This window comes from Geomesophilobacter sediminis (genome assembly GCF_016458275.1).
Lineage (GTDB): Bacteria > Desulfobacterota > Desulfuromonadia > Geobacterales > Geobacteraceae > Geomesophilobacter > Geomesophilobacter sediminis.
In genome coordinates, this window is sequence record NZ_JAEMHM010000006.1 from 1 (window position 1) to 114367 (window position 114367).

The 114367-nt window shown below is 62.9% G+C and carries 98 protein-coding genes, 1 tRNA gene and 1 other RNA gene (1 of these 100 cut by a window edge); 49 read left to right on the plus strand and 51 right to left on the minus strand.

Annotated features, from left to right (window positions below; translation table 11 throughout):
- Nucleotides 1-155 precede the first annotated feature (155 nt).
- From argF to ybgC, 12 genes are all read left to right on the plus strand, one after another.
- On the plus strand, nt 156-1067 hold the full coding sequence (gene argF, locus JFN93_RS08030) for an ornithine carbamoyltransferase (protein WP_199383546.1): 912 nt from the start codon (nt 156-158) through the stop codon (nt 1065-1067).
- Nucleotides 1068-1292: 225 nt separating this feature from the next.
- The gene (locus tag JFN93_RS08035) at nt 1293-2507 is read left to right on the plus strand and encodes an argininosuccinate synthase (RefSeq protein WP_199383547.1); all 1215 of its coding nucleotides are present in this window, start codon (nt 1293-1295) and stop codon (nt 2505-2507) included.
- 152 nt (nt 2508-2659) lie between these two features.
- Nucleotides 2660-3109 (plus strand): NUDIX domain-containing protein, encoded by a 450-nt coding sequence (locus JFN93_RS08040; RefSeq protein WP_199383792.1) that lies wholly within the window; start codon nt 2660-2662, stop codon nt 3107-3109.
- A 42-nt stretch (nt 3110-3151) separates the two neighbouring features.
- The gene (locus JFN93_RS08045; RefSeq protein ID WP_199383548.1) at nt 3152-4297 is read left to right on the plus strand and encodes a hypothetical protein; all 1146 of its coding nucleotides are present in this window, start codon (nt 3152-3154) and stop codon (nt 4295-4297) included.
- 152 nt (nt 4298-4449) lie between these two features.
- Nucleotides 4450-5826, plus strand: coding sequence for an argininosuccinate lyase (argH, locus tag JFN93_RS08050; protein ID WP_199383549.1), 1377 nt, complete (start codon nt 4450-4452; stop codon nt 5824-5826).
- 3 nt (nt 5827-5829) lie between these two features.
- Nucleotides 5830-6585, plus strand: coding sequence for an LPS translocon maturation chaperone LptM (lptM, locus tag JFN93_RS08055; protein ID WP_199383550.1), 756 nt, complete (start codon nt 5830-5832; stop codon nt 6583-6585).
- Between the two features lie 75 nt (nt 6586-6660).
- On the plus strand, nt 6661-6948 hold the full coding sequence (gene gatC, locus JFN93_RS08060; RefSeq protein WP_199383551.1) for an Asp-tRNA(Asn)/Glu-tRNA(Gln) amidotransferase subunit GatC: 288 nt from the start codon (nt 6661-6663) through the stop codon (nt 6946-6948).
- An 89-nt stretch (nt 6949-7037) separates the two neighbouring features.
- On the plus strand, nt 7038-8495 hold the full coding sequence (gene gatA, locus JFN93_RS08065) for an Asp-tRNA(Asn)/Glu-tRNA(Gln) amidotransferase subunit GatA (protein WP_199383552.1): 1458 nt from the start codon (nt 7038-7040) through the stop codon (nt 8493-8495).
- A gap of 142 nt (nt 8496-8637) precedes the next feature.
- Nucleotides 8638-10080, plus strand: coding sequence for an Asp-tRNA(Asn)/Glu-tRNA(Gln) amidotransferase subunit GatB (gene gatB, locus JFN93_RS08070; protein WP_199383553.1), 1443 nt, complete (start codon nt 8638-8640; stop codon nt 10078-10080).
- A 132-nt stretch (nt 10081-10212) separates the two neighbouring features.
- Nucleotides 10213-11253 carry an S-methyl-5-thioribose-1-phosphate isomerase gene (mtnA, locus tag JFN93_RS08075; RefSeq protein ID WP_199383554.1) on the plus strand — a complete coding sequence of 347 codons (1041 nt, stop codon included), beginning with the start codon at nt 10213-10215 and terminating at the stop codon, nt 11251-11253.
- A complete protein-coding gene (glnE, locus tag JFN93_RS08080; RefSeq protein ID WP_199383555.1) occupies nt 11250-14408 on the plus strand; it encodes a bifunctional [glutamate--ammonia ligase]-adenylyl-L-tyrosine phosphorylase/[glutamate--ammonia-ligase] adenylyltransferase in 3159 nt (1052 codons plus the stop codon). The genes mtnA and glnE overlap by 4 nt, the downstream gene beginning before the upstream one ends.
- Complete coding sequence (gene ybgC / locus JFN93_RS08085; RefSeq protein ID WP_199383556.1) at nt 14408-14788, plus strand: tol-pal system-associated acyl-CoA thioesterase; 381 nt, start codon at nt 14408-14410, stop codon at nt 14786-14788. Before glnE ends, ybgC begins: the two co-directional genes overlap by 1 nt.
- Here the strand turns inward: ybgC and lspA are convergent.
- Complete coding sequence (gene lspA, locus JFN93_RS08090) at nt 14785-15267, minus strand: signal peptidase II (RefSeq protein ID WP_199383557.1); 483 nt, start codon at nt 15265-15267, stop codon at nt 14785-14787. The genes ybgC and lspA overlap by 4 nt on opposite strands.
- A gap of 211 nt (nt 15268-15478) precedes the next feature.
- The gene (ileS, locus tag JFN93_RS08095) at nt 15479-18244 is read right to left on the minus strand and encodes an isoleucine--tRNA ligase (RefSeq protein ID WP_199383558.1); all 2766 of its coding nucleotides are present in this window, start codon (nt 18242-18244) and stop codon (nt 15479-15481) included.
- A gap of 292 nt (nt 18245-18536) precedes the next feature.
- On the opposite strand from ileS, the gene JFN93_RS08100 reads away from it, so the two are divergent.
- The gene (locus JFN93_RS08100; RefSeq protein WP_199383559.1) at nt 18537-20357 is read left to right on the plus strand and encodes a KUP/HAK/KT family potassium transporter; all 1821 of its coding nucleotides are present in this window, start codon (nt 18537-18539) and stop codon (nt 20355-20357) included.
- A gap of 105 nt (nt 20358-20462) precedes the next feature.
- Here the strand turns inward: JFN93_RS08100 and JFN93_RS08105 are convergent, their stop codons facing one another.
- From JFN93_RS08105 to JFN93_RS08135, 7 genes are all read right to left on the minus strand, one after another.
- A complete protein-coding gene (locus JFN93_RS08105; protein ID WP_199383560.1) occupies nt 20463-20984 on the minus strand; it encodes a hypothetical protein in 522 nt (173 codons plus the stop codon).
- On the minus strand, nt 20981-22309 hold the full coding sequence (locus tag JFN93_RS08110; RefSeq protein WP_199383561.1) for a GGDEF domain-containing protein: 1329 nt from the start codon (nt 22307-22309) through the stop codon (nt 20981-20983). The genes JFN93_RS08105 and JFN93_RS08110 overlap by 4 nt, the downstream gene beginning before the upstream one ends.
- A gap of 74 nt (nt 22310-22383) precedes the next feature.
- Nucleotides 22384-23283 (minus strand): response regulator, encoded by a 900-nt coding sequence (locus tag JFN93_RS08115; protein ID WP_199383562.1) that lies wholly within the window; start codon nt 23281-23283, stop codon nt 22384-22386.
- Between the two features lie 303 nt (nt 23284-23586).
- Nucleotides 23587-25230: a chaperonin GroEL gene (gene groL / locus JFN93_RS08120; protein WP_199383563.1), complete on the minus strand. Its 1644-nt coding sequence runs from the start codon at nt 25228-25230 to the stop codon at nt 23587-23589.
- Between the two features lie 43 nt (nt 25231-25273).
- Entirely contained in the window at nt 25274-25564 is a 291-nt protein-coding gene (groES, locus tag JFN93_RS08125; RefSeq protein WP_199383564.1) for a co-chaperone GroES, read from the minus strand.
- Nucleotides 25565-25822: 258 nt separating this feature from the next.
- Nucleotides 25823-26095, minus strand: a complete 273-nt coding sequence (locus tag JFN93_RS08130) for a DUF507 family protein (protein ID WP_199383565.1) — start codon at nt 26093-26095, stop codon at nt 25823-25825.
- A 171-nt stretch (nt 26096-26266) separates the two neighbouring features.
- Nucleotides 26267-26551 (minus strand): DUF507 family protein, encoded by a 285-nt coding sequence (locus tag JFN93_RS08135; RefSeq protein ID WP_199383566.1) that lies wholly within the window; start codon nt 26549-26551, stop codon nt 26267-26269.
- Between the two features lie 173 nt (nt 26552-26724).
- Between JFN93_RS08135 and aroF the strand changes: the two genes are divergently transcribed.
- The 4 genes from aroF (at nt 26725) to JFN93_RS08155 (ending at nt 29487) form a co-directional block, all read left to right on the plus strand.
- Nucleotides 26725-27735, plus strand: a complete 1011-nt coding sequence (gene aroF / locus JFN93_RS08140; protein WP_199383567.1) for a 3-deoxy-7-phosphoheptulonate synthase — start codon at nt 26725-26727, stop codon at nt 27733-27735.
- Between the two features lie 52 nt (nt 27736-27787).
- Nucleotides 27788-27968, plus strand: a non-coding RNA gene (gene ssrS, locus JFN93_RS08145) — 6S RNA.
- Between the two features lie 126 nt (nt 27969-28094).
- The gene (locus tag JFN93_RS08150) at nt 28095-28445 is read left to right on the plus strand and encodes a hypothetical protein (protein ID WP_199383568.1); all 351 of its coding nucleotides are present in this window, start codon (nt 28095-28097) and stop codon (nt 28443-28445) included.
- Nucleotides 28446-28473: 28 nt separating this feature from the next.
- Nucleotides 28474-29487: a ribonuclease Z gene (locus JFN93_RS08155; protein WP_199383569.1), complete on the plus strand. Its 1014-nt coding sequence runs from the start codon at nt 28474-28476 to the stop codon at nt 29485-29487.
- A 198-nt stretch (nt 29488-29685) separates the two neighbouring features.
- On the opposite strand, the gene JFN93_RS08160 is transcribed toward JFN93_RS08155, so the two are convergent.
- The 3 genes from JFN93_RS08160 to JFN93_RS08170 all read right to left on the minus strand — a co-directional run bounded on the left by JFN93_RS08160 (nt 29686) and on the right by JFN93_RS08170 (nt 33016).
- On the minus strand, nt 29686-31065 hold the full coding sequence (locus JFN93_RS08160) for a DegQ family serine endoprotease (RefSeq protein WP_199383570.1): 1380 nt from the start codon (nt 31063-31065) through the stop codon (nt 29686-29688).
- A 423-nt stretch (nt 31066-31488) separates the two neighbouring features.
- Complete coding sequence (locus JFN93_RS08165) at nt 31489-32163, minus strand: response regulator transcription factor (RefSeq protein ID WP_199383571.1); 675 nt, start codon at nt 32161-32163, stop codon at nt 31489-31491.
- Nucleotides 32164-32203: 40 nt separating this feature from the next.
- Nucleotides 32204-33016, minus strand: a complete 813-nt coding sequence (locus tag JFN93_RS08170; RefSeq protein ID WP_199383793.1) for a pyruvate, water dikinase regulatory protein — start codon at nt 33014-33016, stop codon at nt 32204-32206.
- Between the two features lie 250 nt (nt 33017-33266).
- On the opposite strand from JFN93_RS08170, the gene prmA reads away from it, so the two are divergent.
- The 3 genes from prmA to JFN93_RS08185 are packed head-to-tail and all read left to right on the plus strand — an operon-like array spanning nt 33267 to nt 35487.
- The gene (gene prmA, locus JFN93_RS08175) at nt 33267-34190 is read left to right on the plus strand and encodes a 50S ribosomal protein L11 methyltransferase (protein ID WP_199383572.1); all 924 of its coding nucleotides are present in this window, start codon (nt 33267-33269) and stop codon (nt 34188-34190) included.
- Nucleotides 34154-34927 carry a 16S rRNA (uracil(1498)-N(3))-methyltransferase gene (locus JFN93_RS08180; RefSeq protein WP_328753662.1) on the plus strand — a complete coding sequence of 258 codons (774 nt, stop codon included), beginning with the start codon at nt 34154-34156 and terminating at the stop codon, nt 34925-34927. The genes prmA and JFN93_RS08180 overlap by 37 nt, the downstream gene beginning before the upstream one ends.
- A gap of 17 nt (nt 34928-34944) precedes the next feature.
- Entirely contained in the window at nt 34945-35487 is a 543-nt protein-coding gene (locus tag JFN93_RS08185; protein WP_199383573.1) for a hypothetical protein, read from the plus strand.
- 147 nt (nt 35488-35634) lie between these two features.
- On the opposite strand, the gene JFN93_RS08190 is transcribed toward JFN93_RS08185, so the two are convergent.
- From JFN93_RS08190 to JFN93_RS08215, 6 genes are all read right to left on the minus strand, one after another.
- Entirely contained in the window at nt 35635-36762 is a 1128-nt protein-coding gene (locus JFN93_RS08190; protein ID WP_199383574.1) for a ribonuclease D, read from the minus strand.
- A gap of 136 nt (nt 36763-36898) precedes the next feature.
- Nucleotides 36899-37960, minus strand: a complete 1062-nt coding sequence (gene hisC / locus JFN93_RS08195) for a histidinol-phosphate transaminase (RefSeq protein ID WP_199383575.1) — start codon at nt 37958-37960, stop codon at nt 36899-36901.
- A 26-nt stretch (nt 37961-37986) separates the two neighbouring features.
- Complete coding sequence (mqnC, locus tag JFN93_RS08200; protein WP_199383576.1) at nt 37987-39051, minus strand: cyclic dehypoxanthinyl futalosine synthase; 1065 nt, start codon at nt 39049-39051, stop codon at nt 37987-37989.
- A gap of 116 nt (nt 39052-39167) precedes the next feature.
- Nucleotides 39168-40247, minus strand: coding sequence for an aminofutalosine synthase MqnE (gene mqnE / locus JFN93_RS08205; protein WP_199383577.1), 1080 nt, complete (start codon nt 40245-40247; stop codon nt 39168-39170).
- Between the two features lie 99 nt (nt 40248-40346).
- Nucleotides 40347-40949, minus strand: a complete 603-nt coding sequence (locus tag JFN93_RS08210; protein ID WP_199383578.1) for a UbiX family flavin prenyltransferase — start codon at nt 40947-40949, stop codon at nt 40347-40349.
- Nucleotides 40946-41836: a 4-hydroxybenzoate octaprenyltransferase gene (locus tag JFN93_RS08215; RefSeq protein WP_199383579.1), complete on the minus strand. Its 891-nt coding sequence runs from the start codon at nt 41834-41836 to the stop codon at nt 40946-40948. The genes JFN93_RS08210 and JFN93_RS08215 overlap by 4 nt, the downstream gene beginning before the upstream one ends.
- A gap of 478 nt (nt 41837-42314) precedes the next feature.
- On the opposite strand from JFN93_RS08215, the gene JFN93_RS08220 reads away from it, so the two are divergent.
- The 3 genes from JFN93_RS08220 (at nt 42315) to tsaA (ending at nt 47335) form a co-directional block, all read left to right on the plus strand.
- Nucleotides 42315-42391 (plus strand) — tRNA-Pro (locus tag JFN93_RS08220).
- A 281-nt stretch (nt 42392-42672) separates the two neighbouring features.
- Nucleotides 42673-46566 carry a chemotaxis protein CheB gene (locus tag JFN93_RS08225; protein WP_199383580.1) on the plus strand — a complete coding sequence of 1298 codons (3894 nt, stop codon included), beginning with the start codon at nt 42673-42675 and terminating at the stop codon, nt 46564-46566.
- A gap of 250 nt (nt 46567-46816) precedes the next feature.
- A complete protein-coding gene (gene tsaA / locus JFN93_RS08230; protein WP_199383581.1) occupies nt 46817-47335 on the plus strand; it encodes a tRNA (N6-threonylcarbamoyladenosine(37)-N6)-methyltransferase TrmO in 519 nt (172 codons plus the stop codon).
- Nucleotides 47336-47482: 147 nt separating this feature from the next.
- Here the strand turns inward: tsaA and JFN93_RS08235 are convergent, their stop codons facing one another.
- The 7 genes from JFN93_RS08235 to JFN93_RS08265 form a co-directional block, all read right to left on the minus strand.
- A complete protein-coding gene (locus tag JFN93_RS08235) occupies nt 47483-47902 on the minus strand; it encodes a hypothetical protein (protein WP_199383582.1) in 420 nt (139 codons plus the stop codon).
- 46 nt (nt 47903-47948) lie between these two features.
- Entirely contained in the window at nt 47949-48722 is a 774-nt protein-coding gene (locus JFN93_RS08240; RefSeq protein WP_199383583.1) for a NapH/MauN family ferredoxin-type protein, read from the minus strand.
- Nucleotides 48712-49374 (minus strand): ferredoxin-type protein NapG, encoded by a 663-nt coding sequence (napG, locus tag JFN93_RS08245; protein WP_199383584.1) that lies wholly within the window; start codon nt 49372-49374, stop codon nt 48712-48714. The genes JFN93_RS08240 and napG overlap by 11 nt, the downstream gene beginning before the upstream one ends.
- Nucleotides 49375-49389: 15 nt before the next feature.
- Nucleotides 49390-51708: a molybdopterin-dependent oxidoreductase gene (locus JFN93_RS08250; RefSeq protein WP_199383585.1), complete on the minus strand. Its 2319-nt coding sequence runs from the start codon at nt 51706-51708 to the stop codon at nt 49390-49392.
- 73 nt (nt 51709-51781) lie between these two features.
- Nucleotides 51782-52015: a chaperone NapD gene (locus JFN93_RS08255; protein ID WP_199383586.1), complete on the minus strand. Its 234-nt coding sequence runs from the start codon at nt 52013-52015 to the stop codon at nt 51782-51784.
- Between the two features lie 166 nt (nt 52016-52181).
- On the minus strand, nt 52182-53363 hold the full coding sequence (locus tag JFN93_RS08260) for a molybdopterin molybdotransferase MoeA (protein WP_199383587.1): 1182 nt from the start codon (nt 53361-53363) through the stop codon (nt 52182-52184).
- A gap of 46 nt (nt 53364-53409) precedes the next feature.
- Nucleotides 53410-53832, minus strand: coding sequence for a 4Fe-4S binding protein (locus JFN93_RS08265; protein WP_199383588.1), 423 nt, complete (start codon nt 53830-53832; stop codon nt 53410-53412).
- Nucleotides 53833-54322: 490 nt separating this feature from the next.
- On the opposite strand from JFN93_RS08265, the gene JFN93_RS08270 reads away from it, so the two are divergent.
- The 3 genes from JFN93_RS08270 to JFN93_RS08280 all read left to right on the plus strand — a co-directional run bounded on the left by JFN93_RS08270 (nt 54323) and on the right by JFN93_RS08280 (nt 57080).
- Nucleotides 54323-54772, plus strand: coding sequence for a MarR family winged helix-turn-helix transcriptional regulator (locus tag JFN93_RS08270; RefSeq protein ID WP_236021610.1), 450 nt, complete (start codon nt 54323-54325; stop codon nt 54770-54772).
- 54 nt (nt 54773-54826) lie between these two features.
- Complete coding sequence (locus JFN93_RS08275) at nt 54827-56053, plus strand: multidrug effflux MFS transporter (RefSeq protein ID WP_199383590.1); 1227 nt, start codon at nt 54827-54829, stop codon at nt 56051-56053.
- 274 nt (nt 56054-56327) lie between these two features.
- On the plus strand, nt 56328-57080 hold the full coding sequence (locus JFN93_RS08280) for an SDR family NAD(P)-dependent oxidoreductase (RefSeq protein WP_199383591.1): 753 nt from the start codon (nt 56328-56330) through the stop codon (nt 57078-57080).
- A gap of 106 nt (nt 57081-57186) precedes the next feature.
- On the opposite strand, the gene JFN93_RS08285 is transcribed toward JFN93_RS08280, so the two are convergent.
- Nucleotides 57187-58860: a methyl-accepting chemotaxis protein gene (locus JFN93_RS08285; protein WP_199383592.1), complete on the minus strand. Its 1674-nt coding sequence runs from the start codon at nt 58858-58860 to the stop codon at nt 57187-57189.
- A 522-nt stretch (nt 58861-59382) separates the two neighbouring features.
- Here JFN93_RS08285 and JFN93_RS08290 point away from each other — a divergent pair.
- Nucleotides 59383-59736 (plus strand): hypothetical protein, encoded by a 354-nt coding sequence (locus JFN93_RS08290; RefSeq protein ID WP_199383593.1) that lies wholly within the window; start codon nt 59383-59385, stop codon nt 59734-59736.
- A gap of 77 nt (nt 59737-59813) precedes the next feature.
- Here JFN93_RS08290 and JFN93_RS08295 read toward each other — a convergent pair whose 3' ends face one another.
- The 6 genes from JFN93_RS08295 to JFN93_RS08320 all read right to left on the minus strand — a co-directional run bounded on the left by JFN93_RS08295 (nt 59814) and on the right by JFN93_RS08320 (nt 68120).
- A complete protein-coding gene (locus JFN93_RS08295; protein ID WP_199383594.1) occupies nt 59814-60380 on the minus strand; it encodes a hypothetical protein in 567 nt (188 codons plus the stop codon).
- A gap of 231 nt (nt 60381-60611) precedes the next feature.
- On the minus strand, nt 60612-64145 hold the full coding sequence (locus JFN93_RS08300) for a DUF4082 domain-containing protein (RefSeq protein WP_199383595.1): 3534 nt from the start codon (nt 64143-64145) through the stop codon (nt 60612-60614).
- Between the two features lie 417 nt (nt 64146-64562).
- Nucleotides 64563-64904 (minus strand): PIN domain-containing protein, encoded by a 342-nt coding sequence (locus JFN93_RS08305; RefSeq protein ID WP_199383596.1) that lies wholly within the window; start codon nt 64902-64904, stop codon nt 64563-64565.
- Nucleotides 64892-65155 (minus strand): AbrB/MazE/SpoVT family DNA-binding domain-containing protein, encoded by a 264-nt coding sequence (locus JFN93_RS26065; protein ID WP_199383597.1) that lies wholly within the window; start codon nt 65153-65155, stop codon nt 64892-64894. The genes JFN93_RS08305 and JFN93_RS26065 overlap by 13 nt, the downstream gene beginning before the upstream one ends.
- A gap of 187 nt (nt 65156-65342) precedes the next feature.
- Nucleotides 65343-66404: a type IV pilus twitching motility protein PilT gene (locus JFN93_RS08315; RefSeq protein WP_199383598.1), complete on the minus strand. Its 1062-nt coding sequence runs from the start codon at nt 66402-66404 to the stop codon at nt 65343-65345.
- Between the two features lie 72 nt (nt 66405-66476).
- Entirely contained in the window at nt 66477-68120 is a 1644-nt protein-coding gene (locus tag JFN93_RS08320) for an ATPase, T2SS/T4P/T4SS family (protein WP_199383599.1), read from the minus strand.
- 220 nt (nt 68121-68340) lie between these two features.
- Between JFN93_RS08320 and JFN93_RS08325 the strand changes: the two genes are divergently transcribed.
- Nucleotides 68341-69345: a hypothetical protein gene (locus JFN93_RS08325; protein ID WP_199383600.1), complete on the plus strand. Its 1005-nt coding sequence runs from the start codon at nt 68341-68343 to the stop codon at nt 69343-69345.
- Here the strand turns inward: JFN93_RS08325 and JFN93_RS08330 are convergent.
- The 10 genes from JFN93_RS08330 to glmU all read right to left on the minus strand — a co-directional run bounded on the left by JFN93_RS08330 (nt 69335) and on the right by glmU (nt 83283).
- Nucleotides 69335-70642, minus strand: coding sequence for a two-component system sensor histidine kinase NtrB (locus JFN93_RS08330; RefSeq protein ID WP_199383601.1), 1308 nt, complete (start codon nt 70640-70642; stop codon nt 69335-69337). The genes JFN93_RS08325 and JFN93_RS08330 overlap by 11 nt on opposite strands.
- A 110-nt stretch (nt 70643-70752) precedes the next feature.
- Nucleotides 70753-71877, minus strand: a complete 1125-nt coding sequence (locus JFN93_RS08335; protein ID WP_199383602.1) for an HD domain-containing phosphohydrolase — start codon at nt 71875-71877, stop codon at nt 70753-70755.
- Between the two features lie 94 nt (nt 71878-71971).
- Nucleotides 71972-72907: a transglycosylase domain-containing protein gene (locus JFN93_RS08340; protein WP_199383603.1), complete on the minus strand. Its 936-nt coding sequence runs from the start codon at nt 72905-72907 to the stop codon at nt 71972-71974.
- Entirely contained in the window at nt 72904-73890 is a 987-nt protein-coding gene (gene pdxA / locus JFN93_RS08345; RefSeq protein ID WP_199383795.1) for a 4-hydroxythreonine-4-phosphate dehydrogenase PdxA, read from the minus strand. Before pdxA ends, JFN93_RS08340 begins: the two co-directional genes overlap by 4 nt.
- Before the next feature lie 419 nt (nt 73891-74309).
- Nucleotides 74310-76508, minus strand: coding sequence for a DNA helicase PcrA (gene pcrA / locus JFN93_RS08350; RefSeq protein WP_199383604.1), 2199 nt, complete (start codon nt 76506-76508; stop codon nt 74310-74312).
- Between the two features lie 521 nt (nt 76509-77029).
- Nucleotides 77030-77992, minus strand: coding sequence for a queuosine salvage family protein (locus JFN93_RS08355; protein WP_199383605.1), 963 nt, complete (start codon nt 77990-77992; stop codon nt 77030-77032).
- A 132-nt stretch (nt 77993-78124) separates the two neighbouring features.
- A complete protein-coding gene (locus tag JFN93_RS08360) occupies nt 78125-78766 on the minus strand; it encodes a hypothetical protein (protein ID WP_199383606.1) in 642 nt (213 codons plus the stop codon).
- Nucleotides 78767-78915: 149 nt separating this feature from the next.
- Nucleotides 78916-79620, minus strand: coding sequence for an RNA polymerase sigma factor (locus JFN93_RS08365; protein WP_199383607.1), 705 nt, complete (start codon nt 79618-79620; stop codon nt 78916-78918).
- 285 nt (nt 79621-79905) lie between these two features.
- Nucleotides 79906-81738 (minus strand): glutamine--fructose-6-phosphate transaminase (isomerizing), encoded by a 1833-nt coding sequence (gene glmS, locus JFN93_RS08370; protein WP_199383608.1) that lies wholly within the window; start codon nt 81736-81738, stop codon nt 79906-79908.
- A gap of 168 nt (nt 81739-81906) precedes the next feature.
- The gene (gene glmU / locus JFN93_RS08375; RefSeq protein ID WP_199383609.1) at nt 81907-83283 is read right to left on the minus strand and encodes a bifunctional UDP-N-acetylglucosamine diphosphorylase/glucosamine-1-phosphate N-acetyltransferase GlmU; all 1377 of its coding nucleotides are present in this window, start codon (nt 83281-83283) and stop codon (nt 81907-81909) included.
- A gap of 172 nt (nt 83284-83455) precedes the next feature.
- On the opposite strand from glmU, the gene JFN93_RS08380 reads away from it, so the two are divergent.
- The 3 genes from JFN93_RS08380 (at nt 83456) to JFN93_RS08390 (ending at nt 88045) form a co-directional block, all read left to right on the plus strand.
- Nucleotides 83456-83998 (plus strand): MXAN_5187 C-terminal domain-containing protein, encoded by a 543-nt coding sequence (locus tag JFN93_RS08380; RefSeq protein WP_199383610.1) that lies wholly within the window; start codon nt 83456-83458, stop codon nt 83996-83998.
- Nucleotides 83995-85887 (plus strand): B12-binding domain-containing radical SAM protein, encoded by a 1893-nt coding sequence (locus tag JFN93_RS08385; protein ID WP_215907716.1) that lies wholly within the window; start codon nt 83995-83997, stop codon nt 85885-85887. The genes JFN93_RS08380 and JFN93_RS08385 overlap by 4 nt, the downstream gene beginning before the upstream one ends.
- Nucleotides 85888-86191: 304 nt before the next feature.
- Nucleotides 86192-88045 (plus strand): cytochrome c3 family protein, encoded by a 1854-nt coding sequence (locus tag JFN93_RS08390; RefSeq protein WP_199383611.1) that lies wholly within the window; start codon nt 86192-86194, stop codon nt 88043-88045.
- A 615-nt stretch (nt 88046-88660) separates the two neighbouring features.
- Here the strand turns inward: JFN93_RS08390 and JFN93_RS08395 are convergent.
- The 4 genes from JFN93_RS08395 to rsmB all read right to left on the minus strand — a co-directional run bounded on the left by JFN93_RS08395 (nt 88661) and on the right by rsmB (nt 92145).
- On the minus strand, nt 88661-89083 hold the full coding sequence (locus JFN93_RS08395) for a hypothetical protein (RefSeq protein ID WP_199383612.1): 423 nt from the start codon (nt 89081-89083) through the stop codon (nt 88661-88663).
- A 260-nt stretch (nt 89084-89343) separates the two neighbouring features.
- On the minus strand, nt 89344-89859 hold the full coding sequence (locus tag JFN93_RS08400) for an NUDIX hydrolase (RefSeq protein WP_199383613.1): 516 nt from the start codon (nt 89857-89859) through the stop codon (nt 89344-89346).
- 98 nt (nt 89860-89957) lie between these two features.
- Nucleotides 89958-90623 (minus strand): ribulose-phosphate 3-epimerase, encoded by a 666-nt coding sequence (rpe, locus tag JFN93_RS08405; RefSeq protein WP_199383614.1) that lies wholly within the window; start codon nt 90621-90623, stop codon nt 89958-89960.
- A gap of 178 nt (nt 90624-90801) precedes the next feature.
- Nucleotides 90802-92145: a 16S rRNA (cytosine(967)-C(5))-methyltransferase RsmB gene (gene rsmB, locus JFN93_RS08410; RefSeq protein WP_199383615.1), complete on the minus strand. Its 1344-nt coding sequence runs from the start codon at nt 92143-92145 to the stop codon at nt 90802-90804.
- A gap of 149 nt (nt 92146-92294) precedes the next feature.
- On the opposite strand from rsmB, the gene JFN93_RS08415 reads away from it, so the two are divergent.
- Together JFN93_RS08415 and cls are read left to right on the plus strand one after the other, a co-directional pair.
- Nucleotides 92295-92855 (plus strand): thioredoxin family protein, encoded by a 561-nt coding sequence (locus tag JFN93_RS08415; RefSeq protein ID WP_199383616.1) that lies wholly within the window; start codon nt 92295-92297, stop codon nt 92853-92855.
- 280 nt (nt 92856-93135) lie between these two features.
- Complete coding sequence (gene cls / locus JFN93_RS08420) at nt 93136-94557, plus strand: cardiolipin synthase (RefSeq protein WP_199383617.1); 1422 nt, start codon at nt 93136-93138, stop codon at nt 94555-94557.
- Here cls and JFN93_RS08425 read toward each other — a convergent pair.
- The 4 genes from JFN93_RS08425 to JFN93_RS08440 form a co-directional block, all read right to left on the minus strand.
- Nucleotides 94465-95613 (minus strand): GGDEF domain-containing protein, encoded by a 1149-nt coding sequence (locus tag JFN93_RS08425; protein WP_199383618.1) that lies wholly within the window; start codon nt 95611-95613, stop codon nt 94465-94467. The two genes, cls and JFN93_RS08425, sit on opposite strands and share 93 nt — an antisense overlap.
- A 128-nt stretch (nt 95614-95741) precedes the next feature.
- The gene (locus JFN93_RS08430; RefSeq protein WP_199383619.1) at nt 95742-96566 is read right to left on the minus strand and encodes a metal ABC transporter permease; all 825 of its coding nucleotides are present in this window, start codon (nt 96564-96566) and stop codon (nt 95742-95744) included.
- A gap of 96 nt (nt 96567-96662) precedes the next feature.
- Complete coding sequence (locus JFN93_RS08435) at nt 96663-97412, minus strand: metal ABC transporter ATP-binding protein (protein ID WP_199383620.1); 750 nt, start codon at nt 97410-97412, stop codon at nt 96663-96665.
- On the minus strand, nt 97409-97843 hold the full coding sequence (locus tag JFN93_RS08440; protein WP_199383621.1) for a Fur family transcriptional regulator: 435 nt from the start codon (nt 97841-97843) through the stop codon (nt 97409-97411). The genes JFN93_RS08435 and JFN93_RS08440 overlap by 4 nt, the downstream gene beginning before the upstream one ends.
- A gap of 389 nt (nt 97844-98232) precedes the next feature.
- Between JFN93_RS08440 and JFN93_RS08445 the strand changes: the two genes are divergently transcribed.
- Entirely contained in the window at nt 98233-98952 is a 720-nt protein-coding gene (locus JFN93_RS08445) for a PilZ-like domain-containing protein (RefSeq protein ID WP_199383622.1), read from the plus strand.
- A gap of 84 nt (nt 98953-99036) precedes the next feature.
- Here the strand turns inward: JFN93_RS08445 and JFN93_RS08450 are convergent, their stop codons facing one another.
- Entirely contained in the window at nt 99037-99597 is a 561-nt protein-coding gene (locus JFN93_RS08450; protein ID WP_199383623.1) for a DUF4142 domain-containing protein, read from the minus strand.
- Nucleotides 99598-99843: 246 nt separating this feature from the next.
- On the opposite strand from JFN93_RS08450, the gene JFN93_RS08455 reads away from it, so the two are divergent.
- The 15 genes from JFN93_RS08455 to JFN93_RS08525 all read left to right on the plus strand — a co-directional run.
- Nucleotides 99844-100269 (plus strand): CBS domain-containing protein, encoded by a 426-nt coding sequence (locus tag JFN93_RS08455; protein ID WP_199383624.1) that lies wholly within the window; start codon nt 99844-99846, stop codon nt 100267-100269.
- A 258-nt stretch (nt 100270-100527) separates the two neighbouring features.
- Nucleotides 100528-102849, plus strand: coding sequence for a YncE family protein (locus tag JFN93_RS08460; protein ID WP_199383625.1), 2322 nt, complete (start codon nt 100528-100530; stop codon nt 102847-102849).
- 331 nt (nt 102850-103180) lie between these two features.
- The gene (locus tag JFN93_RS08465; RefSeq protein ID WP_199383626.1) at nt 103181-104005 is read left to right on the plus strand and encodes an MBL fold metallo-hydrolase; all 825 of its coding nucleotides are present in this window, start codon (nt 103181-103183) and stop codon (nt 104003-104005) included.
- A 191-nt stretch (nt 104006-104196) separates the two neighbouring features.
- A complete protein-coding gene (locus JFN93_RS08470) occupies nt 104197-105225 on the plus strand; it encodes a sensor histidine kinase (protein WP_328753702.1) in 1029 nt (342 codons plus the stop codon).
- Between the two features lie 120 nt (nt 105226-105345).
- A complete protein-coding gene (locus tag JFN93_RS08475; RefSeq protein ID WP_199383627.1) occupies nt 105346-105708 on the plus strand; it encodes a response regulator in 363 nt (120 codons plus the stop codon).
- Nucleotides 105708-106214, plus strand: a complete 507-nt coding sequence (locus JFN93_RS08480) for a chemotaxis protein CheX (protein WP_199383798.1) — start codon at nt 105708-105710, stop codon at nt 106212-106214. The genes JFN93_RS08475 and JFN93_RS08480 overlap by 1 nt, the downstream gene beginning before the upstream one ends.
- A 17-nt stretch (nt 106215-106231) precedes the next feature.
- Nucleotides 106232-107245 carry a response regulator gene (locus JFN93_RS08485; protein ID WP_199383628.1) on the plus strand — a complete coding sequence of 338 codons (1014 nt, stop codon included), beginning with the start codon at nt 106232-106234 and terminating at the stop codon, nt 107243-107245.
- Between the two features lie 197 nt (nt 107246-107442).
- Nucleotides 107443-109554: a tetratricopeptide repeat protein gene (locus JFN93_RS08490; protein ID WP_199383629.1), complete on the plus strand. Its 2112-nt coding sequence runs from the start codon at nt 107443-107445 to the stop codon at nt 109552-109554.
- A 92-nt stretch (nt 109555-109646) separates the two neighbouring features.
- Nucleotides 109647-110063, plus strand: a complete 417-nt coding sequence (gene flgB, locus JFN93_RS08495) for a flagellar basal body rod protein FlgB (protein ID WP_199383630.1) — start codon at nt 109647-109649, stop codon at nt 110061-110063.
- A 2-nt stretch (nt 110064-110065) separates the two neighbouring features.
- The gene (flgC, locus tag JFN93_RS08500) at nt 110066-110494 is read left to right on the plus strand and encodes a flagellar basal body rod protein FlgC (protein WP_199383631.1); all 429 of its coding nucleotides are present in this window, start codon (nt 110066-110068) and stop codon (nt 110492-110494) included.
- Nucleotides 110495-110513: 19 nt separating this feature from the next.
- Entirely contained in the window at nt 110514-110825 is a 312-nt protein-coding gene (gene fliE, locus JFN93_RS08505; protein WP_199383632.1) for a flagellar hook-basal body complex protein FliE, read from the plus strand.
- A 35-nt stretch (nt 110826-110860) separates the two neighbouring features.
- The gene (fliF, locus tag JFN93_RS08510) at nt 110861-112423 is read left to right on the plus strand and encodes a flagellar basal-body MS-ring/collar protein FliF (RefSeq protein WP_199383633.1); all 1563 of its coding nucleotides are present in this window, start codon (nt 110861-110863) and stop codon (nt 112421-112423) included.
- A 25-nt stretch (nt 112424-112448) separates the two neighbouring features.
- Entirely contained in the window at nt 112449-113441 is a 993-nt protein-coding gene (gene fliG, locus JFN93_RS08515; protein ID WP_199383634.1) for a flagellar motor switch protein FliG, read from the plus strand.
- Complete coding sequence (locus JFN93_RS25505; protein ID WP_199383635.1) at nt 113428-114147, plus strand: FliH/SctL family protein; 720 nt, start codon at nt 113428-113430, stop codon at nt 114145-114147. Before fliG ends, JFN93_RS25505 begins: the two co-directional genes overlap by 14 nt.
- Nucleotides 114144-114367, plus strand: partial view of a FliI/YscN family ATPase gene (locus JFN93_RS08525; protein ID WP_199383636.1) — the 5' portion only. Its footprint extends 1096 nt past the window's final position; the window shows 224 of its 1320 coding nt (coding positions 1-224); the start codon lies at nt 114144-114146; its stop codon lies beyond the right edge, outside the window. The genes JFN93_RS25505 and JFN93_RS08525 overlap by 4 nt, the downstream gene beginning before the upstream one ends.

Here is a 114367-nt window from a genome sequence, read left to right on the forward strand (position 1 = left end):
TCAAAGCGAGATCGAAAAGAAACACCCGCTTAAGAAACAAGCGACGTAAAGCAAAAACCTAACCGGACAACGCTGGGGCCGGGGGGGATTTGCCTTTAGGTATCGATTTACGGCGTCACTGAGCGCCGCTTATTACGAACGGAAACGAGAGTCCCATGAAGAAGCATTTCCTCGCGCTGCACGATTTTTCCAAGGCCGAACTGGACGCGATGTTCGCGCTGACCGCCGAGCTGAAGCAGAAGCAGAAAAACGGTGTGGAACACCACCTGCTCAAGGGCAAAGCCCTGGCCATGATCTTCGAGAAATCGTCGACGAGGACGAGGATCTCCTTCGAGGTCGGGATGTTCCAGCTGGGCGGACATCCCCTTTTCATTTCCAACCGTGACTCCCAGATGGGTCGCGGCGAGCCGATCAAGGACACCGCCCGCGTCATGGCGCGCTACTGCGACGGGGTCATGATCCGGACCTTCGGCCAGGAGATCGTCGAGGAATTCGCGCAGTACTCCGACGTCCCGGTCATCAACGGACTCACCGACCTCTTCCACCCCTGCCAGATCATGGCTGACCTCTTCACCGTGATCGAGCACAAGGGCGGTTACCAGGGGCTCAAGTACGCCTGGATCGGCGACGGCAACAACATGGCCAACACCTGGATCGAAGCAGCTGCCATCTTCGGTTTCGACCTCACCCTGGCCTGCCCGGAAGGGTACGATCCGGACGCCAAGGTGCTGGAGTGGGCGCGGGCCAACGGTACGTCCCGCATCGAGGTGGTCCGCGACCCGAAGGTCGCTGCCGCCGGCGCCGATGTCCTCAACACCGACGTCTGGGCCAGCATGGGGCAGGAGCAGGAGCAGAAGACCCGGGAAAAGGCTTTCGCCGGCTACCAGCTCGACCAGCAGCTGCTGAACCTTGCGAATCCCGATGCCGTCGTGCTGCACTGCCTCCCCGCGCACCGCGGCGAAGAGATCTCCGACGAGGTCATCGAAGGGCCGAACTCCGTCGTCTGGGACGAGGCCGAAAATCGCCTCCACATCCAGAAGGCGATCATGGCCACGTTGATGAAGTAGCTTTGTCCATCACCTCGTTGGAAAACCCCCTCTCCTTCAAGGAGAGGGCCGGGGTGAGGATGGGGGTAAGTCGTTATTTTCGAAGAACCCCATCCCCCACCTGTCCTCCCCCTTGAAGGGGGAGGGACGTCCTACAGAAGATTGACACTAATGGAATAACAAAAGACTTAGATCTGCCGGCCCTGTCACATGAGCCGGCAAGCGTCATTACCAAAAGGAGACTCCATGGCCAAGAAAGAAGTGAAAAAGATCGTACTCGCCTACTCGGGCGGGTTGGACACCTCCATCATCCTCAAGTGGCTCAAAAACGAGTACGGGTGTGAGGTTGTCACCTTCTCCGCGGACCTGGGCCAGGGTGACGAACTCGACCCGATCCGTGAAAAGGCCTTCGCCACCGGCGCCGACAAGGTTTACATCGACGATCTCAAAGAAGAATTCGTGCGCGACTTCGTCTTCCCGATGTTCCGCGCCAACGCGATCTACGAGGGGCACTACCTCCTCGGCACCTCGATCGCCCGTCCGCTGATCGCCAAGCGCCAGATGGAGATCGCCGCCATCGAAGGGTGCGACGCGGTCTCCCACGGCGCCACCGGCAAAGGGAACGACCAGGTCCGCTTCGAGCTCGCCTACTATCACTTCAACCCGGCCATCACCGTCGTCGCTCCCTGGAGGGAGTGGAAGCTGAACAGCCGCCAGGCGCTGATCAACTACGCCAAGAGAAACGACATCCCGATCCCGATCACCAAGAAGCGCCCCTGGTCTTCCGACCGCAACCTGCTCCACATCTCCTTCGAGGGGGGCATCCTGGAAGACACCTGGATGGAAGCTCCGGAAAACATGTACGTCCTGACCAAATCTCCGGAAAAGGCTCCCAACAAGCCGCAGTACATCGAGATCGAGTTCGAGCAGGGTAATGCCGTTGCCGTCGACGGCGTCCGCATGTCCCCGGCGCAGCTGTTGGCCCACCTGAACACCGTAGGCGGCGAGCACGGCATCGGCCGCGTCGACCTTCTCGAAAACCGCTCGGTCGGCATGAAGTCCCGCGGCGTCTATGAGACCCCGGGTGGCACCATCCTGCGCGAGGCCCACATGGCGGTCGAGCAGATCACCATGGACCGCGAAGTCATGCACCTGCGCGACTCCCTCATCCCGCGCTACGCCGAGATGATCTACAACGGCTACTGGTTCTCGCCGGAGCGCGACATGATGCAGGCGATGATCGACGAGTCCCAGAAGACCGTCAACGGCGTCGCCCGTCTCAAGCTTTACAAGGGGCACGCCCGCACCGTCGGCCGCAAGTCCGAGTCGAACTCCCTGTTCAACCTCGACTTCGCGACCTTCGAGAAGGACCAGGTTTACAACCAGGCCGACGCCGAAGGGTTCATCAAGCTGAACTCGCTGCGTCTGCGTATCCGGTCCCTGATGCAGAACAAGAAGTAATTCCTTGGAAGGGGACTGGCTCCGCCAGGTGCCTGTCCCCTTCGTTAGGCCTAACCCCTCCCGCAAGAGGAGGGGATAAAACTGTTGAGCACGAACACCTTCAACGGGTGAGGAGGTTGTAGGGGCACGTTCGCGTGCCCCTACACGCATTTATGTCGAGCGCATCCTTCAAAGCACCGCACATCGTCACCTCGGTCGTCGCCGTCATCGTCGACGAGGAGGAGCAGGTGCTCCTTACCAAGCGCAGCGTTCCGCCGTTTCTGGGGGAATGGGTGATGCCGGGGGGGAAGATCGACCTGGGTGAGTCGATCGTGGAAGCCCTTGAGCGCGAGGTCCTGGAAGAGGTCGGGCTGGCGGTCCAGGTAGGGCGGCTGATCGACGTCTTCGAGCACGTAACGCCGGGCACCGACAACTACCACTTCATCATCATCTACTATCTCTGCACCCCGCTGCACTGCGACCTCAACCACAACCGGGACGAGGTCGACGAGGCGCGCTGGGTGCCGCGCAACGAGCTGTGGAACTACAAGATGCCCGCGGGTGCCCGTTTCATTCTGGGGAAGGTATTTCCCGAGCTGTCGGAATGTAACACCAAGGAATAGCCGCCGACCTTACCACACAGTCCAGCCGTACGGGTGAACGCCATGGTCAAGATCCTCGACAAACGCCTGCATCTCGACTTTCCGCTCGGCTATCACCTGCACTGTTTGATCGCCCAGATCCCCAATGTCCTCAAGCGCTCCGAGCGCTTCTTTACCTTGGGGAATCCGGAAGAGAAGTGGCGCCAGGTCAAGGCAACCCTGGAGATGGTGGCGACCGGCGCCCCGCTGCGCCGGCTCCATTTCCTGATGCTCCCGGAAAGCTCCGTTCCGATGGAGCGTTTCGATGAGATGCTCTCCTACATCGAGCAGAACTTCCGCAACAACACGGTGACCATGTTCGGGGTGGAGCACGTCCCCCTGAGCGAATACCGGAAGCTGCTGCAGCGGTTTTCCGCCGACAACCCGGAAGCGCTCGCCCTGGTGGAGACGGACATCGCTTCGGGAGAAATCCTGGGGATGCCGGTCAACTGGTGCTGCATTGCGGTGAAGGAGACCAACGGCAAGTTCCGGGTCTTTCTCGAGGCGAAGACCCACCCCTTTCGCGGGGAGGAGTTCCTCGACAAGGACCACGATCTGTACCGCGGGCGGCACTTCTACATGTTCAAGGGAGAGCCGGCCTGCTTCAATTTCATGACCCTGATCTGCCTGGATTATCTCTACCGGGATCTCTACTGTTCCAACATCAGGCAGATCGTGGATCACGCGAACCACCTCTACTTCACCAAGAGGCGGTTCCTCGATGCGCTGTTCGTGATCCAATGCAACCCGAAGCCCGAGCACCGCACCTACCGCGAGGTGCTCAGTGGCTTCTACGGGGAGTATCTGGAGGATACGCCGGGGGTGCGGGACACGGTGACCGTCTTTGGCAACTGTTCCAACGAGACGGAGATCGAAGGGGTGGAGAGCCACGACGGCTACGGCGTTTCGTTCGTGGCGATCAGTGCGCGGCACAAGATGGCGCGGGTGCGGGAGCAGGAATTCTCCACCGACGATTTCGACGGCGCCCCCATCTGCCGGCTCCGTTTCGGCACCGGGACGAGGCTCTACTTCTTCAACCTCCCCCTGCACCACGAGCTCGATCCGAGGAGTTCCCGCGTCCCGCTGAAACTGCATGCGGTGATGCAATGGAAAGAGCCGGGCAGCTGGGTCCGGACCGGCGAGGAGAAGGCGTACGAGCACCTGATTTAAGCGGGGCTTAACGGCAAATCCCCCCCAAGCCCCCCTTCGCAAAGGGGGGAGACTAAGGATTAATCGCGCCCGCAAGGGCGCTCCCACGGGGAATGGCTGCTTCATCTGCCAAGCCGCCCTCCCTGAAATATCGACAAGATCGGAGATTCAAGATGTCCAAGGACAAGCTGTGGGGCGGCCGCTTCACTCAACCCACCGACAAATTCGTGGAGGAGTTCACCGCCTCCATCAACTTCGACAAACGCCTCTACAGCCAGGATATCCGCGGCTCGATCGCGCATGCCACCATGCTGGGACGCCAGGGGATCATCCCCACCGAGGACGTCACCGCGATCGTCGGCGGTCTGAAGGAAATCCTGCGCCAGATCGAGGCGGGCGAGTTCGATTTCTCGGTCGCCCTTGAAGACATCCACATGAACATCGAGGCGCGTCTTTCCGCGAAGATCGGCGAGGCGGGCAAGCGCCTGCACACCGGCCGTTCCCGCAACGACCAGGTCGCCCTCGACATCCGCCTTTACCTGCGTGACGAGCTCCAGGAGATCGCCGAGTACCTCGACCGCCTCATCGACTCGCTCCTCTTCCAGGCCGAAGAGAACCTCGACGTCATGATGCCCGGCTTCACCCACCTGCAGACCGCCCAGCCGATCCTCTTCGCCCATCATATGCTCGCCTACGTCGAGATGCTCAAGCGCGACAAGGGGCGGATGCTCGACTGCTACAAGCGGACCAATGTCCTGCCGCTGGGCGCCGGGGCGCTGGCCGGGACCACCTTCCCGATCGACCGCGAGTACGTCGCCGAGCTCCTCGATTTCCCCGAGGTGACCCGCAACTCGCTCGACTCGGTCTCCGACCGCGATTTCGGGCTGGAGTTCTGCTCCGCCGCCTCGATCCTCATGATGCACCTCTCCCGTTTCTCGGAGGAGCTCATTCTCTGGTCCACCAGCGAATTCAAGTTCGTCGACCTCTCCGACGGCTTCTGCACCGGATCCTCGATCATGCCGCAGAAGAAGAACCCGGACGTCCCGGAACTGGTGCGCGGCAAGACCGGCCGGGTCTACGGCAACCTGATCGCCCTCCTCACCGTGATGAAGTCCCTGCCGCTTGCCTACAACAAGGACATGCAGGAGGACAAGGAGCCCCTTTTCGACACCATCGACACCGTCAAAGGCTCGCTCAAGATCTTCGCCGACATGATCCGCGAGATGAAGGTGCGCCCCGAGCGGATGCTGGAGGCGGCCGGCGCCGGCTTCTCCACCGCGACCGACGTCGCCGACTACCTGGTCCGCAAGGGGATGCCGTTCCGCGACGCCCACGAGGTGGTCGGGAAGGCGGTCCGCTACTGCGTCGACAACGACATGGACATCCCGGAGCTCTCCCTCGCCGAGTGGCAGCTCTTCTCCCTCATGATCGACGCCGACATCTTCGACGCGATCACCGTCGAGGCCTCGGTCAACGCCCGCAAGGCGACCGGCGGCACCGCCAAGGAGCGGGTGAAGGCCGAGATAGCACGCGCCCGGGCGGAGCAGTAGTCCTTGCGGCGGCTCTCGCTCCTCCTCATCTGCCTCCTCCTTGCCGCGTGCGGGAAGAAAGGGCCGCTGATCCCTCCGGAGGGGTTCGCCCCGGCAGCGGTGTCCAACCTGAAGGCGGAACAGAAGGGGACCACCTTCGAGCTGACCTGGTCTGCACCGGGTAAGGTCGAGGGGGGAACGCCGCTTCCCTACCGGGACCTCGCCGGGTTTGTCCTGCTGCGGCACGTGGTCCTTCCCCCGGCGGAAGAGTGCGACGAGTGCCGCAATGCCTATGCCGAGCTCAAGCACGTCGACGTGGACTTCCTGCGCGAAGTCCGCATCGTCGACGGCCTGTTCCTCACCGATGACCCGTTCCTTAAGGAAGGGGAGACCTACCAATACAAGGTCATCGCCATCAAGCGGGACGGCACCCGGAGCAAGGACTCGAACAAACCGCGCCGCAAGTTCGTGACCCCGCCCCCCACTCCGACGTTGCAGGTTGTTCCCTCCACCACCGCGATCGACCTGGAAATCACCGCCGCGCCGCCGGCCAAGGGCACCTTCCTCGGGTACAACCTCTACCGCTGGAAGAAGGGGGAGCCGGAGCCGATCCGGCCCCTGAACGGGGCCCCGCTCAAGGAGAAGGCCTACCACGACCAGCTCCTGCTGCCGGAAGTGACCTACCGTTACAAGGTCAGGACCGCGGCCGTGGTCGACGGTGAAAATATCGAGAGCGCCGGCTCCAATGTGGTGGAAGCGGCGCTCGTTCAGCCGGACTAGCGCCGCCTTGCGCTGGTCCCTACTTTCATGATAAGTATCGACTTTCAGCCCTAACTTTTAATACCAGGAGCAGTCATGAAGATCACGAGAGCCGAGGTAGAGCACGTGGCGCGGCTCGCCCGCCTTGAGTTGTCCGAGCCCGAGCTCGACACCTTCACCAGCCAGATGGACTCCATTCTCGCCTACGTTGAAAAGCTCAACGGCCTCAACACCGACGACATCGTTCCGACCTCGCATGCGGTGCCGATGGAAAACGCTTTCCGTGCCGACCAGCCGAAGGGTTCGCTGCCAGTGGAAGAGGCGACCGCCAACGCACCGGAGCACGCCGAGAGCTTCTTCCGCGTGCCGAAGGTGATCGAGTAAGAAGTTTTGTCCCATCGGGGCCGACCGATCGGTCCGATCCGACAGGACGACAAATATTGTTGGAATTTCGCCAACCCGGAGACCGGTACATGGAATTACACGAACTTACCCTCAACGAGCTGCACGGAAAACTCAAGCAGAAGGAGATCTCCTCGGTCGAGGCGACCAAGGCGCTCCTGGCGCGGATCGACGCCGTCGACCCCCGCGTCAACGCTTACATCACCGTCCGGCACGACGGCGCCCTGAAAGCGGCGGCCGACGCCGACGCACGGATCGCCCGCGGCGAGATCGCTCCGCTCACCGGGATCCCGGTCGGGCTCAAGGACATCTTCGTGACCAAGGGGGTCAAGACCACCTGCGGTTCCAAGATCCTGGAAAATTTCGTTCCTCCCTATGACGGCACCGCCGTTGCCAAGCTGAAGGCGCAAGGCGCGGTCCTGCTCGGCAAGCTCAACCAGGACGAATTCGCCATGGGCTCCTCCTCCGAGTCGAGCTACTTCGGCACCACCAAGAATCCCTGGGATCTCGAGTGCACCCCGGGCGGCTCCTCCGGCGGCTCCGCGGCGGCCATCGCCGCCCAGACCGCGACCGCAACGCTCGGGACCGATACCGGCGGCTCCATCCGCCAACCGGCGTCCCACTGCAGCTGCGTCGGCCTCAAGCCGACCTACGGCAGGGTTTCCCGCTACGGGGTCATCGCCTATGCCTCATCGCTGGACCAGGTCGGTCCGGTCACCCGCGACGTCACCGACGCCGCCATCATGCTGGGTGCCGTCGCCGGTTACGACCCGATGGATTCCACCTCGGTCGAGACCCCGGTCCCCGATTACCTCGCCTCCCTGGAGCAAGGGGTCAAGGGGCTCAAGATCGGCCTTCCCAAGGAATACTTCATCGAAGGACTCGACCCGGACGTGAAGAAGGCGATGGACGAGGCGATTGCGACTTACCGCGCGCTGGGCGCCGAGATCAAGGAAGTGAGCCTTCCCCACACCGAGTACGCCGTCGCGACCTACTACCTTGTCGCCACCGCCGAGGCGAGCTCCAACCTCGCCCGCTACGACGGGGTCCGCTTCGGGCACCGGACCGCGGAAGCCAAGGGACTCATCGACATGTTCGCCAAGAGCCGCGCCGAAGGGTTCGGCGCCGAGGTGAAGCGCCGCATCATGCTCGGGACCTACGCCCTTTCTTCCGGCTACTACGACGCCTACTACCTCAAGGCGCAGAAGGTGCGTACCCTGATCCGCCAGGACTTCACCAATGCCCTCTCCGAGGTGGACGTCCTTTTGACCCCGGTCGCTCCGACCCCGGCGTTCAAGCTGGGCGAGAAGGTTGCCGACCCGCTGCAGATGTACCTTTCCGACATCTTCACCATCCCGGTCAACCTCGCCGGCACCTGCGGGATCTCGCTCCCGGCCGGTTTCTCCGCGGCCGGTCTCCCGATCGGGGTGCAGCTGATCGGCCGCCCCTTCGGCGAGGACGCCATCCTGCAGGCGGCACGCGCCTTCGAACGCGAGACCGAGTGGCACAAGCGCAAGGCGGCGCTGTAAGCAACCACCTTTTACCTCCCTCTTCCTCCGGGAGAGGGTCGGGGTGAGGGATGCCTTTTCTGAACGGCACCCCCCTCGCCCGGCCTCCGGCCACCCTCTCCCCATCGGAGAGGGGTGATGAAATCATCCGAATGGAGTGCATATGAAATATCAGGTCGTTATCGGGCTCGAGGTTCACACCCAGCTCACCACCGCTACCAAGATCTTCTGCGGCTGCTCGACCCGCTTCGGTGCTCAGCCCAACTCGCAAACCTGCCCGGTCTGCCTCGGCTTCCCGGGTGCGCTGCCGGTTTTGAACCAGAAAGTCGTCGAATACGCGATCCGCGCCGGCCTTGCCACCAACTGCACCATCGCCGAGCGCTCGGTCTTTGCCCGTAAGAACTACTTCTACCCGGACCTTCCCAAGGGATACCAGATCAGCCAGTTCGACCTCCCGATCTGCGTGAACGGCCATCTCGACATCGACCTGGAGGGGGGGGGCACCAAGCGGATCGGGATCACCCGTATCCATATGGAAGAGGACGCCGGCAAGCTGGTGCACGCCGACATCCCCGGGGTCGGCGACGACTCCTGCGTCGACCTGAACCGCGCCTGTACTCCCCTTCTGGAGGTCGTCTCCGAGCCGGACATGCGCTCGCCGGACGAGGCAATCGCCTACCTGAAAAAACTGCATCAGATTGTGGTTTACCTCGGGATCTGCGACGGCAACCTGGAGGAGGGGAGCTTCCGCTGCGATGCCAACGTCTCGCTCATGCCGGTCGGCTCCAATGTCTTCGGGACCCGCGCCGAGCTGAAGAACATCAACTCCTTCCGCTTCATCAAGCAGGCGATCGAGTACGAGATCGAGCGCCAGGCCGAGATCCTCGACGAGGGGGGGCGCGTCATCCAGGAGACCCGCCTTTTCGACCCGAGCACCGGCACCACCCGCTCCATGCGCGGCAAGGAAGAGGCGCACGACTACCGCTACTTCCCGGACCCGGACCTGGTCCCGGTCATCGTTTCCCCCTCCTGGGTGGACGAGGTGCGTCAGTCGCTTCCCGAGCTTCCCGATGCCAAGCGCGAGCGCTTCGTGAAGGAAATGGGGCTTCCGGAGTACGACGCCGAGATCCTCACCTCGACCCGTGAGCTTGCCGAATACTTCGACGCCACGGTGGCGCTCTTCCCGCAGGCGAAGACGGTTTCCAACTGGGTGATGGGCGAAGTGAGCCGTGCCTTGAACGAAGACGGCAAGAACGTCACCGAATGCCCGGTCACCCCGGAGCTTCTCGCCGCGCTTTTGAAGCTGATCGAAAAAGGGACCATTTCCGGCAAGATCGCCAAGACCGTCTTCGACGAGATGTACAAGACCGGCAAGGAACCGGAAAAGATCGTCGAGGAGAAGGGGCTGGTGCAGGTTTCCGACACCGGCGCCATCGAGGCGATCATCGACGAGATCCTGGCCCGCGAAGCGGGGCAGGTGGCCGAGTACCGCAGCGGCAAGGATAAGCTCTTCGGCTTCTTCGTCGGCCAGGTGATGCGGGCATCCAAAGGTAAGGCGAACCCTGCGGTGGTCAACGACCTGCTGCTCAAAAAGCTCGCGCCGTAAGGCGCGGTTCAACGTTCAACGTTCAACGTTCGAGGTTCGAGGTTTGAGGTGGTTTCAAGCAGTAAGAAAGGGTTTTCGACTCTCAACGTAGAACGTTGAACGTTGAACCGGTTTTGCCGTTGGGAGGTGGCAATGTCTTTCAGAACGATCGAGTGGCGTGACAACAAGGTAATCATGATCGACCAGACCCGGCTCCCCGCCGAGGAGGTCTACCTAACCTACGAGGACTACCAGGGGGTCGCCGAAGCGATCCGCGGCATGGTGGTGCGCGGGGCTCCGGCCATCGGCGTCGCCGCCGCCATGGGGGTCGCCCTCGGGGCGCGCGAAATCATCGCCGACACCTTCGACTCCTTTTACCGGCAGCTCGAGAACGTCTGCGAGGTAATCGGCCGCACCCGGCCTACGGCGGTCAACCTCTTCTGGGCCATCGAGCGGATGAAACGGGTCGCCCAGAAGCACCGGGAGCTCAACCTTCCTTCGATCCGCGAACTCCTCAAGGCGGAAGCGATCGCCATCGAGACCGAGGACCTCGCCATCTGCAAGGAGATCGGCCGTAACGGTGCCGCCCTCATCAAGGAAGGGTCCACCATCCTCACCCACTGCAATGCCGGCGGCCTGGCTACCGCGGGGTACGGCACGGCACTCGGCGTGATCCGCGCCGCCCACGAGGCGGGCAAGGGGATCCGCGTCATCGCCGACGAGACCCGCCCCTGGCTGCAGGGGGCCCGGCTCACCGCGTGGGAGCTCATGAAGGATTCCATCCCGGTCACCCTCATCTCCGACAACATGGCCGGCTGGCTGATGCGCAAGGGAGAGATCCAGTGCTGCGTCGTCGGCGCGGACCGGATCGCCGCCAACGGCGACACCGCCAACAAGATCGGTACCTACAGCGTTGCGGTCCTCGCCAAGGAGAACCGCATCCCCTTCTACGTGGCCGCCCCCATCTCCACCCTCGATCTCTCGCTCAAAAGCGGCGATCAGATTCCCATCGAAGAGCGCCCCTCCACCGAGGTCACCGCCATCCAGGGGGTACCGATCGCCCCGGAAGGAGTCAAGGTCCGCAACCCCGCTTTCGACGTCACCCCGGCCAAGTACATCACCGCTATCATCACCGAGCGTGGGGTCGTCCGCGGGGATTACGAAGAGGGGCTGGCGGCCCTGGTTCGGCCATGACCCGCGCCGCGGAATTCAGGCAGGGGGTCGTTTCCTGCCTGGAAGGAAGCAGCGCGGACTTGGCGGGCTTCCTGGAGGGTGCCGGTTTCAGCTACGGCGCCCGTTCCGCCGAAAACCTGCGCCTGCTCGGCCAGATCCTGCCGGCCGACCTGGTAGGTGAAGTGGCCGCGGCGGCCCTCGCCACCCCCATTCCCGACATGGCCCTGAACGGGCTGGAGCGGCTCAGCATGATCGCTCCCGACGATTTCGTCCAGATCTGCACCCGTCGCGCCTTTCTGGCCCAACTCGTCAACATCTGCGGTTCCTCCCCCTTTCTCACCAATATCATCTGCCGTGATCCCTCGTACGTGCGCCGTCTCTTCATCGACCGCGAGATCATGGCCGGACGCAGCGAAAGCGAAATGCTTGCCGCGCTGCGCTCCCGGCTTCCCGAGGGATGCAGCTACCAGGATCTCTTCGCCCACCTGCGCCGCTTCAAGTACGTCGAGATGCTCCGCATCGCTGCGCGCGACTTGAACGGGCTCGCCCCGCTGGAAGAGGTCACCGGCGAACTCTCATCCCTGGCCGCCGCCTCCCTCCAGATCGCCTACGAGGCCGCCAAGCGCGAACTGATCGCGGAACATGGCCTGCCGATGACGATGGGCCCCAACGGCCCGATGGAAGCGGATCTGACCATCATGGGGATGGGGAAGCTGGGCGGCCGCGAGCTTAACTTCTCCTCCGATATCGACCTGGTCTACTTCTACACCTCCAGCAAGGGGGAGACCGACGGGATCGACGACGGCAAAGGGGGGCGGAAGGGGAAGGTCTCCCTGCACGCCTTCTTTGTGAAACTTGCCGAGATGATCAACCGGGCGATATCGCAGGTGACCGGGGACGGTTTCGTCTTCCGGGTCGACATGGGCCTGCGCCCCGACGGCAAGGCGGGGGACCTCGCCTGCTCGATCCGTTCCGCCGAGGTCTACTACGAGTCGTGGGGGCAGTCCTGGGAACGCGCCGCCATGATGAAGGGACGCCCGGTAGCCGGCGACCTGCAGCTCGGCGAGGACCTGCTCGAGGCGATCGAACCCTTCATCTACCGCCGCTACCTCGATTACAACCTGATCGAGGACATGATGTCGATGAAGCTCAAGATCGACGCCTCGCTGCAGCGCCTTCAGGAAGGGGAGATCAACATCAAGCTCGGCCGCGGCGGCATCCGCGAAATCGAGTTCTTCATCCAGACCCTCCAGCTCGTCTACGCCGGGAAGAACCCGAAACTGAGGGAGCGCAATTCACTCTGGGCGCTCGCCATCCTGCGCGATTCCCGGATCGTCCGCGAGTCCGACTGCTCCGCCCTGACCGAGGCGTATATCTTCCTGCGCACCGTGGAGCACCGGATCCAGGTAGTGCAGGAGCGGCAGACCCACAACCTCCCCAAGAAAGAGGACGAGATGCTGGCCCTGGCCCGTCGCTGCGGCTTCTTGCGCCCGGACGGCCTGGAGAAATTCAAGGAGACCCTGGAACGGCACCGCCAGGCGGTTTCCGCCATCTACGGCGACCTTTTCCTCTCCCGTGACGAGCGGATCAAGGAGGAAGTGCTCCCCGAGGTCTATTTCTTCTTCGACGAGAATGCCGATCCCGATCTGATCAAGGACCTATTGGCCGAGCGCGGCATCGAGAACCCCGACCTCGCCTACCAGAGCCTCCTGGTGCTGCGGGAGGGGCCGGCGCGGCTCAACCTCACCGAGCGGGGGCGCCGAACCCTGGAGAAGATCGCGCCGCTCTTCCTGCAGGAGGTCTTCGCCGCCCCGGACCCTGACCTCGCCCTGGCCAACCTGGAGCGTTTCCTGACCGCACTGCGCACCCGCGCCTCGATCTACGCCCTTTTGGCGGAGAACCGCGACATCCTCAAGCTCCTCACCTCGCTGTTCGGGATGTCCGAGTTCCTTTCCAAGATCTTCATCGGGCATCCGGAACTGCTCGACAGCATGATCACCCGCGGCTACGCCTACCTGACCAAGGAGCGGGCCGCGATGGCGAGCGAGCTGAACAAGCTTCTGACCCAGGCGGGGGATTTCGAGGGGCAGCTCGATGCCATGCGCCGCTACCGGCACGAAGAGTTCCTCCGGATCGGGATGAACGACATCTACGGCAAGATGGGGCAGCCCGAGGTGGCCCACCAGCTGACCGACCTGGCCGACGTCTGCCTGGCGGCGGCGTGCCGGATGGCGACGCAGGAACTGGTCCGCTTCGGCCGCCCCGCTTACGTCGCCGAAGACGGAACCGTCGGCGAGGCCTCCCTCGCCATCCTGGCGATGGGGAAAATGGGCGGTTACGAGCTCAACTACCACTCCGACCTCGACATCATCTACATCTTCGACCACCAGGGGATGACCGACGGGGAAAAGAGCATCACCAACCGCGAGTACTTCGCCAAGCTGGGCCAGAAGATCATCCTGATCCTCACCACCCTGACCCGCGAAGGCTACGTCTACAAGATCGACACCCGCCTGCGCCCCTCGGGGAACGCGGGTCCGCTGGTCACCTCGCTGGAATCCTTCATCAGCTACCACGACACCGAAGCCCAGATCTGGGAACGCCAGGCCCTCACCAAGGCGCGGGTTTCGCTGGGGAGCACGGCACTCAAAGCGGAGATCGAAAAGGTCATCGAACGGACCGCCTACGGTACCGGCGCCGACGAGACGGTGCGCAGCGAGATCCACCGGCTGCGGATGCGGATGGAAAACGAGCTCGCCAAGGAAAGCAGTGGCAGCTACAACATCAAGACCGGCCGGGGCGGGATGGTCGACGTCGAGTTCGTGGTGCAGTTCCTCCAGTTGAAATACGGGGTGGACCATCCGTCGGTCCGCACCTGCAACACGCTGGCCGCCCTCGAGGCGATGCGGGACGCCGAGATCCTTGCCCAGGATGATTACCTGGCGCTTGCCGAGGGATACCGCTTCCTGCGCCGCCTGGAGAACCGGCTGCGCATCATCCACGACTATTCCATGAACGATCTGGGGGGGCCGCGGAAATACCTCAACAAACTGGCGCGGCGCCTGGGGTACGATCCCAAGCTCAAGAATCCGGGCGAAGTCCTGATGGAAGATTACGAGCGAATGACGACCCAGGTGCGCGAGGTCTACGGCAGGATATTAGGGGGAGTGAGCTGATGGAGGTCCGGATTTACTACGAGGACACCGATGCCGGGGGGGTGGTCTACCACGCCAACTATCTGCGCTATTTCGAGCGGGCCCGGACCGAATATCTGCGGGGGAAAGGGCTTTCGGTCGAGCAGATGCATAACGACGGGATCATCTTCCCGGTCGTGGCGCTGGAGATCGCGTACCGTTCGCCGGCGCGCCTGGACGACCTGCTCGTCATCGAGACCGAGCCGGTGTCGGCGAAGAACACCTCGTTCGTGTTGAACCAGAAGGCGCGGCGCAAGGAGGACGGGAAACTGTTGGCCGAGGCGCTGGTGACGCTGGCGTGTGTGGGGGAAGGGATGAAGGCCCGGCGCATGCCGGAGGAAGTGCGGGCGCTTTTTCCTTAGGCCTTCGTGCGGCGTTCCTCGACCAGCATGTCGAGGGCGAGCAGGGCCACCCCGACGCAGATGGCGGAGTCGGCGACGTTGAAGGCGGGCCAGTAGTGCTCGTACCAGTGGAAGTAGAGAAAGTCGATCACCTCGCCCAGCCGGACCCGGTCGATGAGGTTCCCCAGGGCGCCGGAGAAGATGAGGGAGAGGGACCAGGCGGCGAGCTTCTGATCTTCGCGCAGCTTGTTGATGATGGTGAAGATCACGCAGACCGCGACCGCCGAGACCAGGATGAAGAAGGGGAGGCGAAAGGCGGAGGTGGCGAGGATGCCGAAAGCCGCTCCCTTGTTCCTGAGATAGGTGATGTTGAAGAAGTTCTCGACGACGGTGATGGAGCTGTGCAGCGCCATGGAGCGGTCGACGTAGATCTTGGTCGCCTGGTCCAGCAAAAGGACCAGGGCGGTGACCCCGAAGAGGATTTGGAATCTAGCTTTCATAGGGAAAGTCCAGTCAGAAGACAGTGATCAGTAGTCAGTAGTCAAAAAGACCCGGTTTGTATGAGCAGGGGCGCAGCATGCTGCGCCCCTTTGTCGTAGTGCTCCCCCCTTTGAAAAAGGGGGGCCGGGGGGGATTTGCCTTTAAAATCAAATCCCCCTAAATCCCCCTTTTTCAAAGGGGGACTTAAGACCCTGCCTTAGGTAGAGAGGCCTACTGCACCGCCTCGGTGCATTTCGGGCAGATGGTCGGGTGGTCGGAGGCGGTGCCAAGCTCCTCGCTGTAGCACCAGCAGCGTTCGCACTTCTCACCCGGAGCCGCGGTGACGGCAACCTCGACCTCTTCGCCTTGGTAGGCGCCATCGCCCAGGGTACCGGTAAGCTCCGCCTTGGATACGATGAAGATCCCGGCCAGCTCGTTCGCCATCTCCTTCAGGAGCTCGCCGGTCTCGCCTTCGGCCTTGATGGCGACCGCGGCATCGAGGGAATGCCCGATCACCTTCGCCGCGCGGGCCAGCTCGAGTGCCTTGGACACGTCGCCGCGCACCTTGACGATCTTTTCCCAGCGCTTCGCCAGCGCCTCGTCCTTGACTTCCGGCTGGAGTTTGGGGAAAAGCCCCAGGTGGACGCTCTCCTCGCGCTCGCCCGGCATCGCCTTCCATACGTCTTCGGCGGTGAAGGAGAGGACCGGCGCCAGGATGCGGACCAGGGTGTCGAGCACGGTGTACATGACGGTCTGGCCGCTTCTGCGCGATTTGGAGCCCTTCTTGCTGGTGTAGACGCGGTCCTTGAGGATGTCGAGGTAGAACGCGCTCATCTCCACGGTGCAGAAGCCGTTCACCGCATGATAGAGGATGTGGAACTCGCACTCGTCGTAGGAGGCAAGGACCTTTTCCTTCAAGAGTTCGAGCTGGTGCAGCGCCCAGCGGTCGATCTCGGGGAGCTCGACATAAGGCACCAGGTCGGTCGCGGGGTTGAAGTCGTTGATGTTCCCCAGGATGTAGCGGCAGGTGTTCCGGATCCGGCGGTACGCCTCGGAGAGCCGGGTCAGGATCTCCTGGGAGATGCGGAGATCGTCGCGGTAGTCCTGTGCGGCGACCCACAGGCGCAAGACGTCGGCGCCGAACTTCTTGACCACGTCCTCGGGGGCGACCACGTTGCCCACCGACTTGCTCATCTTGCGGCCGCTGCCGTCGACGACGAAGCCGTGGGTGAGGACGCTCTTGTAGGGAGCCTTGCCGCGGGTCCCGACGCTCGCCAGAAGCGAGGAGTGGAACCAGCCGCGGTGCTGGTCGCTCCCTTCGAGGTACATGTCGGCCGGGGTTCCCAGGTAGGGACGGTGCTCGCAGACGGCGGCAAAGGAGACGCCGGAGTCGAACCAGACGTCCAGGATGTCCATTTCCTTCTCGAACTCGCTCTTGCCGCACTTGGGGCAGGTGGTCCCGGCGGGGAGGAACTTGGCAGCTTCCCAGTCGTACCAGATGTCGGAGCTGTGCTCCTTGAAGAGGTCGGCGACGTGGTGCATCACCTTGGCGTCGGCCATGACCTCGCCGCAGCTGGAGCAGTAGAAGGCGGTGATGGGGACGCCCCAGGAACGCTGGCGCGAAACACACCAGTCGGGACGGTTCTCGATCATGCCGTAGATCCGCTCACGCCCCCATTTCGGGATCCAGTTCACGTTGTTGATCTCGGCCAGCGCCTTGTCGCGCAGGTCGTTCTTCTGCATGGAGATGAACCACTGCTCGGTGGCTCGGAAGATGATCGGCTTCTTGCAACGCCAGCAGTGCGGGTAGGAGTGGCTGATGTTGGCGGAGGCCAGCAGCGCGCCCACTTCGGTCAGCTTCTCGATCACGTTCTTGTTGGCGTCGAAGACGAACTGCCCCCCGAAGAACTCGATGTTCTCGAAGAAACGGCCGCGGTTGTCGACCGGGTTGTAGATCTCGAGCCCTTCGCGCAGGCCGAGCTCGTAGTCCTCCTGGCCGTGGCCGGGAGCGGTGTGGACCGCGCCGGTACCGGCATCGAGGGTGACGTGCTCGCCGAGCAGGATGACGGAGTCGCGGTCGTAGAAGGGGTGCCGCAGGAGCTTGCGCTCGAGCTTGGTCGCCTTGAAGGTGGCCTTCACTTCGCCTTCCGCGCCGATCGCCTTGAGGAAGCTATCCTTGAGCCCTTCGGCCACGATCAGGATCTCTCCGTTCACCTCGACGGCGACGTAATCGAGTTCCGGGTGCAGCGCGACGGCGAGGTTCGCCGGCAGGGTCCACGGGGTGGTGGTCCAGATGACGACCGAAGCCTTCTTGCCGGCGATCTCGGGGATCACGGCGCCCGGGTCTTCCTTGAAGGCGAACTTCACGAACACCGACGGGGAGACGTGGTCGGCGTACTCGACTTCGGCCTCTGCAAGCGCGGTGCCGCAGGAAGAGCACCAGTGGACCGGCTTTTTCCCTTTGTAGAGACCGCCGTTTTCGGCGAAGCGGGCCAGCTCCTCGGCGATGATCCCCTCGTAGCTGCTGTGCAGGGTGAGGTACGGATTGTCCCACTCGCCGAGCACCCCGAGGCGCTCGAATTCGGCACGCTGGATCGCGACGAACTTCTGGGCGTATTCCCGGCACAGTTTGCGCATCTCCAGTTTGGATATCTCGTGTTTCTTGGAACCGAGGTTCTTCTCGACCTGGAGCTCGATGGGGAGACCGTGGCAGTCCCACCCCGGGACGTACGGAGCGTGGAACCCGTTCATCCGCTTGCTCTTGAGGACGATGTCCTTGAGGATCTTGTTGAGTGCGTGGCCGATATGGATGTGGCCGTTGGCGTACGGAGGGCCGTCGTGCAGGAGGTAGCGCGGTCGGTCGGCACCGGCCGCCTCGGTCTTGGCGTACAGTCCTTCATCCTCCCACCGCTTCAGGAGTTCCGGCTCCCGCTGCGGGAGGTTACCTTTCATCGGGAATGCTGTTTCAGGAAGGTTGAGGGTATCTTTATAATCCATTGCTGCGGCCTCCGGCTTTTAAACAAGGCAACCCGCACGTAACCTGCACGAAATAAAAGCACTATCGGCGCTGGGGCCCGATCGTTCCGGCCCGGTTTCTGAGCCGATACTCATCGGGCTGCTGCGTGCTCTTTCTGGCGGGAGCCTTTCTGTCAAAAATCACGTGTGAAAAACGATTTAAGCTACAAGGAATGAACCTTGATGTCAAGATGAAACGGGTATTTCCAGTTGTATTGTCCGAAGGCAAGTGCTATAAATCGCGCTTGCTTAACTCCGGAGGTGTAATCAGCGCATGACGAGCAAACAGACGGAATCCTACTGGGGCGGTATCGTCAAATCGATGGGGCTGGTTTTCGGCGACATCGGCACCAGCCCGATCTATACCCTTACCGTTATCTTCGGCCTTACCAAGCCGACACCGGACAACGTCTTCGGTATCCTCTCCCTCATCGTCTGGACCCTGGTCATCCTGGTCACCGTGGAGTACGCCTGGCTCGCGATGAGCCTGGGGCGGAAAGGGGAGGGGGGGACCATCGTGCTCAAGGAGATCCTGGTCCGCATCCTCAAGGGGGGGCGCTACCTCGGTCTGGTGAGCTTTCTTTCCTTCGTCGGCGTGTCGCTGCTGCTGGGCGACGGCGTCATCACCCCCGCCATCAGTATCCTCTCCGCCGTCGAGGGCCTGGTGCTGATCCCGTCGCTTGCGGGACTGAGCCAGGGGACCCTGATCGCCATCGCGTCGGTCATCGCGGTGGTCCTCTTCATCTTCCAGTACAAGGGAACCGACAAGGTTGCCGGGCTGTTCGGCCCGCTCATGGTGGTCTGGTTCCTGGCGCTCACCCTTTCCGGGGTCATCTCCATCGCGGGATTCCCGGGGGTGGTCAAGGCGGCGAGCCCCTGGTATGCGGTGAAATTCTTCCTCAACAACGGGCTTTCCGGTTTCTTCGTCCTCTCCGAGGTCATCCTCTGCGCGACCGGGGGCGAGGCGCTCTACGCCGACATGGGGCACCTCGGACGACGGCCGATCATCCGTGCCTGGTACTTCGTCTTCGTCGCCCTGATCGTGAACTACCTGGGTCAGGGGGCCTTTCTCCTATCCCACCCCAGCGCCAAGAACATCCTCTTCGAGATGGTGCAGGGGCAGTCGGCGATGCTGTACATCCCCTTCCTGGTCCTGACCATCTTCGCCACCATCATCGCCTCCCAGGCCCTGATCAGCGGGGTCTTCTCCATCGTCTACCAGGGGATCACCACCCGGATCATGCCGCTCATGAAGGTGGACTACACCTCGAGCCACCTGAAGTCCCAGATCTACATCGGGTCGGTGAACTGGCTCCTGATGATTTTGGTCCTCTTCATCATGCTGTTGTTCAAGAAGTCGGAGAACCTGGCCGCGGCCTACGGTCTCGCGGTTACCGGCACCATGGCCATCACCGGGATCATGATGACGGTCATCTTCGCCCACACCAAGAAGAAGTGGAAGGTCCCCATCGCGGTGCTGGTGACCATTGCCGACTTCATCTTCCTGCTCGCCAACCTGAACAAGCTGCCGCACGGCGGCTACTGGTCCCTGATCCTCGCCGGGGTTCCCTTCGCCACCATCCTGATCTGGACCAAGGGGCAGCGCGCCCTTTACATGGCGCTGCGTCCGCTGGACGTGGACACCTTCCTCCTCTCCTACGAGCAGATCTATGCCAAGGGGAGGCTGATCCCGGGGACCGGGCTCTTCTTCACCCGCGAATGGAACGTGATTCCCCCCTACGTGATCCACTGCATCGTGCGCAGCAACATCATCTACGAGCGGAATATCTTCATTTCCATCGTGCGTACCGACGAGCCGTTCGGAGTGACTTCCAAGCTGACTACGGGATTGGGGAGCGGGCTGGAGGCGTTCGAGATCAACGCCGGTTACATGGAGGTGATCGACATCGAGGGGCTGCTGAAGAAACACGGCATCGCCGAGAAGGTCATCTTCTACGGGGTCGAGGACATCCAGACCAACAACCCGATCTGGCGCATCTTCTCGGTCATCAAGAAGCTCACGCCGAACTTCGTGCAGTTCAACAAGCTCCCCGCCTCCAAGCTCCAAGGAGTGCTCACCAGGGTGGAAATGTAAAGAACCGGGGCTGGGGATGGGGGGCTAGGGGCTAGGGAAAACCTTTTCGGTTTTGCCTTTGCCAGCCCCTAGTCCCCAACCCCTAGCCCCGGTTTTCACACCCTTCTACTTGCTTTTCCTCTCCAACTCCAGATCGAGATGCTTCAGCTGATCGATCTGCCGCCGCAGTTCCTCATTTTCCTTCCCCAGCGTCTCGTTGCTTCGATTGAGGGTCTCGTTCGCCCGGCTCAAGGAGCGGTTGCTTCCTTTCAGGCTCCGATTCTGCCTCCGCAGCTCATCCGCCCCACCGATCAGCTCCAAAAGCGGCTGCGCCTGCACGGTCCAGTTGCTGGCCGGAAAATCCTTTTTCAAGCGCCGCAAGAGATGCTCGGACGGCGCCAGCTCCGCCGGTTTCAGGTTCAAAAGGGCCAGGCGAAAGAGTGCCTCGTCGGTTATCCCCTTAACCGGGGGGGATTCGACGATCGTGGTCAGAATCACCTTGGCCCGCGCGGTCTCCCCTTGCCGGATCAGGGCTACCGCCGCTTCAAGTTGCCGGGGATGCGGCGGCGCCGGACGGCCGGGACGGCCTGGTGTCGCGCACCCGCCCAGGGCCAGGGTGAGCGCCAGGATGACGAAGGTTCTCTTCATTGCGCCGGATACCTCCTGATCAAGTAGCTGCTTCCGGCAGCCTCTTTGACTTCATCTTTGAGTTCGGCGGTGACTCGGGCCAGTTCCACGGCGGTGGAAAAGGCGCCGCTTCCGCAAATCACCACCGCGATCGAGACGCTGACGATGGGGAAGAAGCGGTGCACGCCGTAGCGGTCGACCCCCGCGATACCGCCGGCGGCCAGGTCCTCGGGGCTGTAGTGCCGGGCGATCTCGGCGTCCAGGGTGCGCAGCAGCTCCTGGCACATCGGTTCGACACCTTCCTCGGGTACGATCATGACAAAATCGTCCCCGCCGATGTGCCCGACAAAGCCGTCATCCCCTACCCGGCGTTTGGTCTCCTGGTAGATCGTGTCGCCGGTTACCCGGATCAGATCGCTCCCTTTGGAATAACCGTAATGGTCGCCGTAGGGCTTGAAGTTGTCGAGGTCGGCATAGCAGAAGGCAAAGGGCGCGCCGGCTTGGAGGCGCTGCTCCAGTTCCCGCTCGATGGCGGCGTTGCCGGGAAGACGGGTCAACGGACTTGCGTCCAGGTTCGCCCGCTCCAATTCCTTGAGCCGCTGCGCCATGGCGACGAAATCGGCGGCAAGGTCGCCGACCTCGTCGCCGGGGGGGATGCGGGGATCGAAGTCGAAGTCGCCCTGGGCGATGCGATGGGTCGCCCGCTGCAGCTTGCGGATGGCGCGGGAGATCCGGTAGATGAAGACGGCGGCGACCAAAAGCGCGAGCACGAATCCGGACAGGGAGATCAATACCGTCCCGCGCGCGGTGAGGCGGCGCTCTCCCTCGGCTTGGGCGACCTTCTCCTGGAGCCGGTTTTGCCGCTCGTTGCTTACCCGGTCAACCGCATCGATCAGCCGCAACGCGAGGGGGCGCAACTTTGCCGCATCGCTGCTCTTTCCGGAAAACAAGTCGTCGGCGGCACCGTCGTAGGCGCGGTAGAGCTGCTCGAGGTAGGCCCCGTCGTTGTGCAACCCTTTCTCTTTGAGCTCCTGCAACAGCTTGAGCGACTCTTTTTGCCGCTCGTTGAACAGGCCTTGGAACTCGCGGCTGCGCAGAATGGCGTAGCGGCCGGCATACCCCTCCTGAGCGAGAACGGCGGCGCGCAGCTTGATCAGGTTCCCGATGACCGGGACGTCGACTTGCGCAATGTTGCGGGCGGTACGGTTGAGGGAGAAAAGGCCGAGCAGGGAAAGGAGGAGCGCAGCAAGAGTGAAGAACGCCATTGCGGCGTAGCTGAGGACGAGCTTTTGGGCGATGGAGAACCGGGGGACAGGCTTCCGCCCGGGATCGGCATTTTTATCCATGCCTTATAGTAGGGGGGCCGCAAGGACAAGTCAATGTCTGCGGCACGATCCTTTCTAATTAATTGTGGAAGGAGTTAACTGCCACCCTTCTTGGAAGTGAGATGCGTCTTGTAGGTGGAAATGGCGCCCGACTGGTTGACCATCTGGGTAAAGAGGCCGCGGTAATTTTTCTCGCTCTCCCTCAGCGCCATTTCATCCTGGATTCGATCGGTTACGTCCGCCCCGGAGAAGAGGACGCCGGTGACCCGTCCGGTATGATCCTGGATGGCTCCGCTGCGGATCTCGAGGATCCGGATCTCGCCGCTTTTGGTGACCACCTTCTGGACCAACTGTTCCCGTCGTCCCTGGTTTCCGTAAAAGGCCTGGAACAGTATCTGCCGGGCCTCGGCACGGTATTCCTGGTCCAGAAAATCGTCGAACCAGTTCCGCCCCAGGATCTCGCTCTCGGGGTAGCCCAGGATCTCGCTCCCTTTCCGGTTGACCTGGGTGATGGCGCCGGCCTCGTTCAGGGCGATCAGCAGCACTCCGGCCACGTCCAGGCAAAGCTTGGCGCGGTTTCGCTCCAGCTGCAGCTCTTCCACGCGCTGGTTCAGCGCACTCTGCAGCTCGACGACGCGCAGTCCGACCTGGAGGCGGGCACGCAGTTCTTCCGCCTGGAACGGCTTGGTAACGTAGTCGTTGGCGCCAGCTTCCAGCGCGGTGACGATGTCGCGGGTATTGTCGCGGCAGGTGAGGAAGAGGACGTAAGGAGGGACGGGCGTTTTCTTTTCCCGCAGGCGCCGGCAGATCTCGAGACCGTCGAGCCCCGGCATCATCCAGTCCAGAAGGACCAGCATCGGGGCATCTTCGCCCTGCAGCTTGTCCCACGCTTCGTTGCCGTCGGCGGCGGTTACCACCTCGTAGCCCCAGGTAACGAGCATGTTGAGAATGACCGTGCGGATTCCGGCGTTGTCCTCGGCAATCAGTATCTTCATTGTGCGCCCCGTCGTTTTCCCCAATGAGAGGGAAACGCCCGTAAAAAAGATCGGTCCGGCGGTGCCCCGGTGTGAAACCCCGGCCTGAATTCGGCATGATAATACGTGTTTTATTGCCGCATTTCAACAATAGAGTCGGGGTTCGGGGGCTTGGGGCTTGGCACAGCCGGTGCCGGCGTCGCGGAGCGCTCGTCGCAGGGAGGTTCCCCGTGCCCGCCACCGATCCGCTAACCTGCAAATGAAAAGAGCCGGGGAAAATCCCCGGCTCTTCTGGTGTTACGGTGCTGGCTTAGGCCAGACGGCTTACATCATGCCGCCCATGCCGCCCATGCCACCCATGCCGCCCGGCATCGGCGGGAGCGCGCCTTCTTCTTTCGGCTTGTCGGCGATCATCGCCTCGGTGGTCAGCATGAGGCCGGCCACGGAAGCGGCGTTTTGCAGCGCGTAGCGGGAGACCTTGGTCGGGTCGATGATCCCGGCATCCAGCATGTCGACGTAGGCATCGTCGGCAGCGTTGTAGCCGAAGGAGCCGGTGCCGTTTTTCACTTTGTCGACGACGATGGAGCCGTCCACGCCGGCGTTCTGGGCGATCTGACGGATCGGCTCCTCGATGGCGCGCTTGATCACGTTGACGCCGAACTGCTGCTCGGTCTGAAGCTGCAGGCCGTCGAGAACGGCGAGGGCGCGCAGGTAGGCAACCCCGCCTCCCGGGACGATACCCTCGTCGACTGCGGCGCGGGTAGCGTGGAGGGCGTCTTCGACGCGGGCCTTCTTCTCTTTCATCTCGATCTCGGTGGCCGCACCGACTTTGATGACGGCGACGCCGCCGACCAGCTTGGCCAGGCGCTCCTGCAGCTTCTCGCGGTCGTAGTCGCTGGAGGTCTCTTCGATCTGGGCGCGGATCATCTTCACGCGGCCCGCGATGTCAGCCTCGGAGCCGTTGCCGTCGATGATGGTGGTGTTGTCCTTGTCGACGGTGACTTTCTTGGCCATCCCGAGCATGTCGAGGGTGGTGTTCTCCAGTTTGAAGCCGATCTCTTCGGAGATGACTTTGCCGCCGGTGAGGATGGCGATGTCTTCGAGCATGGCCTTGCGGCGGTCACCGAAGCCCGGAGCCTTGACGGCGCAGACGTTGAGGACGCCGCGCAGCTTGTTGACGACCAGGGTGGCCAGGGCCTCGCCCTCGATGTCCTCGGCGATGATGAGCAGCGGACGGCCGGACTTGGCGGTCTGCTCGAGGACCGGGAGGAGGTCCTTCATGTTGGAGATCTTCTTGTCGTGGATCAGGATCAGGACGTTTTCGATGTTGGCTTCCATCCGCTCCGGGTCGGTCACGAAGTACGGGGAGAGGTAGCCGCGGTCGAACTGCATCCCTTCGACGGTCTCAAGGGTGGTCTCCATCGCCTTGGCTTCCTCGACGGTGATGACCCCTTCCTTGCCGACTTTCTCCATCGCCTGGGCGATGATGTCGCCGATGGTCTTGTCGTTGTTGGCGGAGATGGTGCCGACCTGGGCGATTTCCTTGTGATCCTTGATCGGCTTGGAGATCTTCTTCAGCTCGCCGACGAGGGTCTCGACCGCCTGGTCGATGCCGCGTTTGATTTCCATCGGGTTGTGGCCGGCGGCAACCAGTTTGGAGCCCTGGCGGTAGATGGCCTGGGCCAGCACGGTAGCGGTGGTGGTGCCGTCACCGGCGACGTCGGAGGTCTTGGAAGCGACTTCCTTGACCAGCTGCGCGCCCATGTTCTCGAACTTGTCTTCGAGCTCGATTTCCTTGGCGACGGTAACGCCGTCCTTGGTGATCAGCGGTGCGCCGTAGGACTTCTCGATGACGACGTTGCGTCCTTTGGGGCCGAGGGTTACCTTTACGGCGTCAGCCAGAGTATTTACACCTTTAAGGATGCTGTTACGGGCATCCTGGTCGAATTTGATTATCTTTGCAGCCATCGTGTCGTTTCCTCCTTGAGAATATATAGTGCGTGGGCGGTGATTACTTCTCGATGACGCCGAGGATGTCGTCCTCACGCATGATCAGGTAGTCCTGGCCGTCGAGCTTAACTTCGCTGCCGGCGTATTTTCCAAAGAGGACCTTGTCCCCGACGTTGAGGTCGATCGGGTAGACCTTGCCGTCGTCGCCCCGCTTCCCTTTGCCGACCGCAACGACTTCGCCCTGCTGCGGCTTCTCTTTGGCAGTCTCCGGGATGTAGAGCCCCCCAGCGGTTTTCGTTTCTTCTTCAACCCTCTTAACGATGATACGGTCCTGCAACGGTCTCAGATTCATGCCTGCACTCTCCTTTCTTGTGAGATATTTGAGATCTCTTGATCGCAGAAAAATTATTAGCACTCAAGACTGCTGAGTGCTAATGCCTGCTAAATATAAACAGCATGGTCTTGAAAATCAAGGGTTACCCGGCAAAAAAATTTAACGGGGACGGCAGGGCAAAAAAAGCGGCGGGCACGGGGCTCGCCGCTTTTGCTAAGGGGCTGATGGGAAAGGGAATTTAGGGGGGGGAGGCGTGGCGGCTCGGTGGGGCAGCCGTTACCATTTCCGCCTGGCGAGCTCCTCGGCGTAGAACTTCTGGTAGAGAATCTCCCACTCGCGGCTCCCGGGGACCTTGGCTTTGCTGTAGGAGGAAAGCTTGTCCCGGACCGCCTGGTCGATCTGCTCGACCACCGAGAAGAAGGCGGAGATGGAGTCCTTGATCGCTTCCAGGGCGCGGCGCTCTTCGGGGAAATCGGCCAGGTCGTCGTCGTAGAGCTTGTCGTAGATCTTGTGGGCGAGATGGGAGATGCGGTCTTCCGATACCAGCATGGGGGACTCCTTCTAATCCTTCTAAGTATGCAGATCCTTGATAGCCCTCCCCTTTCGGGAGAGGGCGGCCGCAGGCCGGGTGAGAGGAGGGGCCACCGGCGAACCGCAGCCCTCACCCGGCGCAGGCCGCGCTCGTGCGCGCGGAGGGAGAGGGCATTTTTAGGTGACCGGTCAGAGCACGATCTTCCGCTCCTTGGCGAGCTTTTCCTTGATCATCCTGAGCATCTTGTGGCGATCGATATCGCCGGCTCCGCCCATGCTGCGCAGGGTTTGCTCCAGCAGCGCCTCGGCGTCCTTCTCCAGGTTATCCTCGGCCTTGACGTCCTTCGCGATCGCCGCCTTCACCGCCTCGACGAGCGCTCCCCGTCCCTGCTTGGCGACCATCAGCTTCTTCGCTTCCAGATCAGTCAGCACCTTCTCCGCCAGGCGCGCGATCTGCTCATCCTTGAGACGCATTGTGCCTCCACGAACTCGTTGTCCTCTAGTTACTCCCGCTTCCGTTGGGAGAGGGGAGATGGGTTTGGCGCCGCATTGTACGTAAATCCGGGAAAATTGCAATCGTTTCACATTGACCTCTTCTGTTCCCCCTGCTATGCTCAGGCCCTCATCCTAACTTGCGGGAGTCACACATGCTTATCGTCATGGGGTACAAAGCGAAGAAGTCGGATGTAGATGCCGTCGTCAAGGTGGTTCAGGCGATGGGGCTGCGCGCCGAGCCGATTCCCGGCGGGGAGCGCACCGCCATCGGGGTTCTGGGGAACACGGGATACGTCGATGACTCCCTGATCCGGGATCTCCCTGGGGTGCAGGAGGTGATCCACGTCTCCAAGCCGTACAAGCTGGTTTCCCGTGCCTTTCACCCGCAAGCGAGCGTGGTCACGGTCGGAGGGGTGCGCATCGGTGAGGGGGAACGCCCGGTCGTCACCGCCGGTCCCTGTGCCGTGGAGAGCGAGGAACAGATCATCAAGACCGCCCTCGCGGTCAAGAAAGCCGGCGCGAACCTTCTGCGCGGCGGCGCCTTCAAGCCGCGGACCGGCCCGCATACCTTCCAGGGGCTGCGCGAAGAGGGGCTTCTCTTGTTGAGCCAGGCCGGAAAGGAAGCCGGGCTGCCGGTAGTCACCGAGGTGATGTCTCCGGACACCGTCGGGCTGGTCGCCGAGCACGCGGACCTGCTCCAGGTCGGCGCCCGCAACATGCAGAACTTCGACCTCCTCCGGGAGCTCGGGCGCAGCGGGAAGCCGGTCCTTTTGAAGCGCGGCATGAGCGCCACCATAGAAGAGTTTCTCGCCGCCGCCGAGTACATCCTTGCCGAGGGAAACCCCAACGTCATCCTCTGCGAGCGCGGCATCCGGACTTTCGAGACCGCCACCCGCAACACCTTCGACCTCTCGGTGATCCCCCTGATCAAGGAGCTTTCCCACCTCCCGATCATGGCCGATCCTTCCCACGCCACCGGCAAACGGAGCCTCGTCCCGCCGATGAGCAAGGCGGCTCTGGTGGCCGGGGCGCACGGCATCCTGGTGGAGGTTCATCCCGAGCCGGAAAAGGCACTTTCCGACGGTCCGCAGTCCCTCACCTTCGAGGGTTTCGACCGTCTGATGGAGGAGTTGAAGCCGCTTTACGCCTATCTCGGTTTTTGAAAAAAAGCCTTGCCTTGTAAACGGTTACATCATATTATGCGAGCCACGTACGTTCTCTCTGCCGTGTCCGTTAGGTTTTAACGCCCCTGCGGAATAATCATTGAACGGGAGCCTGTTTCGACCGTGGTGTGCTGCCCCATTGCGCGGGAATTGCCTGAAGCGGTCCACGGGACCTCCCACCTGTTAGGGAACTCGCTGTGAGGCCCCCCAACCAACGACAGGGCGGAGAGACTTTTTTCGTAGGGAGCCTAATGCAGTGGCTCCCTTTTTTATTGCTTGCGGTCTCCCGGGCAATCGTTATATAGGTGAGCCGTGCCACCGTTGACCTGGGGCTTTTCCGCCCATCGGAGGGTAGGGTAATGTTGAAGCGGATGGAGGGTTTCCCGCCCTGGCTGCTCCTTGTCGTGGGCTATGTCATGGTCGCCCTATTGGGATATGTCGACTACCTGACCGGCGACTACTCCATGCTGGTTTTCTATTTCCTTCCGATCGCCTTCGCCGGCTGGTACCTCGGGCGCAGCGGCGCCTTGCTGATCTCCGTCGGCGCCGGGATCGCCCGGTTCGTTTCCGACTGCAACAGCTACTCCGGCTCGGCCGTCCGTTACTGGAACTCGTTCCAGGACACCGCCTTTCTGCTCATGGTCGGCATCCTGGTCGCGCTGATCAAGCGAAAACTGGCCGATGAGCCGGAGTCCCCGCCGGAGAGTTGATACCTCTTCAGGGAAGGGAGTCCCGGCCATGACACCGTACTTTCAGCCCCAGCTGGTCAATCCCCCTTTTCACGATCCCGGCCTCTACCTCGACTTCCTGTTCGCCCGCCGCGCCATCCTCTTCGACCTCGGGGAGATCAGGGCCCTTGCCGCCCGCAAGATCCTCCGCGTCAGCGATGTCTTCATCTCCCATACCCACATCGATCATTTCATCGGCTTCGACCACATGCTGCGGCTCATGCTGGGGCGTGACAAGACGCTGCGCCTGTACGGCCCGCCCGGCTTTCTCCGCCAGGTCGAGGCCCGGCTGGCGTCGTACAGCTGGAACCTCCTCGGCACCTATCCGACCGAGTTCGTGGTCGAGGCGTATGAGCTCGGTCCGGAGCGGACGGCGCGGTCCGCCCGCTTCAGTTCCCGGCGCACCTTTGAGCGGGAACCGTTGGGCGAGGTGGCGCTGGTCGACAATGTCATTCTGGAGGAGGAGAACTTCCTGGTCCGCTGCGCCTTTCTGGAGCACAGCATCCCCTGCCTGGCCTATGCCTTCGAGGAGAAGCTCCACGTGAACGTCCAGAAAAACCGGCTCGCGGAGATGGGGCTTCCGGTCGGTGCCTGGCTCGCGCAGGTGAAGCGGGCCATCGTCGCGGGGATGCCGGGAGAGACCGAGGTTGCCGTACCGGTGGGGGGGGAGATGCGGAGGCTGACCCTGAAGGAGTTGGGCCCGGCCCTGGAGGTGGTGCGTGGGGAGAAGGTGGCCTACGTCACCGACGTCTCCTACGCACCGCAGAACCGGGAGAAGATCGTGGCGCTGGCGTTGGGAGCCGACTATCTGTTCATCGAGGCGACCTTTCGGGCCGGAGAGGAGCAGCGCGCCCGCGAGCGGGCACACCTCACCACCCGGCAGGCCGGTGAGCTGGCCCGCGCCGCCGGGGTGGGACGGGTGATTCCGTTCCACTTTTCGCCGCGTCACGAAAAGGAGGAGGCGGAGATGCGGCGGGAGGTGAATGATGCCTTTAGCAATGAGCCGTGCGCAATGAGCGGGTAGGTCGCGTTGAGAAACGAAACGCGACGTTATCCCCGGCCAGGTAATGTTGCGATTCACCGTGAATCCGTTCCACGCAACTTACCGCAATTCGTGCCCCCCCGTGCCCACGCGGCTCGAGGGGGGTCCGCAAATCAAAAAGGGGCTCCGGATTCCGGAGCCCCTTTGCATTATCGGTAAATCTATAGAGTGCGTCCCCGCCTAGTCGACCTTCACCGCGGCGAAGAGCGACGCGTTGCCGCGGCGCAGGAGCACCTTCAAGAAGCTTCCCTTCTTGATGCCGGAAAGCGCCTTCTCGTAATCGGCGAGTTTCTCGATCCGTTGGCCGTTGACGTCGCGGATCACGTCGCCTTCGGCAATCCCGGCCTGCTCAGCCGCGCTGTCCGGCTTCACCGCCACGACGAGCACCCCTTTCTCATCCTTCGTGCCGCGACGGTTGGGCTGGTCGCCCAACTCGGCCACCTTCATCCCGAGCCGCTCGTTGATGACCCCCGCCTCTTCGGTATCCCCTTCCTTGAGCCGCTCGACCAGCACCTTCTTGGTTTCCTTGCGCCCCTCACGCATCAGGACCACGGAGACCTCCTTCCCGACCGGGGTCATGGCTACCACGCGCGGGAGCTCGCTGGTGTCGTGGATGGTGTGGCCGTCGAATTCGACGATGACGTCGCCGACCTGGAGCCCCGCCTTCTCGGCGGGACCACCCTTGAGGACGTCGGCGACCAGCGCGCCCTTTTCCCCGTCGATGTTGAAGGCGCTCGCGATGTCCTGGGTGACCGGCTGGATCGATACGCCGAGCCAGCCGCGGGTGACTTTCCCACTGTCTTTGAGCTGGGGCAGGATCGCGGTGGCCATGTTGATCGGGATGGCGAAGCCGATCCCCTGGCCGTTGGCGAGAATGGCGGTGTTGATGCCGATGACTTCGCCCTTGGCATTGAAGAGCGGGCCGCCGGAGTTGCCCGGGTTGATGGAAGCGTCGGTCTGGATGAAGTCGTCATACGGGCCGCTCCCGATTACCCGTCCCTGGGCGCTGACGATGCCGGCGGTAACGGTCTGGGCGAGCCCGAACGGGTTGCCGATGGCCATGACCCACTCCCCGACTTCGATCTTGTCGCTGTCTCCCAGCGGTGCGACCGGAAGTCCGTCCTTGGATTCGATCTTGAGCAGGGCCAGGTCGAGTTTCTCATCGCGCCCTTTCAGTTCGGCTTTCAGTTCCTTGCCGTCGGAGAGTTTCACCTTGATCTCGTCGGCACCGGCAACCACGTGGTTGTTGGTGATGATGAAACCATCCTTGCTGATGATGAAACCGGAGCCGAGGTTGCGCTGCTTCTGCGGGGCCTTCGGCTGCTGGTCGAAGAACCGGTCGAAGTACTCCTGGAACGGGTCGTTGCCTCCGCCGTGCGGGTTGCGCTTCTGGGGGGCGACCGTTTTGGTGGTGCTGATGTTCACTACGGCCGGTTTGAGTTTCTTGGCGAGTTCCACGAAGTTGGGAAGAACGGGTGCTGCCACTGCCACAGCGGAGAAGACGAGAGTGAAAAGGAGCGTGGAGAACAGGTAACCTACCGGAATGAGGCGTTTTCTCATGACTTCCTCCAAGGGGAAAATATGCGTAAAGCTAATACTGCCGTCTTTTTTTGTCAAGGTTCCTCATGAGGATAACAGGTTTACCCTGGTAATGGTGCAGTATCTCGTTCCCATGAGAGGAACGGGATAAGGGCTGTATCTTGTGGTAACGCCCGAGACGGAAAAAGGTTTACCGCGGCTTGGGCCGGCTGCGACCCGCATCTACCAGGGGGGCTCCGTTACCCGGTGGGAGCGCCATTCCTGGCGCGAACCGCCGCAGGCGGTAACCGCGGGTAGCTACCCCAGGGCCGGCAACCATGGCCCTCGTCGGCTAAGGCGTACGGTTGAGGTCCAGAAAATAAAAAAGGACCGCCTCCGGAGATCCGGAGCGCGGTCCTTTACATGCGGTCTCAGCAAACCGGGCGGGTAGTTACCGCCAGGATGCTAGTCCTCTTCCTTCAGGATGTAGCCCACGCCGCGGACGGTGTGGATGAGCTTCTTGTCTGCGTCGCGGTCAATCTTCTTGCGCAGGTAGTTGACGTAGACGTCGATGATGTTGGTGAAGCTGTCGAAGGTGTAATCCCAGACGTGCTCCGCGATCATGGTCCTGGTCAGCACCTGGTGCGGGTTGCGCATGAAGTACTCGAGCAGGCCGTATTCCTTGGCGGTGAGGTCGATCTCCTTGTCCTTGCGCCATACCTTGTGGGTGACCGGGTCGAGGCGCAGGTCGGCGAAGCGGATTTCGGCACCGCGGTCCAGCTCACTGCGGCGCAGCAGGGCGCGGACCCTGGCCAGCAGTTCGGCAAAGGCAAACGGCTTGGTAAGGTAGTCATCCGAACCGGAGTCGAGACCGGCGACGATGTCCTCGACGGAATCCTTCGCGGTGAGCATCAGGATCGGGGTGACGTTCTTGCGCTCACGAAGTTCCTTGAGGACCGAAAGCCCGTCTTTTTTCGGGAGCATCCAGTCCAGGATGATGAGGTCGAAAGGCTTTTCCAGTGCGAGCTTGAGCCCCTCCTCCCCGTCTGCCGCAGTGTGGACCTCATACTGCTCTTCCTCAAGACCGCGCTTGATGAAGCTCGCAACTTTTTTCTCGTCTTCGACCACCAGAATTCTCATGTCTGTTACCTCTCTCATTTTGAAGATACTTGTTTCTTGTTTAATCGTGTCGTATATCCCCGTGCAATCGGCTCAGGATTTCCGCCGCGGACTCCTCGACGGACCGGTTAGTGACGTCGATGATGTACCACTCGGGGTGTTGCCGGTAGAACCGGCGGCAATATGCTAGTTCGTCTTCGATCTGCTGGTAGTCGGCATAGCTCGCCCGCGGGTTTTGCCGCAGGTTTCTCAAGCGGGCGCTGCGGATGTCCACCAGGCGCTGGACGTCGATGATCAGGCCGACGATCCGGTCCTGGCGTACCTGCCAAAGCTCGGGCGGGGGATCGATCCCCTGTACCAGCGGGACGTTCGCCACCTTGTAACCCTTGTGGGCGAGGTACATGGAGAGCGGCGTCTTGGAGGTCCGGGAGACCCCGACCAGCACGATGTCCGCTTTGAACAGGTTGCGCGGCTCCTGGCCGTCGTCCTGCTTGACCGTGAAGTCGACCGCCTCCATCCGGCGGTAGTACTCGGAGTTCATCTCGTACTGGAGCCCCGGGACCTTCTGGGCCGGCGTTTCCAGGAACTCGGCCAGCTTGAAGAGGAGCGGCGTGATCAGGTCCACCGCCTCCAGACCCCGAAGCTCGGTCTCGTTTCTGATGAACTGGGCGAGATCGCTGTTGACCAGGGTGAAGAAGATCAGTCCCGGTTCCCGGGTTGCCTCGTCCAGGGCACGCTCGATATCCTCCCGGGTGCGGATCTGCCCGGCCCGGTGCAGGATGACGTCGATATCCTTGAACTGGTGCAGGGCCGCTCGGGCCACGCGTTCGACGGTTTCGCCGGTCGCGTCGGATAGTAGGTATACGTGTTTCATCATGTCCAAAAAAGTCCCTGCTGGTGGAGGGTTGCGCCCCTCATTAAGCTACTCATTAGATATAGCACTTTTTTTTAGAATAGGCAAAAGTTAAATTAATGGGAAAACGTTCCCCAAAACGTTGGCATGACACCGGTGAATTTTAATTATAGAATTAGGCCTTCACTTTTTATTATTGTCAAGTATCCCTTGCCATGTTACTCGCGATTCTGCTAGGTTATCGCCATATTTGTCCGAAAAAGGAGCTTGCATGCAGACCGATTGGGCCGAGATCACCTGTGAGGTGCCGGCCGCCCTGGTGGAAACGCTCGCCGATTTTCTCGTGGAATTGACGGGAACCGGCGTCGGGATCGACAACCTTCACGTCGACACCTTCTCCCTCGATACTCTCGAGGACACCCCCATTAAAAGCGTCAAGGCCTACCTTCCCGCCGATGCGGCGCTCGAGGAGGCACGGGGTCAGATCGAGGAGTTCCTCGCCCGGCACCGCGCCGAGTACGGCACCTGCCCGTTCACCCCGCCGGTGATCCGGGTGGTCAAGAACGAAGACTGGGCCAACAACTGGAAAGTCCATTTCAAACCGGTCCGGATCGGGACCCGGATGGTGATCAAGCCGACCTGGGAAGATTACCAGGAGCTCCCCGGGGACCTGGTGATCCAGATCGATCCCGGCATGGCCTTTGGCACCGGCGCCCACCCGACCACGCGGATGTGCCTGGAATCCATGGAAAGGATCTGCTACGACCGCAGTTGCGGGACCTTCCCCGCCCCCCTGCTCGACGTCGGCACCGGCTCCGGAGTGCTCAGCATCGCCGGGGCTCTCATGGGGGCCCAGGGGATTGTCGCCGTCGACATCGACCCGGAAGCGGTCCGGGTGACCGAGGAAAACGTGGAACTGAACGGACTTTCCGGCGCGATCGACGTCTCCACCACGCCGCTGGACCGGATTGCCGGCCAATTCGGGGTGGTGGTGGCCAACATCCTCGCCGAGGAACTGGTCCGGCTCGCCGAGGAACTGGTCGCCCGGGTCCGCCCCGGCGGCTGGCTGATCCTGTCCGGGATACTCACCGAAAAAGAGGATTTCGTCCGCAACGGTTTCCCCGGCCTTACCCTGGTCGAGTGCACCCACGAGGAAGAGTGGAGCTGCATTACCCTGTCCCGGCCCGCGGCATGAGGAACTTCTTTCTCGGGGATAACGCGGTCGTCGACGACGAGGCGTGCATCACGGGGGAGCTCTACCGGCACATGGCTCGCGTCCTGCGCCTGAAGGCGGGGGCCGCGGTTTCCCTCACCGACGGCGCGGGGCGCAGCTTTGACGGGGTCATCACCGAGGTCGGCGCCAAGAGCCTGACCGTCAAGGTATCGGCACCGGAAGCGGCAGCCGAGAGTTCCGGCTACCCGGCCATCACGCTTTACCAGGGGCTCCCCAAGGGGGAGAAGTTCGACCTGATCCTCCAGAAGTGCACCGAACTGGGGGTGGCCGAGGTGGTCGCCTTTCAGGCGGCACGTTCCGTGGTGAAGCTCAAGGAGGATCGGAGCGCGGGGCGCCTGGAGCGTTGCGAGAGGATCGTGCAGGAGGCGGCGCGCCAGTCGGGGCGTAAAACCATCCCGAAGGTCTCCTTCGCCGGGGCCTTGGGCCCCACGTTGCGGGGCAATAGCCACTCTGTTAAGCTACTGCTCTGGGAAGGGGAGCGGGTAAACGGCCTGCGTCAGGCGCTGGCCGGGATGCCGGCTCCCGAAAGCATCGCGGTCATCGTAGGCCCGGAAGGTGGGCTCACCGACGAGGAGGTACGGCAGGCGCAGCAGGAGGGTTTTATCCCGGTATCCCTCGGCAGCCGCATCCTGCGCACCGAGACCGCCGGGCTCGCCATCGTTTCGATACTCCAGTTTCATTGGGGGGATATCGGCTGAAGCAAAAGGAGTAACCCATGAAATGCCCCAAGTGCGGTTACAACAGCTTCGAGTTCCTGGACCAATGCAAGAAGTGCAGTACCGATCTCACCAACGTCAAGAAGCGCTGCGGCATCAAGCCGTTGCTGCAGCCTCAGCTCCCGCCCCCGGTTCTGGCGCTTCCCCAGGAGAAAAGAACCATAGAACCGCCCCTGGCACCTGCTGGGGAGCTGGTGCTGGACAGCGCACCGCCCAAGCCGACTGACCTGTTCGACTTGGGCGTCTTTGCGGCAACCGATCTGGGCCGGGCCGCTCCCGCAGCCGAGGCGGAGGAAATCGTCCTGGAGGGAGCTGTGCTCCCGCCGCCGACCGCCTGGGCGCAGCCCGGGGTGTTGGGGCGCCGTGAGGAGTTTGACGAGGGGGAGGAAACCTCGGCGCTGCTCCTGGAGGAAATGGTTACCCTGGAAGAGGTGACCGGCGCCGCGGAAGACCCGCCGCTCATCTTCGATGCCGGCACCTTCCAACCGGTGGTCGAAACCCTGCCGGAGACAGAGAGCCCGCCGCCGACAGATGCTCCGTAGTTTCCGCGCCCTGTAGGAGCGACATTCTTGTCGCGATTGAAAACGCTGATCGCGGCAGGAATGCCGCTCCTACCAAGAGCACATCAATAAGAAGAGGCTGGTCCCATCCCGGGGCCAGCCTCTTCTTTTACCTATGCATTGCGTTATTTACTTGAGCAGCTCCTCGATCTCGCTGCCGAAGGCCTCGTGCTGCCAGCGCTTCAAGAGCGAGAGCTTCACCGGGCCGGGCTCGGCCAGGGCCTCCAATAGAGCGTTGTTCGCCACCAGCCCGACCCCGAGGCCGAGCTGGGCGGCCTTCTTCTCGCGCCAGAACTTGAGCCGCTTGACCCGCTCCTCCACGTTGCGGTCCAGGACCGGGCGGCGCGACGATTCGAGCTGGGGCACCTTTTCCGGCGGCGTGGCAAGGCCGGTGACGATCGCCTGCAGGATTCCCTTGCCGTAACGGTCGATCTGCTTGGGAGTCAGGCTCTGCACCCCGACCAGTTCGAACATCGACCGCGGCTGCTTCTCGGCAAGCTCCCGGAGCAGGTCGTTGCCGAGCACCCGGAACGGCGGGACATCGGCACTGCGTGCCTTTTCGTCGCGGAACTTCAGCAGTTCTTCCAGGACCGCGAGCTCACGGGTTTTGAGGCGGCTCGCCCCCTTGAAGCGGACCACCATCGGCTCCCCTTCGCGCGAGCTGTAGCGGACCCGTGCCACGAGCTCCGACTCCTCCTCGACCCAGGCGAGGCGGCCCTTGGCTTTCAGCTCGCCTTCCAGCTGCCGGTACAGGCCGATCAAAAGCGAAGTGTCCTTCGCGGCATATTCCATCATCTCGGTGGAGAAGGGGCGCTTGCTCCAGTCGGCCTTCTGGAAGCGCTTGTCCAACTCGACCCCGTAGCGCTTCTTGAGCTGCGCCGCCAGGCCGAACTCGCTTTCACCCAGGAATTGGCTCGCGATCATGGTGTCGAAAAGATTCACCACCTCGATGCCGAAATCGCGGTAGAGGGAGCGCATGTCGTAGTCGGCGCCGTGGAAGACCTTCTTCACGGACGGGTCGGCGAAGATCGGGGCCAGGAGCCGTACGTCCACCTGGGCGAGGGGATCGACCAGCCAGGTTTCGTCTTCGGTGGAGACCTGGATCAGGCAGACCTTTTCCGTGTAGTGATGCAGGGAGTCCGCCTCCAGGTCGAAGGCGAGCACCGGCTGGTTGGAGAGGCGCTCTACCAGGCGGTCCAGGCTCGGCTGGTTGGTAATCAGGCTGGCTGTACTATGTTCGTCGATTTTTTTCTGCAATTTCCCACCGTTTCTGCATCTGCATGCGGTCAGTTAGAGTATCGGCGCCGCCGGTTACTGGTCCGGCCGGCGCGGAAGGTAAAACATTACAATCTTTTCATTCCTGATTCAAGGTTTTTCAGTCCCGGGGTCACTCTCAGGCAGCGGAGGAATAAGAGATGGCGGCAATCGCGGCCAGCGTCGTCTCCATCTCCTCCTGCGTCCCGATGGTGATCCGGACGCCATGGGCGATCACCGGGTCGGTGAAGTGCCGCACCAGGATCTTCTTCTCGTACAGCGCCTGGTAGACCCGGCCGCCGTCGCGGTCGGGGGGGGTGGCGAAGACGTAGTTCCCGCTGGAGGGGATCACGGTAAAGCCGAGTTTTTCCAGCTCCTTGGTGAACCACTCCCGGGTGGCCCGGGTTTTCTTGACCACGCTGCGGAGGTAATCCTGGTCCTTGAGCGCGGCAACCGCGGCGGCCTGGGCCAGTCGGTCCAGGTTGTAGTGGTCGCGGATCTTGTTGAGCGCGGCGATCACCTCGGGGCGTGCGATGGCGAGGCCGACCCGCATGCCGGCAAGCGAATAGCTCTTGGAGAAGGTGCGGGTGACCACGACGTTGTCGAGGGATTTCACCAGGTCGAGCGCGGTGTCGTCGGCAAAGTCGGCGTAGGTCTCGTCCACGACCAGGACGCCCGAGGAAAGCCGGCCGGCGAGGTCGATCATGAACTTCTTGCTGAAGGTGAAGCCGAGCGGCGCGTTCGGGTTGGTGAGGAAGAAAATCTTGCCGTCGTAGCGCTCCGGCAGGCCCTGCGGCTCGAAACGCTCGTTGAGCCCGAAGGTGCGAACCGTAGCGCCCTGAATCTCGGCGAGCGTTCCATAGTAAGAATAGGACGGGTGGATGAAGGCGATCTCCTCCCCCTCCCCGGCAAAGGCGCGGATCAGGTTGTTGAGGACCTCGTCGGAGCCGTTGGCCATGATGATCCAGGAAGGATCGAAGCCGTAGAGCTTGGCGGCCTCCTCGCGAGCCGAGGTGCTCCCCGCGTCGGGATAGCGGCGCAGCCCGTCGTTCACCTCGCGCGCGATCGCCTCGAGTACCTTGGGCGAGGGGGGATACGAGTTCTCGTTGGTGTTCAGTTTGATGTACGACGCCACGTCCTGGGGCTGGAAGCCGGGGACGTACCCCGCCATCTCGGCGATGTTTTTGCGCAACTGGGTCATTTCTCTACTCCGCTTTTCTGCCGCGTTCAGTACGTCTCCAATATCTTATAAAGCGTTGTTCTCCGCGCCGGGACAAAGCCGGCGTCGCGGATCAGGTCGATCATCTCCTGCTGCGACATCCGGAAGCAGCATCCGGCCGCGGCGACGACGTTTTCCTCGAGCATGGTGCCACCCAGATCGTTCGCGCCGAAGAAAAGGGCGACTTGGGCCATCTTGGCCCCCTGGGTTACCCAGCTCCCCTGGATGTTCGGTACGTTGTCCAGGACGATGCGGGAAAGCGCCAGCACCCTGAGGTATTCCGCGCCGGTGGCGGTCGCGCCGCCGAGCTCGGTGTTGCCCGGCTGGTAGGTCCAGGGGATGAAGGCGGTGAAGCTCCCTCCCTCCGCCTGCAGCGCCCGCACCCGGAACAGGTGTTCCACGATGTCCTCGAGCTTCTCGCGGCTGCCGAACATCATGGTGGCGGTGGTCGACATGCCGAGGCGGGCCGCCTCGATCATCACCCGCGCCCAACCCTCCCAACCGATCTTCTTCGGGGAGATCTCGGCCCGGACCCGGTCCACCAGGATCTCGGCGCCGCCGCCGGGAACCGAGTCGAGCCCGGCTTCTTTGAGCCGCTCCAACGCCTGGCGCACGGTGAGTCCGGAGATCTCGGCGACGTGGGTGATCTCCGCCGGGGAGAGGGAGTGGTTCTGGACCTGAGGGAACTGCGCCTTGATGGCGTGGAACAGTCCCTCGAAGTACTCGATCTTCAGGTCGGGGTGGAGCCCCCCCTGCATGAGGAGCTGGGTTCCGCCCTGCTCGACCAGCTCCCCGATTTTCTTCAGGATGACGTCGGTCGGCAGAATGTATGCGTCCGACGCCTCCTTGTCACGGTAAAAGGCGCAGAAGCGGCACTTGGACTCGCAGACGTTGGTGTAGTTGACGTTGCGGTCGACGACGAAGCTCACCAGCCGGTCCGGGTGCAGCCGGCGCCGCACCGAGTCCGCCAGCCGCCCCAGGCCGAGGAGGTCGGCGTCGGTGAGGCACCAAAGCGCCTCGTCGGCGGTGATAGCCGCGCCGGCGGTGAGTTTTTCGCGAAGTTTGTCCAGCATAGTGCTGCTATCTCCTGTGCCCTTGCGGCGGTCCGATCCGACCGATCTGACGGATCCGACCGATCTGACGGATCCGACCGATCGGTCGGATCGGACCCCGCTGCAAAGGCTCTTTCCTAGTAAACCTTCAGTTCCCGGTAGAGCGTGTCGCGCTCGACCGGCACCCGCCCGGCTTTGCGGATCAGGTTCAGGATGCCGTCCCGGCTCATCGCCTGGGGCGAATCCGCCCCCGCCTCGTGGCCGATCCGCTCTTCCACCACGGTGCCGTCCAGGTCGTTCACCCCGAAGGAGAGCGCAACCTGGGCGATCTTTGCGCCGAGCATCACCCAGTAGGCTTTCACGTTGGCGAAGTTGTCGAGGTAAATCCGCCCCACCGCCAGGGTCCGCAGGTCGTCGACGCCGGTGGTCCCGCCCCCCGCGATCTTCAGCTGGGAGTGTTCGGGCTGGAAGGCGAGCGGGATGAAGACCTGGAAACCGCCGGTCCGGTCCTGCAACTCACGCAACTGGCGCATGTGGTCGATCCGGTCCTCGATCCGCTCCAGGTGCCCGTAGAGCATGGTGGCGTTGGACTTGAGTCCGCTTTTATGCACCTCTTCCATGATGGAAAGCCACTGTTTCCCGGAGATCTTCTCCGGACAGAGCTGGTCGCGAACCTCAGGGGCGAAGATCTCCGCCCCGCCGCCCGGAAGCGATCCCAGACCCGCCTCCTTGAGCCGCCCCAGCGTGTCGGCGATGCTCAGCCCGGCAAGCTTTGCCAGGTAGGCGATCTCCACCGCGGTGAAGGCCTTGACGTGCAAGGTAGGCGAAACCGACTTGATGGTCTGCAGCAGCTCCAGGTAGAACTCGAACGGGAGATCCGGGTGGAGACCGCCGACCACGTGAATCTCGGTCGCCCCCTGCTGCAGTGCTTCCTCGGCCCGGCTCCGGACGTCGTCCAGGCTCATCAGGTAGGCGCCCTCGTCCTCCTTGGCCCGGAAGAAGGCGCAGAACCGGCAGCGGTTCACGCAGATGTTGGTGTGGTTGATGTGGCGGTTGACGTTGAAGAACACCTTGTTGCCGTTCTTGCGCCTATTAACCGCCGCAGCCAGCTCGCCCAGCTCGAGGAGATCCTCGTGCCGGAAGAGGACGAGCGCTTCCGCCTCGTCGATCCGCTGACCGGCCTGAACCTTTTCCGCTATAGCTGCAAAAGTAGTCATTGTTTGCAAAGTCCTTCTATTTCAGCACCGCTCCATTCAAAGAGAGCTATTCGTCAGTAAGAGCAACCGAGGTAACGTCCCGTCTCCTTAATGGAGAGGTTAGGATGGGTTCCCCCAGCGCCGAAACAGCGCATTTTCCACACCGAGCGCGTCGAGGATCTTCCCGACCACGAAGTCGACCAGGTCGTCGAGGGTCTCCGGATGCTGGTAGAAAGCGGGCATGGCCGGAACGATCCGCACCCCGAGGCGCGCGAGTTTAAGCATGTGTTCCAGGTGGATGGCGTTCAACGGCGTTTCCCGCGGCACCATGAGCAGCGGCCGGTTCTCCTTGAGCATCACGTCGGCCACCCGCTCCAGGAGGTTCCCGGAGTTGCCGCAGGCCACCCGGGAGAGGGTACCCATGGAACAGGGCACGACGACCATGGCGTCGGGAGCACGCGAGCCGCTGGCGATGGGTGCCAGGAGGTCCTTTTCGCCGTAATAGTTCAGTTCTTCGCCCGCGCCGAAATGGAGCCGGAGCCGTTCCGGCAGGGCCGGATCGTCAGCCCAGTCCAAGCCGCACTCCTCTTTGAGCACGGCGAAGCCGGCGGAAGAGATCAGGAGCGTCACGTCATGCCCGGCTTTGAGGAGCTCATCGGTGAGCCGCAGCCCGTAAATCGCGCCGGATGCGCCGGTCAGGGCAAGGGCGAAATGCCTTTTCACGCCACGCCTCGCAGCACGTCGGCCAGCGTCGCGAGGAAAAGGGTGACGCTGATGTAGCCGTTCATATTGAAGAAGGCCGCATCCAGCTTTTCCAGTTCGCCGTTTCGCAAAAGCCAGTGTTCGTAGCAAAGCAGGATCACGGTGACGATAAGGCCGGACAGGAAGAAGGGACCGAGTTTCATCACGGCGAAAAGCGCCGCCAGCAGGATGACCGTCACGATGTGGAACAGCCGCGCGGTGAGGATGGAGCCGCGGACACCGAGCTTGGCCGGGATCGAATGCAGCCCGCTTTTGCGGTCGAACTCGAGATCCTGGAGCGCGTAGAGAATGTCGAAACCGGCCACCCAGAAAAGGACGGCAAACCCGAGGAGGTAGGCGCCGGGCTCAAGCTCCCCCTTGATTGCGATCCAGGCGCCGAGCGGGGCACCGGCGAGGCAGATGCCGAGGACCACGTGGGCGAGGGCGGTGAAACGCTTGCAGTAGGAATAGAGCAGGATGAAGCCCAGCGCGACCGGGGAGAGGTAGAGGCAGAGCGGGTTCAGCATCCCCGCGGCGAAAAGCAACAGCGCGATCGAAATCACGCAGAAAGCCAGCACCGCGCCCCGGCCGAGGAGCCCGGCGGGAATGGCCCGGGTCGCGGTCCGCGGGTTGCGGGCGTCAATCTCGGCGTCGATCACCCGGTTCAGCCCCATTGCGGCGGTGCGGGCACCGACCATGGCGCACAGGATCCAGCCGACCTTCGAGACTCCGGGAACACCGCGCCCCGCCAGGAGCGCTCCGGTGAAAGCGAAGGGGAGGGCGAAGATAGTGTGGGAAAACTTGATCATTTCCAGGAAGATCCGCACCCTGGCGAACCAGGTGGTTTCCTGTCCTGCGGCGCTGCTCATATAAACCTTTCAACGGTTGGGTGGGCGGGATGGGGGTTGACCCGGGAGCCCGGAGCGCAAGGTGTGTCGTCGATGCTGCGGGCGATCGCAAAATGATAATTTTTAACACTTCCCTCTTTTTCTGACAACGTTTTTCTTGTCCTTAAGGGGGGGCTTGTCTTGACTATGAGGAGTATGCGAAGGGAGGTGTCGACCGCGACATCGATCTCTGAGTGTGGGGAGATGCCTTACGAAAAGGGGAGTCTGGCGTAGTATTGTATAGTTACGGCAGTTGGACAATGAAAAGCTGATATCCACGACCGGGAGAAGGGGACAATGCCATCTGTGTCATCCGCACCACAGGCTGATAGATTCCCGATCGGTACCAAGTCAGGAGAGCCGATGCGGATGTCGTCGAGACAGGAGAAACCGGAGTGTATTTTTGTGTTGACATTTGGACGCGAAAAAGCTAAACATACAGCTTCCCGAGACACACCACCGGAATGTAGCGCAGCCTGGTAGCGCACCTGCTTCGGGAGCAGGGGGTCGGAGGTTCGAATCCTCTCATTCCGACCATTTTAGAAAAAGGGCCTTGCCAAACGGTAAGGCCCTTTTTTCGTACCGGCCCCACCAAAGCATCTCCTTCCGACCGCACCTCCCCTGGCCTTTTGCCCACCTTGATCCCTAGCCGGAAAAGTTACACGTCCAACCGGGCCTTTTTTGTCTTTATGCCCCATTGACACTACCGTGGGGGCGGCATATATTCCTCATTAGGAAACGTAACTGCCCATTGGCATTAAAGGGAGGGCCTCTTCTTTTAGGTTATTGATAGCAGAACTGCTTTGGAGGGTATGGCCATGACCACGAACAGTGATGATATTGGTATCAAGCCTTCATATATTGTCGGCATCGGCGCATCAGCCGGTGGACTCAACGCACTGGAGCAGTTTTTCGACAACACCCCTGCCGATACCGGGATGGCCTTCGTGGTCATCCAGCACCTTTCCCCGGACTTCAAAAGCCTCATGGACGACCTCCTTTCCCGGCACACCTCCATGAGCATCCACCGGGTCGTAAATGGCGTCGAACTCCAGCCCGACCGCATCTACCTCATCCCTCCGAAGTCCCACATGACGGTCAGCAACGGGAAACTCTACCTGACCGAGAAGAACCTCAGCCAGCACAACGAGCTCCCCATCGACATCTTTTTCAACTCCCTGGCCGACGATGCCGGCGACAAGGCGATTGCCGTGATCCTTTCCGGTACCGGCTCGGACGGCTCGCGCGGCATCGTCTCGATCCGCACCAAGGGGGGACTCGTGGTGGCCCAGGCACCGGAAACGGCGCAGTTCGACGGGATGCCGCGCAACGCCATCGCTACCGGCGTCTGTGACTTCGTGCTTGCTCCGGGCAAGATACCGCAGGTACTCGACGAATACCGGAGAAGCCCCGTGGCGGTGCGCAGCCGGAAGGAGCACGAACTGGAGGTTTTCGAGGACCAGGGGGAATACGCGGGGGTCTTCGCCTTGCTGCGCCGCGCCTACAACCTCGACTTCTCCAAGTACAAGGCCTCCACCGTGGGAAGAAGGATCCGGCGCCGGATGGAGTTCCGGCAGATCCCCGAGGTTGCCGACTACGCCGCGATCGTCTCCGGAGACCAGACGGAGCTGGAGATTCTCTACAAGGACCTGCTGATCGGGGTGACCGAGTTCTTCCGTGATCCCAAGACCTTCGCTTTTCTGGAAAAGGAGGTGATCCCGAAGATCTTCGCCGGCCGGCACGACGGCGAGGACCTCCGGGTCTGGTCGGCGGCCTGCGCGACCGGTGAAGAGGCATACTCGCTCGCGATCCTCCTGGCTGAGCAGGCGCATAAAATCGGCTACTCCGGAAAGATCACCGTTTTCGGTACCGACGTGCACAAGAGCTCGCTCGAGTCGGCCTCCCAGGGACTCTACCTGCCGAGCAGTCTCGCCAACGTCAGTCCGGAGCGCCTGGAGCGCTTCTTCCGCAGGGAGGACAACGGTCAATTCCGGATCAACACGGACCTGCGCAAAATGGTGGTCTTCGCGCCGCACAACCTTTTGAGCGATCCTCCGTTCACCCGGCTCGACTTGGTCTGCTGCCGCAACCTCCTGATTTACTTCCAGTCCGAGGTGCAGGAGAAGGTGATTTCCCTGTTCCACTTCTCGCTGAAGCGGGACGGATTCCTCTTCCTCGGGAGCAGTGAAGGACTTGGGCCGCTGGTCGGGGAGTTCGATGCGGTAGCGAGCCAGCACAAGATCTTCCGCAAAATCCGGGACCTGAAGCTCTCCTTCAACATCGATGCGAGCCGCAGCGAGCGGCTCCAGGCGCCCCACCCGGTGACCGCGTTCCAGCCGGGGAGCAGCCGGATGGTGAGCCTGGACCGTCAGGTCCTCTCGGACTACGACAGCCTGCTGCGGCGCTACATGCCCCCGGGCCTGCTCATCGACCAGAACCGGCAGGTAATCCACTATTTCGGCAACGTCTTCGAATACCTCAAGGTGCCGGAGGGGCGACCCGAGAACAACCTGCTGGGAATGGTGGAAGGAAACCTCCACGTTGCCCTCTCCACGGCACTGCAGCGGGCTGAGAAATCCGGCCAGGAGATCCTCACCCGCAACATCCGGGTGCGGCAGGGCGAGAAAGAGCAGTTGGTCGACCTCGTGGTGACCCCGCTTCCCGACGAGAAGCGGCAGATAGTCCACCAGCACCTCTCTTTTGTGCGGGTGCGGGACGTGGAACTTCCGGCCGAGGAGGCGAAGGAGGAGTCGATCGGCAATTTCGAGCCGGAAAGCCAGTTCCGGCAGTACGTGGCCGACCTGGAACTCGAGCTTCAGTCGACGCGGGAGAGCCTGCAGGCGACCATAGAGGAGTTGCAGACCAGTAACGAGGAACTGCAGGCGACCAACGAGGAGCTCTTGGCCTCCAACGAGGAGCTGCAGAGCACCAATGAGGAGCTCCATTCGGTGAACGAGGAGCTCTACTCGGTAAACTCCGAGTTCGAGCGCAAAAACATCGAACTCAAGCAGCTCAACACCGATCACGACAACCTCCTCTCCAGCATCGACATCGGCACCGTCTTCCTGGACCGCGACCTGAGGATCCGCAAGTACAACCCGGCGGTCGCCTCCTTCTTCAAGCTGCTTCCCCGGGACATCGGCCGTCCCATCGACCACATCGCCTACCACCTCGCCAACCAGCAGGAGATGCTGGCCGACATCCAGCAGGTGCTGGCATCGGGAATCCCGGTCGAGAAGGAGGAGCGAACCCGCGAGAACCGTTGGCTTTTGAACCGGATCATGCCGTTTCGCACCGAAGCCGGAGAAATGGAAGGGGTGGTGATGACCTTCACCGATATCACCCGGGTGAAAGAAAGCGAGCAAAAGGTGACGCTGCTCAACGAGGAGTTGGAACAAAAGGTCGAGGAAAGGACCCGGGACCTGAAGCTGGAGGTCCAGGTACGGCAGCAGACCGAAGAGGAGCTGCGCGCGGCCAAGGAACGGGCCGAGGCGGCGGACCGGGCCAAGAGCGAGTTCCTCGCCAACATGAGCCACGAAATCCGCACCCCGATGAACGGAATCATCGGGATGGTCCGGCTGCTGGAGAATACCGAGCTGTCCAAGGAGCAGCACCAGTACCTGCAGGCGATGGACAAGTCGAGCCAGAACCTGCTGGCCCTGATCAACGACATCCTGGACCTTTCCAAGATCGAGGCCGGGAAGGTGGATCTGGAGGTGGCGACCTTTTCCCTGAAGGAATGCGTCGAGGAACTGGTGGCATCGGTCCTGCCTTCGGTTCGGGCCAAGGAACTGGAACTGGTCACCCGCTTCGCACCGGAACTCCCTGCGGCGCTCCTTGGCGACGAGCTCCGGGTCAAGCAGATCCTGTTGAACCTGCTCGATAACGCCATCAAGTTCACCCGAAAGGGGAGCATTACCATCGACGTTGCCCTTCTGGAGCGCGACGAGGGCCGGGTGCTCGTGGACGTATCGGTGGCCGATACCGGTATTGGGATCCCCCGGGAGCACCTCCGGCGCATCTTCGCCCCATTCGAGCAGGCGGACAACACCACCACCCGCCGCTTCGGCGGAACCGGTCTCGGGCTGGCGATCTGCCGGCGCCTCGCCGCCCTGATGACGGGGGGGCTCTCGGTGGAGAGCAGCCCGGGGGAGGGAACGACCTTCCACCTCCAGCTCCCGTTCCAGAGGGTGCCGCAGCTCGCGGCGATTACGAGACCGTCGCTGCTTTCGCGCCGGCCCAGCGACCTCCGACCGCTCAACGTGCTGGTGGCCGACGACAACGACACCAACATTTTGTTTCTGACGACCGTGCTGCAGCGGATGGGGCACCGGGTGCAGGCTGCCCGAAACGGTGCGGAGGTCCTGGCCCGGTGGCGTCAGGGGGGAATCGACTGCATCCTGATGGACATTCAGATGCCGGACATGGACGGGTTGCAGGTGACCGAAGCGATCCGGACCCGGGAAGCGACGACCGGCGGCCACACCCCGGTGGTGGCGGTGACGGCGCACGCGCTGCGAGGTGACCGGGAACGGCTGTTGGCGCAGGGATTTGACGGTTACGTGTCCAAGCCGATCGAGATCAAGCTGTTGATCGAGGAACTGGGACGCTGTTTGGCGCCTGCAGCGGGAGCGGAGCTGCTGATCCCCCGGCAACCGGGGCTCGGTGATGCCGACGAACCGGGGGGCCAGCCGCCGGGGAGATCCGCCTGATGGGAATGACAGCAGCGCCAGGCATCCTGGGGAATCCGCACGGCGGTCTCTGGCCCGGTAGTTTTCTCCTTGCAATATCTCTTTGGAATATGGGAGACTTTCGAACCGATCTCCGGACGAATCGGTGATCGAACGGGAAGGCCCGAAGCGAAAGCAGTGGGCCTTTTTGCGGTGCGGTGCCCCGGCGCCGTCACCAGCTACGACGCCCGGTCCGCCTTGCCACTGGAACAACGGATGCAATCAGCCTGACATGACTCAAGATCTGCGCTTCACCTATACACCGATTGGGGTATTGCGATCCCCTTATTCCCGCCGTATCGACACGCCGCATCAAAGTACCGTAGTTGCGGGCACGGAAACCGGTGCCTTCGCTACCGCCAGGCTGGAGCTGGATGACTGGCTGGATGAGAAAGTCATTCAGGACCTTGGTGGCTTCGAGCGGCTCTGGCTGGTCTTTGCTTTTCACCTGAGTGAAGGCTGGCGAAGCAGCGTGAAGCCGCCCCGGGGGGGACCCAAGCGGGGTGTCCTGGCAACGAGGTCGCCGCATCGTCCCAACTCCATTGGGCTGTCGGCGGTGGAACTGGTGAAGATCGAAGGGAAGACCCTCCACCTGCGCGGGGTGGATCTTCTGGACGGGACGCCGGTCCTCGACATCAAGCCGTACGTCCCGTATGCGGACGCCTTTCCCGACGCCAGGGCCGGGTGGATCGACGAGATGGATGCAATGACCGGGCGAAATTTCGCCCCCGGCCCGCGCAAGCCGAGATAAAGGCAGGCCGCGTTGCGGTACGAAACGCGACATCCTTTCAAAAGCGGAACTCCCTGGAAATGAAAAGAAGCCCTTGGCAACCGCCAAGGGCTTCTCTGTTTCCACACCAAAAAGGGGGACTGGCACCTGCGGAGCCAGTCCCCTTGCTTATGCCTGTTTCGCCCTCTCGTGGCACTGCCCGCACTGGGTACGTTCCGGGTGCTTGGTCTTGGGCGCGCCCTTGATCCCCGTCAGGTGGCATTTGTTGCAGGTCTTCGCGGCGATGGCGCCGCGCACCTTGTGGGGGATCGCCGGGGCGCTCACCTCTCCCTGGACGTGGCATTGGGTGCAGTCGAGTCGCTCGGGATGGGAGGTCTCCATCGCGCCGTTGGTGCCGGTCTTGTGGCAGCCGAGACAGGACTCGCTGGTGGCGCCGTCCGGGATCTTGTGCGGGACGGTCGGGGGCTCCCCGGTCCCTTGGGCGGCGTCACTGCTGAAGTTCTCCGGCTCTTCGGCATAGACGGAAGCCGTGGCAGCGAGGGAAAGTATCAAGCCGGCAAAGATCAAAAATCTGGCAAAGCTGTTCATCCGGAACCTCCTCTAGGCGGAAAAATCAAGCGCGAAAGAAAGATGTCTAGCGGTACGTAAGGTTGACGCGGAATGCCTTGGTTCGGCAACTGTCGAGGCAGCGCATACAACGGGTGCAGTGGCCGGAAACGACCTGACGCGCTCCCGATTCCAAGGAGGGCGCCAGGACTTCCTCAACGGGGCAGGCCTCCCGGCACACGCCGCAGTGGTTGCATTTGCTCGTCTCGAAACCGACCCGAAGCGGGCTGAAGCGCGCGATCAGGGAATAGAAGCCGCCCACCGGACAGAGCGAGCGGCACCAGATGCGCCGGGCCACGAAGAGCTCGACGATGAGGATCGCCAATGGAAGCAGCAGCGGCAGCCAGGCCCGGAACATGATCGCCCGGGCGGTGATCCCGAGGGGGGAGAGCACCTCGAACAGCGGGATGCCGGCGGCCAGGGAAACGACCAGGGTCACCGCAAAGGCCCACCGGGTGCCGTTTAACGAATAGCTCCGGTCGACCCCACCGAAACGGGCCCGAAGCTTCTCTCCGAGTTCGGTCAGAAGGTAGACCGGACAGATCCAGCCGCAGAAAGTGCGTCCCCCGACCAGGAAGTAAAAGGCGGTGACGATCGCCGCCGAGAGCAGAAAGGAGGGAACGAACTGCCGCGAGGCGAGCGTCGCCTGCAAAAACGCCAGCGGATCGGCGAGGCTCAACCCGAAAAGGTCGCCGGCGGCGAGGTTGCCCCGGAAGACGGCAAGGCCGGCCCACGGGGAGGCGATCAGCGCCAGGACCAGGAACTGTACGGTGCGGCGCACGGGCCACCACTTAAAACTCATAGGAATCCTTTTGCTCCGGGGGGCTCTTGATCACCACGATCACCGGCTTTTCCCGGACGCAGGCGTGCTCGCAGATGCCGCAGCCGACGCACTTATCCCGGTGGATCACCGGCTCCATGATGGTGTGGGTCCCGGTCCGCTCGTTGTGGCGGGGCTCGATGGTGATCGCCTTGTCGATCAGCGGGCATTCCCGGTAGCAGACCTCGCAACGCAGCCCGCGGATGGAGAGGCACGCCTCCCGGTCCACGATCACCGCGGTCCCCATCCGGACCTTTTCCACCTCGGTGAGCGTTTTGTCCAGAGCGCCGGAGGGGCAGGCCTTGACGCAGGGGAGATCGGGACAGAGGTAACAGGGGGTCTCCCGGGCGATGATGTGCGGGGTGCCGATGCCGATCCCCGCCTCCGCCCCGGCCATCCGGATCGAGTTGTTCGGGCAGGCCTGGGCGCACTTGCCGCATTTTACGCAGGCGGCGAGAAACCGGCTCTCCTCCAGCGCCCCCGGCGGCCTGAGATAGAAGCCCCGGGCGTCGGCGCGGCGCAAAAAGAGGGTCGAGATGCTCCCCCCGGCGAGCGCCAGGGCAAGCGGCACCGCCACCCCGTTTTTGAGGAAGCGGCGCCGGGTGATCCCGGTGGTTGGAGTTTCAATAGCCATGCGGACCTCTGTCGGTTACGCCTTCTCTACCCTGACCGCGCACTTCTTGAAGTCCGGTTCCCCGGAAAGCGGGCAGTAGGCATCGATGCAGAGCTCGTTGATCAGTTTGGTCTCGTCGAAGAACGGGACGAAGAGGTTCCCCCGCTCCGACTTGCCGCGTCCGTTCAGATCGACGGTGAGGACGACTGAACCGCGCCGCGAGGAGACCCGCACCTTGTCGCGGTTCTTGATCCCGAGGCGCTTGGCGTCCTCCGGGTGCATCTCGCAGACCGCGTTCGGGTTGGCGCGCTTGAGCTCCATCACCCGTCCGGTCATGGTGGCGGTGTGCCAGTGCTCCAGGACGCGGCCGGTGCAGAGCCAAAACGGGTACTGCTTGTCGGGAATCTCCGCGGGGGGCTCGTAGGGACGGGCCCAGATGACCGCCTTGTAGTTGGTCGCCTTGTTCTTGTAGAACTTGATCCCTTCACCCGCCTTGACGTAGGGATCGTGCCCCTCGACGTAGCGCCAGCGGGTCTCCTTGCCGTTCACCACCGGCCAGCGCAGGCCGCGTGCCTTGACGTAGGATTCGTAGGGGGCGAGATCCTTTCCCTGCCCTTCGCCGAACTTGCGGTATTCCTCCCAGATCTCCTTTTCCGGATGCTTGTAGGGGAAAAGGTGCCCGTAGCCCATCCGGTGCGCGAAGTCGATCAACTGCGCCAGGTCGCTGCGCCCCTCGCCGGGGGCGTTCACCAGTTTGTGGAAGTGGTGGGTGCGGCGCTCGGCGTTGCCCCACATCCCTTCCTTTTCCACCCAGGACGCGGTCGGCAGGATCACGTCGGCCTGCTCGGTGGTGCGGTTGGGGTAGATGTCGGAGACGACGATGAAGCGCCCCTCCTTGCGCGCTCCCTTGCGGTAGCGGTTCAGGTTGGGCATCGACTGGAAGGGGTTGGTGCACTGGATCCACATGCAGCGAATGTCGCCGCGGTCCAGGGCGCGGAACATCTCGACGGTGTGGTAGGAAGGCTTGTCCGGGATCTTGTGGGGATCAACCCCCCAGATCCGCGCCGCCTTCTCCCGGTGCTCGGGGTTCGTGACCACCATGTCGGCGGGGAGGCGGTGGGTGAAGGTCCCGACCTCGCGGGCGGTACCGCAGGCCGACGGCTGGCCGGTGAGCGACATCGGGTTCTCGCCCGGCCTGCAGATCTTGCCGGTCAGAAGGTGGACATTGTAGATCAGGTTGTTCACCCAGGAGCCGCGGCTGTGCTCGTTCACCCCCATGGTCCAAAGCGAGCAGACCTTGCGGCTCTTGTCGGCGTACAGGCGGGCGATCTCCACGATGGTCTTGGCCGGGACACCGGAGACCTTGGAGGCGTATTCCGGGGTGTACGGCTTGAGGAAGGCCTGGTACTCCTCGAAGGTCATCGGTTTCGGGTCGTCGGCGAACTTGAACTTGTCCTCCAGGCCGTAACCGATCTTCTCCTTCCCCTTCTTGAAGACCACGTGCTTGTTGATGAAGCCCTGGTCGTAGAGCTTCTCCTTCACGATCACGTGGGCGATGGCATTCAAAAGGGCGAGGTCGGACTGGGGGGCGAACTTGACGTACTGGTTCGCCATCTGCGAGGTTCGGGTGAAGCGGGTGCCGAAGTCGACGATCTTCACCTTGGGGTTGCGCAGCCGGTTGTCGATGAGGCGGGAGAAGAGGACCGGGTGGCACTCCGCCATGTTGGCCCCCCACAGGATGTAGGTGTCGCCCAGGTCGAGGTCGTCATAGCATCCCATCGGCTCGTCGGATCCGAAGGTGGTCATGAAGCCGACCACTGCCGATGCCATGCAAAGCCGCGCATTCGCCTCGACGTTGTTGGTGCCGATCCCCCCCTTGAAGAGCTTGGCGGCGGCGTAGCCGTCGGCGATGGTCCACTGCCCCGACCCGTAGATGGCGACCGAGTTGGGGCCGTGCTTGGCGATGGACTCCTTGAACTTGGCTGCAATGAGGTTCATCGCCTCGTCCCAGGAGGCCTCCACCATCCGGTTCCCTTTGCGGATCAGCGGCTTGGTGAGCCGGTCCTTGCCGTAGAGGATCTTGGAGAGGAAGTACCCCTTGATGCAGTTCAGCCCCTTGTTGACCGGCGCCTGCGGGTCACCCTTGGTAGCGACGATCTTCCCGTCCTTGACGCCGACCAAAACGCCGCAACCGGTCCCGCAGAAGCGACAGGGGGCCTTGCCCCAGGTGAGCCCCGAGGTGGACGCGGCGTCGGCATCTTTGGGACGCAGCGGGTTCAGTGCGGATGCTCCGGCTGCAGCAAAGGCCGCCGCGGCTGCGCTCGCCTTTAGAAAATCACGCCTGGATACGGTCATATCTTCCTCCTTGGTAATTGAATCTGAGGAGCAGGTAGTCCACCGTGACCGGTTCAGACCACGGGATTACCTGCTAGGCAACATCTTCGAAATTGTGATAGGCGAGCCGGACCGAGGCGACCCCCTCAACGTCGTGCAGGGCGGAGACCAGCGAGACCTCGCCTTCGACGGTGTCGGCTTCGACCACGGCAACGATCAATCCGTCCGGAAGCACGCCATAGACCTCGACTCCGTCAACTGCGGCCACCCGGGCGGCGACTTCGTCGGCAGCGGCGGAACATCCGAGCACGACTCCTGAAACTGGCATGGCAGGCTCCTTTTGCTTTGAAGTCCCCCTTTGAAAAAAGGGGATTTAGGGGATTTGCCTCTGAGGTTTCAGTCCGTTCGGTGGAGGTGCCAGAACCTCAAAGGCAAATCCCCCCCCGCCCCCTTCGCAAAGAGGGGAGTTGTCGGAATTTGGGATGCTGGCGGTCCTAATCCAACAGCATCGCGTCCACCATCGCGCCGGCTTCCAGCGCCGCATTGGGCGGCAGCAGAACCAGGGCGTTGCTCCCGGTCATCGACCCGAGATTGGCGGAACTCTGCTTGGCCGCGACTGTCACCGCAGCTCCATCTGCTTGGGCGACGACACTTCCCCGCAGCAGGTGCGGGCGATCTCCCCGGTTCGCCACCGCAGCGGTGACCCGCGCCCTGACCGACGCACGGAACAGTGCCCGGTGCCCCATCATTTTTAAAAGCGCCGGCCGGACGAAGAGCTCAAACCCCACCAGTGCCGCCACCGGGTTACCCGGCAGGGCGAATACCGGGGTGTTACCCACCATTGCGAAAGCGACCGGCTTCCCCGGCTTCATGTTGACCTTCCAAAAAAGGAGCTCGCCGCCCAGGCTTTCAATCGCCTCTTTCACATAATCGCGGTCGCCCACCGATACGCCGCCGGTCACCACGACCGCATCGGATTCCAGCCCGGCGCGCAGCTTCACCATCGTCGCGACCAGGTCGTCGCGGGCGATGCCGAGAAACTGGGGCGCCGCCCCCAAGGTGATTACCTGGGCCGCGAGGCTGATGCTGTTGCTGTTGACGATCCGGCCGGGCATCGGCGGGGCGCCCATTTCCAAAAGCTCGTCTCCGGTCGCCAGAAGCGCCACCTTGGCCCGACGGTAGCTCGGAAGGTCGATCATCCCGAGGGAGGCCGCCATGCCGACCTCGGGCCCCCGGATCACCCTCCCCGCAGCGACGACGCACTCGCCGCGACGGAGGTCTTCGCCGCGCTTTCGGACGTGACTCCCTTTGCGGACCTTTCCGGTCAACACGATCCCTTCCCCGTCGGGCGCGGTCTCCTCGATCGGGACCACGGTATCGCATCCCTGGGGGACCGGGGCGCCGGTCATGATCCGCACCGCGGTGCCGGGACGGACCGGAGTGGGTTCCGCTCCCGCGGGAAGGAACCCGGAAACCGGCAGTGCCTCACCGTTTAGGCTGTCGAAGCAGAAGGCATAGCCGTCCATGGCCGAGGTGTCGACCATCGGGAAATCGTAAGGGGTGACCAGATCCTGGGCCAGGACGCGACCGGCGGCATCCAAAAGCGGCACCCGCTGCGTCGGCAGGGGGGGCACCCTTTCCAGGATGATCTTTTGTGCCTGCTCTATGGTAACCATGTCGCTCCCGTGGATCGTTTCTGAAGAATCATCCCCATGAGAAGGCTCACTCTCCCTCCTTGTCCGACGCGGCTTCTGCTTTCTCCGCGGCCGGGGTGGCCGAGGCGGCCGGAGCGGGGGTGCGTCGAACGAGGGAAACGGCTTTGGGGGTGGTGGGGCAGACGAAAGTGCAACTCCCGCAGCCGGTGCATCGGTTGGGATCGATGGCGATGGCGGAACCGAGCGCGATGGAAATGGCTCCAGATTGGCAGTGGTCGACGCAGCTGAAGCAGCCGCAACTTCTCGCCAGGCAATGTGCGGCCGGGCCGGTTGCCACCGCCTCGGGGGAGGGGAGGATAGCCTCTTCCGCCTCGTCGGGAGGAGTCGACGGTCGAGGGATCTTGCCGCCGAAGAGGCCGACGAGATCGAGGGCGCCTTTGCCAATGGATAGGGCGCCGCGGCGCAGAAATTCCTTGCGGGATAGCGTCATGAGTCGGCTCGGCTGGTACTGCTTGGGAAAGGTTGGGGTAACGCCATTGTTACCTCGATGGTGATCATGGAGACCGGCCCTGCAGGCACCAGTTCCCATCAAATTCTCAGGAGGTTAAGGCGGACAGTATGACGACCGGTTTGAGTAGCGGCCTATACTGAAGTAAGCCGCGACGAAAAAATTTGACCAAAGTCAAATCGGGTCACTTTTGTCGGTGGAAAGGCACATGAGCCACCGTAGTTTGAGAGAGGGGCAAACGCACAAAGTTTAACCGGGAACATTGAAATGTCACAGCTGGGTAATATCTTCAGTGGTGCGGAGAGTCGTGACGCTGATGAATGGTGGAGGGAGTTAACTGAGAGCCCCGGCGCGATCTCTGTGACTGTGCCGGTTGTGATGACGACTCGGCGTAAGCCGACGTCCCCTGGAGGGGGGTAAGCCTATAGATTGACGTTGACCGAACTGCCATAAAAGTTGTATCTTGCAACTTATGAAGGATAAACCGAACGACTACCGGCTGGAGAAATCCCTCGGGCACCTGGCGGCGCGCTTCTCCCGCGCGGTGCTGCGGCGGCTGAACGCCGCCCTCGCACAACAGGAGCTGCCGATCACCGCGGAGCAGTACTCGCTGCTGGTGCAGCTTTGGGACAGCAACGGCCTCCCCCAGGGGGCTCTTGCGGAGAAGACCTCCAAGGACAAGACCACGATGGCCCGCCTCGCGGCGGGGCTGGAAGCGCGCGGACTGATCGTCCGCCTCCCCGGCCCCGGCGACGCCCGGGAGCGCCTCCTCTACCTTACCGACACGGGAAAGCAATTGATGGACCGGGCCACCGGGCTCGCCAAAGCGATCCTCGAGGAGGCCCAGCAGGGGATCTCCGAGGACGAGGCCGAACTTTGCCGCGACGTCCTGCGCCGGGCCTACGCCAACCTTTCCCGCTGAGCCTTTTTTTTTCGATATAGTTGTATGCTACAACCAGTTGGAGGCTTTACCGCAATGAAAACCGCTACGTCCGCACTTCCCGCCGAGATGTCCCGCGCCCGGCTCACCGGCTTCGTGCTCATCCTCGGCGCGCTGACCGCCTTCAGCGCCATGTCCATCGACATGTACCTTCCGGCGTTTCCCCAGATGGCCCGGGACCTCAACGTGCCGCTCAGCACGGTGCAGCTTTCGGTTTCCGCCTTTCTCTTCGGTTCCGCCCTGGGCCAGCTCTTCTACGGCACGCTCGCCGACCGGTGGGGGAGGCGGGCACCGCTGCTGCTCGGGCTTTCCCTCTACGTCGCCTCGACGATCGGCTGCGCCCTGGTGCACAGCGGCGCCGGACTTCTTTTCTGGCGGGTCGCCATGGCGGTTGGCGGCGGCGCGGGGATGGTGATCTCGCGGGCGGTGGTGCGTGACCTCTACGACACCACCGAGGCGGCCCGGATGTTTTCGCTGCTCATGCTGATCATGGGGATCGCCCCGATCCTCGCGCCGCTCGGAGGGGGACAGCTCCTCCTGGTGACCGGATGGCGGGGGATCTTCGGCTTTCTCGCCATCTTCGGCCTGATCTCGCTGGCGGCCGCGGCGGTCGGGCTTCCCGAGTCGCTTCCGGCGGAACGTCGCCACCGGCGCAGCGGGGCGGAGATGGTGAAGGTGTACGGCCATCTGCTCAAAAACCGCAACTACCTGCGTTACGCGGTGGCCCTTGGCTGCGTGGCCGGGGTCAACTTCGCCTACATTTCCGGCGCGCCGTTCGTTTTCATCGAGCTGCACGGGATTTCGCCGCAGCAATTCGGGCTGTTCTTCGGCGTCAACGCGTTCGGCCTGATCGGAGCCTCGCAGGTGAACCGGAAGCTCTTACACCGCTTTACCCCCCAGAAGATCGGGGCGGCCGCCTTCGTGGTCAATGCGATCTCCGGCCTTGCCCTCGCCGCAACGGCGGCAACCGGCCTCGGCGGCTTCCCGGCGCAGGCGGTGTGCATCTTCATCTGCCTCTGCATGACCGGACTTCTCTATCCCAACATGACCGCGCTGGCCCTGGCCCCGTTCGACAAAGCGGCCGGGAGCGCCTCCGCCCTGCTTGGCACCATCCAGTACACCCTCGGCGCGTCGGGTGGCGCACTGGTCGGCCTTTTCCACAACGGGACCGCGTTGCCGATGTCCGCCACCATGGCCCTTTGCGGCGTGGTCGGCACCTGCGCCGTACTTACCGCGAAGGGCGCCGCGCACCACGGTGGGTAGGCAGAACCGGCCGGGGCTCCGGGGCCGGTTCATTGACGGACCAATTTGCCGTTGCAGCAAACTCCTCTATACTTCACCCTTTACTTTCTGTGGGAGCGCCATTCCTGGCGCGAACCGCCGAAGGCGGCAACGACGGCGCTTATTCGCGCCTGGAAAGGCGCTCCCACAGGGTACGCTTCAGCGTTCTTAAAGACCGCCGCATTCCCTTTATTGGCAGCTTGTCGTCGAGCGCGGGCATCATCCCGCAGGAACATCCAAACCTAAAGGAGCACCGATGAAGATCGCACTGATTACCGGAGGAAGCCGCGGCCTTGGCCGCAGCATGGCCCTGCACCTCGCCGCCAGGGGAACCGACGTCATCTTGACCTATCAAAGCCGCCGCGAGGAAGCAGACGCGGTCGTAGCCGAGATCGAGCGCCTGGGGCGCCGGGCCCTCGCGCTGCCGCTCAACGTTGCCGCGCACGCAAGCTTCGATAGCTTCGGACAGGCCCTCAAAGCCACTCTCGAGCAGCGGTGGCAGCGCAGCGACTTCGACTTCTTGATCAACAACGCCGGGATCGGTATCAGCGTGCCGATTGCGCAGACCAGCGAGGAACAGTTCGACCAGCTGGTGAACATCCATTTCAAGGGGGTGTTCTTCCTGACCCAAAAGCTGCTCCCCTTGATCAAAGACGGCGGCAGGATCCTCAACATCTCCTCCGGACTGGCCCGTTTCTCCATGCCCGGAATGGCGGTATACGCCTCGGCCAAGGGGGCCATCGAGGTGTTCACCCGCTACCTCGCCCAGGAGCTGGGGCCGCGGCGCATCACGGTGAACGTACTTGCTCCGGGGGCGATCGAAACTGATTTCGGCGGCGGCCGGGTGCGTGACAGTGCCGACATCAACCAGCTCATCGCCGGACAGACCGCTCTCGGCCGGGTGGGCCTTCCGGATGACATCGGCGGGGCGGTCGCGGTGCTTCTTTCCGACGAAGCCGGGTGGATCAACGGGCAGCGGATTGAGGTCTCCGGCGGGATTCACCTGTAACCGCAGGATGGCTGGGAGTGCCTTCCCTGCTGCTGAGAACGGAAAACGAAAAGAGCCCCGGAACCTGGTTCCGGGGCTCTTTTGCATGATGTCTGTGGAGCGGGGTTCAGTAGGTCTCGAAGCCGTCGTCCAACAGGTCCTTCCCGAGGCTGAGGTCGACCCCGCTGGTGCGCTTGGTTTCGGTGGCTCCAGGTTTCCGGCCGGCCGGGGGGAGCGTCGGCCTCGGCGTTGCGGGAATCGCGCGGGGAGCGGCGGTGCGGGAAGCGCCCCTGCCGTTTTCGATCCGGAAGAAAGAGATGCTGCTTTGCAGCAGTTCGGCCTGGGAGCTCAGCTCCTCGGCGGTCGAGGCGATTTCCTCGCTGGCCGAGGCGTTTTGCTGGATGACCTGGTCCAGCTGCTGGATCGCCTTGTTGATCTGCTCGGCGCCGGTTCCCTGCTCGCGGCACGAAGCGCTGATTTCCTGGACCAGTTCCGCAGTCTTGAGGATGTCCGGGACCATCTGCTCCAGCATTTGGCCGGCTTTCTCGGCAATGCTCACGCTGTTGGCCGAAAGCTCCGAGATCTGGACTGCGGCGCCGTGGCTCCGCTCGGCAAGCTTGCGCACCTCGGCCGCCACGACGGCGAATCCCTTGCCGTGCTCGCCGGCCCGTGCCGCCTCGATGGCGGCGTTCAGGGCGAGCAGGTTGGTCTGGCGGGCGATCTCTTCGATGATCGTGATCCGGCCGGTGATCTCACGCATCGCCTGCACCGTCTGTTCCACCGCCTTGCCGCTCTCCTTGGCATTTTCCGCGCTGCGGACGGCGATCCGCTCGGTCTGGGCCGCATTGTCGGCGTTGTGGCTGATGGTTGAGCTCATCTCCTCCATGCTGCTGGAGACCTCCTCGGCGGAAGAGGCCTGCTCGCTTGCGCCCTGGCTCATCGCCCCGGAACTGGTGGAGAGTTCTTCGCTTCCCGCGGCCACGTTGGTCGACGCGCTCTGCACCCCGGCGACCACCTCCTTCAGGTTGGTCACCATCTCGTTCAGGGCCTGGGCCAGCTGCCCGACTTCATCCTTGGTATCGAGGTCCATGGTCTGGGTGAGATCCCCTTCCGAGACCGCGTGGGCGAAGAGGACCCCGCGGCGCAACGGTACCGAGATGATCCGCGCGATGAAAAGCCCGAGCAGCAAGGCGATCACCACTCCCGCGATGGCCACGCCGATCATGAACGCGGTCGCCGCATTGGCAACCTTGACGTTGTTCTCCGCAGTGACCTTGGCCTCCTCCAGCTTCGCGTTCACCATGCGGTCGAGGACTTCCTGGTAGTGCAGGGCGGACTTTTTGCCTTCGCCGGTGATGATGGCCCGCGCCTCGGCGTCCCGGTCCACCTCGGCCAGTGCGATGATCTGCTCGATGTAGCGCCCGTATTCGACCCGGACCTGCTTGTAGTCCTCCACCAGCTTGCGTCCCTCTTCGCTGGTCAGCGTCTTTTCGATGTCGGCGACCTTTTCGGCGATGCCGGTACGAAGCGTTTTGATGGTCTCATTGATCTTCCGCTTCTCGGCGGGATCGTTGGTTTCCACCAGATCGCGCAGGTTGATGCGGACCCGTTGAAAGGCTACCGAGATGGCACCCATGTCTTCCAGAGGCATCGTCACCTTCTCATAGAGAAAGGTATCCGCGGTCTTGATGGTGTGAATTTTCGAGGTACCGATCCAACCGATTCCCCCCGCCAGTACTGCCAGCAGCAGAAAGCTCCCGATCAGCTTCTTTGCAATGCCCAGATCCAAAAACCATTTCATGCGCCGTGCTCCTCCTTGAGATTGAAACGTTACTTCCACAGAAGCAACAGCTTCCCGGACCGGACCGCTTTGCCAGCATCCGCCTGGGAGACAGTGTCCGTACCGGTCGTTCCTGACGCGAAAACACTGTAAGGTGGCAGAATAGCAACTACTGGGCCAACTTGGTTGGGGGGGCGGAACCGCAGCTAAAGGATTGAAAACGTTGTTTTGTATACAAAAAGAGCGTCCTGGTCCAAAGACCCCCGAACCTCCAGGTCCGCGAAATTGTTGACGCCTTGGCATTGCATTACCGTACCAGGAAGGTCGTGGTATGCCTGTAACCGGTCATTTTCCTTAATGTTTCCATAAATCAACAAAAGATTGACAGCCGGTGTCAATTTTAATTAGAAGAGATAGGCGATCTTCTTGATCTCTTGCCGGCTCGGTCAGCTTCCGGTTGAATGAAGGGCGGTTTTCGTCTATCTTCAGGAGGTTACCCACGTAATTGAGCCGGTCAGACCAGAGCAGCCTGAGGAGTCGGCAATGCCCGAGCGAAAAGGACATCCCCCCACCACGAACGAAAAAGCGCCCAAGCCGGAGCCGCAGCGCAAGGAACCTTCCGACGGCGGATACTTCAATCCGGCGGCGGCGTCGATCCTGCTCTCGGTCTTCAAGCCGGGCTCGCCACCCGCCGCTCCCGGAAACGGCAAGCCCGGCGCCGGTCCGGACCGAGCTGCGGAACCACCGACGACCGCCAGCGTGAAGTTCATGATCACCACCCGGGACGAGCAGGAGCTGCGCGCACTCGGCTATGGCCAGGAGCAGATTGACCGCCTCAAGCCGGACCAGGTCGCGGCGATCCTGAAAGACCGCATCCCGCCCGGCGAGCAGGAATAACCGCCCACCAAAAAAGCCCCCGGCCTTGCCGGGGGCTTTTTTCCTGCCGGATCGATCGTGCCGGTGCGAAAAGGCTTTCACCGGGCGAGCAATCCCCGCTGCTGCATCTTCTTCACCATCGCCTTCACGTAGGACCGCAACGTCTTTTTTTCCGAGGGGCGCTCGAAAGTGTCCGATTCGGCGGTCCAGATCGGTTTGCCCCGCGTCACGTCGTAGAGCACGGTAGCGAAGACCTGGTACCGGTTTTCTACGTAATCGTATCCACCCCACAGCTCCTCATCGGGCATCATGAGCATCGAGTCTTCGCGCGGGTAGATGTCGAGCTGGGACTTCCGCTGCAGGAACCGGCTCACCAAAAGGCGTTCGACTCCCAACTGGCGGGCCCGCGCCAGGGCGTTGTCCCGCGAACTTGCCGACGCAATCGAACTGTGGCCGGAGGTTGCGGCGATCCCTTTTTCCTTCAGCTGCGTGATGAACTCATCCTCGCACTGCTTTTCCCTCGAGTCGGGGGGGAGGCAGAGCACCACCACCGATCGAACCGCCGGGCCGGCATAGGCCGGGTCCTTCCACTCCGTCTTGACCGTCGTCTGACTGCAGCCGGCAGCCAGGAGCGCTACAACCGCCGCCACGAACGCCTTTTGCATGATCGCACCTCCGGGTTATGTTTGCCGCGAACCGGGTAATTCTAGCCGAAGCGGGCGCGCTGTCTTGACCGGATGCCGCTTTTGCTCGCCGCGCCGGGAGGGGGGCATTTGAAGCTGGACCCTCACGAGGTTTGGGAAAAATACGAAGCCCGCGGTCGAAAGAGCCGCGGGCCATGAAACGGGGGAGTCCGGCCCCCCCCCCGCAGGAGGCGAGGTATTGCGCCTGCTCCCTTACCGGAGGGAGATCGGAAGGCGCAGGTCGAGCAGGTTCTCCGCGGTTCGTTTCGGTACCTGGGCGAGCGGCACCGGTTTCACCTTCACCTTGGCGCTCCCTACCGGCGCATCGGTCGGAACGAAGACGACGTCGACCCAATAGTTGGTACTGTGCCAGCCCTGGGACGGGAACGTGCTGGTCGAGCCGTAGGCATAGCAGCCGTTAGCGCCCGAGGCACCGAAGGGGAGGGCGTGCAGCGGGACGTTGTCAACACCCTGGTCGACGAAGGCCCCGCTCGTGATGCTGTAGTGCCCGGCCGGAGCGAAGTAGGAGACGACGTAGGTCTCGTTGGCCGTTATCGAAACCGGCGTCGACAGATCCGCCTGCTGCCAGCCGGAGGCAGTCTCGTTGGAGAAGGTGACGGTGGCCAGGAGGGTCCCGTTCTTGTCCCACAGGTGCCCGCTGTGCGGACCGGCATTGGCCGCCGCTTTATAGAAGCGGATCGCCGTCACGGTGCCGTTGGTGTCGGAGCGGAACCTCGTTCCCAGCTCAACCGGGCTGTCCGGCCCACCGTCCAGAGTCGCCGGTACCGAGCTCTGCTGCCACACGGAGTAGCCGGCCGGGCGGGTGGGCACCGTGGTGAAGGTCCAGGTGGCGTCACCGGCCAGGCGGTTCCCGGCGAGGTCGGCGATTCCCCCGCTCCCACCTTTGACGGTGGCGACGTACGTGGTGAGGGTGGCGAGCCGGTATTTCGGGATCAGCGTCGCGGTGCGGGTCGCCCGGTCCCAGCTCACCGTGGCCGGAACCGGGAGGTTGGCCGGGTCGCGCAGTTCAAAGCTGGAGCTGTTGACCGAGAGCGGGTCCAGGTCCTTGCTGAAACTTGCCTGCAGCACCGGCACGGTGTCGGCGCCGGTGGCATTGGGAGCCGGGGCAACTGCTGTTACCACCGGGGCGAAGGGGTCGGTGATGAACTGGACTTGGTAGGTTCCCGCCGCCGCCTGGAACAAAGCGTACTGCACCCCCTTGATTCGTGCGAGGTAGAAGGGGAGTAGGCCGTTGCCATCCTGGATCGACCCGACGGTCCGTCCGTTGGCGATCGGCACCAGGACGGTGAGCCCTCGGGCGTTCGGGTCGGCGGTGATGGAGAAGGAGAGGCTGTCACTGTTTCCGGAAATCCCGGAGAAGGCCGAGGCGTTGCGGCTGTCCAGCCATTGCAAAAGCTGCTTTGCGGAGATGATCGGCACCCCGCGGGAGACCGCCGACCGCAGCACCGCGTTGGCCACCTCGGAAGGGTTGAAATCGGTGTGGGCGTTCACCGTGAAGACGCCGTAGTACCCTTCCGCCCCCATGGCCCGGTCCAGGAAGGTGTCGATGGTGAAAGGGTACGGCTGCCCCGACTCGTCGGTCATCTGGGTCGTCGCCTGGTATACGTCGATCAGGTTGCCGCCGGCGTCGGTAAAACGCATCGGCATCCCCGAGCCGGTGAAGAAACCAACCGGATAGTCGACCCAGCGCGAGGAGAGATGATAGTAGGTGGTGTCGAGGCGGATGCCGTTGGCCAGTTCCACGAGCGGTTCGGTCGCGTAGTCGCTCCAGGCGATGCAATGGGTCCGGTTGGTTACCTGAGGGGCAAGCGAGGGGAAGTTGGTACGCCACGCGGTGAGCTGATCGGTGAAGACGGAGCGCAAGGTAGCCGGGGTCCAGTCGAGGCAGTTGGTGGTGATGTGGTCGGCGAGCTCGAAACCGGCGTCCTGGTAGCTTTTCGCCGCCGCATCGCCGATCGGGGTGTTCGCGTAGAGATACGACGTGCCCCGGACGCACTCCCAGTACTCCGCCCGGCATCCCTGCGGGCTGACCAGGTTGAACAGGTCGAAACGGCCCATGGTGCCGCCGTAGCCGTGGTCGTCGCCGGTAAGCACCACTGCCGCGGGAAGCGCCTTGGGCAGGTACCAGAACCGGGGGAGCGCCTTGCGGTCCTGGTTGGCGAAGATGAGCAGGTTGGCCAGCAGACGCTGCAACTCGTCGGCCTGGGGAATGGTGATCCGGTTCCGGTCGACCCAGTCGTTTTGGGGGTCCGCCGCTGCGGGGCCATAGAAGAGGTCGTTGGAACGGATGGGGGGGTAGCCGTCGCGCTCCTGCCCGGCCCACGCCGGATTCCCCTGGCGGGTGTAGACCACCGAGCGGGCGAGATCGAAGGTGAAGGCGGCGGCCTTGCCGCCGTTGGTGCCCACCGAGCGCAGAGTCACCGCCGGTTTCCCGGACGGGGTGACGGCGTCGGCAAAAAGGGCGGCCACGCTGGCGGCGCCGTCGAGGCGGTAGCCGTCCGCGGCGCCGTGGAACTGGATGGTCTGGCCGACGATGCCGGCGCCGGGAGGGGTGGTGGTGTCGATCTGCAGGTACGCGTCGGAGAGAACGGTGCCGTCGGCAACCAGCCCCAGCAGCGGGGCGAGCTTCGGGTCGGGGCGCATGGCGATGAGCTTGCCGCCGGCTCCGACCCATCGAGTGAGGATGCCGACCTGATCCGTGGTCAGCGGCATTTCACCAACCACGACGACATCATAGTTGGCGAGCCAGGCATCGGTCAGGGCCGCGACATCCAAAACGGTGAATTCGTTTAACCCCTCGTTTCGGAAGATCTCAGGATAGTAGGAGCTGAAGGGGTTGGCCGAGGAGGTGAGCAGAAGGATCGGCGTTCCTCCGGCATCGGTTATCGTGACCGACGCTGTCAGGCTCGCGGAAACCTTCCCGGAGGCGTCCTTGGCCCAGCCGTAGAGCACTTTGCCGCCCAGTGAGGAAAAGGTATAGGAGGGGGGCGGGGTGACCGACCACCCGGCAGCCGTTGGGTCGGGGGAGGCCGGGGATTCGGTGACCAGGTAGCCGACGACGCCGACGTCATCGGTGGCCGTGAAGGAGGAGATAGGGACGGTGAGCGAGGATGAGGTCGCGGGAAGGGTGAACGCGGTCACTACCGGCGCTTGCGCATCGGCAGGGGCGGGTTCGAAGACCAGATCGACCCAGTAGTTGGTCCCTTTGTAACTGCGGGTTGGGAACGTACTGTTCGACCCGTAGCTGTAAACACCGTTGCCCCCTGAGGTACTGGGGGGAGCATGCAAGGGAGCGTTGTCGGTGCTCGTGTCGAAATAGTTGTAGTCGGCGCTGTAGTGCCCGACGTTGGTGTGGTACGAGGCGACGTAGACGGTGTCCTTCAGGATCCGCACCGGGGTTGGAAAATTCACCTGCTGCCATCCGGAGGCAGTTTCTCCGTTGAACTCGGCCGAGGCGAGCAGGGTTCCGGTGCTGCTCCAGAGGTTGCCGACGTGGGTCCCGCTGTTACCGGTCCCCTTGTAGAACCGGACCCCGGTGACATATCCGGCGCTGTCGGAGGTGAAGCGGACCCCCAGTTCGACGGGGCTGTCCGCGCCGGAATCGGCCACTACCGGCGCGCTGGAAGGAGCCCACAGCGTGGCCGCTTCCCCGGCAGGGGCCAACCCGAGAACGGTCCAGAGGACAAGGGAAAACATGGTGACTCTTCGTGATGCTTGGGTAATCATGCGGTACCTCCTGAATTCTTTTCGATCCGCGCCAGTGCAGCTATGAGGAGCCGTGGTTCCAGGTGCGACCTGACCTTGGGCTGAACGCAGGGGTGCGTTCTCTTCAGGAAGGCTTTCAAAAGAGGTGCCAAAAATTAAAATCTACTAATTGTAGGCCGATGGCAGGTATTGGCAGGAGCTATGGCTGAGAGAGGGGGATAGGGCTGGTGAGCTTTTGAACAGGGGCTGTTCGACGGTTGAACACGGGCCGCCCCCGGGAAAACGGTGAGCCGGTTGATGGGTGCAGAAGGAGTGCGGTGGTGACGCGAAAACGGCCGCCGATTGGTTTCGGTGGCCGTTTGGGAAAAGGTTATTATTCCTGGCTCTTTGCTACCAACGATGCATAGGTGGATTTATCGAGAGCTTGGTGCTGCGGGTTCAAAAGGAGGCCTCAACCTGCAAACGTGTGCGCACGCCGGCTGGAGAGTTGGTGCAGCGCATCGGCGAAATCCATGCCTTTTGCGTTGGCGTCGAGGGCCGCAAAGACGGCCGTCTCATCCTCAACCACACTTGTTGCAGGGACAGCAGTTTTCGAAGCGACTCATTGACCTGCTTGGGGGCGAGTCGGTAAACCCCGCGCAAAACCCACTCAGCTTCCAAAACGACGCTCTTGGCAATGAAGATGTCGTTTGCCTGAAAAAGTTCGACCGCCCTGGACGTCTGGGCCGGGTCGTCATTCACCAGCAGGCGGACCGCCACGTTGGTGTCTATCGCGACCATTTTTCTGCCTGCCTTCGGGCCTCCTCGAGGACACCCGCATCCATCTCGGCCAGGCTTTTCTTCTCGCCGCGATATCCGGCACAGCCAACCACTTCGGAGAGGTCAACTCCCTTCTTTGCAACCAAGGGCCTCAATATCAGGCTGTCCCCGTCTTCGACTATCGTAAATGCGACACCGGGTTCCCATCCGTGGTTTTGCCGAATCCTTCGCGGGATGACGATTTGCCCTTTGCTGGATAGCCTCGTTTCCACTGCCGTATTTCCTCCCTGGTAAGATCGGGTAAGACGAGATTGCCCTGGCCGACAAGAAACTTCAACATGCCAAGGATTACAGAAGGTCGCGTTGAGGGACGAAACGCGACGACGTCAGCGGTCATGGTAGACGTTGCGCACGATGAATCCGTTCAACACAACCTCCGTTACCGATGATCCCGTGCCGTCACGCCGGCGTGAGGTACTGCTCGAACATCTTCTTGTCCACCGCGCAGCGGTAGGCTTCCTCCGGCGCGACCTTCTTGGTCTTGAGATGGTCCATGACGTGCTGATCCATGAGCTGCATGCCGTCTTTGCGGGCGGTCTGCATGATCGAGGGGATCTGGAAGGTCTTCGCTTCGCGGATCAGGTTCGCGATCGCCGGGGTGCCGATCATGATCTCCAGGGCGGCGACCCGCCCCTTGCCGTCGGCGGTTTTCATCAACTGCTGGCAGATGACCCCCTTGAGCGATTCGGAAAGCATCGCCCGCACCTGCTCCTGGGCGTCTTTCGGGAAGACGTCGACGATCCGGTCCACGGTTTTCGCGGCGGAACTGGTATGCAGGGTGCCGAAGACGAGGTGGCCGGTCTCCGCGGCGGTCATGGCGAGGCTGATGGTCTCCAGGTCGCGCATCTCGCCGACCAGGATCACGTCCGGGTCCTCGCGCAGGGCGGCCCGAAGCGCCGCGGAAAAGGAGTCGGAGTGCTCGCCGATCTGGCGCTGGTTGAAAAGGGACATCTTGTTTTCGTGGATGAACTCCAGCGGGTCCTCGAGGGTGAGGATGTGCTCCTGGCGGGTGGAGTTGATCAGGTCGATCATGGCGGCCAGCGTGGTGGACTTGCCGCTGCCGGTCGGGCCGGTAACCAGGACCAGTCCCTTTTTGAGCATAGTGAGCTTGCGCACCCCCTCCGGGAGGTTGAGATCGTCCGCGGTGAGGATCTTGCTCGGGATGATGCGGAAAACGGCGGCGATGCCGCGGTGCTGCATCAGGTAGTTGCCGCGGAACCGGGCCAGCCCGGGGACGCTGTAGGCGAAGTCCAGGTCGTGGCGCTCCTCGAATTCGGCCTTCTGTTTCTCGGAAAGGATCTCGAAGAGGATCCCCTTGAGTTCTTCGTGCTGCAGCACCTTGAAATTCTGGCGCTCCATCTCGCCGCGCAGACGGAAGATCGGCGGCGAACCGGTTGAGAGATGGAGGTCGGACGCCCCTTTGTCGGCCATCATTTTGAACAGTGCATCTATCCTAGCCATAGTTTCTCCTGCTTTTTGTGATCGTAACCGTATAATCCCCGCTCCCTCAGGAGAGGGGGGCTTTGCGGCAGGTTAGTTTCCTCCACCTACCGCCGCCAGAAACTCCGCTGCCGAGATCTCGCCCTCCACCAGGAGCGCGCGCCCCTGTTCGGCGACTCCGCGATATCCCTTCTCCTTCAACCGCGCCAGCAGGTCGGTCGCCGAATGCGCCTGGCGGAAGAGTTCACCGGTACTCCCCTGGAACAGGACCAGTTCGACCAGATACTGCCGGCCCCGGTACCCGCTTTGGCCACAGGCGGTGCAGCCGCGGCGGCGAAACAGCCGCTCCGGCGGGGAAGCGAGCCGCAGCAGGGCGATCTCGTCAGCGGCAGGGGGGTATTCCTCGCGGCAGTAGCGGCAGAGCGTGAACGGCGCGGCAACGAAAAGCGCCCCCTTGAGCACCCCCGGAACCAGGTGCTGCTCGCGGCGCAGCTCATACAGGCGCTCCAACAATGGCATCATCCCTGCCGCCGAGATCCCGGCGACTACGGCGCTGCCCCGCAGAGCGGCACTCCCTGCCGCGACCACCGCGGCCGGATCCGCCAGATCCTCCACCGCAAGGAGATCGATCTCGTGCTCGCCGGATGCCTGGATCACCTGCCGGGTCTCGTCCACCCCCTCGCGCAGCGCGGCAACCTGGGGAAAACGCCGGGTTCCCGCTCCGATCCCTTCGCCGACTACCAGCACCGACTTTCCTTCCGTGTCGGCCTGGTCCAGGAACAGGTCGAGAAAGGCGTTTCGCGCCCCCGGATCCCGGCCGCCGACCAGCAAAAGTCCTTCCGGGACCGCCGCGAGGATGCGGAGTTCCCGCTCGATCTCGGGGGCGAGGGTAAGGTCGGCGAGGGAGTTGAACCGGGGTTGTATCGAGTACGGCTTGATGGACAGGATCTGTTCGCGGAGCAGGAGCACCTGGAAGGTGACCTCCCTCTCCTGCCGGGAAAAGACCAGGGTTCCCCTTGCCGCCACCGGCGCCGAATGCTCCAACCCGGCGCGGTTGCGCACCCGCGCCAGGAGCGCCGCGTACCCGCTCAAACCGAGGATGCCGATTTCTACCGTGCAGCCGGCTGAGCGCGCGGTGACGAGGACCCGTTCGCCGGCCGGAGCCAGGCCAAGCTGCGTCACCTCACGCTGGAGCGCCAGGTTGAGCAACTCGTCCAGGAGCCTTGCCGCGGACGGGTCGGCGTTGATCGCGCTGAGCGCGTCCGGGCCGAAGACCCGGGAGCCGAAACCGAGATCGGCCACGCCGTAGCAGAGATCGAGCATTTCCCGGATCTCGCGCCGCAGCGCTACCGCCACGTTGATGCGGCACCCGGTCTCCCGCGCTAGAGCTGCCCGGGCCTCCTGGTCCAGCGGATCTTCCAGGGCGACCGAGAGTTCGTCGCCGGAGAGAACCACCGGAATGACCCGGTAGCGGCGGGCGAGCTCGGCCGGGACCCGCGCCAGCGCCGCCGGATCCAGATCATCCTTTTTCAACCGCACCCAGGGCAGATCGAGCTGGTTGGAAAGCGCCCAGTCGATGTCCTCCTGGTCCACGATACCGAGCTGTACCAGCGCCTCGCCGATACGGCACCCCGATGCCTGCTGTTCCTTGAGGGCGGCCTGCAGTTCCTCTTCGGTAATGATCCCGGAGCTGCACAGCACCGCCCCGATCGACCCTTCTCTCACCAGTTCGCTCATCCCCGCCTCCCGATCCCTCCGCGGTAAATATCACGCTACTTCAACAACCTTTGCATTCGAAGGGGATTGTGTGGTACCCTGCGGGACTTGTCCCGGCCCCCCGGCACCGTTGCCGATAAGGTCCGGGACCAGCTGGGCCCGCTTTGGCTCCATCTGTTTTAGCAGCTATTGCGGAGGGCGCCACCCGGACACCGGGGGCGCGATGGAAAAGGAGAACTACATGCAACGCAAGGCAATCGCCCTCCTGTCGGGGGGGCTGGATTCTACGTTGGCCGTCAAGGTCATGCTCGAACAGGGGATCGCGGTCGAGGCCCTGAACTTCACCTCCCCCTTCTGCACCTGCACCGGGAAGAACGCCGGCTGCAAGTCGGAGGCGGTCCGGGTCGCCGAGGAGTTCGGGATCCCGATCAAGGTGATGAACAAGGGGGTCGACTACCTGGAGATCGTCCGCAACCCCAAGCATGGCTACGGCAAGGGGATGAACCCCTGCGTCGACTGCCGGATCTTCCTTTTGCAAAAGGCCAAGGAGTACCTCGAGGAGTCCGGCGCCGACTTCGTCATCACCGGCGAGGTCCTCGGACAGCGCCCGATGAGCCAGCGCCGCGACACGCTCCGCATCATCGAGCGGGACAGCGGCCTGGAAGGGCTTTTGCTGCGGCCCCTCTCCGCCAAGCACTTCAAGCCGACCATCCCCGAGCTGGAAGGGTGGGTGGACCGGGAGAAGCTGCTCTCCATCCAGGGGCGCTCGCGCAAGGAACAGTTCGAACTGGCCGAGGAGCTCGACGTCAAGAACTACCCCTGCCCGGCCGGCGGCTGCCTGCTGACCGAGCTCTCCTTCGTCGGCAAGATCCGGGACGTTTTCGACCACTCGGACGAGCTCAACATGCGGGATTTCCGGCTCTTGAAGCTGGGCCGGCATTTCCGGATCGGCGAACGGACCAAGGTGATCGTCGGGAGAAACGAGGCGGAAAACGCCCTTTTGGAGACCGCCGTGCAGCGCGGTGAGGCGACCCTGCGCTGGAGTGACGGTCCGAGCCCGCTGGCCGCGGTGATGGGACGTACCGACGCCGACCTGCTCCGGGTGGCCGCGCAGGTCCTTCTGCGCTACACCAAGGCCCCGTTCGGGGAGACCGCGACGGTCGGGGTGACCGTGCAGGACGAGACGGCGCCGCTTAACGTGGAAAACACCCTGGACGAGGCGGCGGTGGAGCGGCTCAGGGTTTAGGGACGGGAGTAGGGAGCAGCGGGAAGTAGACGGTGAAGGTGCTCCCCTGGCCGAGAGCGCTTTCCACCTCGATGTACCCCTTGTGCTGCTTCACGATGCCGTAGACGATGGAAAGTCCCAGTCCCGGTCCGCGTCCCACCCCGTGCGTGGTGAAAAACGGCTCGAAGATCCGCTCCCGCGTCTTTTCGTCGAGCCCCGGGCCGCAGTCCGATACCCGAAGCCGGGCGTAGCGTCCGGCGACCCCGAAACCGCAGCGCTTGAGAAAGGCCTCGTCGAGGGTGTATTCGTCGGTGGCGATGGTGAGGGTGCCTTTGCCCGACATCGCCTCGGCGCCGTTTCGGGCCAGGTTCATCAGGATCTGCTCCAACTGGCCGGAGTCGGCATAGATGGTGAGCGGCTCCCCGGCTACCGAGGTGACCAGGGTGACCTCGTCGCCGATGACCCGGTCGATGAGCTTGGAGACCCGGGCCACCAGCCGGTTCAGGTCGACCGGTGCGGGATTGATGGAATGGCTTCTGCTGTAGGTGAGAAGGCCGCGGGTGAGCGAGGCGGCCTTTTCCGCGGCGCGGACCACCTTGTCCAGAAACTCCATGGACGGGTCCCCGGCGGGGAGCTTCATCTGGATCAGGTTGGCGTAGCCGATGATCGCGGTGAGGATGTTGTTGAAGTCGTGGGCCACGCCGCCGGTCAGCGTTCCGAGCGCCTCCATCTTCTGGGCGTGGTTCAGGGCCAGGGCCAAGGCCCGGCTCTCGGTTACGTCCTCCATGAGGGCGATGTAGTGGCTCACCTTGCCGGTGTCGTCCTTGATCGGCGAGACCGTCGCCGCCTCCCAGTAGACGTCCCCGTTTTTCTTCCGGTTTTGCAGTTCCCCGCGCCACTCTTCCCCGGCGGTCAGGGTATCCCACATCTCCTGGTACGTCTCGTCCGGCATGACCCCGCTTTTGAGCAGATGCGGGTTTCCCCCCAGCACCTCCTCCCGGCTGTACCCGGTAACCTCCTCGAACTTCCGGTTTACGTATTCGATCTGCCCGGTCGTGTCGGTGATGACCACGATGGTGGGACTCTGCTCGACCGCCCAGGAAAATTTCCTGAGCTGGTCCTCGCTGTGGTTCGCCGGGAGTTCCTCCAGTTGCGCCTTCGGGAGCAACCTCCCCAGACAGAACCCCAAAAGCAGCGCGGCCGGCACCAGCGCGGCGGCGCCTTGGGTGAAGGCGGGCGCGGCCGCGGTTGCCGCCAGCAGCGCGGCCCCGGTCGCCAGGGTCGCCTTGGTATATTGCACAGGCTTTGTCGAGATCATCCTCTTCGCATCCCTTCGCTCATCAGGAGTTTTAGAACTGATCTTCCGGCTACACGTCCCTCCCCCTTTCCAGGGGAGGCTTTGGAGGTCATGCGGAAGCTACCAATCCCTCACTGCGCTCCGACCGGGATGCCCGCGGCTGCCTCGTCGCGGTGGACCGGGTCGTCCTGCTGCGAGGCGAAGATATCCTGGAAGTCCTGCTCCACCTCCTGGAACGCCTTCAAGAGCGCAGGATCGAAGTGTTCGGGGAGAGTCCGCCCGTCCCCTTCGAGGATGATCTTCATGGTCTTCTGGTGGTCGAAGGGAGGTTTGTAGACGCGCCAGCTGCGCAGGGCGTCGTACTGGTCCGCCAGCATGACGATGCGCCCTTCGATCGGGACCTCCTCCCTCTTGAGCCCGGCCGGATAGCCGGTGCCGTCCCAGCGCTCGTGATGGGTGACGGCGATGGAGGCGGCCATCTGAAGCACTTCGTGGGTCGATCCGGCGAGGATCTTGCCCCCGATGATGGTGTGGCTCTTCATGATCTCGAACTCTTCCCGGGTGAGCGGGCCGGGCTTGAGCAGGATCGAGTCCGGGGTGCCGATCTTGCCGACGTCGTGCATCGCCGAGGCGATCCCGATGGTCTCCACGAACTCCTCGGGGAGGTTGAGGGCGCGCGAGATCCTCTTGGCGTACATCCCGATGCGCATGATGTGCTTGCCGGTGTCCTCGTCGCGAAGCTCGGCCGCGGCGGTGAGACGCTCGATGGTCTCCCGGCTCATGCTCTTCATCCGGGCCAGGGCGTCGGCAAGCTCGCGGGTCCGCTGCATGACGGTCCGCTCCAGCTCCATCTTGTAGTTCTTTTCGATCAGGACCAGGCGCTTGTAATTGGCGCCCTTCTCCACGGAGTGAATCAGGTAGGGGGGCTTGAACGGCTTGATGATGAAGTCGAAAGCCCCTTTCTTGATCGCCGAAACCGCCATCTCCAGCTCGGCGTATGCGGTCATCAGGATGACCGGGATGTCGCGGTCGATCTCGTGGATCTTCTCCAAAAGCTCGATCCCGGTGATCTTGGGCATGTTGACGTCGGTAAGCACGACGTCCGGGGGGCAACGGCGCAGCTCGTCGAGTGCCTCGAAGCCGTTGGAGAAGGGATGTACCTCGAACCCGCCGACGGAGAGGAGCATGGCCACGCTTTCGAGGACATAGGGGTCGTCGTCTACGACGATGACGATCCCTGACGCTGTTGATTCCATCCGTCCTCCTTTTTACGGCTTAACGCAATGTGACACCTCTTTTTGCGTTTCGGCATCGTCCGTCGGAACTTGAGCACGATTTTCTTAGCTATTTCTAAGGTTTGACCTCTTGCGGAGCGGTCGCCGGGGCCGGTTCCTTGCTCGGTTCGGCGGGCGGTTCCGCCGCCGGTTCCTTCTCCCCTTCCTCCGGCTTGGCGGCACCCGGTTCTTCCTGGACCGGACCGCGGGCACTGGAGAGGTTGGGCATGACTTCCACCTTCCGGATGCTTTCCTCGACCTTCTTCTGCATGCGCCCTACGTTCGGCATTTCGGCAAGCGCGCTGTGGTACTCGGCGGAGGAGAGGACCCCCTTTTCCGCCAGAAGGCGCAGGATCATGTCGGAGCGCTTGAGCACCTTGTTGAGGTTCTTGTACGGGTTGTAGGCGACCCGCGGACCGGGGAGCATGGCGGCGAGAAAGGCGCATTCGCGCGGCGTGAGGGCGGAGGCCGATTTGCCGAAATAGTAATGGGCGCCGTGGCCGATGCCGTAGACCATCGGGCCGAGCTCGATCACGTTCAGATAGAGTTCGATGATCCGCCCCTTGGTCAGCTCCTGTTCCATCCGCTTGGCGAGGTAGACCTCCTTGACCTTCCGGGTGAGGGTCTTTTCCCGGGAGAGATAGAGGTTCTTGGCCACCTGCTGGGTAATCGTCGAGGCGCCCCGGGCGAGACTCTTCTTCTCCAGGTCGTACTTGATCGCTTCCTTGATCGCCTTGACGTCGATCCCCTCGTGCTTGTAGAAGGAGGCGTCCTCGGCGAGGATGACCGACCACTTCATCTCGGCGGGGATGCGCGAGGAGGGGGTCCAGTAGCGGTTTTTGGGGCCGACCACGAAGTCGTGATAATCCCCGTGCCAGTCTTTGACCTGGATGGTGACGTTGGTCTTTTTGTCCTTGAGCTGGGCGACCGGCGGGAGCATCGACAACGAGACGACGACGTAACCAAAATAGATGATGGCGAGAACGATGACGGCGACGACTCCCTTTTTCATTGCTGCTCCTTGAGTTCGGCGTCGCGCCGGGCCATCTGGGCGGCCATCAGGATCGCCTGTTTCATGCTTGCTGCCGAGGCCTTGCCGGTGCCGGCGAGGTCGTACGCGGTGCCGTGGTCGACGGAGGTGCGGATGATGGGGAGCCCCAGGGTCACGTTCACCCCGTCGTCGAAGTGGAGGAGCTTGAGCGGGATGAGCCCCTGGTCGTGGTACATGCAGACCACCCCGTCGTAGTCGCCCCGGGCGGCGAAATGAAAGAGGGTGTCCGCGGAGAGGGGACCGACCGCGTCGATGCCGCGCTCCCGGGCCTCGCGGACCGCCGGGGTGATGATCTCCTTGTCTTCCTTGCCGAACATCCCCCCCTCGCCGCAGTGCGGGTTGAGGGCAAGGACCGCCAGGCGCGGCGCCGGGGCGAACCAGCGGGTGAGCGCGCGGTGGGTGATCTCGATGGTGGAGAGAATCCGTTCGCGGGTGACCAGCCGGGGGACGTCGGCGAGCGCCTCGTGGATGGTGACCAGGGTGACCCGGAGCTTGTCGCCGGCGAGCATCATGACCACCTCGTGGCCGCCGGTGATCTCGGCCAAAAGCTCGGTGTGGCCGGGGTAGTGGTGGCCGGCGCTGTTCATCGACTCCTTGTTGATCGGGGCGGTCGCCATGGCATGGGCTTTTCCTTCCAGGCAAAGACGCGCCGCTTCCAGGATGTACTTGAAGCAGGCGTTGCCCCCGGCGGGGGTGGGGTGCCCGTAGGCCATCTGGTCCGGGGAAAGGGAGGAGAGTTCGCGCAGCGGGATGACCCCTGCCGCCGGTGCGGTGAAGGGGACCGCGTCAATCGGTTCCACGCGCAGCTCGGTGCCGGAGACGGCGATGCCGCGCTGCATGGCGCCGAGGTCGCCAAGGACAAACGGCGTGCAGCAGGAGGTCACTTGCGGGTCGGCGAGCGCCGCGGCGATGATTTCCGGTCCGACCCCGCTCGGGTCCCCCATGGTGATGGCAATGACAGGTTTGTCCACCTGGATCTCCTTTTCTCGAGCTTCCCTGGAAGTGCACCGCGGAAGCCACGTCATCAAACTCGTTCCCAAGCTCCAGCTTGGGAAGGTACATTTTCTCCGAAGCTCCAGCTTCGAAAAGCCCGTGACAAAGCCGAAGCTTTGAACATCATTGCGTTCCCAAGGTGGACCTTGGGAACGAGGTCGGAACCGGGGCGCCTGACGTTGTAAGCGACATTCTTGTCGCGATTCAGCCGATGATCGCGACAGGAATGCCGCTCCTACCGGGATGGCGCTGCTTTACCAGCGGCGCGGCCGCTGCCTTGCTGCGGAGAGAAACGTGTTTCCCAAAATTATTTGAAAGGTTTTCCTCCGCGCCCCTCAGCGCCCTTTGCGGTGAGCTTTCCTACGACCGATCAGCACCGCTCCAGGCCGGCGAAGCGGACCATGAGCTTTTTGGGCCCCACCGAGCCGAACCAGACGATCACCTTCTGATTGTCCCCTTCCCCTTCGATCTTGCGGATCGTTCCCACCCCGAACTGGCCGTGGCGCACCTTCATCCCGATTACCACCCCGTCCTCGGGCTCGTCGGGGACCATCCGCACCTCGTTATCGAGCTCCGGCTCCATCTCCTCTTCGAAGAGGGCGGCCAGGTTGTGGCGCCACGGCGTCGGGGCTGCGGCCGGACGGGGCTCGAAGGCGTCCTCGACGTCCAGAAGTGCCGGGGGAATCTCGGCGAGAAAGCGGGCCGGCGGGTTGGTCTGCTCCTGGCCGAAGATGTGGCGTCGCTTCACGTTCAAGAGGTAGAGCTTCTGCCGGGCGCGGGTCATCCCCACGTAGCAAAGCCGCCGCTCCTCTTCCATCTGCTCGGGATCTTCCAGCGCGCGCAGATGGGGGAAGAGCCGCTCTTCCATGCCGACGATGAAGACCATCGGGAACTCGAGACCCTTGGCCGAGTGGAGCGTCATCAGGGTCACCGATGCCTTTTTCCCCTCACCCTCTTCCTCGAGGTCCATGACCAGGGCCACCTGCTCCAGGAAGGCCGCGAGCCCCTTCTCCTCCGAGCCGGTCTCGAACGCCTGCATCGCGGTGATCAACTCTTCCAGGTTGTCCAGGCGGTCGCGGGCATCGTCGGTCCCGATCTCCTTCAGCCGCTGCACGTACCCGGTCTCCAGCATGACGGTCTGCGCCAACTGGTCGATGGGGAGAGTCTTGGAGAGCTCCCGGAAGCGGTCCAGATCGCCGGCGAAAGCGGCCAGCTTGCCCCGGGCCCCGGCGGCGAGCAGCGAACCTTTAGCCGCCTCGCGCATCGCGGCATGAAAAGAGACCTGCTTCTCCGAGGCGAGCTCCGAGATCTTCTGGACGGTGGTGTTGCCGATGCCGCGCGGCGGGGTGTTGATGATCCGCTTCAGCGAGACGTCGTCGGAGGGGTTTTCGAGGACCTTCAGGTAGGCGAGGATGTCCTTGATTTCCAGCCGGGCATAGAAACGTACGCCGCCCACCACATGGTAGGGAATGCCGGCGGCGACCAGGGCGTCCTCCACCGAGCGGGACTGGGCGTTGGTCCGGTAGAAGACGGCGACGCCGGAGTAGGAACCCCCTTCGCGCGCGAAGGCTTCGATCTCGCGGCAGACGAAGCGCGCCTCCTCCCACTCGTTCAGCATCCGGCGGTAGATGATCTTCTCCCCGGTCGGATTTTCGGTCCAAAGCCGCTTCGGCTTGCGCCCGCGGTTTTTTTCCACCACGTTCCACGCGGCGTCCAGGATGGTCTTGGTGGAGCGGTAGTTCTGCTCCAGCTTCACCACCTTGACCCCGGGAAAATCCTTTTCGAATTCCAGGATGTTGCGGATGTCGGCGCCGCGCCAGCCGTAGATGGACTGGTCGTCGTCCCCGACCACGCAGAGGTTGCGCCGCGAACCGGCCAGAAGACGCACCAGGTGGTACTGGACCGGGTTGGTGTCCTGGTACTCGTCCACCAGGATCCACCGGTAGCGCTCCTGGTATTTGCGCAGCACCTCGGGGTGCTCCTCGAAAAGGCGCACCGTGACCAGGAGGAGATCGTTGAAATCGAGCGCGTTGCAGCGCTTGAGCCGCTCCTGGTAGAGCCGGTAGATCCGCGCCACCGCCTGCTCCTGCAGGGTGCCGGTCCGGACGTCGTCCGGCAGGATGCCGTTGTTCTTGAAATCGTCGATGGCGGCGCCCATCGCCTTGGGAGGGTAGCGTTTTTCGTCCAGGTTCAGCTCGACGAGGCAATCTTTGAGCAGCCGCTCGCAATCCTTGTCGTCGTAGATGGCGAAGCTGCGGTCGTAGCCGAGGTGCTGGATTTCGTGACGGAGGATGCGGGCGCAGAAGGAGTGAAAGGTGGAGATCAGCGGCGTCTCGTCCCCCTCGACGATCCGCTGCACCCTTTCGCGCATCTCACCGGCTGCCTTGTTGGTGAAGGTGACCGCGAGGATCTGCCAGGGGGGGACGCCGCGCTCGGCGATAAGGTGGGCGATGCGATGAACGATGACGCGGGTCTTGCCCGAACCGGCGCCCGCGAGAACCAGAAGGGGGCCTTCGCCGTGGAGGACCGCCTCCTTCTGGGGAGGATTGAGGTTGTGCAGCAGATTCATGAGATTTCCTCGGCTGGGATTTGCCGGCAGGATTTCCGGACAGCCACCCTTTATAGCACCGAGGCGCGCTGTTGGTCAAAAAAGAATGAGCAGGGCCTTCGTGGAATGCGGGGGGGACTAAATATGTAGGAGCGACATTCTGGTCGCGATTTCAGCCGGGAATGCTGCAGGAATGTCACTATGCCTGGGGAGAAAGGAAAATGTCTGGGGAGCAAGTGTCTTTACTGTGGGAGCGCCATTCCTGGCGCGAACCGCCGAAGGCGGAAACACCCGAGTGACCAGCTTCAGCGTGCCAGGATCCGCAATTGTAGGAGCGCCATTCCAGGCGCGATTGATCCGTACCGTTGTTACGGTGTTGGTCAAAAAGAAACGGACCTGCCCCGACTCGCGGTCACAGCTGGCAACCCTGTGGGAGCGCCATTCCTGGCGCGAATACTCCGCACCGTTACCGCCTTCGGCGGATCGCGCCTGGAAAGGCGCTCCCACAGGGAAGGCGCAGACGGCAGAGTTGACCGACATCGTCAATAGAATGCCGTGCGACTGCGGTGTCTGGGATGCGCCCGATAACGCGGTTCCTGCCCCCGGTGCCAGAGCAGATTGTCGAGCCGCATCGCATCGGCGGCTACGCCTTGGCCGCGCAACTCCTCGACGATCAGCTCGCAGGCGTGCACCGCGGCGGCCCGGATCTCGGCCTCCTCCGGCGAGCCGGCTGGGATCGGCGCGCCGGCTTGAATTCGCGCCAACAATTCCGGCCGGTACTCCAGGATTCCATCCAGACGCAGCACATGCGGGACCAGGTTGTCGGCGCAGGCGGTAAGGCGGTCCAGATCGTCGAACCGTCCCGGCCCGCCACCCCCAAAGGCAATATGCAAGTCCACTGCAGCCAGCTGGGCGCGCTTGAAAAAGGGGACTTCAATCCCGCCATAGGCCACTGCGTCATGGAACAGCGGCATGCCATCCAACAGTTCGACCAGTCGCTCCGCCGAGTTTTCCGCAGCGGCGACCAGCGCGGTAACGTCCCCGCCGAACTTCTCCTCCACCAGAGTCCCGAGATCATTCAAGGCCCGCGCGAACAGTTCCATGAGTTCCGTTGCCGCTTCATTGTCGACGCCGGGGAAGAAGATTTGACTGCAGTTGGCAGGGGTGAGCCGGCGCAGCGCAGCGGCCCGAAAGGGACCTTCTGCCTCGAAATGCCGGTTCAAAGCCGAGGCGACGACCCGGTAGCCGGAGCGGCAGGGATCGCCGAGGATGTCGGGAAAGTATCCCGAGCCGAAGTTGATGGTATTGAGCGTGAGGAAGAAAGCGACGGTGTCGGCACCGTGCCCGAGGTAGTGGATAGCGGGGTCCATCGTCGGGAGGGACAGGCGCTCCTTGCAGAGCGCGGCGGCGTATTGTGGGATCACGCTGGTGACGATACGAACCGAGGTCGCCCGTTCACAGACATAACGGCACCCCTGGCGCACCATGTTCAAGAGATCGGACATTTGTTGCTCTGGTGACATATCATCTGCTTCTAAACCTTTCCCGGAACGCACGCAATAGAAAAGGCACCCGTACCATGGGTAACCGGATGCCCTTCCTACGCCGACCGGGCTCGCCCAGCCGTCTGCAACCGCCTAGAACTTCTTCGGGAATTGTTTCACAATCCCTCCGGCAAGCGCGTCGGCGATCAGGTACATGTGATTCTTCATCGCTTCCCAGGTCTGTGCTTCGGCGGTGTAGTTCTTGGCGGCGAATTCGTCGATCTGGGCCATGTGATGGCCACCGTGGGCGAAGAGGAGCGATACCAGGGTCTGTTTCGGCCAGTTCGGGTTCGCTCCGCTCAGGAAGGTGGCGATATCGATCGCGTTCGCCTTGATTTTCTCCACCGCGGCGTCTTTGCCCTCCTTGTTCCCGGCATACGAGGCGGTCATGTATTCCTTGATCGCTCCGTAGTGCCCGGCAAGCAGGCCGAAGAGCTTATCCGAAGCCTTTTTCCCATAGAGCGGGCTCACCGAGTCCGCGAGGGCGCGGGCATTACTCACCACGTTCTGTTCGGCAACCTTCGCCGCTTCCATGTCGCCGATCCGGGTGCTGTACGCGACGTTGCGGACCCAGAAGACGTGGCCGATCCAAAGGTCGCGCAGCGTTTCCCTGAGCTGGACGCTCTTGGGCGACTCCTTGGTCATCCTCATATGCTCGTGAGCCAGTGCGGGCGGTGCTGTCAAAAGAACCGCTGCGGTAACAACTGCCAGGTATTTGAGGGCTGTCCTTAACATGATCATTCTCCTTGCTCATACGAAGAATCCGTAATCTCCCTCTCCCTCCGGGAGAGGGGCGGGGTGAGGGAAATCGCCACCGAGCACCTTCCCACACCCGGTCCATCGGGAACCCTCTCTTTGGGGAGATAGGACTCTTCAGCTATTCGTCAGGCGGAATCTCCCGGCGGGAGGCCCAGCCTGCCGAGTACCCCGGCGACGATCCGGTCACAACGTGCGCCGTCGAAGGGAAACAGCTCGCCCGCCGTCGCGTCGACCAGGCTGGCGAGCTGTTCCTGGAGGATCTTTCTCGCCCGATGGTACCGGGTCTTCACCGTCGCGGCCTCGACGTCGAGGCATTCCGCTGTCTCGTTGACCGAGAGCCCTTCGACGGCAAAGAGCATGAAGACCATCCGGTAAGCATCGGGGAGGGCATCGATTGCCGTTTCCAGCAGCCGGCGTACTTCTCCCCGGGCGGCGTTTTGTTCCGGTGTCGGAAAATTCGCGATGACATCAGCCATGAAGTTCGCCTCCTCTTGTGCCTCCGGATCGTCGAACGATATCCCTTCGGTCCCGGCACCGGAACTCCGCAGGCGACCCAGGGCGACGTTCGAGGCGATCTTTGCCAGCCAGGCCGAAAGCGGCCCCTTTCCCTCGAACCGGGCGAGGTTTCGGTAGGCATGGAGGTAGGCGTCCTGGACGGTGTCCTCGGCGTCGGCGTCGTTTTTGAGAAAGCCGCGGGCAATGCGGTACAGGCGCCGGTTGTAGCGCCGCATGATGAGCTCGAAGCTCATCCCGTCCCCGTTCAGCACCCGCTGGACGATATCCATGTCCGACGCTGCACCGGAGGCAGCGATTGTCTCTGTCATAGCCATGTCCAACCTCCGTTTACTATCCCATTCATTACCTTAGATGCAGGAACAGCCCAAAAGGTTCCCAGCTTTTTCATTTTCATTATAAGCAAAAAGGGCCGCGTCTCACGACACGGCCCTTTAACTAGGCTGGGTTCCGGTAGTTATGGCTATTGGTTCAACTTGGCGCTTGCCAGCGGCTCCGCATAAACCAAAGGCGCCTCAACGGGTTTGTTGAGGCGCCTTTTATGGTTCGGTTTCGCCACGAGGCCGACATCCTGCCGACCCGGGACAGCCCTTGTTAAGCCATTACTCCACCGTCACGCTCTTGGCGAGGTTTCTCGGCTGGTCGACGTCGGTACCCTTGAGGACCGCCACGTGGTAGGCCAGAAGCTGCATCGGGATGGAGAGGATGATCGGGTTGACGTCATCGTCGTCTTCGCAGGCTACCTCGAGGGCAACCTCGACCTTCTTCTTCACTTCTTCGTCGCCGGCGGAGCAGACTGCGATCACCCGCCCGCCGCGGGCGATGACTTCTTCCATGTTGGAGAAGACCTTCTCGTAGTTGTCCCCCTCCGGTACCAGGACCACCACCGGCATGTTCTCGTCGATGAGCGCGATCGGCCCGTGCTTCATCTCGCCGGCGGGATACCCTTCGGCGTGGATGTAGGAGATCTCCTTGAGCTTGAGGGCCCCTTCCAGCGCGATCGGGTAGTTCATGCCGCGCCCCAGGTAGAGGAAGTCGCGGGCGTGGAGGTAGTTGCGGGCCACCTTCTCCACCTGCTCGTTGAGCTTGAGGGTCTCTTCCATGAGGGCCGGGACCCGGACCAGGGCCGCGATCATCTTGCGCCCGCGCTCCACGTCCATGATCTGCCGCGCCCGGCCGAGCCGGATGGTGAAGAGATACAGAGCGACGAGCTGGGTCACGAACGCCTTGGTCGAGGCGACGCCGATCTCGGGGCCGGCATGGGTGTAGACGACGCCGTCGGCTTCGCGGGCGATCGAGGAGTCGACTACGTTGCAGATGGCGATGCAGGTGGCGCCGCGGCGGCGCGACTCGCGCATCGCGGCGAGGGTGTCGGCGGTCTCCCCGGACTGGGAGATCAGCATGACCAGGGTCTTGTTGTTGATGACCGGGTTGCGGTAACGGAATTCGGAGGCGATGTCGACATCGACCGGGACCCGGCAATGCTCCTCGATGAGGAACTTGCCCACCAGGGCCGCGTGCCAGGAGGTCCCACAGGCGATGATGCAGATCCGCTCGACGCCGTTTAGCTGCTCGTCGTTGAGCGACAGGTCCTCGAGGTAGACGTCACCCGCCTCCTCGCGCAACCGGCCGGCGATGGTGTCACGCACGGCGCGGGGCTGCTCGAAGATCTCCTTGAGCATGAAGTGCTTGTAGCCCCCTTTCTCGGCCATGTGGGCGGACCAGTCGATGTGGCGCGGCGTCTTCTCGATTCCCTGGCCGTCGATGGTGCTGAAGCTTGCGTTACCACCTTTGAAGACCACCATCTCGCCGTCTTCCATGAAGATCATGGAACGGGTGTGGGAGAGGATGGCGGGGATGTCGGAGGCGACGAAGAATTCGCCCTCCCCCATCCCGATGACCATCGGGGAGCCGAGCTTCGCAGCGATCATCACCCCGGGCTCCGCTTCGCAGAGGATGCAGACCGCATAGGCACCCTTCAGAAGGGCCAGCGCCTCCCGGACCGCCGCCTCGAAGCCCAGGCCGGTCTTGCGCCGCTGCTCGATCAGGTGCGAGATGACTTCGGTGTCGGTGTCGCTCCTGAATACGTGCCCGAGGCTCTTCAGCTCTTCGCGCAGCTGCAGGTAGTTCTCGATGATCCCGTTGTGGACTACGATGACGCTCCCGGCCTGGTGCGGGTGGGCATTGATCTCGGAGGGGCGGCCGTGCGTGGCCCAGCGGGTGTGGCCGATTCCGACCGATCCGGCGATGGGCTCGGTCTGGAGCAGGCGCTCCAGGTTGACCAGCTTCCCTTCGCTGCGGCGGATGCTGGCATTCCCCTCACTCAGGGTGCAGATGCCGGCGGAATCGTATCCGCGATACTCAAGCCTTCTCAGCCCTTCGATGATGATGGGGGTCGCGTCCTGCTCCCCGATATACCCGACGATTCCGCACATATGATGAGCTCCGTAGTGGTGGCGTTGAAATCAATAACGGTTGAGTTTAATACATTTGGCGGGATTAGAGGAGAAAAGAATTTTCGGTATTCATCCGCAAAAGAAGGGGCTTTGATTCCCCCCTTTGACAAGGGGGGAGTTCAAAGCACTGCCTTGAGCAGGAACCGGTCAGGACTTCTTCTTCAGCTTCCACCCTTCCTTGTTCACCTGGGGCGCTCGGGCGATGGCCAGGGAGTCGGGGGGGACGTCGGTGGTGACCGTGGTCCCCGCGGCGATCAGTGAGTTTCTCCCGACCTTCACCGGGGCGACGAGCTGCACGTCGCTGCCGACAAAGACGTCGTCCTCGATCACGGTGCGATGCTTGTTCACGCCGTCGTAGTTACAGGTGATGGTGCCGCAGCCGATGTTGACGTTGCTCCCGATAGTGGCATCGCCGAGATAGGTGAGGTGCGAGGCCTTGGAGCCTTCCCCCATCACGATCTTCTTGGTTTCCACGAAGTTGCCGATCTTCACCTCGCGCATCAGCTCGGTTCCCGGTCTGAGGTGCGCCATCGGTCCGATCGCCGCCGCTTCGTGGACCACCGACTCCTCCAGGACGCTCCCCGCTTTCACCTGCACGTCGTCGGCAATGCGGCAGTCCCGGATCACGGTTCCCTGGCCGATCTTGCAGCGCTCGCCGATGACGGTCGTCCCGGTGATGGTCGTCCCCGGCTCGATGACGGTGTCGCGGCCGATCCGCACCCCGCGGTCGATGTAGGTCGCCTGCGGGTCGATCATGGTGACGCCGGAGAGCATGAGTTCCCGGTTGATGCGGCAGCGCAGCACGCGGGCCGATTCGGCAAGCTGTACCCGGTCGTTCACCCCGCTGATCTCGACGGCGTCGGCGACCTGGTGGCTCCGGCAGGTGCAACCCTTCTGGGCGGCGTACGTGATGATGTCGGTCAGGTAGTACTCCTTCTGGGCGTTGTCGTTGTTAAGATGGGGGATGGCCTCGGCCAGGAAGGGGGCGTCCACGCAGTAGACCCCGGCGTTCACCTCGCGGATGGTCCGTTGCTGCGGGGTGGCGTCCTTCTCCTCGACGATGGCCCGCACGTTGCCGTCGGCCCCGGTGACGATCCGGCCGTAGCCGAACGGCTCGGGAAGGGTGGCGGTGAGGACGGTGATGCAGGCGCCGCTGTTCTGGTGGTCGTGCAGCATCCCCTTGAGGGTCTGCGCGGTCAAAAGCGGCGTGTCGCCGCAGAGAATGAGAACGGTCTGGCAGGAAGGATCGAGAGCGGGGAGGGCACAGCGGACGGCGTGCCCGGTCCCGAGCTGCTCGCCCTGGAGCGCATAGGCGATCCCTTCACGATCGGCGAAATAGCCGCGCACCTTTTCCTCCTGGTGGCCGACCACCAGTACGCAGTTGCCGACGCCGGCCTCGAAAGCCGCCGCTACCGGCCAGGCGATCATGGGCGAGCCGACCAGCGGATGCATCACCTTCACCAGCCCCGATTTCATCCTCGTCCCCATCCCGGCCGCCAGGACGATCGCTCCGATTTCCGCCATGTTCCACGCTCCTTAGGTGCCCAAATCTTACAAAGTGCTTATGTCTAGCAAATTATGGGAAGGGGGTCAAGGTGTTTCACGTTACAATCTGGTAGCTTATCCCGTATCGTTTCCCATTTATCATTTACAGGTGCAGACGTAACCGCTATAGTCAGTTGCCAAAGGAGAAAGCATGGCGCTGCCCGAAGACCTGATACGTCTGGAACAAAACCTGCGCGAGCTGATCATCAAGTACGAGCAGTACTTCATCGGAATCGAGAAGCGTGAGCCGATGCAGCTGCTGGACGAGGTGGAGCGGCAGGTCCGGCAGTACCAGAACGTCACCATCTCCAACACCATGCTCAAGTTCAAATACCAATCCCTCGCCGCGAGCCTCAGCACCCAGAAACAGAAATGGACCCGGATTACCCGGCTCATCGAGGAGGGTAAATACTCGCGCGACCGGTTCCGGATGGAGCGCCGCCAGGATGAACCGCGCCGCCCGGCCTCCCCGCAGGAAGCCGCCGAGAACCAGTTGGAGCGGATCTACCAGCAGTACCTGGAGGCGCGCCGCTCCTGCAACCTCCCGGTGAAAAACGTCTCCCGCGAGAAGATCGCCGCCGCCATCGCCCAGCAGCGTCCCGCCATCGCCGACCGGTACCGTTGCCGGAACATCGACTATTCCGTCGTCATCGAGGACGGCAAACCCCGCATCAAGGCCCATCCCAAGCAATGATCAAGCTTTTGCTCGTCGCCGTTCATCCCTACCGCTCGCCGCAGTCGGTTCCGCTCGCCCCTGCCTTCCTGAAGGGGGCCATTGCCGCCGCTCCAGAGCTGCGCCGCGCCGTAGCGACGGAGATCCACGAGTTCGTGATCGGGGACCCGCTCGCCGAGGCGGCCGAGACGCTTCTCACCGGCGATCCCGACGTGGTTGCCTTTTCCATGTATGTGTGGAACCGCGAGGCGATCGTCACCCTGGCGGGGATGCTGCGGGAGCGCCGGCCGGAACTGCTGCTCGTTGCCGGGGGGCCGGAGCCGACCGCCAATCCGCTCCCGCTCATCGACTGCGGCTGTTTCGATGCTCTGATCCGTGGCGAGGGGGAGGTGAGCTTCGTGGCGTTGCTCGCCGCGCTGCGCGATAGGCGCCCGCTGACGGGGATCGCCGGGGTCGTGCCGTGCGCGGCGGCAAGCGCCGTCGCCGCCGGGGGCGCAGCTTGCGAAACCTATTCGCCCTCCCCGTCCCCGGAGGCAATCCCCTCTCCGTACCTCGATGGGACCCTCAACCCGGTGGAAGGCGACGGGGCGCTCTGGCAGATATCCCGCGGCTGCGATTTTTCCTGCTCCTTTTGTTTCGACCATCGCGGCGAAAAGGTGCGCCGCTTCCCGATGGAGCGGCTGGAAAAGGAACTGCGCCTTTTTGCGGCGGCCGGCGTCTCCCAGGTGTTCGTGCTCGATTCCACCTTCAACAAGGTCCCGGCCCGCGCCAAGGAGATCCTGCGGCTGATCGCCCGGGTCGCCCCCGAGATCCATTTCCATTTCGAGGTGCGCTGCGAGTTCCTCGATCCCGAGATGGCCGAACTCTTCGCCTCGATCACCTGTTCGCTCCAGATCGGGCTGCAAAGCTCGGATCCCGAAGTGCTGGCCGGGGTGGGGCGCCCGTTCGACGCGGAGCGGTTTGCCTCCCGCATCGATCTTTTGAATCAGACCGGGGCCATCTTCGGGTTCGACCTCATTTACGGCCTGCCCGGCGATACCCTGCCGCGCTTCCGGAACTCCCTCGACTTCGCCCTGTCGCTCTACCCGAACCACCTGGACATCTTTCCGCTGGCGGTCCTTCCCGGAACCCGGCTCGCCGGACAGGCGCAAGCCCTGGGGGTGCACCACCTGGACGCGCCTCCCTACACCGTGGTCGCCACCCCGGAGTTCTCCGCCGACGAACTGAGCCGCGCCGCCGCGCTTGCCCTGGCCTGCGACGTCTTTTACAGCCGGGGGAAAGCGGTTGCCTGGTTCAACTCGGTGGCGCGCGCCCTGAAAATGCCCCCGTCGGCATTTCTCGCGGCCTTTGCCGACTGGCTCGGAGAGCGGTCGGGGGCGGCGGAAGAGGGGATCGGGGACCACGAGATCCTGCCGATGCAGTGCGGCTTTCTGGAGGAGATCTTCCGCGCCCGCAGGAAGGAAAAGCTCCTGCCGCTCGCGCTCGATCTTGCCAACTACCACCACCTTTTCGCCCGGGCCCTCCTCGATCCGCCGACCGTGCCGCTCACCCGGCGGCAAGCCAAGGGAATCGACGTGCTGCAGGTGCCCTTGCGGCGCTCGCCGAGCGCTGCTCCCGCCTCTTTTCAGTACGACATTCTGGAAATCCTGGAGTCGGGGGAATGCGAGCTTGCCGCCTTCGCCGCGGAGTTCTCCCGCTCCGGTTCGTACGCGGTCATCTATCCCTGCCGGGGCGAGGTCCGCACCGAGGCGCTTTCCCGCCCCCTGTTCGAGCTTCTCTGGTCGCTGAACGGCACTACCCAGGTCAAGCCTCTTCTCGGGCGCTTCGCGATTTCGCAGACGGAAGCTCGCGACTTCCTTGACTTTATGCTGACCGAAGGGGTCGTCGTCCCCTCCCGCCCATCGCCCTAAAACCTTGCCCTGTCGCACCCTTCGCCGTACCTTCCCCTGTTTGAGCCCCTTTTTTCCCCGCCGTTCCGGGTCTCCCCGCCTGCTGTGACAAAACCGCTATCTGACGATTTCGTTACCTAATCGATACCGCCGCGCTGCCCGCCTTATTAATTAATAAATTGAAATTCGCACTCCGTTTTTATTAATGAGTGCTTTTTCTATTGATTTTAATGTCCTGTCATACTAGAGTGTGCGCGCTCATCGGCACGTTTTCGGGATATCTGCCCGTTTGTAAAACAATGTTTTTTCATTACAGGAGTTCGTCATGCCACGTGTCACGCTGCGCCTCTTCCCCCTCCTCCTATTTCTCCTCCTCGTGTCAGCTCCTTCCGCGTTTGCCGCACAGGGGCTGGCCATTGACCCGGCCACCTGTCTCGGGTGCCACGGCGACAAGATCTCCATCCCGTTGATGGCAGAGTCCGTCCACGGGAGAAACGGCTGTACCAGCTGTCACGTGGAAATCGTCGATCTCACCCGCCACATGAAGGGCGAGGTGAAAGTTGGGAAGGTACAGTGCGTGCGCTGCCACAAGAAAGAGGCGGCGGAGCATGCCAACAGCGTGCATCTGGCGAAGGGTGTCACCTGCGTCGGCTGCCACAGCGACATCCACCGCATCACCCACTGGAACAAGGACAAGCGCCGGGTCCTCGCGATCTGCGTGAAGTGCCACAAGGACGAGCGCGGTTTCCGCGAGTCGGTCCACGGCAAGGCGGTCCTCGCCGGGAACCAGGATTCGGCGGCCTGTAACGACTGCCACAACCTCCATGAAATCAAGCAGGTCGGCGACGCTACCTCGCACGTCAACCGTGAATTCCACACCAAGGTCTGCCTCAAGTGCCACGCCAACAAGGAGCTGGTTAAGCGCAACCACCTCCCCGAGACCTCGGTGGAAAGCTACATGTCGAGCTACCACGGCAAGAACTACCGTCTCGGCTATCCGGAGAAGGTCGCCGGCTGCGCCGACTGCCACACCGCCCACAGCATCCTCCCCCCGAACGACCCGCGTTCCTCGGTCAACGAGGCGAACCTGGTGGCGACCTGCGGCAAATGCCACAAGCACGACTCGAAGCTCTTCACCAAGTTCTACGCTCACGGCGAGCACAACGACCGCGAGCACTACCCGATCCTCTACTACACCTTCATGGCGATGACCGGTCTTCTGGTATCCACCTTCGCCGTGTTCTGGCTGCACACCCTGCTCTGGATGGTCCGCGGCTTCGTCGAGAACCGTGAGAAGGCCGCCGCACTTGCCGAAGGGCACCAGCTGCACCAGGTAGAGGAAGGGCACAAGCAGTACCGCCGCTTCCAGCCGCGCCACGTCTTCCTGCACCTGTGCGTGATCGTGAGCTTCCTCGGTCTGTCCCTGACCGGTCTCCCGCTCAAGTTCAGCGACCAGGGGTGGGCGAAGGTCCTGATGGGGATCATCGGCGGCGCACCCAACGCGGCCTTCATCCACCGCATCTGCGCGGGGATCACCTTCTTCTACTTCGGTTCGGCGATCTTGCTGAGCATCCACTTCCTCTTCATCCGCAAGGACCTCAAGGGGAACTTCTTCCAGAAGCTGTTCGGGCCGGAATCGCTCTGCCCGAACCTGCGTGACATCAACGACGTCGCCGCCATGGTCCGCTGGTTCTTCTTCAAGGGACCGAAGCCGACCTTCGAGAGATGGACCTACTGGGAGAAATTCGACTTCCTCGCCGTCTTCTGGGGTATGTTCGCCATCGGCGGCTCCGGTCTCATGCTCGCCCTCCCCGAACTCTTCGGCTCCTTCCTGCCGGGATGGGCGTTTAACGTAGCGACCATCATCCACTCGGACGAAGCGCTGCTGGCGACCGGCTTCATCTTCTCGGTCCACTTCTTCAACACCCACGGACGGCCCGAGAAGTTCCCGATGGACTTCGTCATCTTCAACGGACAGATGTCCAAGCACGAGTTCGTCGAAGAGCGTGGCGATCAGTGGGCCCGGTACGAGCAGGAAGGGATCACGGAGAAGTTCGCTGCCAAGCGTTCCTCCGGCATCGTGTACGACTTCCTGCTGAAGACCTTCGGCTTCACCGCGGTCTTCATCGGCTGCGCCCTGATGGCGCTCATGATCTACGCCTTCATCAATCCGGGCTAGTAGGTCAGCTAGAACCGGCAACGCAAAAGGGGCTCCCGAAAGGGGGCCCCTTTTTTTGCTGCGCGTCCGTCGGCGCTGGAGTGGGGCGGACTCTGCAGGTGCCAGCCCCCCCTTCGGTACCAGATTAAAAGGTGCCTGTCCCCCTGAACTGCTTGCAGGAGGTTACTTTAGGCAGCGAATAAATTACTTCCTGCCCGGCGTAAGTTGTCTCCTCCAGGAGTAGCCTTCTTCAGGCCGGAAGAACGTTAACTTTATGCTCGAAGCGAACAACTTCCCGCCCCAAAAAGGTTACTTTGGACTTGAAGTAACTACGTTCACGCAAACAATTAATTACTTCATGCCGGGAAAAAGTTACTTCACGGGCGAAGCAAGTTACTTCCTGCAGAAAGCAAGTTCCATCTTGCAGGAAGGAAGTTGCTCTTCACCTTATGTAAATGACTGGTAGGGAATGGGATGGGTTGTTACCCGAGAGGGAGGGGGCGTCCGTTACTCGGTCTGGTGCGGAGCAGACGCGGTCTTGCGAGGAGAAGAGAGACAAAGAAGGGGTTACCCGGAGGGGAACCCCATGCTTGCGCTACGTCCCGGTACTACCGAAGGATGCCGTCGCCCTGCCTTTTACGGGCTCGATTGCTCCGTTGCCACATCATCGCTGGCAGCCTCGACGGGAAAGGGCGTCGCGTCCGGGGGCTGCGTAGCCCGACTCCCAGCCCGGCGTTCCTTCGCCAGATTGAATCCCGAGGTGGGAAGGACCTCCGGGTTCAGGATTGCCGCCGCCTCGAGAAGCGCCGCGATCAGGTCCAGGTAGCCGATCACCTCCGTCTCGATCACCTCACGCGCGGCAATCGAGACGATACTGCGCAAACGGGACTCGTGGTACACGATGTCCAGCTTGTCCGCCGCTGCGAAAAACAGCGCCAACAGGTCCGGGTGATTCACCCACACCGACATCGGGATGTTCGGATTGTCGGTCAGGGCCTTCCGGATCCGCTGGGTTATCGCGTGAAGCTTGCTGCACTTCCAATACCGATAGTCACGCAAGATTCTACGGCTCCGCGGTGCCACATCACACCTCCTTCACTTCGAGTGTCGAAGTAGGCGTTTGCCAGCCGGTCTTGTCTGGGGTATTGACGCAAGCAGATAAAGGCGAAAGCATATTGGGTAACGGGGGAAAATGCAAGGAGCCGGGCAGGGTTTTTCTGGCTCCGCGATCCCCTATCTGCTTAAAGGCACCCATTAAAAAAGGGGCTTCCCCGGAAGGAGCCCCTTTTTACGTCACAAATGCAGCGCTGGCGCTACCCCTAACCCTTAAGACACCCTTCCAGTATCTCGAGAAACTGCTTCAGGATCCTCCCGGTCAGCCCCCAGATCTCGTCGTCGCCGTAGGTGTAGAAGTAGACCTCGTGGGTGGTGCCGCGGCGCTCCCACAGCTCGGTGCGGAAGATCTCCGGACGGCGCAGCTCGGAGAGGGGGGCCTCGATGATCCGCTCGATCTCGGAGTGGTTCACGGTGAGCTGGTAGCCGGCGGGGAAGCATCCCACCACCGGGGTAACCAGGTAGTTGTGGATCGACTCGCAGTCGTCCAGCTCACCCAGCACCTCGATGTCCTCCTGCCGGATCCCCACTTCTTCCCAGGTCTCCCGAAGCGCGGTCTCGAAGCTGTCTTTGTCCCCGGGCTCCCGCACCCCGCCGGGAAACGAGATCTCCCCGCGGTGGTGGGTGAGGTTCGCGGTCCTCTTGGTGAACAGAAGGTGGTATTCCCCGTCTTTGAGGTAAAGGGGGATCAGCACGGCGGCCGGGACCGGTCCCGGCGCCATGGGAACCCGGCTGCGGTTGGCCAGGGCCTTGCGCAGCCGCTCCTTGAGCTCCCCGGATTCGACCGGGGGGGCCAGGAGATCTTCTTCGTTCGGGTATTTCAGAGGACGGGCTCCTTGGCGCGCCGCTTCAGTTCGCCGATGGTGGCGGCGTAGTCGGGGCTCTCGAAAACGGCGCTCCCGGCAACGAAAACGTCCGCGCCGGCGTGGGCGATGCGGGCGATGTTGTCAACCTTCACCCCGCCGTCCACCTCCAGTTCGGCCTCCACCCCGCGCTTGTCGAGCATGGCGCGCAGCGCCTGGATCTTCGGAAGGCATGCCTCGATGAACGACTGGCCGCCAAAGCCCGGGTTGACGGTCATCAGGAGCACGAGGTCCAGATCGCCCAGGATGTATTCCAGCGTGTTCAACGGCGTCGCCGGGTTCAGGGATACCCCCGCCTTTTTCCCCAGCGATTTGATGAGCTGGACGGTCCGGTGCAGGTGGTTGGTCGCCTCGGCATGGACCACGATGATGTCCGCCCCGGCCTTGGCGAAGTCGGGGATGTAGAGGTCCGGGTTCTCGATCATCAGGTGGACGTCGAGGGGAAGTTGGGTGACCTTGCGGGCCGCCTTCACGATCAGCGGTCCGATGGTGATGTTGGGGACGAAGTGGCCGTCCATGACGTCAACGTGGACGTAGTCGGCGCCGCCGGCTTCGATGGCGGCGATTTCCTCGCCGAGGCGGGAAAAGTCGGCGGAAAGGATGGAGGGTGCGATCTTTTTCATGGCTCTCCCTTACGTGGGTATTCCGGCACCAAGCGCGGGGAAGGGTGGGGGAGCGCCGCCGGGGCTTTGGAAGCGGCAATGCCGCAAACATGTTACCGGGTGATCGGTGTTAATCCTGGTAGGCGCCCGCTCCCTTCGAGAGTTGGTCCTTGAAGGGGGTGAGGGGATGTGCCTAGGGTCACGCCTTGCGCAGCCGGGCGGCGAAGAAGCCGTCCATGCCGTCCCGGTGCGGCCAGCTCCGGAAGAAGCCGCGCTCGGTGCAAAGGGGGGCGTAGGCAGGGAAGAGCTCGCGCAGATCCTCCACCTGGAATTCGGGATGGTCGGCCAGGAAGGCATCCACCACCGCCTCGTTTTCCTTTACCGTGGTGGAGCAGGTGGCGTAAACCAGGGTGCCCCCCGGCTCGAGGCTCCCGGAGAGATTCTCCAGGATGGCGAGCTGGGTGCGCGGCAAAAGATCCAGGTCCACCGCAGCCTTCCACCACTTCCCTTCCGGGTTGCGCCTAAGCACCCCGAGCCCGGAGCAGGGGGCGTCCACCAGGATCTTCGGGAAGGTCGCCCCCTTGAGGGCATCCGGGTCGGTCGCGTCCAGCACCTGGGTGCGGACCGAGGTGACGCCGAGCCGCTCGCAGGTCTCCCGGATCATCCTGAGCTTCTTGCCGTTCACGTCGCAGGCGGTGATTTTCCCGCGGTCGCCGATCAACTGGGCGATCTGGGTCGTCTTCCCCCCCGGCGCGGCGCAGGCGTCCAGCACGTGCTCCTCCGGCTGCGGGGTCAGGAAGAGGGGAGCGAGCTGGGACGATTCGTCCTGGACGGTGCACAGCCCTTCGCGGAAGGCGGCCAGTTTGGCGAGCCCTCCCGCGTGGGTGATCCGGATCCCGTCCGGGGAGTACGTGGTCGCCTCGCAGCTGATCCCGTCGGCGGTCAGCCGCTCCAAAAGCGCATCGCGGGTGATCTTGAGGGTGTTGGCGCGAATGGTCAGCGGGGGGGGCTCGGCCATGGCCCGGGCGAGCGCTTCCGCCTCGTCCACCCCGAGCTGCTCGCACCAGAGCGCGGTCAGCCAGGCCGGATGCGACCAGCGCGCCGCCAGGTACTCCGCGGGACGGCTTTCCCGGTCCGGGTAGGTGATCTGGTCCCGTCCCCGGTCGGCGCTGCGCAGGACCGCGTTCACGAATCCCGATGCGCGCGGCGCGAGCTCCTTGGCGAGGTTCACCGTTTCGTTCACCGCCGCCGAAACCGGCACCCGGTCCAGGTAGAACTCCTGGTAGAGCCCGAGGCGGAGCAGGATGAGGACGTACAGCTCAAGTTTTTCCGGGCGCTGCTTGGAAAACTGGCTGATAATGTAGTCGAGGTTCCCCCTGCGGCGCAGCACGCCGTAGACGAGCTCGGTCAAGAGGCCCCGGTCGGCACCCTGGAGCATTCCCTTGGAAAGCTCGACGTCGATGAGGATGTCGGCGAAGGAACGTTCCTTCTCGATTCTGAGCAAAAGGTCGAAGGCGGCGCGGCGAGGATTCTTACTGGACAAGGGACTCCCGGTTCTGCGTTGGGTTCTGGTACGGGCAGACCCCGCATTATAGCCAGTTTGCCCAAAACCGCAAGGGTTTAGCCAATTGACAAGGGGGACGCTGCAGTTATCATTAAGTTAGCACGCAACATCAAAAAGGAGGAGTCGCCATGATCTCGTGGGAGTCGGATATGGGAAAGGCCCTGGCCAAGGGCAAGGCCGAGCAGAAGAGCATCCTGGTTGAATTCTTCAGTCCCGAATGCATCGGCTGCAAACAGATGGAGGAGGTCACTTTCCCCGACCTCTCGGTCGCCAATTTCATGATAGACAAGCTCGTCGCACTCAAGGTCCCGGTCGCCTCGACCGCGCTGGCCGGGGACTTCCGGGTGATGTGGACCCCAACCCTCATCATGCTCGACTATTACGGCCGGGAGCATTTCCGGTCGGTCGGTTTCGTCCCCCCGGAGGATATGGTTCCCCTGATGCTGCTGGGGCAGGCGAAAGTGGCCTTTGACGCCGGGCAGTTCAACGAATCGGTCATCCAGTTGAACACCCTTTTGAACGGCAATTCCCAGAGCATCTTCGCGCCGGAGGCGGTTTTCCTGCGCGGGGTGAGCCGGTTCAAGGAAAGCCACCAGGTGCAGGCTTTGAAGGATGCGCAGATCCAGCTCGCCCGGGAATATCCCGGGACCGAGTGGCAGAAAAAAGCGGAGCCGTATCGGCTCCTGTAACCCCCTTTGGGGGACAACCTCCGGAGCGGCGCCAGCCGCTCCTTTTTTTTGCCGCAGCCGGGGGCGGATCGGAGCGATCGTTCGGATCGGACGGATCGGTCCCCGCCGGAACCAAAAAAGATTGGCAAGAGCACCTGAAACCTGCTTTAATGGGCGCCGCCTGACCTTTGTGATGTAGTACCGGCACCTCCCGCAGTTGTCGCCGAGCCGACCGAAGCAGCTTAAACCCGCAGCTTCCCTCCGGCGCGCCATAACCACGAGCTGTTTGACCGGAGCTTCTTTGGACCATCTCTTCTGGGCACTGCTATTTGCACTTCTCGCCTTCATTTCCCTTGCTTCGGCGGGGCACGCGCTGGTCAACAAGCGCGACCCGCGCGCGGCGATGGGGTGGGTCCTCGCCTGTATCACGATCCCCCTTTTCGGGGCGCTCCTCTACTGGAGCATGGGGGTAAACCGGATCCAGGACCGCGCCCGGAGATGGCACCGCGAAGCCGCCTCCCATCCCTTCTCCCCCCCGGTTCCCGAGCCCAGACCGCACATCGCCCTCCCCCAGGAACTCCGCTACCTCGAAGAACTCCGCTCCCTTTCCGACCATGTGGTGAGTACGCCGCTTTTGCCCGGAAATTCCCTGGATCCCCTGGAAAACGGGGAACAGGCCTACCCGTGCATGCTCCAGGCGATCGAGGAGGCGCGCCATTCGATTCACCTTTGCACCTATATCTTCGACGGGGACGAGACGGGGCGGCAGTTCACCGACGCCCTGATCCGGGCCGCCAAGCGCGGGGTCCGGGTGCGGGTGATCGTGGACAGCCTCGGGGAGATGTATTCGCGGCCGACGGCGCGCCGGCTTTTGAAGGGATCGGGGGTGCACTTCGGCAGGTTCTTGCCGCTGCGTCCGGGAAGGTATCTCAACCTGCGCAACCACCGCAAGATCCTGGTGGTGGACGGGCGCATCGGGTTCACGGGAGGGATGAACATCGGCAACCGGCACATGGCGCAGGGGACCCCGCCGGTGGTGCGCGATCTGCATTTCAAGGTGGGGGGGCCGGTAGTGGCGGACCTGCAGCGGACTTTTCTGGACGACTGGCGCTTCGTCACCGGCGAGCGGCTCCAGGAGAGCCTCTACGTGAATTCGTTCCGGCCGCGGGCGGGGAGCGCCCTGGTCCGGGCGGTGAGCGACGGCCCGGACAAGGAATTCCGCAAGCTCAACTGGATCATTTTGGGGGCGATCTCCTGTGCGAAAGAGCGGGTGAGCATCGTCACCCCGTACTTCATCCCGGACCGTCCCCTGGTGAGCGCCCTGGTCACCGCCGCGTTGCGCGGCGTCTCCATCACGATGGTGCTGCCGGGGCTGAACAACCTCCCCTTCGTCAAGTGGGCGACCTGGGCTTACCTGTGGGAGCTGGTGAGCTACGGGATCAAGGTCTACGCCCAACCCCCTCCCTTCGTGCATACCAAGTTCATGGTGGTCGACGGCAGCTGGACCCTGATCGGGAGCGCGAACCTCGATCCGCGCAGCCTGCGGCTGAACTTCGAACTCAACCTGGAGGTCTACGACCTGGCGTTCGGCCAGCTCATGGAAGGGCGCTGCCGGGAGGCGGTGGCCGCCTCAACTGGGATCACCCTTGCCGACCTCGACGGGCGGAGCGTGCCGATCAAGCTCCGCGACGGCCTCGCCAAACTGTTTTCCCCCTACCTCTGACCCCGCCACCGGGGTGTCGCATTCCTCCGGGTCGTACAGCGACACCCGGTTCTTGCCCCGCCGTTTGCTCAAGTACATCGCCTCGTCCGCCTTCTTGATCACCGTTCTCAGGTCGTCGCCGTCGCACGGGTAGCAGGCGATCCCCGCCGAAAGCGAGGAGCGGAGCAGCTTCCCTTCGAACGGGAAGGGGGAGTTCTCCATGGCGCGCACGATCCGGTCCACCGCGAGGAAGATCTGTTCCTTGTGGTGGCCGTTGTACATGATGACGAATTCGTCCCCGCCGAAACGGGCCGCGATGTCGCTTTCGCGGATGTTCTGGCTGATGATGCGCCCGGTCCACTTGATGAGCTCGGTACCGGCAAAATGACCGTGCCGGTCGTTGAGCTGCTTCAGGTTGTCGGTGTCGAGCATGCAGATCGCGTAGGCCTCCTGGTTCCGCTTGGCGATCTTTTCCTGGTGGTCGGCCAGGATGTAGAAGCTGCGCATGTTGTTCAGCTGGGTCAAATCGTCGGTGAGCGAGAGGCGCTCCACCTCGATGCGGGCGTTTTCCGCCTCGCCGGAGAGAACCGTCCCGAGGTAGGCGATCAAAAGAAAGGGGATGAACTGGAGCAGCCGGGAGAAGTCGGGGGGGCGGTTTCCCGGCGCGCCGTAGGCCAAAAGGGCGTAGGAGGCGATGGTGAGCAGCGCCATGAAGTAGGCGTTGCGTTTTCCCTGGGTCAGGGAGGCGATCATCAGGATGAGGTAGATGGCCGGGAGAAAGGGACTCGTCTCCTTGCCGGAGAACCAGCACGAGGCAACGGCGAAAAAGAGCAGGAGCATCAGGTCGACCAGCCCCTTGGCCTGCCCCAGGGGGCCGAGTCGGCGCTCCAGGGCACGGTAGAGGCGCAGGAAGACGGCGCAGGTTCCGAGGAAGAACACGTCCTTCGCGTCGATCGGGTCGATCGCGATGTCGAGGGCGACCAGCGCGATCAAAAGCCAGGAAAGGCTGTCGACGGTTTTTTCGAAGCCGGGATACTTCACCCCCGCCTCTGCTGTGAGCCACTGTCTGAGGTTCATCGTCTGTGGCAGATCTCCCTTGGAATCCGGATGCAGCCTGCCCTGATCTTTTCGGCTGCTCCGGCGGGAAGTTTAATTAATTTGCAGGAAAAAGGTTGGAGGGAACGGAACTTGTGGCAGTCCGCGGCTCACCCCCGGCGCAGGAGGGTGCGGGCGCCGAAGGCGCAGGCGAAGAGGGCGAAGTTGGTGATGACGATGGTCGCACCGGTGGGGAGGTTTAAGACGAAGGAGACGGTAATTCCCGTGATGACGGTGATGACGCCGAAGGCGGCGGCGGAGACGATGGCCGTCTTGAAGCCCCGCGCCAGTTGCAGCGCGGTGGCTGCGGGGAGGATCAAAAGCGCGGAAATCAGCATGATCCCGACCACTTTCATGGCCAAGACCACGGTCAGCGCGGTCATCAGGACCAGGACCGTGTTGATGCGATCGGTGTCGATCCCCGAGCTCTTGGCGAGTTCCTCGTCGAAGGTGCTGGCGAAAAGGTCGTTGTAGAAGGTGGCCACCCCGGCGATCACGACCACGAAGAGCGCCGCGGCGATGCCGAGCTCGCTCGTGCTGATGGAGAGGATGTTGCCGAAAAGGTAGCTGAAGAGGTCGACGTTGAAGCCGCCGGCCACGCTGGCGAGCATGACCCCGGTGGCGATGCCGAGCGCCGAGACGATGCCGATGGCGGCGTCGCCGAAGATGCGCGCCCGCTGCGCGAGCTTCAGGATCCCCATCGAGCATCCCATGACGATGGGGATGATGGCGAGGGTGTTGTAGACCGACTGGAGCCGGAACAAAAGGGCGATGGCGACCGATCCGAAGGTGACGTGCGCGAGGCCGTCGCCGATCAGGGAAAGGCGGCGCAGCACGAGAAAGACCCCGAGGACGGAGCAGAGGATGGCGATGAGCGAGCCTCCGAGGAGCGCCCGTTGCATGAAGCCGTAGCTGAGCATGTCGGTGATGTTCATGTAGTTTCCAAGTAGCGAGGATTACTGGTGGATGCCATGGGCGAGGTGGACGGGATGGACCGGTCCGACCGTTCAGACGGCTTTTGGCTCATTGATCTAGTGTCTGTGGCATACCAGGTGCTGCCCGTGCGCGCCGAAGAACTCGGTCATGTCGGTCGAGTTGCAGAAGGCGTCGAAGTCGCCGAAGAAGATCACCCGCTTGTCGAGGTAGAGCAGGTGGGAAGCGTATTTGCCGATGGTCGCGGTGTCGTGGGTGACCAACAGGACCGTCGCCTTGTGCTTCTGGTTCATCTCGTAGATCAGCTGGTAGAAGGTCTCCCGGGTCTCGGGGTCGAGCGCCGTGGTCGGCTCGTCCATCACCAAAAGTTCCGGATCGTTTACCAGGGCCCGTGCCAGGAGCACCCGCTGCCGCAAGCCCCCGGAGAGGTCCCCGATCATCTTGGACCGGATGTCGGCGATCCCCATCCACTCCAGGGTCCGGTTTACCGCAGTCGCGTCCTCGGCGGTGAAGCGCTTGGGAAAGCGCTTGCCGGCCAGCCGCCCCAACCGGACCACCTCATCCACCGTAGCCGGAAAGTGCGGGTTGAAAAACTGCAGCCCCTGCGGCAGGTAGCCGATCCGGTCCCAACTGCGGAAGCGCTCCCGCGGCGTCCCCAGGATGGTGATCTCCCCGCCGCGCGCCGGAACGAGCCCGAGGATCACCTTGATCAGGGTGCTTTTCCCCGAGCCGTTGGGGCCGACGATGCCGAGATATTGCCCGCGGTCCAGCTGGAAACTGACGTCGCGCAGTGCCTCGGTGCCATGGTAGCCTGCGGTCAGGCCGCTGATCTTCAGCGCCGGGCTCATTGCGGCGCCCCGCTGCGCAGGCAGGAGCCACATACGCCGTTTAACTGCAGGATGTGCGACAGCACCCGCCCACCGCTTTGCTGCTGCACCACTTCGGCCATCGCCTCGATGCCGCAGGACGGCACGTCTTCCACCTTCCGGCAGGAGAGGCAAACGAAGTGATGGTGATGGTCCCGGTTGTGGCAGAAGTAATAGTAAAGCTGCCGGTTGGGGTGGATCACCTTGGTGATAACCCCGCTTTCCGCGAGCTCTTCGAGGTTTCGGTACACGGTGGGGAGCCCCAGCCGGTCGAAGCGGGCGCGCAGCTGTTTCCACAGCTCCTCGGGACTGGCGTAGCAACTCAGGCCGTTCAGCGCCTCGAGAATCGCCAGTCGCTTGGGGGTTGCCTTCATCCCCGCCTCCTTCAATGCCGTCACGTGCTGGTGCTCCATCTTCTCTCCTAAATAGAAATGAATTCGTTTTAGAATAGTCACCGCCCCACCAAAGTCAAGCGCTAAATCCGCGGCAACGGTCGAGGAGCCTCGGCGCGCCGGGTGCGTCAAAGCGCCGCGTGGCTGCGGCGATCAAGCGAAAGCACCGGACCCGGGAATGCCTCGTCCCGGGCATACCTTCTCAATATCAGCTACTTGCTGGCCGCCGGTCCCGCGGTGTAAAAATTGCATCTCCTGAGGCCGCCAGCTCTTTCTCCCGGCAGGTTTTCGCTGCTGCGGGGGGCGGTCCGCCCTGCGACGCGGTGGGACCGGGGAGCGGCCGTCAGCGCGGCTTTTCGCGCTCGCTGCTGATGTTTGCAATGAAATTGACTGTTTTGGTGGGTGCTGCAATGCCGAGAAATTACCAAGAGTATTTCCAGGTCGGGAAACGGGCGAAGGTCGAGATGCTGCTGAGCGACGGCGGGACCTTCAGCGACGGCGCCGTCATCACGGCGCTCTCCGGAGACCGGCTCTCGGTCCGTCTTTCCCGGGACGAACTCCCGGAAGGCGCGCTGCTTCACGAGAAGGCGCCGGTTTCGGTGCGGGTGGGGGCTCGCGGCAACGGGTACACCTGTCGCGCCCTGGTCCTCTCGTGCCGGGAGGGGGAAGACCTCCTGATGGGGCTGATCGAGGGGGTGGTTGCCGAGGATTCCCGCGCGTACTACCGGCTTCAGGCGGAAATGCCGGTGACCCTCTACAAGATGGCCACCGGTTGGAAGGACTGCAGCGTCAACCGGCCGCTCTTTCCCCGCGAGGATTACCTGCCGAGGATCGTGAACATAAGCGGCGGCGGCCTGCGGGCCGAGACCGAAATGGAGCTCACTCCCGGAGACCTGGTGCACGTGGTATTTCATCTCCCCTTGCCGGAGCCCAAGACGGTACCGGTAGTGGCGGAAGTGGTGCAGAGCGAGAGTCGTGAGGACGGCTACCGCCCCTGCTACAGTGCCGGGATGAAATACCGCGAGATCAACGAGCGGGATCGCGACGCCGTGGTCGCCTACGTCTGCAACGAGGAGATCAAGCGGCTGCGCCTCAACCGCAAGGAGTACCTCTCGCTGGTCAACAACTAGCCGTCCCCTCCCTTTCCGTCCAACAAAAAACGGCCCCTGCAAAGGTACCTGCAGGGGCCGCGCTTGTTTGCCGTTTAGCTGCGGCTACATCCCTTCCTTGATCTGTCCACCCTTTCCGTCCCCGCCGGCGCCGACGCGCGAAGCGATCTCCTTGGCGTTTTTCAGATGATCCTCCAGGATCGGCAGGGTCTTGCCGATCCACCCCTGCAGGTCGGAGTCCTGGGCATTCTTCTGAGCCTTCTTGAAGGTCGCCACGTCCTTCATGTGCTCCTTCACCATTTCCCGCATGTAGGCTCTGTCGAAGGCATCCCCGGTGAGCTTGTTCAGCTTGTCCGCAAGCATCTTGTGTTTCCGGTTCACGGCCGACGGAAGGGTCAGCCCCTTCTGCTGGGCAATGGCGGTCAATTCGTCGTTGGCCTTGCCATGGTCGGTAACCATGCGGCTGCCAAAGTCCTTGACTTCCTGCGTCTTGGCATTGGTTTGTGCCAGTTGCCCCAGCTGCATTTCCGCCACCCCGTCGGCCGCGGCCTTCTTCATAAAGGCCTTTTCTTTTGCGGTGAAGGTACCGGCGGCTAGGGCGGATGCGACGACGCCGACGACCAGCAGCAGGGTAATGCTCACGACTGCGATGATGGATTTCCTCATGTGTTCCTCCTCCCTGTCAGTTTGATTAATGTTAACCAGAATTAATAACCATCCAAAAGTAGCGTTCATCACCCCGTTGTCAACGGGACCGGATTCAGATTCCCGTGCAGGAGGCGGATCCGGTGGCAGATTTAATTAAAGTGGCGGGGGCCAGCTTCCGATAGCTTACCCACAATGGATACGTGAGCACCAGCAGTGGAGGCCATCCGTCCTCGCGCTGCACCAACTTTACGTCAGGAGCTATGCATGAAAATCAGCAAGTACATGAGCCCCAAGGTCATCACCGCCCATCCCGCTGACGGCATCCGGAAGACGTTTTTCCGGATGAAGGAGAACCGCATCCGCCACCTCCCGGTGCTCGACGACAGCAACCGCCTGGTCGGCATCCTCAGCGATCGCGACCTGCGCCGCCCGGAATGGGTGGACGAGGACATCGAGGTTGCTCACGTCTACAACCTGGACGACGACCTGGCGGTTGGGGACCTGATGACGACCGAGGTGAAGGTGGTGTACACCTACGACAGCATCCGGAAGGCGAACCGTTACCTGATCGACACCCGTTTCGGCGCGCTGCCGGTGCTGAATAAAGAGGAAGAACTGGTCGGGATGCTCTCCGCGATCGACGTCATGCGGGCCTTTGACGATTTCATGACCGAGCACCCGCCGAAGTAGGCCGAGAACAAAGGGAAGCTGGCGAAATAGATAGGGCCGGGACCGGTGCAGTAGACCGGGACCCGGCCTTTTTCTTTAAACCATGATCACCGCCTGCGGCGGATGGCGTCAGGAATGGCGCTCCCACAGAAAATGCTGTCGGTAGGTATTGTGGGTGAGCTATTGGCAAGAGGGTTGGTGGGTGTATGCTAATGTGATTTTGCAGCTTCCCTTTTAATAAGCCTTGCAAGGTACTATGATGAGGCTGGGAGGAACGCCATGAAGAACGCTCTGGTCACCCTGCTGCTTCTCAGCCTTTTTGCCGGTTGCGGTGGCGGAAACGGCTCCCAACCGGGGACGCTCTCCACGATCACCGTCACCGCGTCGGCCCCGACCATCGCACCCGGTACCACCACCAGGCTTTCCGCCCTCGGGCATTACAGCAACGGCAGCGTAGCCGATCTCACCGGCACCGCCTCCTGGAGTGCGACGCCCCCGGGAGTGCTCGACGTCAGCAGTGTCGCCGCCACCGGCTTTGCCACGGCCGGAACCAGCACCGGCACCGCGACGGTCACGGCCACCTTCGGCGGGGTCTCCGGGAGCACCACGGTAACCACGGCGGCGGTGCAGTCCCTGAGCGTCGGGCGCGGCAACGCGACGATGATCGTCGGCACCTCGCAGAACTTGAGCCTGACCGCCACCCTTGTCGGGGGCGCGACCCAGAACGTCACCTCGCTCGCTACCTGGTCCTCGTCCAATACCAATGCCGTCACGGTGAGCAGTACCGGAGTGGCCACCGCGACCGGGGTCGACGCCGGGGGGACCGGAACGGCAACGATCACCGCGAGCTTCCAAGGTGTCTCCGGCTCCACCTCGATCAGTACCGTTGCGGTCAACTCGATCGCGATCACCCCGGCCGGCTCCACCATCGATCTCGGGTCGACCCAGCAGATGACGGCAACGGCCACCTTCTCCAATGGGTCGCAGCAGGATATCTCCTCACTGGTTTCCTGGAGTTCGAGCACCCCGTCGGTAGCCTCGATCAGCGCGACCGGTTTGGTCACGGCAAAATCCGCGGCGGCTCCGGGCTCGACCACCATCGGTGCCTCTTTTCAGGGGGTTACCGCCATCCCGGTGGTGCTGAACGTACTGGCGCCGACCTCGATCGCGGTCACACCGACCAACGTTTCGGCCATCGCCAACTCCACGGTCCAATTCACCGCCACCGGGACTTTCAACCACGGCGGGGTGCAGAGCTCCGAGGACGTGACCCGCCTGGTCACCTGGAGTTCCAGCCCCACGGGTATCTTCCTTAACCCCTCCGGTGCTCCGGGCCTGGGCACCATCGGCGGTACCGGACCGATCACCGTGACGGCAGCCGTTTCCGGAGTCAGCGGCAGCACGACCCTCACCGTGCTTACCGTCTCGGCGCTGGCCATCCTGCCGGCGAACCCGGTGGTGGCGCTCGGCGCCAACCTGCAGTTGACCGCCCAAGGGACTCTTTCCGACGGAAGTACCGTGGACCTTACCAACAGCGTCACCTGGAATTCCAATACGGCGGCGGTGGCGACCGTCACCAACACCGCGCCCAAAGGGACCGTCCATGGCAGTGCTCAGGGCACCGCCGGGATCACCGCCACCTTCGGCAGCGGCGCCGGCTTGGCCACCGCCTCCACGACCGTAACCGTCTCCACCACCGGCGGCACCGGGAACCGCGCCTTTGTGACCAACTTCGGGCAAAATACGGTCTCCGTGATCAACACCGGCAGCAACACGGTGGTAACCAACATCGCGGTAGGTCCCGGCCCGCAAGGGATAGCCCTGAACAGTGCCCAGGGAAGACTGTATGTAGCCAATAGCAATTCCAACACGGTGACCATCATCAACATCGGGGCGAACGACACCTTCACCACGACAACCGCCACCGTCGGCACCGCACCCTGGAACATCGCCGTCAATCCGGTGAACAACAACGTCTACGTGACCAACAGCCAAAGTAACACCCTCTCGGTACTCGATGCCAACGGCGCCCTGCGCACCAGTATCCGGGTCGGCGCGGCGCCCAAAGGCGTGGCGGTGAACTCCACCGGCAGCCGGGTCTACGTGGCCAACAGCAACGACGACACCCTTTCGGTCATCGATACCGGGAGCAACAGCGTTATCAGTACCGTCTCCCTCACCCAGGTCGGAGCCGGGGTGAACGATGTCGCATTCGATCCCGCCAGCGGAGAAATCCTGGTGGTCAGCAGTAACAATCAGACCCTGGCGGTGGTAAATCCGGCCAACAACCTGCCGCCGACCGTGGTGACCGTGGGAATAAACCCGCAGCGGATCACCCGGGACCTGAGTGCCGGGTTTGCCTACGTGACCAACCGCAACTCCGGGAGCGTGTCGGTAATCAATACGGCAACGCCGAGCGTGGCCGCAACGATTTCATTGGGAGGGCAGCCGCAGGGGATCGCCTTGAGGCAGGCAACGGGCCGGCTGTATGTGGCCAACGCCGGAACCGGCACCCTCGACGTCATCGACACGAGCAACAACAGCGTGGTCGGGCATATTAGTGTGCAGAGCCAGCCGACCGACGTGGTGGTGCTGCCGTGAAGGGGGGGCGGGGGAAGAGACCACGGAGCGTAAAGCGCTTTAGTTTTCTGTGTTTTGAAGCCCTCACCCCGACCCTTTCCCGGAGGGCGAGGGAGACACGGTCTTGACGCAACAACCGGACCGGACAGAGCTGCCCGAATCCCTCTTTTCCAAAGGGGAACTTCCAACCCTGCCGTACGGCGGTTCTTGCTGTAGGGGCGGGGTAACCCCTCCGCCCACCGGCCCTCGGCGTGGGGACGGGGTCCCCACCCTGCGCGCAGTCTCTTCTTGGTTGCTTTGACCGACATGTTGTGGCATTGACTCATTGTCTCATTATTTAAGGGAGGGCTTCATGTCCCGCATCACCATCCTCTGTGACAACAGCGTCGGCCCTTTGAGCGGCACCCTTGGCGAGCACGGCTTTGCCGCCCTGCTGGAACACGAGGGGGAGGCGATCCTCTTCGATACCGGCGGCGGTGACACGCTGCTGCACAACGCCCACCGGATGAACCGCGACCTGCGTTCGGTCCGGCGGGTCGTCCTTTCCCACGGCCACTACGACCACGCCGGCGGGCTGTGGCCGCTTTTGAAAAGCTGCGGCCCGAAGATCATCCACGCCCACCCGGACATCTTCCAGCGGCGCTACTCGCTGCGCGGCGGCAACGTCAACTCGGTCGGCATCCCCTATGCCGAGCCCTTCCTTGCCGGGATCGGCGCCACCTTTTCCTACAGCCACGCTCACCGCGAACTGGCCCCGGGGGTCTTCCTCACCGGGGAGGTGCCGCGGGTGACTCCGTTCGAATCCGGCGATGCCGGCCTTTGTTGCGACGAGGCCGGATGCGCGGGGGATTCCGTCCCCGACGACCAGTCCCTGGTCCTCGTCACCGAAAAGGGGCTCGTCCTGCTGCTGGGCTGCTGCCACGCCGGCGTGGTCAACACCATCCTGCACGCCCGGAAGCTGACCGGCGTGACGGAGGTCTATGCCATCATCGGCGGCTGCCATCTCGGCTTTTGCGGCAAGGAACAGCTCGAGGGGACGATTGCCGCCCTGAAGCGATTCCGGGTGAAAAAAATCTGCGGCAGCCACTGCACCGGATTTGCCGCCTCGGCACGCCTGGTCGCGGATTTCCCCGGTGGCTTTCATCCCGCCCACGTCGGCTATACCCTCGAAGTTTGATCGATTTTTTGGCCTTTCCCTGAAGGTCCCCGCCCGCACCGGGATCAGCAGCCCGGGGTGCTCCCCGGCGCCTCCCCGGCGCACCGTCCGTCCCCCGGCCAATCACCCGGTAATTTCCACTCAAGAATCGGAAAAGTGTTCCGATAAGGCACAATGCATGGAGAACCGTCAGGTTCGAACGGAGGGTGGGCGTGGAACAAAACGACATCGCAGTGATGTTGCTGGAGCAGGTGGAGATCGGCGTGGTCTACGTCGACAACACCGGTAAGATCCTGCGCGTCAACAGCACGGCAGAGCGGATGCTTCGGACTTCGCGCGCCGATGTTGTCGGCAAGCGCGTGGACATGCTCCCCTTGCGCACCCCGATCTACCGGGTCTTGAGCGAGAACTGCCGCGATCTCCCGATGGAAATCAGCATCGACGGCTCCATGGTCAGCGTGCGCTGCAGCGAGATCAAGAACGAACGCGGACAGAGCTGCGAGCTCTTCCAGATCCGGGACATCACCGCCGAGACCAAAGAAAAGCGGCAGCGGGAGGAGTTCGTGGCCATGATGACCCACGACCTGAAATCCCCGCTCACCGTGATCATGGGCTACATCCAGGCTCTTTTGGGCGAGATGGGGGAGAAGGTCGATCCTTCGCTGCACCTTTTCATCCGGGAGATGAACAAAAGCTCCAGCAAGATGCTCACCATGATCGAGGACGTCCTCGACGCCTACCGCCTGGAGGCGGGGCTTTTGCAGATCGACCGGGCGCTTTGCAACGTGAGGGCGATCATCGAAGGGGCCTGCCAGGACGGGGCCCGCGAAGCGACGGTCCACGGCTCCACCTTCACCGCAACCATCGCGCCGGATCTCCCCAACATGGAGCTGGACGGCAAGCAGATCGGCCGGGTCTTCGCCAACCTGATTGGCAACGCGGTGAAGTTCACCCCGCGCCGCGGCAGCATCAGCGTCGAGGCTGCGGTCCGGGACGCATCGCTCCAGGTGGTGGTCACCGACACCGGTATCGGCATCCCGGCCGAGGAGCTCCCGAAGGTCTTCAACAAGTATTTCCGCTCCTCGGCGGCCCAGGGGTTCAAGGGAACCGGCCTCGGCCTCACCATCAGCAAGGCGATCGTTGAGGCGCACGGGGGAACCATCAGCGTGGAGAGCGGTGCCGGCCAGGGGAGCCGCTTCACCGTCGTGCTCCCGCTCACGGCTCCGGCGCATTTGCACTAAAGTTTCGTCTTTACGCACCGATGAGCTACCTCAAGGCCATCGGCTGACTATGCCCGGCAATCCGCGACCTACGTTTCCGGAGGCGGGCAAACACATACAAAAACCAAGGAGGATTCCAGGATGGGTAACGTATTGATCGTCGACGACTCTTCGACCATGAGGAAAATCATCTCCCGCAGCCTGCGTCAGGCGGGCCTTGCCGTGGACGATATCTACGAGGCAGGTGACGGGATCGAGGGGCTGGCCGCCATGGAAGGAAAGACCATCGACCTGATCCTCTCCGACATCAACATGCCGAACATGGACGGCCTCGAGTTCATCAAGAACGTCCGCGCCAAGGGGTGCACGGTTCCGATCGTCATGATCACCACCGAGGGTGGCGAAGACATCCTGAAAGAGGCGGTCAACAACGGCGCCAGCGACAGCATCAAGAAACCGTTCACCCCGGAGCAGCTCAATCAGAAGCTGGGAGGCATCTTATGATGTCCCTGAACGAAACGATCTCGGAGGCAACCCACCTCGAAGAGGCGGAACTCGCGGGATACGTCATCAACGCGACCAAGGAGGTCTTTGACACCATGGTCATGATGGCGCTGGAGGACAGCTACCCGCTCAAGGAGCCGGTGACCTCGTTCCACTGCTCGGTCACCGGCATGGTGGGGCTCGCCGGCACCTACACCGGGATCCTTTCCATCCATTGCCCCAAGCCGCTCGCCCTGCGCATCACCTCGAACATGCTCGGCATGGACGTCGATGAGGTCGGCGAGGACGTCAACGACGCCCTGGGCGAGATCGCCAACATGCTCGGCGGCTACGTCAAGCAGATCCTCTCCAAGGGGGGACTGGACATCAACCTCTCCATCCCGACCGTCATCTCCGGGGAGGATTACACCATCAACTCCATGTCCGACAGCGACTGCGTCGTCATCCCCTTTCTGAACGAAGGGGAGCGTTTCCTGGTCGGGCTCAAGCTGCGCAAAGAAGAGTAGGCAACGGGTAACACACCATGGCATACGCCAAGCTACAAGCGATGTTGGACGCCGCGATGAGGCAGGCCGGGGAGGAGAGCAGCATGCTCCTCGGTCAGGATCTCACCGTGGAGGAATCCGACATCCTCAACACGGACAAGAAAAGCTACTGCTGCGACATGGACTACGGCGTCTATTCGGTCGTCGTCGAGTCGCGCGAAGCTTACCAGGGGAAGTTCTACCTCTTGTTCGAGCTCGGCGACGCCATCACCATGAGCAGCATCCTCCTGGGGATCCCCGACCCGAGGATCCGGGAGAAAAGGCGCCTGAACATCCAGGAGCCGGACGACGTCGACGCCTTCGGCGAGATCGCCAACCAGATCATCGGTTCCTTCAACTCGGTCTTCCAGCCCAAGCTCCCCGAGAAGGTGCACCTAAAGCTCCTCACCCCGGTCCGCTACATCCCGGAAATCGACCAGTTGACCGACGACATCCCGTTCCCGGAGGGGAACTACGTCATGTACCGGGTCCCCCTGGCGATCCCGGGGCAGGAGATGAACCGGCTCGACATCATGGTCCCCCGCGACCTCGCCAAGCTCTTCGATCCGGAAGGTGATGCGGAGGAGGCGGCCGCGGCCGAGGCCCAGGCGGTGGTCCCGGTGGAGGAGAAGGCGACTCCCGGGGTGCTCCCCCAGTCGATCCTCGTGCTCGGCGACGAGACCGAGCGCGGGGAGATCATCGAGAACCTGGGCTCCTGCGGCCTGAAGATGATCGACGCCCCCCTGAGCGCCGACATCCCGGCCCTGTGCGCCCAGTCCGAGGTAAAGATCGCGGTGATCACCCTCAAGCACACTGCCGACCGCGACCTCGCGGTCTGCAACCGGATCGTGCCCTTTCTGAAGAAGCGGGGCGGCTCGGTCATCCTCTGCTCCCCCGAGTGGACCCGGACCTCGCTTTTGAAGGCGCTCAAGGCCGGCGCCAAGGAGGTTCTGCTCCGCCCCTTCGCCGCCGACGAGCTGAAGAGTAAGATCGGGAGGATGCTCAACGCCTGACCCCCACCGCGCCGCTTCCCGGACCGGACCCGGCCTCGGGGGAAGCTGCGTCAAAAAATCGACCCGCCCCAGTTATTTTTGACGATGCGGCACGCCCCCCTCCCGCCTCGCTCGCGCCAATCCGCGCCTGGCACCGCTTTACGCCCCACCCCCCGCGTTACGTTTTCGACGGCACACCTTTTGCCTTAACCCCCTTCATGGCCCATCACCGACCCAAAGCGTTGCCGCGCCTGCTGCGGCTTTTGTGCTGCGTTCTGTTGCTCTCCCTTTTTCCGGCCCTGGTCCGGGGCGAGGAGGCGAACCGCCTGCTGCGCATCCGCGTTGCCCCCCATTCCGGAGGGAGCCGGGTGACGCTTCTCTTCAGCGACACCCCCGACTACACCGTCACCAGGCTCGCCGGGCGTCTCAAGGTCAGCGTCCGCAATGCCGACTCCCCGCTGTTCCGGAAGTACCGCACCCTCTCCGGTCCCCACGTGGCCGGCATCGTCTGTTCCCAGCACGGCGACGAGCTGCAGGTGGTGGTCAAGGTGCAGTCGGGGAACGAGCCGCGGCTGATTCCCGGCGGCAATCCCCAGTCCCTCATCGTCGACGTCGCCCCGGCGACGCGCCCGGCGGGCAAGGTCGACATCATGCCCGGGCGGGAGAAGATCCTCCAGGGTACCGAAAAGCTGGTGCGCGAGTTCGACGCCCCGTTCCGCGCCGGACTCCCCTTCGCCCCCACCGACGACAAGAAGCTCCGCCAGTACCTCCCCGAGAACGAGGCGCTCCTTTTCCAGCGTGCCGAGGATGTCCTTTACAAGGAGCAGGCGGGCGACGTGGTCCCGGTTTTCAGCCACTTCCTGACCCAGGCTCCGGCGGTGCGCGCGCTCGCCTGCTACCGGCTGGGGCAGGCGTACTACCTGCTGGGACGGATGGACGACGCCCTGAAGTCGTTCCAGGAAGGGGAGCGGCTCGATCCGGAGTACCTGGAACGGGTGCCGGACGTCATGGAATGCTATGCGGAGGTCAAGGCGCGGACCGGCGACTTCGCCGGGGGGCGCGCCTTTCTCACCCGGCTCATCGTCCAGCAGGCCGGGAGCCTCTACGCCGGGCCGCTTTTGAACCATCTCGCCCAGATGCAGAGCCGTCACGGAGACGACACCGCCGCCATCCACACCTACCGCAGCGTGATCGCCCGCTTCCCGGGGAGCGCCGCGGCAGGGAGGGCCCGGATGAAGCTCGTGGACCGGGAGGTCTTCACCCTCTCCCCCGAGACCTACAAGCCGGTCCAGGAGCGCTACCAGACCCTCTACGACAACCCGGGCGAGCAGCCCCTGCGCGACGAGGCCCTGTTCAAGATCGCCCTCCTCGAGGCGCTCTACGGACCGGCCGCCGACGCCCTCGATGCCGTGGTGACCTACCAGCGGCGCTACCCGCACGGGATGTTCTTTGCCGTGACCCGGCAGATGCGCGAGGAGCTCCTCCTGCCGGTCTACAAGCAGATCTTCGCCACCCACGACGACAAGAAGCTGGTGCAGTTCGCCCTGGACCACAAGGAATACCTCTCCGTCACCCTCACCGACCCCGACTTCGCCCGCCGGTTGGGCGACGCCTGCCACCGCTCGAACCAGGTGTCGGTGGAGCTTGCGCTCTTCGGCTACCTCGCCGAACGCCCCTGGGCCGGAGCGGCCGCCCCGTACCTTCTGGAGCGGATGGTGGAGGACGCCTACGCGCTCGGGAAAAGGGACACCGCCGAGCAGGCCGGCAAGGCCTACTTGAGCCGCTTCCCCAAAGGGGCGCAGGCCCAGCACATCCGGGAGCGGCTGGCCGGGTTCGCCTTCGAGAAGGGGGACCAGAAGGGGGCGGCGGCCCAGCTCGCCTTCCTGGGCGGGAAGAAAGCGACCAAAGCCCAGATCGCCGACAGCGACTACTACCTCGGCAAGGGGCTCATCGCCTCCGGCGACCACCGCGGCGGGGAGCGGGCCCTGGCCCGCTTCGCGGCCGCAGCCCCGGCCGGCTCCCCGCTCCTTCCGGACACCTACTTTTCGCTCGCGGCGGCGCGGGTGCTCCTTCGGGACAACGCCGGCGCCATCAGGGCATACCAGGAGGGGCTCAAGTTCGCCTCCGGGGAGACCGCGGACCAGTTCCTCTACAAGATGGGCGAGCTCTACCTCAAGCTGAACCGGGTCAAGGAGGCGAGCGCCTCCTGGAACCGGGTCGTCAAGGAAGGGAAAGACTCGACCTGGAAGAAAATGGCCGCCGAACGGCTGACCGACATCCAGTGGCGGTTGAAAATGTCGAAGGAGCTGCCCGCCCGGTCAAAATTTTGACCACAGGTACGGGAAAAGCCGCGCCGCGCCCCGTTACGCGGGATGGTACGGCTTTTGCTTTTTCAGCCGCAGGCTTAAAAAGGAGAACCTTCATGGCGCTGCAAATTTTCGGAAATACGGTGGAACTGCTCGGCAAGACCCTCGACCTGAGGGCCAAGCGGCAGGGACTGATCTCCTCCAACCTCGCCAACGTAGAGACCCCCAATTTCACCCCTTCGGACCTCTCCTTCGAAAAGGAGCTGAAAAACGCGGTGAGCAAGGGGAGCTCGGCACGGCTCGACGTGACCAATCCGCGCCACATCCCGCTCAAGGGGGGGACGCAGCAGCTGGACCGGGTCCAGGGTGACGTGCTGGAGACCCCGGACAAGGCGGAAGGCCCGGACGGCAACTCGGTGGCGATGGAGACCGAGATGGGGCGCCTGGCGGAAAACCAGATCATGTACAACGCATCGATACAGCTTTTGAACAAGAAGTTTGACGGCATCAAGCTGGCCATCAAAGGGAGCTAACTATGGACTTTTTCTCTTCCATGGACATCAGCGCCTCTGCGCTCGCCGCGCAGCGGACCCGGATGAACCTCATTTCGAGCAACCTCGCCAACGTGAACTCGACCAAGACCGCCGAGGGGGGGCCCTACAAGCGCAAGGACGCCGTCTTCACCGCGACCGACGCCCCCGGCTCCTTCGGCGACGCCCTGGGCAAGGCCGCGGCGCGCGGCGTCGAGGTCACCCAGATCATGGAGGACCCGAATCCTCCCCGCCTCCAGTACGACCCCACCCATCCCGACGCGAACCCCCAGGGGTACGTCGCCTATCCGAACATCAACGTCGTCGAGGAGATGGCGGACATGATCACCGCCTCGCGCAGCTACGAGGCGAACGTCACCGCTTCCAACGCGGCCAAGAATATGGCGCTCAAGACCCTGGAACTGGGTCGTTAGCAAAAAGGAGAGCTAAGAGATGGTCATCGAGAAAATCGGCGCCGCCACCGCCGGATCCCTATCCCTCAACCCCACGTCGGCGGCAACCGAAGCGGCCCAGCAGCCGGCCTCGGTCGAGTTCGGGAAGTTCTTCCAGGATTTCGTCGGCAAGGTGAACGACCTGCAGGGCCAGGCGGACAAGTCGATCCAGGACCTCGCCACCGGCCAGAGCAAGGGGCTCCACGAGGTGATGCTCGCCGTGGAGAAGGCGAACATCTCCTTCCAGATGCTCACCCAGGTACGCAACAAGGCGGTCGACGCCTATCAGGAAATCATGCGGATGCAGGTGTAGGCGAAAGATAGCGCGGACCGCGACGTGGAGTAGGTATGCCGGAAGGCCTTAAAAAACTTTTGGAACCGTTTCTCGCCTTGAGCAAGGCGCGGCGATTGATCGTCGGTGGGGTGGCGCTCGTCTCCCTCATCGCGTTCGGTGCGCTGATCATGGTGGCCAACAAGACGGATTACCGTCCGCTGTTCACCAACCTCTCCACCGAGGATGCCGGGGAGATCGTCAAAAAGCTCAAGGACCAGAAGGTTCCCTACCAGATATCCAACGACGGGAAGGCGGTCCTGGTCCCGTCCGACAAGGTGTACGACCTGAGGCTCTCGCTGGCCAGCGACGGGCTCCCCCAGGGGGGCGGGGTCGGCTTCGAGATCTTCGACCGGAAGAACTTCGGGATGACCGAGTTCGTCCAGAAGCTCAACTACCAGCGCGCCCTGCAGGGTGAACTGGGGCGGACCATCGCCCAGCTGGGCGGGGTGGAGTCGGCCCGGGTGCACCTGGCCCTTCCCGAGAAGACCCTGTTCAAGGAAGCCGAAAAGCCGGCCACCGCCTCGGTGGTCATCAAGATGCGCTCCAACGGCCTTTTGCGCGACTCGGAAGTGCAGGGGATCGTGCACCTGGTCGCCTCCTCCATCGAGGGGATGGACCCGGAAAACGTCACCGTGCTCGACTCCCGCGGCAAGGTCTTATCCAAGAACAGCCCCAACGACGCCGCCTCCAAGATCAGCGGCGTGCGCCAGGAAACCCAGCACAACTTCGAGCGGGGCCAGGAAGAGAAGCTGCAGACCCTTCTGGACAAGGTGGTGGGAAGCGGCAAGTCGGTGGCGCGCGTGTCGGCCAGCTTCGACTACAAGCAGGTGGAGAAGTTCGAGGAGCGCTACGATCCCGATTCCGCGGCGGTGCGCAGCGAGCAGCGCAGCGAGGAGAAGGGGGCGACCAGCTCCACCCAGAGCGGCGTGCCGGGCGTGCAGAGCAACATCAACCGGGTGACCCCGCCGGGCGCAACCTCCGGTGGGGGGAGCAAGAGCGACGAGACCTTGAACTACGAGGTGAGCCGTTCCACCGCCCGGATCATCGAGCCGGTAGGCGCCCTGGCCAAGGTCTCGGTGGCCATCCTCGTGGACGGCAAGTACGAGCCGCCGGTGGGGGGCAAGCCGGGAGCGCCGCTTAAGTACCAGCCGCGCTCCCCGGACGAGATGCAGAAGATCGAGGCGCTGGTGAAAAGCGCGGTCGGCTTCAACGCCGAGCGCGGCGACCAGGTCACCGTCGCCAACATCCCCTTCCAGGAGACCGGCGAGGGGACCGACGAAGGGGCCAAGTGGTACAACGCGCCGATCCTCCAGGCGCTCATGAAAAACGTCCTGATCGGGCTCGGCTTCCTGGCCCTGGTGCTCTTCGTGGTCCGCCCGCTGATGAAGCTTCTGCACGTGGAGAAGCAGAAGGAAGTGCTGCAGGTGAACGACCTGGAGGCCCAGAAGCTCATCGAAGAGCAAAAGCGCGAGGCGGCGGTGGAGCGCCAGACCCAGCTGGAACTGGTGGAGAAGGTCAAGCAGGACCCCTACCAGGCGGCGCAGATCATTCAGAACTGGTTGACCCGCAAGGAATGACCGGAAAACCGAGGAGAGCCTTAGCATGACCGGAGCGGAAAAAGCCGCCGTTTTGATGCTGTACCTGGGGCCCGAGGCGACGGCCAGGGTCTTCGAGCACCTGGAAGACGGCGACATCAAGAAGATCAGCCAGAGCATGTCGAAGCTGGGGCACGTCCCCCGGCAGCAGATCACCGACGTCATCGCCGAGTTCACCGACATCACCAACCCCGAGACCGGCTTCTTCGCCCAGGGGGAGGATTTCGTCAAGAAGATCCTGGAGCGGGCCTTGGGCCCGCAGCGCGCCGAGCTTTTGCTCCAGGAGATCCGCACCTCGGGGATCGGGGACATGACCGACATCCTCTCCTCGATGGACCCGCGGACCATCGCCAACTTCTTTTCCCAGGAGCACCCGCAGACCATCGCGGTGGTCCTGGCCAAGCTCAAGCCCAAGCAGACCAGCGAGATCATCTCGCTGCTCCCCCAGGACCTCCAGGCCGAGGTCGTGATCCGGATCGCCGAGGTAGACCAGGTCTCCCCGGAGATCCTGAACGAGATCGACGAGGTGATCCGGGTCGAGCTGACCGCCCTGGGCGGGGTGCAGCGCTTCAAGGTCGGCGGGGTCGAGAAGGTCGTGGACGTCTTCGGGCATCTGGACCGCTCCCGCGAGAAGAAGATCCTCGACAAGCTGGATACCCTCAACCCGCCGCTGGCCGAGGTCATCCGCAAGCACCTGTTCACCTTCGAGGACATCTTCAAGCTCGACGACCGCGCCATCCAGGTGGTCATGCGCGAGGTCTCCAACGACACCCTGACCCTGGCCATGAAGACCTCCCCGGACGACGTCAAGCAGAAGATCTTCCGCAACATCTCCAGCCGCGCCGCCGAGATGATCAGCGAGGACCTCGAGGTGATGGGGCCGGTGCGCCTCTCCGACGTGGAGAAGGCGCAGTCCGAGATCATCAAGATCGTCCGGAAGATGGAGGAGGACGGCAAGGTGGTGATCGCCGGCAGAGGCAGCGACGATGTCCTCGTCTGAGAACTTCCCCGAACCGGTCGCGGAACGCGTCTTCGTGCGGGACCAGCTCGGGGCGGCCCCGAAGTCGGAGGAAAAGGCGGCCTTCCAGCCGATCTCCTTCGGCCTGCCCGAACCGGTCGAGGAAGCGGTCGCGGAGCCCGAGGAGGAGATCCTCCCCCCGCCCCCGCCGGGGATCCCGGAGGACGAGGTGGCCCGGATGGTCGAGCAGGCCTACGAGGACGGCGCCCGCGACGGGAAGCTCCAGGCGCAGACCGAACTTTCCTCGCTGTGCGAGGCGCTCGGCGAGGCCCTGGTGACCCTGGGGCCGCTTCGGGAGCAGCTGATGCAGGAGAGCGAGGAGGAGCTTTTGAAGCTCGCCGTCGCCGTCGCCCGGAAGGTGATCCTGCGCGAGATCACCCTCGATCCGGCCATCCTGGCGGGGATGGCGGCAGCCGCCGTCGAGTTCGCCACCCGGGAGGACGAGATCGTGGTCCGGCTCAACCGGGCCCAGTACCAGCAGCTGGCGGAGGACCCGGAGTACGTCCGGCTTTTCGCCGACAACCGCCGGGTCTCCTTCAAGGGGGATCCCGCGCTCCCCGCCGCAAGCTGTCTCGTCGAGACGGTCCGCGGCAACATCGACGCCGGGGTCGACAGCCAGCTCGACGAGATCCTGCGCCGCCTGATCGAGGAGCAGCACACCCGGCACGAAGAGGAGCCTGAACCGTGATCGAACTTTCCCGCTACCGCAGCCTCGTGGAGACCGTGAAACCGGTCCGTTTCCACGGCAAGGTGACCCAGGTGGTGGGGCTCGTGATCGAGGGCTTTTGCCCGGACACCGCGGTGGGGAGCCTGTGCGAGGTCCACTCGGAGGGGCAGCCGCCGATTCCGGCCGAGGTGGTCGGTTTCCGGGACAACAAGACCCTGCTCATGCCGCTGGGGGAACTGCG

Excerpts from the sequence above, each read along its gene's own strand:
- JFN93_RS08380 (WP_199383610.1), top strand. The coding sequence starts at position 83,456 with ATGGCGCTGCCCGAAGACCTGATACGTCTGGAACAAAACCTGCGCGAG.
- JFN93_RS08400 (WP_199383613.1), bottom strand. The coding sequence starts at position 89,859 with ATGGCGCCGGGACCGGTCCCGGCCGCCGTGCTGATCCCCCTTTACCTC.
- JFN93_RS08225 (WP_199383580.1), top strand. The coding sequence starts at position 42,673 with ATGACCACGAACAGTGATGATATTGGTATCAAGCCTTCATATATTGTC.
- JFN93_RS08415 (WP_199383616.1), top strand. The coding sequence starts at position 92,295 with ATGATCTCGTGGGAGTCGGATATGGGAAAGGCCCTGGCCAAGGGCAAG.
- JFN93_RS08305 (WP_199383596.1), bottom strand. The coding sequence starts at position 64,904 with ATGGTCGCGATAGACACCAACGTGGCGGTCCGCCTGCTGGTGAATGAC.
- JFN93_RS08160 (WP_199383570.1), bottom strand. The coding sequence starts at position 31,065 with ATGAGAAAACGCCTCATTCCGGTAGGTTACCTGTTCTCCACGCTCCTT.
- JFN93_RS08130 (WP_199383565.1), bottom strand. The coding sequence starts at position 26,095 with ATGCTGGTATCGGAAGACCGCATCTCCCATCTCGCCCACAAGATCTAC.
- JFN93_RS08115 (WP_199383562.1), bottom strand. The coding sequence starts at position 23,283 with ATGAAGATACTGATTGCCGAGGACAACGCCGGAATCCGCACGGTCATT.
- JFN93_RS08475 (WP_199383627.1), top strand. The coding sequence starts at position 105,346 with ATGGGTAACGTATTGATCGTCGACGACTCTTCGACCATGAGGAAAATC.
- JFN93_RS08105 (WP_199383560.1), bottom strand. The coding sequence starts at position 20,984 with ATGAAGAGAACCTTCGTCATCCTGGCGCTCACCCTGGCCCTGGGCGGG.
- JFN93_RS08240 (WP_199383583.1), bottom strand. The coding sequence starts at position 48,722 with ATGAGTTTTAAGTGGTGGCCCGTGCGCCGCACCGTACAGTTCCTGGTC.
- hisC (WP_199383575.1), bottom strand. The coding sequence starts at position 37,960 with ATGACCCAGTTGCGCAAAAACATCGCCGAGATGGCGGGGTACGTCCCC.
- gatA (WP_199383552.1), top strand. The coding sequence starts at position 7,038 with ATGGAATTACACGAACTTACCCTCAACGAGCTGCACGGAAAACTCAAG.
- JFN93_RS08040 (WP_199383792.1), top strand. The coding sequence starts at position 2,660 with ATGTCGAGCGCATCCTTCAAAGCACCGCACATCGTCACCTCGGTCGTC.
- JFN93_RS08445 (WP_199383622.1), top strand. The coding sequence starts at position 98,233 with ATGCCGAGAAATTACCAAGAGTATTTCCAGGTCGGGAAACGGGCGAAG.
- argH (WP_199383549.1), top strand. The coding sequence starts at position 4,450 with ATGTCCAAGGACAAGCTGTGGGGCGGCCGCTTCACTCAACCCACCGAC.
- JFN93_RS08320 (WP_199383599.1), bottom strand. The coding sequence starts at position 68,120 with ATGAGCGAACTGGTGAGAGAAGGGTCGATCGGGGCGGTGCTGTGCAGC.
- JFN93_RS08270 (WP_236021610.1), top strand. The coding sequence starts at position 54,323 with ATGAAGGATAAACCGAACGACTACCGGCTGGAGAAATCCCTCGGGCAC.
- JFN93_RS08360 (WP_199383606.1), bottom strand. The coding sequence starts at position 78,766 with ATGTTAAGGACAGCCCTCAAATACCTGGCAGTTGTTACCGCAGCGGTT.
- mqnC (WP_199383576.1), bottom strand. The coding sequence starts at position 39,051 with ATGCTGGACAAACTTCGCGAAAAACTCACCGCCGGCGCGGCTATCACC.
- JFN93_RS08385 (WP_215907716.1), top strand. The coding sequence starts at position 83,995 with ATGATCAAGCTTTTGCTCGTCGCCGTTCATCCCTACCGCTCGCCGCAG.
- JFN93_RS08440 (WP_199383621.1), bottom strand. The coding sequence starts at position 97,843 with ATGGAGCACCAGCACGTGACGGCATTGAAGGAGGCGGGGATGAAGGCA.
- JFN93_RS08035 (WP_199383547.1), top strand. The coding sequence starts at position 1,293 with ATGGCCAAGAAAGAAGTGAAAAAGATCGTACTCGCCTACTCGGGCGGG.
- JFN93_RS08045 (WP_199383548.1), top strand. The coding sequence starts at position 3,152 with ATGGTCAAGATCCTCGACAAACGCCTGCATCTCGACTTTCCGCTCGGC.
- mqnE (WP_199383577.1), bottom strand. The coding sequence starts at position 40,247 with ATGACTACTTTTGCAGCTATAGCGGAAAAGGTTCAGGCCGGTCAGCGG.
- JFN93_RS08295 (WP_199383594.1), bottom strand. The coding sequence starts at position 60,380 with ATGCAAAAGGCGTTCGTGGCGGCGGTTGTAGCGCTCCTGGCTGCCGGC.
- JFN93_RS08435 (WP_199383620.1), bottom strand. The coding sequence starts at position 97,412 with ATGAGCCCGGCGCTGAAGATCAGCGGCCTGACCGCAGGCTACCATGGC.
- mtnA (WP_199383554.1), top strand. The coding sequence starts at position 10,213 with ATGTCTTTCAGAACGATCGAGTGGCGTGACAACAAGGTAATCATGATC.
- groL (WP_199383563.1), bottom strand. The coding sequence starts at position 25,230 with ATGGCTGCAAAGATAATCAAATTCGACCAGGATGCCCGTAACAGCATC.
- pdxA (WP_199383795.1), bottom strand. The coding sequence starts at position 73,890 with ATGGGGGACCCGAGCGGGGTCGGACCGGAAATCATCGCCGCGGCGCTC.
- JFN93_RS08480 (WP_199383798.1), top strand. The coding sequence starts at position 105,708 with ATGTCCCTGAACGAAACGATCTCGGAGGCAACCCACCTCGAAGAGGCG.
- JFN93_RS08165 (WP_199383571.1), bottom strand. The coding sequence starts at position 32,163 with ATGAGAATTCTGGTGGTCGAAGACGAGAAAAAAGTTGCGAGCTTCATC.
- JFN93_RS08185 (WP_199383573.1), top strand. The coding sequence starts at position 34,945 with ATGAAATGCCCCAAGTGCGGTTACAACAGCTTCGAGTTCCTGGACCAA.
- flgC (WP_199383631.1), top strand. The coding sequence starts at position 110,066 with ATGGACTTTTTCTCTTCCATGGACATCAGCGCCTCTGCGCTCGCCGCG.
- JFN93_RS08135 (WP_199383566.1), bottom strand. The coding sequence starts at position 26,551 with ATGCGTCTCAAGGATGAGCAGATCGCGCGCCTGGCGGAGAAGGTGCTG.
- glmU (WP_199383609.1), bottom strand. The coding sequence starts at position 83,283 with ATGGCGGAAATCGGAGCGATCGTCCTGGCGGCCGGGATGGGGACGAGG.
- JFN93_RS08485 (WP_199383628.1), top strand. The coding sequence starts at position 106,232 with ATGGCATACGCCAAGCTACAAGCGATGTTGGACGCCGCGATGAGGCAG.
- JFN93_RS08455 (WP_199383624.1), top strand. The coding sequence starts at position 99,844 with ATGAAAATCAGCAAGTACATGAGCCCCAAGGTCATCACCGCCCATCCC.
- JFN93_RS08300 (WP_199383595.1), bottom strand. The coding sequence starts at position 64,145 with ATGATTACCCAAGCATCACGAAGAGTCACCATGTTTTCCCTTGTCCTC.
- glmS (WP_199383608.1), bottom strand. The coding sequence starts at position 81,738 with ATGTGCGGAATCGTCGGGTATATCGGGGAGCAGGACGCGACCCCCATC.
- JFN93_RS08465 (WP_199383626.1), top strand. The coding sequence starts at position 103,181 with ATGTCCCGCATCACCATCCTCTGTGACAACAGCGTCGGCCCTTTGAGC.
- gatC (WP_199383551.1), top strand. The coding sequence starts at position 6,661 with ATGAAGATCACGAGAGCCGAGGTAGAGCACGTGGCGCGGCTCGCCCGC.
- glnE (WP_199383555.1), top strand. The coding sequence starts at position 11,250 with ATGACCCGCGCCGCGGAATTCAGGCAGGGGGTCGTTTCCTGCCTGGAA.
- JFN93_RS08460 (WP_199383625.1), top strand. The coding sequence starts at position 100,528 with ATGAAGAACGCTCTGGTCACCCTGCTGCTTCTCAGCCTTTTTGCCGGT.
- gatB (WP_199383553.1), top strand. The coding sequence starts at position 8,638 with ATGAAATATCAGGTCGTTATCGGGCTCGAGGTTCACACCCAGCTCACC.
- JFN93_RS08110 (WP_199383561.1), bottom strand. The coding sequence starts at position 22,309 with ATGGATAAAAATGCCGATCCCGGGCGGAAGCCTGTCCCCCGGTTCTCC.
- JFN93_RS08390 (WP_199383611.1), top strand. The coding sequence starts at position 86,192 with ATGCCACGTGTCACGCTGCGCCTCTTCCCCCTCCTCCTATTTCTCCTC.
- JFN93_RS08430 (WP_199383619.1), bottom strand. The coding sequence starts at position 96,566 with ATGAACATCACCGACATGCTCAGCTACGGCTTCATGCAACGGGCGCTC.
- rpe (WP_199383614.1), bottom strand. The coding sequence starts at position 90,623 with ATGAAAAAGATCGCACCCTCCATCCTTTCCGCCGACTTTTCCCGCCTC.
- lspA (WP_199383557.1), bottom strand. The coding sequence starts at position 15,267 with ATGAAAGCTAGATTCCAAATCCTCTTCGGGGTCACCGCCCTGGTCCTT.
- JFN93_RS08235 (WP_199383582.1), bottom strand. The coding sequence starts at position 47,902 with ATGAACAGCTTTGCCAGATTTTTGATCTTTGCCGGCTTGATACTTTCC.
- JFN93_RS08255 (WP_199383586.1), bottom strand. The coding sequence starts at position 52,015 with ATGCCAGTTTCAGGAGTCGTGCTCGGATGTTCCGCCGCTGCCGACGAA.
- JFN93_RS08170 (WP_199383793.1), bottom strand. The coding sequence starts at position 33,016 with ATGAAACACGTATACCTACTATCCGACGCGACCGGCGAAACCGTCGAA.
- fliG (WP_199383634.1), top strand. The coding sequence starts at position 112,449 with ATGACCGGAGCGGAAAAAGCCGCCGTTTTGATGCTGTACCTGGGGCCC.
- prmA (WP_199383572.1), top strand. The coding sequence starts at position 33,267 with ATGCAGACCGATTGGGCCGAGATCACCTGTGAGGTGCCGGCCGCCCTG.
- flgB (WP_199383630.1), top strand. The coding sequence starts at position 109,647 with ATGGCGCTGCAAATTTTCGGAAATACGGTGGAACTGCTCGGCAAGACC.
- fliE (WP_199383632.1), top strand. The coding sequence starts at position 110,514 with ATGGTCATCGAGAAAATCGGCGCCGCCACCGCCGGATCCCTATCCCTC.
- JFN93_RS08100 (WP_199383559.1), top strand. The coding sequence starts at position 18,537 with ATGACGAGCAAACAGACGGAATCCTACTGGGGCGGTATCGTCAAATCG.
- JFN93_RS08275 (WP_199383590.1), top strand. The coding sequence starts at position 54,827 with ATGAAAACCGCTACGTCCGCACTTCCCGCCGAGATGTCCCGCGCCCGG.
- JFN93_RS08335 (WP_199383602.1), bottom strand. The coding sequence starts at position 71,877 with ATGGAATCAACAGCGTCAGGGATCGTCATCGTCGTAGACGACGACCCC.
- JFN93_RS08285 (WP_199383592.1), bottom strand. The coding sequence starts at position 58,860 with ATGAAATGGTTTTTGGATCTGGGCATTGCAAAGAAGCTGATCGGGAGC.
- groES (WP_199383564.1), bottom strand. The coding sequence starts at position 25,564 with ATGAATCTGAGACCGTTGCAGGACCGTATCATCGTTAAGAGGGTTGAA.
- JFN93_RS08340 (WP_199383603.1), bottom strand. The coding sequence starts at position 72,907 with ATGAAAAAGGGAGTCGTCGCCGTCATCGTTCTCGCCATCATCTATTTT.
- JFN93_RS08315 (WP_199383598.1), bottom strand. The coding sequence starts at position 66,404 with ATGGCTAGGATAGATGCACTGTTCAAAATGATGGCCGACAAAGGGGCG.
- JFN93_RS08330 (WP_199383601.1), bottom strand. The coding sequence starts at position 70,642 with ATGATCTCGACAAAGCCTGTGCAATATACCAAGGCGACCCTGGCGACC.
- JFN93_RS08215 (WP_199383579.1), bottom strand. The coding sequence starts at position 41,836 with ATGAGCAGCGCCGCAGGACAGGAAACCACCTGGTTCGCCAGGGTGCGG.
- JFN93_RS08450 (WP_199383623.1), bottom strand. The coding sequence starts at position 99,597 with ATGAGGAAATCCATCATCGCAGTCGTGAGCATTACCCTGCTGCTGGTC.
- tsaA (WP_199383581.1), top strand. The coding sequence starts at position 46,817 with ATGACTCAAGATCTGCGCTTCACCTATACACCGATTGGGGTATTGCGA.
- JFN93_RS08325 (WP_199383600.1), top strand. The coding sequence starts at position 68,341 with ATGCAACGCAAGGCAATCGCCCTCCTGTCGGGGGGGCTGGATTCTACG.
- JFN93_RS08265 (WP_199383588.1), bottom strand. The coding sequence starts at position 53,832 with ATGACGCTATCCCGCAAGGAATTTCTGCGCCGCGGCGCCCTATCCATT.
- JFN93_RS08150 (WP_199383568.1), top strand. The coding sequence starts at position 28,095 with ATGTTGAAGCGGATGGAGGGTTTCCCGCCCTGGCTGCTCCTTGTCGTG.
- aroF (WP_199383567.1), top strand. The coding sequence starts at position 26,725 with ATGCTTATCGTCATGGGGTACAAAGCGAAGAAGTCGGATGTAGATGCC.
- JFN93_RS08365 (WP_199383607.1), bottom strand. The coding sequence starts at position 79,620 with ATGGCTATGACAGAGACAATCGCTGCCTCCGGTGCAGCGTCGGACATG.
- JFN93_RS08250 (WP_199383585.1), bottom strand. The coding sequence starts at position 51,708 with ATGACCGTATCCAGGCGTGATTTTCTAAAGGCGAGCGCAGCCGCGGCG.
- JFN93_RS25505 (WP_199383635.1), top strand. The coding sequence starts at position 113,428 with ATGTCCTCGTCTGAGAACTTCCCCGAACCGGTCGCGGAACGCGTCTTC.
- ileS (WP_199383558.1), bottom strand. The coding sequence starts at position 18,244 with ATGGATTATAAAGATACCCTCAACCTTCCTGAAACAGCATTCCCGATG.
- argF (WP_199383546.1), top strand. The coding sequence starts at position 156 with ATGAAGAAGCATTTCCTCGCGCTGCACGATTTTTCCAAGGCCGAACTG.
- JFN93_RS08355 (WP_199383605.1), bottom strand. The coding sequence starts at position 77,992 with ATGTCCGATCTCTTGAACATGGTGCGCCAGGGGTGCCGTTATGTCTGT.
- napG (WP_199383584.1), bottom strand. The coding sequence starts at position 49,374 with ATGGCTATTGAAACTCCAACCACCGGGATCACCCGGCGCCGCTTCCTC.
- JFN93_RS08280 (WP_199383591.1), top strand. The coding sequence starts at position 56,328 with ATGAAGATCGCACTGATTACCGGAGGAAGCCGCGGCCTTGGCCGCAGC.
- pcrA (WP_199383604.1), bottom strand. The coding sequence starts at position 76,508 with ATGAATCTGCTGCACAACCTCAATCCTCCCCAGAAGGAGGCGGTCCTC.
- JFN93_RS08260 (WP_199383587.1), bottom strand. The coding sequence starts at position 53,363 with ATGGTTACCATAGAGCAGGCACAAAAGATCATCCTGGAAAGGGTGCCC.
- JFN93_RS08155 (WP_199383569.1), top strand. The coding sequence starts at position 28,474 with ATGACACCGTACTTTCAGCCCCAGCTGGTCAATCCCCCTTTTCACGAT.
- JFN93_RS08490 (WP_199383629.1), top strand. The coding sequence starts at position 107,443 with ATGGCCCATCACCGACCCAAAGCGTTGCCGCGCCTGCTGCGGCTTTTG.
- JFN93_RS08425 (WP_199383618.1), bottom strand. The coding sequence starts at position 95,613 with ATGAACCTCAGACAGTGGCTCACAGCAGAGGCGGGGGTGAAGTATCCC.
- ybgC (WP_199383556.1), top strand. The coding sequence starts at position 14,408 with ATGGAGGTCCGGATTTACTACGAGGACACCGATGCCGGGGGGGTGGTC.
- fliF (WP_199383633.1), top strand. The coding sequence starts at position 110,861 with ATGCCGGAAGGCCTTAAAAAACTTTTGGAACCGTTTCTCGCCTTGAGC.
- JFN93_RS08290 (WP_199383593.1), top strand. The coding sequence starts at position 59,383 with ATGCCCGAGCGAAAAGGACATCCCCCCACCACGAACGAAAAAGCGCCC.